This window comes from Blautia sp. HCP3S3_C12, from assembly GCF_052064155.1.
Classification (GTDB): domain Bacteria; phylum Bacillota; class Clostridia; order Lachnospirales; family Lachnospiraceae; genus Blautia_A.
This window is the reverse complement of sequence record NZ_JBQHWC010000002.1, coordinates 1-115343: the sequence shown is the minus strand read 5'-3', so window position 1 is coordinate 115343 and position 115343 is coordinate 1. Positions and strand designations below refer to the sequence as shown.

Below are 115343 nucleotides of genomic sequence, written 5' to 3'. Positions count from 1 at the left end.
CACCGTAGAAGTCTGCACCAAGGATATCCATCTTGTTGATGAATGCCATACGTGGTACATTGTAAGTGTCGGCCTGACGCCATACGTTTTCAGACTGCGGTTCAACACCACCCTTAGCACAGAAAACGCCGACAGCACCGTCAAGTACACGAAGAGAACGCTCAACTTCTACTGTGAAGTCAACGTGACCTGGGGTATCAATGATGTTGATACGATGTTCCAGAGCACCTGGCTTCGGTTTGCAGTTCTCTTCCAGAGTCCAGTGACATGTTGTAGCCGCTGAAGTGATTGTGATACCTCTCTCCTGCTCCTGTTCCATCCAGTCCATGGTAGCAGTACCTTCATGAGTATCACCAATCTTATAGTTGACACCTGTATAATACAGGATACGTTCTGTGAGAGTTGTTTTACCCGCATCGATATGAGCCATAATACCAATATTTCTGGTACGCTCTAATGGATATTCTCTTCCCTCTTTAGCCAATGGATTTTCCTCCTATATTAGAAGCGATAGTGAGCAAATGCTTTATTTGCCTCAGCCATCTTGTGCATGTCTTCTTTTCTCTTAACGGATGCACCTGTGTTGTTCATTGCATCTAAAAGCTCATTTGCAAGTCTTTCTTCCATTGTTTTCTCGCCTCTTTTACGAGAGAACATTGTTAACCAGCGAAGAGCCAGTGCCTGACGTCTGTCTGCTCTTACCTCGATCGGAACCTGATAAGTAGCACCACCGATACGTCTAGCTTTTACTTCAAGAAGTGGCATGATGTTGTTCATAGCCTCTTCGAAAACTTCAAGTGCTGGTTTTCCAGCTTTTTCTTCGATTCTGGCGAATGCACCGTAAACAATTTTCTGTGCTACACCTTTCTTACCGTCTAACATGATGTTATTGATAAGTTTGGTAACCACTTTATTGTTGTACATTGGATCTGCCAGAACGTCTCTTTTCTGAGTATGTCCTTTACGTGGCACGTTACTTCCCTCCTTAATCATTGTGATTAAATCATCGGTACTCACGCAGATAACTATTGCATGTTCGCACTGGTAAGGTCCTATATTTAACCCGCAACCGGCAGGGTATATGGAATACCGTACAAATTCGATTCATAGTTTATTCGTGAATTTTCGATTTCATTAATTCATATTTGCTGTCTCAAACAATGAGATCAGTTGCTTTTTGAGAGCCTTCTCAATTATTTCTTTTTAGGTCTCTTAGCGCCGTATTTAGAACGGGCCTGTTTTCTGTTAGCAACACCTGCAGTATCAAGAGTACCTCTGATGATGTGGTATCTTGTACCAGGTAAGTCCTTAACCCTTCCACCACGGATCAGAACAACGCTATGCTCCTGAAGGTTGTGACCTTCTCCTGGGATGTAGCTTGTTACTTCGATTCCGTTGGAAAGACGAACTCTGGCGATTTTTCTAAGAGCTGAGTTAGGCTTCTTAGGAGTTGCAGTCTTAACTGCTGTACAAACGCCACGTTTCTGTGGTGCAGACTGTTCAACTGCTTTCTTTCTTAAAGAGTTGAATGTTTTCTGGAGAGCCGGAGCTGTAGATTTCTTTACAGATGTCTGGCGTCCTTTTCTTACTAACTGGTTGAATGTTGGCATTCCATTTCACCTCCCGATTTATTTCTCCATAGATTTTTCTATGGGGCCTTGCGGTTGCTATTCTCGCATTTACGCGCAAAAAAATTAAACGTTTCTTATGCACGCTTGCTCATTATATCCTTTACAGAAAGCGCTGTCAAGGTATTTTGCAAGATTTTTTCTTTCTTTTTGCATGAATTTAGTATAGATACACGATTGCATTTTACAAATCACTTCATTATAATAACAGACAAAGAAAAGTTACTGCCTGCTAAACGCAGTAACATTTAAAAGGTTTATTATTTATAGAAAGGATTTTTTATGAAAAAGCCCAGTATAATGGCTGTATTACTGTTTCTCACCGGACTTTTGTGCATTGTCTCCCTCTTTTTCTTTACCAAAAGTACCACGGAGCAGATCATTGCCACTGAAAAAGATGTAGATACCGTGACAGAACAGATCACAGCTAAGCAAAAGGAATTTCAGACTGCCCAGGAAAAATATACCGCTGCAGTAGATGAAGTTCAGAATAATATCAACTATTTGAAACAGAAAGCCCAGACAGCATCACAGAAGCAGGAAAAAGAAAAGGCAGATATTTCTGAAGAGGAGACCACCTCCAAGCCTTCTGTTTTCAGTCAGGCAGATGCTTCCGAACCAGATAACTTTTCTGCCGATAACGGACATGTGGTAGGAATTGATCCGGGACATCAGGGTGAAAATGTGAATATGAGTGCTCCTGAGCCCATTGGACCTGGTTCTTCAGAGATGAAGGCAAAATGTACTTCCGGTACCCGTGGCTCCTTTACCGGAATTCCCGAATACCAGTTGAACCTGAATGTTTCCCTTCAATTAAAAGATGTGCTGGAACAGAGAGGCTACCGGGTAGTTATGACCAGAACTGACAATGATACTGCCATCAGTAACAAGGAACGGGCTGAATATGCAGCCTCTCAGGGTTCAGAGATCTATGTCCGTATTCACGCAAACGGTACGGATTCTTCTTCTGCATCCGGAGCCCTGGCTATGGCTCCTTCTCAGAGCAATCCTTATGTTTCCTCTCTTTTTGATCAGTCAAACAGACTTTCCCAGTGTATTCTGGATTCCTATTGTCAGGCTACAGGCTTTCAGAATCTGGGGATACAGTACACAGATACTATGACCGGAATTAATTGGAGCACTGTTCCTGTAACAATCCTGGAAATGGGTTTTATGACCAATCAGAATGATGACACCAAAATGAACGATTCCCAGTTCCAGCAGACTATGGTTGAAGGAATCGCCAATGGAATCGATGCTTATTTTGCTTCAGTATAGAAAGAAAATAGAAAGAAGTATACACAACAGAAAGGAATACACTAATGGACGATAATAATCAACCAAAAAAACCCATATTTTTGTATGTAGTCATCATTGTTCTGGTGATTGCGCTGGCAGGTCTGGGAGCTTTGTCTTTCTTCTCTCTCAGTCACCTGGCTTCCCTTCAGAAAAAAGTTCAGACGCTCTCTGATACTGTGACAGAAATATCCGATTCTGCCAATACCCTTATCAGCCAGGCAGACCAGCTGGATCAGCTGAAGGAACAGGAAAAGCAACAGCAGACTACAGAAAATGAAGGCTCCGGCAGCAATGAAAGCTCTGCCGTCAATGAATCCTTTACAGATAACTCTGACAGCAGCATGGACTCCCTTCTCAGTCAGGTTAAGACTCTCCTTCCACAGGATAACGGAACCTGGTCCGTCTATGTATGTAATCTGCTCAAGGATTCCAACGGTGTGATCAATAACACTCCCATGCAGGCTGCCAGCCTGATCAAACTCTACATCATGGGTGCTGTTTATGATAATTACGATGCCATTTCTCAGTCTCACGGAGGTGATACTGTAGACAGCAACATTTCCTCCATGATCACTGTCAGTGATAATGACGCAGCCAATACCCTGGTTAACTGGCTGGGAAATGGTGATAACAGTGCCGGTATGCAGAAGGTAAACGAGTTTTGTCAGAAATATGGCTTCAACGATACGCAGATGAACCGCCTTCTTCTGGCAGACAACTCAAATGGTGACAACTATACCTCTGTCAAAGACTGTGGTATCTTTTTGAAGAAAATCTATCAGATTTCCAAGGGAATTATTGATTCCTCCAGTCTGCCTAATGCAGAAGCTATGTATTATCATCTGAAAATGCAGCAAAGAAAAAACAAGATTCCTGCTGATCTCCCGGAGGGTGTGCAGACTGCCAACAAAACAGGAGAACTGGACACTGTTGAAAATGATGCAGCGATTATTTATGACACAGCCAAGGGTATTGACCTTGTAATATGCTTCATGTCTCAGGATCTTACTGATACCGGTGCAGCCCAGAGCACCATTGCCGCAGATGCACGCGCTATCTACGGATATTATAATGAATAAATGTAAAGAACTTACTTGATTGGACTAAAAGAAGGAGGCACATCCCTTAACGGGTTGTGCCTCCTTCTGCAAATTTAACAGGAAGAATCGTCAATGTCTCAATCTCTTCTCCCTTTATTTTCTTTAGTAAAAGCTCCACGCTCTTTCGCGCCATATCCGGCACCGGCTGTACAATTGTTGATACCAGATATTTTCCACTGTTCATCCACTGTATTCCATCATGTCCCACAAGCTGAACTTCCTCCGGAACTTCAACGCCAAGAAATTGCAGCTGTTCCAGTAAAGCTTTCGCAAGCAGATCTGTGCTGGTATAGATACCATCGTACCTCATTTTTCCGGTCTTTCTTGCAGATATGATAAAATTCATCAATACCTCTTCCACAGAAGTTTTTCCTCTGATCAGATCAAAATCATCTCCCAGATTTAATGTTTCACAGGAGACTCCATGAGCATCACAATAGCTCTTAAATCCTTTTCCCCGCTTCAACGTCTCTCCGGAAATCTCTAACCCATTTCTCATATAAAGCAGATGTCTGCTTCCTGTAGAAATCATTTTCTGTGCAGCAAGTTCTCCTCCATGATAATTATCTGAACTGATACAGCTTACTTTTTTGTGAAAATGTCTGTCCAGAGAGATAAGAGGGATATTTTCCGATACATATGGCTCAACATCCTGATATGTAACACAGATAATGCCATCCACTTTATTCTGCTCTGCCATACGATAATAATATTCTTCCTTCTCAGGCATTCCCTGTGTATTGCATAAGAGCATTTTATAGCCGTTCTTATAAAGTTCCTGCTCAATATAGTAAACCCATTCTGCAAAGAAAGGATTCAGTATCTCAGGTACAATTACCGCTATTGTATAAGTATTCTTTGTCTTCAGACCTCTGGCATAGAAGTTCATCTGATACCCAAGCTTTTTTACAGAATCTTCTACTTTTATTCTGTTTTTCTCACTTACATGCTGTCCGTTCAGCACTTTGGAAACAGTTCCAACAGCCACCCCTGCATCCTGTGCTACATCTTTTATTGTTACCATATACAACTCCTGATATTTTTTACTGTATATCGCTTATAAAACGGACAAGATCATCTACTTCCACTATATGCTCATGAGCGCAGACGCTTCGCGATCTGCGCTCATGTTTCTCATCCGGACAGACTATAGTTGAAACAGGATTCTTACCTGATCCGGTAAAAATCTTTATTTATACAGACACATTTTTTCTGAAACTTTTAAATCTTCTGTTCTGAAAACTTCCCAGTCCATACCCAAAATATTCTCTTCTGCTTCCGCTGCGCCATATACCTTTCCGTTTTCTGCAAATACCTCAATAACTTCCTGATCAAAAATGAAGCTGATTTCCTGTTCTGTTGAGATTCTTTCCCTCATATAATATACATGTGTTTCTGTATCCTCAATACTCAGGATATTGCTATAGAAATCCACTGTCAGTCTCAGCCTTCCTATTGTCAGTCTCCACTCTCCCTTAGTACCTGCTTCCGGAGTCAGAACGATCTTGCATGCCTGGCCCTCAGGAGAGATTGTATTTTTGAGATTATCATACCATCCTGTTTCCAAATTCTCAAGCTCTTTGGCAGGTGCAAAACAGATTTTATAGTCATTGCCTTCTTTTTCAAGGGATAATTCTGTAGGAAGGGACATCAGTCCTCTGTAATTTCCTCTGTCATTCTTCATACGGAGCCATGCCATGCTGATCACCCTGTCATCTACACCACTGAATGTCTGAGCTGCATAGGGCAGAACAGAGCTATACCCGGATTTACGGCATCCGTCAGGTTTAAATTTATACCCGTCAAATTCTCCGGTCATATAGTAACCATCTGCGGACCAGAATACCCATCTCTTTTCCCCTGGCACATTTTTAACTTCCAGTTCAAGAAGATCCGGACACTCCCACATTCCAGGCTCTGAAATTCTCTGGGTTTCCTCCCAGTTCAGCAGATCTGTTGAGCGATAGACAGCAAAATCATATCCGTCCAGGTATAATACCATAATAAATGCTTTGCTTTCTTTATGATAAAAAACCTTAGGATCTCTGTTCTCATTTACAATATGCGGCATACAGAATTTTTCTGATCTCTGAAGAGTTTTTCCTCCATCTGTAGAATACGCCAGTCTCTGGGTGAACAGATTTCCGGCATCCACAGACCACTGATTTCTGCCGCCTGCAGCTGTATAGAAGTACAACAAAGCTCCTTCGCCATAGCCTGTCAGATTATCTTTATCCTGAATTCCGCAGCCGGAGTAAACAGTTCCTGTTTCATCCGGTGCAATAGCCAGTCCTTCCTGTTCCCAGTGATAGAGATCCTTACTCTTTACATGACCCCACTGCATATTTCCCCACATACTTCCATATGGATTCCACTGATAATAGAGATGATAAAATCCATCTGCATAAACCATACCATTAGGGTCATTATGCCATCCTGTTGCAGGTGCAGCATGCAGTTTCGGGCGATAAGGATATACATTATCATAAGGTTTCCCGTAACAGAAAATTCCTTCCAGAAGTTCCTTGTCTGCACCCTCTATCTGCAGATCTTTTCCTAAGAATGCAGAAGCATCCCAGCATCCGTAAAATTCACAATCTGTTTTTCCAAGATGAATATCAATCTCCTGGATTTTTTTCCTTCTATATAAAAATGCAATTTTCTCTCCGGTGCATTCTTGCTTACCGGGAGCCAAATATACGGTTTTCCAACGTTTAATATCATTTTGTATCCTCCATTTAGCTGTTCCGTTCAAAATCTGAAACGATTCATTGTCAAGTAAAAAAGGCACATTTTTACTTTTCTGATATGTTTCACAATTTGTCTATATGATTTTTAGTTATTATGCATAATTCAAGAATGCCATCGGCATTTTTCTGCGAAATGTACATCATACATCCCATGACATATTTCTATGCTGAACAGCTTTTCTCAGTATCTATTGCTCGAAGCATCTTAAAAAAAGGGAGCGGCTCAACTCTCGGCCTCTCCCTCCTCATAAGACTTTTCCCAGATCTCCGCAAATACTGCCAGTGGGCAGTCTGTGAGGAGACACATAAGAAGAAAACATTCATATGGATTTACAATATAGATCTCACCCATTCCGCATCTGAGCAGAATGCTCTGAATCTCATCAAGGAAATGCTTATATCTGTTAAAAGGATCATCATCCTCCATTTCCTGAGATACGATAAAAAACTCTAAGGTAATCAAATCAAATCGTTCCACCGGCAATTTATGGCTGAGGATATTCGTAATCCTCTGCCTGCTAAATCGCTTCTGGCTGAAATGTCTGGCCAGAATAGAAGCAGACATCTTTTTCAGATTCCCCATTTTATTGATGGGAATCCCACTACAGATCACCTTTTCCACATCAGAAGGAGTAATTTTCTCCGCTGTCCACACTTTATCCCCTTTTTTCTCCTCCTCATCATGCTGATATAATCCTGCAATGATCTGTTTTGCATGATAAAGCAGCCTGCTGAATTCCTGAAAGGCCTGGCTCCTCTCGGACATGGGATCATCTCTCTTGGCTTTCAGATGGGCCAGATAATCTAGCAGCTTCTCCTCCGTATCCAGGCACAGATTACCACTGCAGAGCACCTGGGAATTCTCCATAGCCACAGGCTGTAGCCCCGCATATTTCTTTTTCAACTCTTCTGCACTGCGGTATCCCTGCTGAGTACTGTAACAGTACCAGTAGATTACCTCATCCGGATTATGAAAGTCAAAATCCTGCTCTCGTAGTACCCTGGTCAGGAAATCTGACACATCCTCAGCAGTCATCCGAAGTCCAAATCCAAGAAGAAATACCGTTTCTCGCTTTACAGAAGCCTGATTCAGCCAATTATTTACCAGCGCAGACAACTTGGTAGTAGTAGGATTCATGGACTTGGGAGTAAAAGTTTCTTTAAAAGAGTCCAGTATAATATCTCTGTATACCTCCTGAGGTACCTCGGAAAAAGGTTCTTCCAGTTCTGCCCTCTCATAGATGTACCGTTTCAAATGGTCACCAAAGGAAACCAGCTCCATCTCCTTGTACAGATAATGGAAAATCACATCCGCATCCTCATCTTCAAAGCTGTCCAGACTCACTACCTGTCGAAAACGCTGGGCCGCTCTTCTGGTAAATTCATAATCCTGCACCTTGTCAAATGCTACTGTCTGTTCAAAATCCAGATCCTGCATACGATTCTTCATGCTGTCTCACCCCTCATTTTTCTCTTTTATGCTTTTTAGCCACGCCTTGAATTTACCCTTCAACTCCTGCTTCTGGACTTCACAGAGTATAATTGTTGCATTATCTCTTCCTCCCTTTTGGAGAGCCCGGTCCAAAAGAAGCTCCACCGTCTCCCTAAGGCTGTTTTTCCGTGAAAGGATATCCGCAATCTCTCCATCAGAAAGCATGTCCGTCACTCCGTCAGAACACAAGAGATATCGGTTTCCCTCTTTGTGCTCTATTTCCAGAACTGCCGGCTCCAGCTTCTGCTGCTCCTCTGGTACACCCAGATATTGAGTCAGAGGTGCTTTTCCAAGCCCCGATTTTCCCAAAATATGATCTGTTGATACCTGGCGAAAGCTTTTCTCATCAGAAAAATAAATCCTGCTGTCTCCCAGATTACACACAAACATAGATTCCGGTGTAAATAAAGTCATTGCCAGGGTAGTACCCATACTCTGTATGTGATTTTCTGCTGCATATCTGCATACTGCCTGATTCATACTCTCACATACGCCATCAATAAATAACTCTGGTATATCGCGCAAAGTCCGCCTGTTGGCACGATAATATCTTCCGAATTCGTCAGAAGCCAGGAATGCCGCCATCTCTCCGCAGCTTTCTCCGCCCATACCGTCAAATACAGCCATTGCCGGTGTCTTCAGGCCGGAGACGATCTGGGAATGTACTCCCTCCATACCCTGGTTATCTGCCGGGAGCGATTCTCCGCAGCACCAAAGATTATCCTCATTGTTTGCACGAACCCTGCCCATATGGCAGGTATATGCATACTCAATCTGATACATCATCGTCTGTTTTCGTTCCCTCTCCCTTCAACGCTTTCAGTGAATTCTTCCAATACTTCTCTCCTCTTGCTGTATATTCCTCGTTATCTGTCTCGTTGTCATGAGCCTTTCCATCAGAATCAATCCAACGAATGAGCTTTCCATCATCATAATAATAGTACTCAGAAGTCTCGTCATACCATATATATGCAAAAAACAGCTTTTCGCCCCAGTAAAAATACTCTTCGTATTTTCCCTCAGCTGACTGAGCCGGGTACACCAGTGCTTTCATACATTCACTTTCTATCTCTACATCTCCATCATCATTCTGAGTAGTAGATATCCGTCGCAGATATCGAAGTACTGTTCCCTCCGATCCTACCCAGTCATAGGAATTCAGGTTATCCGTGATCGTTGTTGCCTGATCCTTGATCGTAGCTAAGGCAGTATTAAAACTCTTTGAATTGTTATCAGAAGAACTGTTTTTATCAGTATCCAGCACAGACACTCCACTGTTTCCGGAATTGTCTCCCGTACTGTCTCTGTTAAATTTTATATATACTCCTGCCAGGATAAGAACTGCCAGAAGTACAGCAGTGACCACCAGTCCCCTGCGAAATCTCTGTTCTCTTTTACGGCGGCGGCGTCTTGCTGCTGTTGCCCTGGCTGACTGTATAGAGCTCTGAAGCTCTGCATCTCTGTCAGTTTCTTTTACTGCCATTTTCTGTACTACAGCTTTCTGTGCTGCCTGCCTGTCTTCAGCGGTTGCCACATTTACTGTGCCAACAGACTGGAGGTTACAAATCCGTCCATTCTTCAGGTCATCCAGAGCCCGGTAAAATTCCTCCGGTGTCTGGTAACGTTCATCAGGGTCAAATGCACAGGCCTTCAGAATAATCTGTCCAAAAAGCTTTCCGGCTTCTGCAGGGGGATCCATCTGCTCTCCTGACATTCTTTTATTCAGAGCATTTTCCTTATCCCGGTAAGTAATAAACTGCTTCTCCAGATTCATAAACGGAAGCCGGTTGTGATTCATAAGCTTATAGAGCACGATCCCCAAAGAATAAATATCTACTCTGCTGTCATATTTTTCTCCCTTATACATTTCCGGAGCCATGTAAGAATAGGTTCCCTTTTTAGAAAATCCACTCATAGTCCGCTCCAGTTCACGGGCAATTCCAAAATCTCCCAGCTTAAAATCTCCAAATCTGGATACAAAAATATTCTCAGGCTTTACATCTCTGTGAATGATATGAAGCTTTCTGCAATATCCCAGAGCCTTGCTTAAATCCAGCCCCATCTGGATTACCTCTTTTTCCTGCAGTTGCTTCTCTGCACAGTAGTCCAGAAAACTTGTAAGATACTCCATGCGGATGGAAATTTCCCAACCAATGGCATCCAGGTATTCCATCACTTTAAAATCCTCTACAGAAACAATGTAAGAATTTCCCCTGAAATACTCCATAGTACCAATTTCCTGGATGCACTCCTCAACCAGATTCTGGAAATACTCTCTGGCTGCCTGGTCATTTCCAGTCTCGGAACGCACACTGTTCAGCTCACTCTGACTGCCTGGAATATTGATGATTTTAATAGCAGAATAAAAAGACTTGCCTCTCTCTGTACGTTGAGCCTTATATACCTGTCCAAAAGACCCTTCTCCAATCTTCTCAACTATCTTCCACTCCGGCCATGCGGAAACCGGAAGTTCCTTATCCATACTGCACCTCCTTTACTCTGATCATTTGCATTTATTGGTTTTTGTTTTTTATTATAACAGATAAATCAGACTTTTTTGTATTTTTATCTTTAACCAAATCAAAAAAAGAGTTACCTCACAGGACATTATACCCTATGAGATAACTCCTCCATTCATGAATCATCCCTGTTTATATCATGCGCAACTGTTCAATTGCTTCACAGTTTGCGTATTACCCAATGATTATTCATTATCCTCAGATTCATCTGCATCTTCAGATTCATCTGTATCTTCAAATTCCTCTTCAGAAGCTTCCTCATCCAGGTCTCCATCCTCAGAAAAATCTTCATCCATTGTGATCAGCTCATCATCTGTCTGATTCTCATCTGAAGCCTCTTCCTCTGTCTGTTCCTCTTCGATTTCCACTTCTGGTTCCGGCTCCGGCATTGTAGAATTCAGTCGTACTTCACTGTAACGCTTCATACCTGTACCTGCAGGAATCAGTTTACCAATGATTACGTTCTCTTTCAGACCGATCAATGGGTCAACCTTACCCTTGATTGCGGCTTCAGTCAGTACCTTCGTTGTTTCCTGGAAGGAAGCAGCTGACAGGAAGGAATTGGTAGCAAGAGACGCTTTGGTAATACCAAGCATAACCTGTTTTCCATCTGCAGGACGTTTGCCTTCTTTTTTCATCTGCTCATTAACATCCTCATATTCAAGGAAGTCAACCAGTGTTCCAGGAAGGAATTCTGTATCTCCGTTGTCCTCAATGCGGATCTTCTTCAGCATCTGGCGAACAATAACCTCGATATGCTTATCGCTGATCTCAACACCCTGGAGACGGTATACACGCTGTACTTCACGGATCATGTAATCCTGAACTGCACGGACACCCTTGATTCTCAGGATATCATGTGGATTTACGCTACCTTCTGTAAGCTCGTCACCAGCTTCAAGCATCTGTCCGTCTGTGATCTTGATACGGGATCCGTATGGGATAAGGTAAGTCTTGGATTCACCTGACTCCGGATCTGTAACAATAACTTCACGCTTCTTCTTGGTGTCATTAAGAACAGCAACACCAGGAATTTCTGTGATAATGGCAAGACCTTTTGGCTTTCTTGCCTCAAAAAGCTCCTCAACACGGGGAAGACCCTGTGTGATATCTCCACCGGCAACACCACCACTGTGGAAGGTACGCATGGTAAGCTGTGTACCAGGCTCACCGATAGACTGAGCAGCGATAATACCGACAGATTCACCAACCTGAACAGCTTCACCTGTTGCAAGGTTCGCACCGTAACATTTTGCACAAATACCAACTTTACATTTACATGTAAGGATTGTACGGATCTTAACTTTCTCGATAGATCCGCCTGTCTGGTTGTCCACGCCCTCTTTCATAATGCGGGCAGCACGTTTTGGTGTGATCATATGGTTGGCTTTTACAATAACTTCGCCGTCTTTATTCTTAATTGTCTCACAGGAGAAACGACCTGTGATACGTTCCTGAAGTCCTTCAATCTCTTCTTTACCATCTGCGAAACCTTCTACATACATACCTGAGATTTCATCTCTGTTTTCGCAGCAGTCTGTCTCACGTACAATCAGATCCTGAGAAACGTCAACCATACGTCTTGTCAGGTATCCTGAATCGGCTGTACGAAGAGCTGTATCGGACATACCTTTACGTGCTCCATGGGCAGACATAAAGTATTCCAGTACATCAAGACCTTCACGGAAGTTTGACTTGATAGGCAGCTCGATGGTGTGACCGGTTGTATCGGCCATCAGTCCTCGCATACCTGCAAGCTGTTTGATCTGTTTATCGGAACCACGGGCACCGGAGTCAGCCATCATAAAGATGTTGTTGTACTTATCCAGACCGGACAGCAGAGCATGTGTAAGCTCATCATCAGTCTTTTTCCATGTATCAACAACTTCTTTGTAACGCTCTTCCTCTGTGATAAGACCACGTTTGTAGTTCTTTGTAATAAGGTCAACAGTATCCTGTGCCTTCTGGATCATTTCCGGTTTCTGAGGCGGAACGGTCATATCGGCAATGGCAACGGTCATGGCTGCACGTGTAGAATACTTGTAACCTGTAGCTTTGATCGCATCAAGAACCTCAGCAGTCTTTGTAGCACCGTGAGTATTGATAACTTTTTCAAGAATCTGTTTCAGCTGTTTCTTAGCTACCAGGAAGTCAACCTCAAGGAGAAGTTCATTTCCCGGAACACTTCTGTCTACGAAACCAAGATCCTGAGGAAGGATTTCGTTGAACAGGAAACGTCCAAGTGTAGATTCTACTGTACCGGTCAGAACAGTTCCGTCCGGCATTGTCTTGCTGCAGCGCACATGGATTCTGGACTGCAGTGTGATTACTTTATTCTCATAGGCAAGGATTGCTTCGTTTATACTCTTGAAGTATTTACCTTCACCCTTGTTTCCAGGTCTTTCCTGAGTCAGATAGTAGATACCAAGTACCATATCCTGTGAAGGAACGGCTACAGGACCACCATCAGAAGGTTTCAGCAGGTTGTTCGGTGATAACAGAAGGAAACGGCACTCTGCCTGAGCTTCCTGTGAAAGCGGAAGATGTACGGCCATCTGGTCACCATCGAAGTCAGCGTTGAACGCAGTACAAACCAGCGGATGCAGTTTGATTGCTTTACCTTCTACAAGGATTGGTTCGAATGCCTGGATACCAAGACGATGCAGTGTAGGTGCACGGTTCAGCATAACCGGATGTTCTTTGATAACATCTTCCAGAACATCCCATACAGCAGGCTCCAGCTTCTCAACCATTTTTTTGGCGTTCTTAATATTGTGTGAAGTTCCGTTGGCAACAAGCTCTTTCATAACGAAAGGTTTGAACAGCTCAATGGCCATTTCTTTCGGAAGACCACACTGGTAGATCTTAAGTTCCGGTCCTACAACGATAACGGAACGTCCGGAATAGTCAACTCGTTTACCCAGAAGGTTCTGACGGAAACGTCCGGATTTACCTTTCAGCATATCGGAAAGAGACTTCAGAGCTCTGTTTCCAGGACCTGTTACAGGACGGCCGCGACGGCCGTTGTCGATCAGGGCATCTACTGCTTCCTGAAGCATACGTTTCTCGTTACGGACGATAATGTCCGGTGCGCCTAATTCCAGAAGTCTCTTCAGACGGTTATTACGGTTGATGATTCTTCTGTAAAGATCATTTAAGTCAGATGTAGCAAAACGTCCACCATCCAGCTGAACCATAGGACGCAGATCCGGCGGGATTACAGGGATCACTGTCATGATCATCCACTCAGGACGGTTTCCTGATTCACGGAAGGATTCTACAACCTCAAGACGTTTGATGATTCTGGCACGTTTCTGGCCTGTAGCATCCTTTAATTCAGTTTTCAGTTCTGCAGAATCTTTTTCAAGATCAATTGCTTCCAGAAGCTCTTTGATAGATTCAGCGCCCATACCTACACGGAAATTGTTTCCGAAGGATTCACGGGCATCCTGGTATTCGCGCTCTGTAAGCACCTGTTTGTACTGGAGTCCGGAGTCAGCCGGATCCAGTACGATATAATTTGCAAAGTAAAGGACTTTCTCCAGAGTTCTCGGAGAAATGTCAAGGATCAGACCCATACGGGACGGAATTCCTTTGAAATACCAGATATGGGATACCGGAGCAGCCAGCTCGATATGACCCATACGCTCTCTACGAACAGAAGATTTTGTAACCTCTACACCACATCTGTCGCAGACAACGCCTTTATAACGAATCTTTTTATACTTTCCACAGTGGCACTCCCAGTCCTTACTCGGTCCAAAGATCCTTTCGCAGAAAAGTCCGTCTTTCTCCGGCTTTAAGGTACGGTAGTTAATGGTCTCAGGTTTTAAAACCTCGCCTCTTGACCACTCTCTGATTTTCTCAGGGGACGCCAGTCCGATCTTGATGGCATCGAAAGTCATTGGCTGATATGTTTCATTGGCGTTAGTTGTTTCTGCCATGTATACTTTCCCCTTTCTTACTCTTCGTCATCATCTTCAAAAGCTTCGTCCAGCTCTATGAAGTCATCATCCACATCTTCTTCATCTTCGTCGATGTCAACCAGCTCTTCACCGTCAAACTCCTGCTTTGTATAGCCATGTTTGCCGTAGTCTTCTTCTCTGTCGTGATGTCTTCTTGACTCTCCCTCAATAACAGAGCGAAGATCTGTATCGCCATAATCTACAGATTCCAGAAGATGTACTTCTGTATTGTCATCCTTGAGCACCTTCACATCCAGACCAAGAGACTGAAGCTCTTTTAAGAGAACCTTGAAGGATTCCGGAATACCCGGCTCAGGAATATTGTCACCTTTGATAATTGCTTCGTATGTCTTAACACGACCAACAACATCATCAGATTTCACTGTCAGGATCTCCTGCAGTGTATAGGATGCACCATAAGCCTCCAGTGCCCAAACCTCCATCTCACCGAAACGCTGTCCACCGAACTGAGCTTTACCACCCAGTGGCTGCTGTGTTACCAGAGAGTATGGACCAGTAGAACGTGCATGGATCTTATCATCAACCAGGTGATGCAGTTTCAGATAGTGCATGTGACCGATAGTTACAGGGCTGTCAAAATACTCGCCTGTACGTCCGTCACGAAGACGCACTTTACCGTCTCTGGAGATCGGAACACCCTTCCACAGTGCTCTGTGGGCTTTGTTCTCATCCAGATACTGCATTACATCCGGTGCTAAAATATCTTTATATTTCTCACGGAACTCTTCAAAGTCTTCTGTGTTTACATAGTCATTTGCAAGTTCCAGTGTATCCTGGATATCATTCTCGTTTGCACCCTGGAAAATAGGAGTTGCAACATTAAATCCAAGTGCTTTCGCAGCAAGGCTTAAGTGGATCTCCAGCACCTGTCCGATATTCATTCGGGAAGGCACACCCAGAGGATTCAGCACGATATCAAGAGGACGTCCATTGGGAAGGAATGGCATATCTTCTACAGGAAGTACCCGGGAAACAACACCCTTGTTACCGTGACGTCCGGCCATTTTATCACCAACGGAGATCTTTCTCTTCTGTGCGATGTAGATACGTACGGACTGGTTTACACCAGGTGACATCTCATCGCCATTCTCTCTTGTAAATACCTTGGCATCTACGATAATACCGTATTCACCGTGAGGTACTTTCAGAGAAGTATCACGTACTTCACGTGCTTTCTCACCAAAGATTGCACGGAGAAGTCTCTCTTCTGCTGTAAGCTCTGTCTCTCCCTTAGGAGTAACTTTACCAACAAGGATATCACCGGCACGTACTTCCGCACCGATACGGATAATACCACGCTCATCCAGATCCTTCAGTGCTTCATCTCCTACACCAGGAACATCACGTGTGATCTCTTCCGGTCCCAGCTTGGTATCACGGGCTTCACATTCATATTCTTCCATATGGATAGATGTATAAACATCATCCATAACCAGTCTTTCGCTCAGAAGTACAGCATCCTCGTAGTTGTAACCTTCCCAGGTCATGAATCCAATCAGGGGGTTCTTACCAAGGGCAAGCTCGCCATTGCAGGTAGAAGGACCATCTGCAATAACCTGTCCTGCCTCTACATGCTCTCCCTGGAACACGATTGGCTTCTGGTTGTAACAGTTACTCTGGTTACTTCTCAGGAATTTTGTCAGATGATAATCATCCTTTGTACCATCATCATTCTTGATGCTGATATCTGTAGAGGTAGAACGAAGTACAGTACCTGATTTCTTCGCAACTACACAGACACCGGAGTCAACCGCTGTCTTTACTTCCATACCTGTACCAACCACAGGAGCTTCTGTTGTCAGAAGCGGCACAGCCTGACGCTGCATGTTTGATCCCATCAGCGCACGGTTAGCATCGTCGTTCTGCAGGAACGGAATCAGGGCAGTAGCAACGGAGAATACCATACGAGGAGATACGTCCATGTAATCAAACATATGACGCTCATACTCCTGAGTCTCTTCACGGAAACGACCGGATACATTCTTGTGAACGAAATGTCCTTCTTCATCCAGAGGCTCGTTGGCCTGTGCTACATGATAATTATCCTCTTCATCTGCAGTCATATATACAACCTCGTCTGTTACACGAGGATTCTTAGGATCTGTCTTGTCGATCTTACGGTAAGGTGCTTCGATAAATCCGTACTGATTGATTCTCGCATAAGATGCAAGGGAGTTGATCAGACCGATGTTAGGACCTTCAGGAGTCTCGATCGGGCACATTCTTCCGTAATGAGAATAATGGACATCTCGAACCTCGAATCCGGCTCTGTCTCGTGACAGACCACCAGGTCCCAGGGCTGACAGACGTCTCTTGTGGGTCAGCTCACCCAGAGGGTTATTCTGATCCATGAACTGTGACAGCTGGGAAGAACCGAAGAACTCCTTCACTGCTGCAGTTACAGGTTTAATATTGATCAGGGACTGAGCAGAAATGCTCTCAGTGTCCTGAGTTGTCATTCTCTCACGAACCACACGTTCCAGTCTGGAAAGACCGATTCTGTACTGGTTCTGAAGCAGCTCACCTACCGCACGGATACGACGGTTACCCAGATGATCGATATCATCTGCATTTCCAAGGCCATATTCCAGATGCATATTATAGTTAATAGAAGCAAAAATATCTTCCTTTGTAATATGCTTCGGAATCAGATCATGGATATCTCTGTAAACTGCTGCGATTCTGTCTTCTAATGTATCATTTTCTTCCAGAATAGTCTTCAATACAGGATAGTATACTAATTCTGTAACCCCAAGCTTCTTAGGATCTTCGATCTCCGGAAGGAAATGACGGATATCAACCATTAAGTTGGAAAGGACTTTGATTCTGCGGTCTTCTTCGCCCAGAATCCATACAAAAGGAACAGCACTGTTCTGGATCACATTTGCCAGTTCCTTGGTAACTACTGCGCCCTCTTCTGCCAGGATTTCTCCTGTGGATGGGTCTACAACTTCCTCTGCCAGCTTATGGCCCACAATTCTTCTGTTAAGATGAAGCTTCTTATTAAATTTATAACGTCCAACATGAGCAAGATCATATCTTCTCGGATCAAAGAACATAGCATTGATCAGGCTCTCTGCACTCTCTACAGCAAGCGGTTCACCCGGGCGGATTTTCTTGTATAATTCAAGAAGACCTTCCTGATAATTAGTAGATGTATCCTTGGTAAAGCTTGCCAGGATCTTTGGCTCTTCACCAAAAAGCTCTGTGATCTCAGCATTGCTTCCCACACCCAGTGCACGGATCAGAACTGTAATCGGAACTTTACGGGTTCTGTCTACACGAACATAAAATACATCATTGGAATCTGTTTCATATTCCAGCCATGCTCCTCTGTTAGGAATAACAGTACTGGAGAACAGTCTCTTACCCAGCTTATCATGTGCGATGGCATAATAGATTCCAGGGGAACGTACTAACTGGCTGACAATTACACGCTCTGCACCATTGATGACAAAGGTACCGGTAACTGTCATAATAGGTAAATCTCCCATGAAAATCTCGTGTTCGTTGATCTCCCCTGTTTCTTTGTTAATCAGTCTCACTCGAACCTTCAAAGGTGCGGCATAAGTTGCGTCACGTTCTTTACACTGCTCGATGGTATATTTCGCATCCTTCTCGTCAAATGTAAAGCCGATGAATTCCAGACTGAGCTTTCCGCCGTAATCTGCGATCGGAGAAATGTCATCAAAGACTTCTTTCAGTCCTTCATCAAGAAACCATTTATAAGAATCTCTCTGGACTTCGATCAGGTTCGGCATTTCCAGGACTTCTTCTTGCCTCTGGAAGCTCATACGCATGCTTTTTCCAGTTTTTACAGAACGAATTCTGTTTTTTTCCATTGACGTTTCACCCCTGTTTTTTCTTTATATTTATTATAACATGACCCTTACTGTCAAAAGACAATAGGCATATCTTGCCATAATATAGCATTCTTCACTATAGCACAACAAGATACGCCTGTCAATCATTTTTTTCAAATATTTTATTATATTTTCCGGCTGTCTGTGTGCCTGCATCGCACAGACAGCCGCAGAGCAAAAATGCAGGAATGTCGAAACATTCCTGCATAAAATTCTTTTTATAAAGAAGATAATTATTTAAGGTTAACCTTAGCACCTTCTGCTTCAAGTTTTGTTTTGATATCTTCAGCTTCTGCTTTGGATGCGCCTTCTTTAACAACCTTAGGAGCTCCGTCAACCATTTCTTTAGCTTCTTTCAGACCTAAGCCAGTTACTTCACGAACAACTTTGATAACTTTAACTTTGTTTGGTCCAACTTCTGCAAGTTCTACGTCGAATTCATCTTTTTCTTCAGCTGCTTCTCCAGCTGCTCCAGCTGCTGCTACTACAACACCTGCTGCTGCGGATACACCGAACTCTTCTTCACAAGCTTTTACTAAATCATTTAATTCTAATACAGATAATTCTTTGATTGCTGCAATAAATTCTTCTGTTGTTAATTTTGCCATTTTAAATTCCCTCCATATAATATATTTTATTATTCGTTATTTTTTGTCCTGTTATTTCAGGATTATTCAGCTGCTGCTGCGTCAGCACCACCGTTTTTCTCAGCGATCTGATTAAGCACACGAGCAAAGTTGGTAATAGGAGACTGGATGCTTCCAAGCAGTTTTCCGAGAAGTTCTTCTCTGGAAGGAATGCCTGCCAGCGCCTGAATACCTGCCTGATCGTTATAGTTACCTTCAACGATACCTGCTACCAGCTCTAAAGCCGGGTTTTTCTTAGCGAATTTATCAAGGATTCTTGCAGGAGCAGTAGCGTCATTAGCAGAGATTGCCAGAGCGTTTGTTCCATGTAAGTGCTGGATCAGTTCTTCACACTGAGTACCTTCGAATGCACGATGCATCATTGTGTTTTTGTAAACCTTGTACTGTACACCAGCTTCTCTTAATTCCTTACGTAAAGCAGTATCCTGTTCAACTGTAAGACCGCTGTAGTTAACAAGTACTACAGATTCTGCCTCTTTCACGTTGCTGATAATTTCGTCTACGATTGGTTGTTTAAGTTCTACTTTTGCCATGAAATGGTACACCTCCTTATAGATTTTGTATACCGCTGCAATGAGTAAAGAAAAAGCCTTACTGCATGACAGTAAGGCTTGTGTAATCTCCATAAAAGAATACTTAGTCCTCGGTAGGCGGTTACATCCTTATGCCTTTCGGCACCTACTGTCTTCGGCAGCGTTCTGATATAAGATAGCATACGAAATTTGAGTTGTCAATAATTTTTTACACTTTTTTCAATAGTTTTTTATAGCTTCCTTATTAGAAAGATGCATCTCCCTTACATTGTTCCGAAAATGCGGTCACCGGCATCGCCAAGACCCGGGCAGATATAGGCATGGTCATTTAACTCACGGTCAAGGTGGCCACAGTAGATCTGGACATCCGGATGTGCTTCGTGAAGGCGTTTCAGTCCCTCAGGAGCTGCTATGATACACATGAATTTGATGTTTTTTCCGCCCTGTTTTTTCACAAAGTCAACGGCTGCTTCTGCAGAGCCTCCGGTTGCAAGCATTGGGTCTACAATAACTGCAATTCGTTCATCAATGGATTCCGGAAGCTTGCAGTAGTATTCGTGAGGTTCATGTGTTACAGGATCGCGGTAAAGTCCTACGTGTCCAACCTTTGCAGACGGTACAAGTGTAAGGATGCTGTTTACCATTCCCAGACCAGCGCGGAGTACAGGGATCACTGCCAGCTTCTTTCCTGAGATCATGGGTGTCATACAGGTTTCAATCGGTGTTTCAATCTGCACATCTTCCACAGGAAGATCACGAAGAGCTTCATATCCCATAAGAATGCCGATCTCTTCTACTAATTTACGGAATTCATTTGTTCCTGTTCCTTTATTTCTCAGCATGGAGATTTTATGCTGGATCAGCGGATGATCCATAATATAAACGTTTTCCATTATCCTATTTCCTCTCTTGGTGGTATCCTATTTATTTTCTGTTCTCCTATTATAATGCATGGCATCGTTTTACAAAAGGGGGATTTTCATTATTTTACATTTGTTTACGTACGATACGATATTCATCACCCATCTTAAAATATGGACATTGATGGAAATTCCCTGTAATGAATTTCACCATCTCATCCTCGTCCAGATTGACTTCACAGGTGTAGCATTCATAATCATCATCATAACTGTAATTTACACAGTATTCGCAGTTTACTGCATTGGACATAGCCAGAATCTCCTTTCTCAAAAGATACTTTTGCAACTTTTGTCATTTCTGATATACTTATAGTAGCAATTTCTATTCAACCAAATCAAAGAAATCCCTTGCTTCAATTGTGAAAAACAATAAGTAACAGGTGAGGCTTGCTTTTATCTGCTATAAAACGAGGTTACATTTATGTCATTATATCATATATCTGCAAAAAAATTTATAAAATGCTGTGTTTTTTCAATGTTCACAGCGTCTCTTATATTATGTCAGGCTGTTTTGTCCGGATGTTCGACACAGACAAAAAGCGGGGAAAATACAGCTGCGGATTCCCAGGAGCCCATCTCTTCCACTGCAATCAAACTGAATACCGCAGTTACAGTTACTATTTATGATTCCAAGGACAGAGACCTGCTCACCGAATGTATGAATCTGTGTGACAAATATGAAAAAGTATTCAGCCGTACTTCTGCTGACAGTGAATTATATAAATTAAATCACCGAAAGCTTACACCTGTGGAGGGAACGGAGGATACTTATCAGGTGTCAGATGATCTGGCGGAGCTGATTTCTGAGGGGCTTGATTATTCTGAATTGTCCAAAGGAGCTTTTGATATTGCCATTGAACCGCTGACCTCTCTGTGGGATTTCACTGCCGAAGATCCCCAGGTACCGAAGGACAGTCTGATTCAGGCAGCATTACCCAAATGTGATTATCACAATATTTCTGTTGATAAAGATAAAAATGAGATTACATTGAAAACAGACGATACTGCAATTGAGCTTGGTGCCATTGCCAAGGGTTATATTGCAGACCGTCTGAAGGATTATCTGGTTTCTCAGAATGTAAAAAGTGCAATCATCAATCTTGGCGGAAATGTTCTCTGCATTGGCGAAAAGCCGGACAATTCTGCTTTTAAGATTGGAATTCAGAAGCCGTTTGCAGACCGCAGTGAGACCATTGCTGTTATGGATATCAGAGATAAGTCCGTGGTTTCTTCCGGAATTTATGAGAGATGCTTTGAACAGGATAGCACATTATATCATCACCTGCTCAATCCCAAAACCGGCTATCCCTATGACAATGGATTGATCGCAGTTACTATTATTTCTGACCAGTCTGTAGACGGGGATGCACTGAGTACCACCTGCTTTGCCCTGGGTCTGGAGGACGGAGTGAAGCTGGCTGAATCCCTGGATGATGTACAGGCATTTTTTGTAACTTCTGATTATGAGATTCACTATACCAAAGACTTCCGGAAAAAAATTAAGGTTACGGAAACGGAATAGAAAATCATCATCACGAAGCGAATAAAGCCAGGGGAACAAATGTTCAAATAGTTCTTGCATTATCGAACATTAGTTTGTATAATAGGAATATGAATTCCATCACAGACAGCACTTATACCACCCAGGAGAAATTACAGATTCTGGCTGATGCAGCGAAATATGATGTCGCATGTACTTCCAGCGGTTCCAGCCGCCGGGGTAAGAAAGGAGAGCTCGGCAATGCGGAGGCATGCGGCATCTGTCACAGTTTTGCTGCAGACGGAAGGTGTATTTCTCTGCTGAAGATCCTGATGACCAATCACTGTGCCTACGACTGCAAATACTGCATCAACCGTTCCAGCAATGATGTACCCAGAGCAACCTTCGCTCCTGAGGAGATCTGCCAGTTAACCATTGAATTTTATAAAAGAAACTATATTGAAGGACTGTTTCTCAGCTCCGGAGTCCTGAAGAATCCTACCTATACTATGGAAAAGATGTGCGAAACACTGCTGCTTCTCCGCACCAAATACCATTTCAACGGATACATTCATGTGAAAACCATTCCCGGAGCCTCCGACGAGCTTCTGGCTGCAGCCGGATATCTGGCTGACCGTATCAGTGTGAATATGGAGCTTCCCACCCAGGAAAGCCTGCACCTTCTGGCACCGAATAAGACCATGCAGAACATCCTGAATCCTATGGGAAAAGTGCAGAACACAATTGCCTCCCACAGAATAGCTGTGGGCAAATCTGCATATATGGACCGAAGCCGTGGAAATCAGTTTTTAAATCAGGGAATTTTTTCAGATAACTCCAAGAAAATATTCAGAGAAAAGCTTGAAAACCAGAACATGAATGCAAAGCTTAAAGCTGACAATGCTCCGACAAAGAATAGCCGAAATATATTTTCAGGCAGGGAAAACGAAATGTACAATCGAATTCTCACCTGGGAAAATGCCTGCCAGCTGGCACCCCGTGATATGTCTGATCTGAAACGTAGCTTTGCCCCTGCAGGCCAGAGCACCCAGATGATCATTGGCGCAACCGGGGAAAGTGATTATACTTTGCTGCAGACTACTCAGGCATTATATCAGGACTTTGATCTGAAGCGTGTATTTTACTCTGCCTACATTCCACTGAATGAGGATAAGGTTCTTCCACAGATTGGCACACCGCCTCCTCTTCTGCGGGAGCATCGCCTGTATCAGGCAGACTGGCTGCTGCGCTTCTATGGCTTTCAGGCAGGAGAACTGTTATCGGAAGAGCAGCCAAACTTCAATGAATTGTTAGACCCGAAATGTGACTGGGCCCTGCGTCACCTGGATCAGTTTCCTGTGGATGTGGAGAGAGCCAGCTACCCAGTTTTACTCCGCGTTCCCGGTATCGGTCCAAAATCAGCCAGCCGTATTACCCACGCCAGACAATATGGAAGGCTGGATTTTGACAGCTTAAAGAAAATGGGCGTGGTGTTAAAACGGGCGCATTATTTTATTACCTGTGGTGGAAGACAGATGTATCATACTCCCATTGAACAGGAATACATCACAAGACAGTTAGTCACTGTAGATAAAAACGATCTGTGGAAGATCCGGCATTCCGGTGAATCCTATTCCCAGATAACCCTTGCAGATTTTGGAATAAAATAGAAATAATAAGAAGATAAAATTCATGAAAATTTTTACATGTCAGGACCGCCTTGAAGACATCATGACCTGCATCTATGATGCCTGGTCTGCTGCCCTAAAGGTGGGTCACAGTCAGATACAATTAAGAAAAGAACCTGTATTTCAACAGACAATGTTTGATGAGTATATCCACGTAGACGGAAATCCCTCCAAAGCAGAAAAAGTGATCCGTTCTATCCGCAGAGATATTTCCGAGGAAGCTTATCTGGATATCTACTATGCTTCCCTGTCTGCAGATGAAGATGCTCTACAGGCAATTTATAATTTTCTGAGGATAGGCTTCGCAGTGGGAAATACTGTAACCCGGTTATATACCAATCCTCATGTGGTAAAGCTTCTGGAAATCCGACGCAGAGTATCCAATGAAGCCCATCATTTCCGAGAATTTGCCCGTTTCCAGAGTCTGGATTTCAAGGTATATATCAGCCATCTGGAACCAAAAAATGATGTGATCATGCTGGTTGGCAGACATTTCGCAGACCGAATGCCCTCAGAACACTGGATGATCATTGACGATAACCGTAAAATTGCCTGTGTGCACCCAAAGGATGGCGAAAACTATCTGCGTTATCTTACGGAGGAAGAGTTTAAGACTCTGCAACAGACGGAAGCATATGAGGATGAATTCACTGATATGTGGAAAACTTTTTTCCATGCTGTCAGCATTAGACAGAGAGAAAATTACGTCTGCCAGAGAAACCTGTTCCCTATCTGGAAGCGGAAACATGCTGTGGAATTTAAAAATTAACAGCATGATTTATCCCCAAATCCCGCTCCTCTGCTCTTCCAGATGATCCAGTATGTAATTATAAATATCTATAGATACACTGTCCGGATAGTGTATTCCATCTACAGTTGAAAAGCCTTCAGATACCAGATGGGAATATACATCTATATAAGTAACTCCACTAAGGTTTGCCTGCATTGCTGCATTAAAGCTCTCTATCTCCCCATTGGTACAGTACGGATCATTCTGTACAGGTCCCACAGATACAAAATATGTCTGGGCTCCACGGTTTCCCCATTCTGCTGCCTTAGAATTAATATAGCTGATGTAATCATTAACATGATAGAGATCATTGACTCCCATCAGGATGATGACTGCTGTATTGTCCTCTATCTGATCTTCTACCTGCGGCACACCTGTAGATACCATCCAGTCATATCCCATGGAAGAAAGACAGGACCAGACACTGTCATCCCTTACCGCATCCCTCAGACCCTCTGTCCTGGAATCTCCGATGAAAACAAGCTTATCTGCTGAAATCGTATCCGGGTGATCCGGTCTGCTTAATGTTCCCTGATCTGCCGGATCCGATACATCTTTTTCAGCAGTGTCCGGTACAGGTGTTGATGTTGGCTTCTGTGTTGGTACAGGCTCTGGTGTTGATATTGGTGTCTGTGTCGGTTTTACTGTCGGTGTGGGCGTAACTGTCAGGATTTTCGGCCGTGGCGGACCTGCAATCTCTGTTGCATACACATTTGAAAACATACAGGTAACCGCCAGACACACTGTCAATACTATCCATCTGGTTTGATCTTTTTTCGTAAATCTCACTCCTTTTCAGGTTTATGATCGCACTTTCTGCTACAGACATCCCGCCTGTTGCTTACTTCTGATCTTCACAGGACAAATACTTACATTCCAGGCAGCATATCCGGCCATGAAAGGATCTCGTCTGAAATAACATCCTCATAAGCACCCTCAATATCCTGGCTTCTGCCTGCTTCAAATACGTTTGTCTCAGCTCCCCAGACACGGTCCTCATATTCCCATATATGAAACCTCAGACCGCGGAACATAAAATCAATACTTCCGCACCCGTTCTCTTCCGTATATTCATAGTTAATATTTTTCGTTTCCAACGCTTTCTGTACTTTTTTCAGCCGCATAAAAATACCTCCATTCAACTGCTCAGCCCTGTTTTATAACAGTTTATACTGCAAAACCAATCCCAATATGCAATATTATATAAAATCAATTATAACACATTCTTTGACATAATGTGTAATATGCAATGTCTTTGTAGTATTCTTACTGATTCATTGTTTTCTTTGTAGGAATTGCCAGGATTATGATCGTGGCAATTACAAACAGAGTTCCGATCAAATCCGGTGTAGTGAAGCTAACTTTCATCCAGACTGCAGTTAATACCATAGAGGCCACCGGTTCCACACAGGAAAAAAGGCTGGCTTTTACAGAGCCTATCATCTTTACCCCTGTCAGATACATAGAAAATCCTGCCATAGTTCCAAAAAGAATAATAAAGGCAAGTGCCATAAATGTTTCTCTGTCAAAAATCACCTGATAATCCCATGGACGAAATACAGCCATAAGTACTACACCTCCGATCAGCATTCCCCATGCCAATACCAGCGGTGTATCAAACTGTGCCTGCAGTCTTGCAGGTTTTACTGTATATATTACAACGGAAACTGCTGAAATCAACCCCATGATCAACGCTTTCTGAGACAATGCCAGGGATGTAGGATTCCCGTGGGTTGCGATCAGAAAGATGCCTGTCACTGCCAGGATCACTCCCAGAACCTCTTTTTTTTCGGGAAGCCGTTTCATCCGCAAACATACCCAGACAACGATCAGGGCAGGTCCCAGATACTGGATGACTGTGGCTGTTCCTGCATTGGACCATTCAATGGTCTGAAAATAACTGTACTGACACAGCATCATTCCTGCCAGTCCATAGACAATAATATCTGTACAGTTTCTCTTACTTCTCCAGATGTCGAACGCTTTCCCCTTGTCCCTGATAACATAATAAAGCAACAGCAAAAGTCCGGCTGTCACCAAACGTATGGGAACCAGCCAGGAAGCCGTAACCTCTTTATTCTGAAATAAGAACTGACCGCATACGCCGGAAATCCCCCACAGGATTCCGCCTGTAATCGTCAGGATAGTTCCGAAAATCACCTCTTTCTTTTTATTAATAAGTTTACTTTCATCCTTCGTTTGCATATTTCTATTATCTTTCCTGTCCGTATTATAGAATTGCTATAAGCACAATAGAGATCCCGTCACAGGATTTCATACTCCGATAATTCAGAGCAAAATACATTATTTATGAAAATTACTGTAAACAGCATTACCGGCACACAGCATTTTCATATAACCGAAGTATAATCCGCTGCTGTAACACTTGTCAAGAAAACAAAATACCACAGAGTTCGTTCTCTGTGGCATTTTATAACATTACCGTAAGTCTTTATCCACTGCTGACTGTTTTTTGCAGCTTCTGCAGAAAGACTTATTTAACCGAATCAGGCAACAAAGCAGATTGCGAATATCTACCTGACTATGTTTAGATATAATTTCCGTCCTGGGCATTCTGTACTGCAAATGCAGATTTCTTCTTCACGAAATCAATAGCATCCTTTACGGTGATTCCGTCAATCTGCCAGTTTGAATAGAAACCATCCATATTTTTCAGTGTTCCATCCTTTGCAGTATTTTCATCAAGTACCAGAAGCACGATCAGTCCTGCTGCCTTAAGATGGCGGACAGTTTCTGCGTAATCCTCGCCTGCTGCCGGATGATACAAATAGGTATGTCTTCCAAGTACAGCCAGTCCTTTTTCTGCCTGTTCTGCAAAATCCAGGGTAATTCCCTCCTTACCGATCGGGAATTCCACAACTACCGGTGTCTGACCTTTCAGTCCTGCACGAACCTGCTCGTCTACCTTGCCGATCTGGGATTTATCCTGGGAAACCAGTGTTTTTCTTACAACACCGCAGGCAGATGTCATATTTGTAACACGATCAATCAAGATCAGCTCGCCCAGAGTTCTGTGTTTGTCAAATTCATCTACTACGATCTTCTCTGAGAATTCCAGAGTGCAGGAAGCGATTTCGTTTTTCTTTAAAGTGTAGGCGTTTTTCTTTTCCCCTGTATTCACATCTACAGAATAGTTAATCTTTGTAACAAGACCAGGGATCATCTTGGTACCGATTTTTACAAAGAAGTTCTTGCCATCTGTAAGGGCGTTGTCATCCATCCAGAGGATATCTGCTTCCACAGAATCTGTAAGGACTGCACCGGAATCAATGGTAAGCACGCATCCACGGGAAACATCCACCTCTCTGTCAAGCTGAATGGTTACAGGCTGACCCTGCACTGCTTCTTCTGCTTCTTTATCACCGACCAGAATGCTCTTTACATGAGCCTCTTCTTTACTTGGAAGAGTTGTCACAAGATCACCCACCTTGACGGTGCCGTTCTCTATCTGTCCCTGAAATCCACGGAATTCATGGTTCGGTCTGCAGACTCTCTGTACAGGCATATAGAAACCTTTTTCTGTATCTTCTTTGATGTCTACAGTTTCCAGATGTGTAAGGAGTGCTTCGCCTGTATACCATGGCATGTTGTCAGATTTTGTTGTAACATTGTCCCCCTCTGTAGCGGATACCGGAATGATCGTTACATTGGCAAGCTTCAGCTCTTCGATCAGACCTGCGATCTGGTTCTCGATCTCGCGGAAACGTTTTTCATCGTAACCGATCAGGTCCATTTTATTTACTGCAAATACGAAGTAACGGATTCCCATCAGTGCACAGATTCTTGCATGACGTCTTGTCTGTACCAGCACTCCCTGGGATGCATCCACAAGAATAACTGCCAGATCTGCGAAAGATGCACCAACAGCCATGTTTCTGGTATATTCTTCATGACCTGGGGTGTCAGCTACAATAAAGCTGCGGTTGTCTGTTGTAAAATAGCGGTATGCAACGTCGATGGTAATACCCTGCTCACGTTCTGCCATCAGGCCATCCAGAAGAAGAGAATAGTCAATGGCACCGCCTCTGCTTCCTACTTTGGAATCCAGCTCCAGAGCTTTCTCCTGGTCTGCATAGAGAAGCTTTGCATCATAAAGAATATGTCCGATCAGAGTGGATTTTCCATCATCCACACTTCCGCATGTAATAAATTTCAATAATCCTTTCATTCTAGAAATACCCCTCTCTCTTTCTTCTCTCCATGCTGCCTGCTGCCTCGTGGTCGATCACACGGCTGGTACGTTCAGAGGAAACAGCACTTAATGTTTCATCAATAATCTCGTCCAGTGTATCTGCATCAGATTCGATGCCGCCTGTAAGCGGATAGCATCCAAGGGTACGGAATCTGACTTTTTTGTATTCGATTTTTTCATCCGGACGAAGCTTCAGTCTGTCATCGTCTACCATGATAATATTGCCGTCTCTGTAAATAACCGGTCTTTCCTTTGCAAAGTATAATGGCACGATTTCGATGTTTTCACGCTGAATGTACTGCCAGATATCTTTCTCTGTCCAGTTGGAGATTGGGAAAACTCTCATGCTTTCACCCTTCTGGATCTTTGTGTTGTAAAGCTTCCACATCTCCGGTCTCTGGTTCTTCGGATCCCATGCCTGGGCTGAGTTACGGAAAGAGAAGATTCTTTCTTTTGCTCTGGATTTCTCCTCATCACGACGGCCGCCGCCAAATGCTGCTGTAAATCCATATTTAGTCAGAGCCTGTTTTAAAGCCTGGGTTTTCATAATGTCTGTGTATGCAGAACCATTGTCAAATGGGTTGATTCCTGCCTTTACACCTTCTTCATTGGTATAAACCAGCATATCAATTCCGTTTTCCTTTGCGATTCTGTCACGGAATTCGATCATCTCACGGAATTTCCATGTGGTATCAATGTGAAGAAATGGGAAAGGTGGTTTCTCCGGGTAAAATGCTTTCAGCGCCAGATGGAGCATAACGGAGCTGTCCTTTCCTATAGAATAAAGCATAACCGGCTTTTCACACTCGGCTGCCACTTCCCGCATAATATAAATTGCTTCTGCTTCAAGCTCATCAAGATGAGATAAGTTACTCATTGCATTATCCTCCTCTGTTTGTTTATATCTGACTGTCCGTCTCCTTACTGTCAGCAGTCTAAGGGACAGCTATATTTAATATTTATTGGCATCTTTCTTATTAACCTGAATGGTAATCTGGGTGCCATCCGGCTTCTCCACTGTCCAGGTGGAAATGTCAGGTTTCTCTGACACGATCATACTTGCACCTCTGCCTCCCACATCGGCTCCAAGGAAGAAGCGGATAGCATCACGGCTGCATTCTTTGATACAGGAGGTGCATCCCCAGCAGTCTCTGACCTGACGGATAAAGGCTTTGCCCTCTTTGTCCTTTTTGATCAGGTTTCCGGGACAGGCTTCGATACATCTGCCGCATCCTACACATTTACTTTTCTGAATCCGAATGCTCATCTTTCACCTGCTCCTTTCGCTGCTGTATTGGAATCTGCACTTTCTTTTGTGATCAGATCACGGTACAGAATCCTGATCTCCCCGTTTTCCATACAGGAATTTACATATTTCATCCACTCTTCACTCTGCTCCGGGTAATCAATATTCTCTCCAAAGCTGTGCCACCTGGTTTCTTTTCTGGCTGCCAGATGTGCGATCACAGCCCGGCACAGAATCAGTCGTTCGCGAAGCTCATAAATCTGCATCAATTCGTAGGTATCTGACGCTGCCAGAGTGTCCACTACAGGAAGAAGTGCGGCGATCTTTTCATCTGCTTTTGCAAGACTTGTCTCGCTATATCTGTAGTCTGTACCGATTCCGCCTGCATACTGATCCATGATTTTCTGCATGGCCTCCTCAAGCTGCTCTGCATTCATCAGGGAACGGGGCGCATTTAAGTGAGCTTCATATTCTGATTTCTTTGCTGCTGCAATTTCAGATAGATTCTGTACTTCATCACCCTTCGCAATCTCTGCAATTTCCGCCGATACAGATGACTCTTTTTTATTCTCTGCCAGGGTCCTGTCATCTTTACAGTCCAGATATTCCAGGATCGCTTCTGCTGCGATCTCACCCTCTGCCAGTGCGCCGGTTACATATTTCTGCGGACATCCTCCGGCTACATCCCCGGCTGCATATAAGCCTTCTATGGTGGTCGCCCTGTTATTGTCTACCCAGTATCCGCTGGCTGTATGTCCGCCTACAATGTACGGTTCTGTACCTTCAATTTCTACATTCTCTTCAGATGGTCCTTTGCCTGCTTCCATCCATTTCAGAGTCTGGGACGGTGCCATATTCAGGTAGGCTTTGTAGAGGTCCTGCTCCTGTTCTTTGGAAATGCCTTCCGTTCTGAGGTAACACGGACCCTTTCCTTCTCTGTTCTCCATCACTGTACCGTAAACCCTCTGAGAGGTTGTCAGGCCATATTTGGTCTCATAAATATCACCATGTGCATTGACCTGTCTGGCTCCAACACCCTGGGCAATGGTTCCTGTAGGAGCAATGGTGTCCTTACATCTCAGTGCAATGAAACGCATCTCAAAGGTTGTCATCTCTGCACCGGAAAGAAGTCCCATTGCATATCCTGCCCCTGTGTTAAATGGCGGATACCACATTTTATGTCTGGAAAATCCCGGGTTGTTTGGTCTGTAAAGTCCGGCAGCCCCGCCTGTTGCACAGAGAACTGCTTCTGCATCAATATCATAGAAAATATCTTCATTAACACTGAATCCTACAGCTCCTGTAATCTTTCCCTTTTCTGTTTTATAATCTGTGATGTTTACATGGTTCAGAACTGTAACATTCTCCTGTTCGGCTGCTGCCTTTGCAAGGATTGGTTTCATGTTCTCACCGTTGATCTTAATGTTTCGGTTTCCTCTGGCAACGTATTTGCCCTTTTCATCCTTCAGGATAACCAGCCCCAGGTCTTCCATTACCTTTGTCACATGATTCAGTCTCTCTGACATGGTGAGAAGAAGATCCTCCCTTACGATTCCGTGGGCATCCTTTTTTGCATAGTCCACATAATCCTGCGGTACTCTGCCTTCTGTAATATATGCGTTTAACGCGTTCACGCCTGCTGCCAGGCATCCGCTTCGTTTAATGTTCGCTTTCTCTGCGATCAGAACTTTTTTATTGCTTTTCTGACCAATCACGTAGGCTGCAAAGCATCCTGCTGTACCGCCGCCGATGATCAGCACATCTGTTTTGATTCTCTCTGTCCTCATACTCTATTACTCTTTCCTCTAATTTCCTTAGATAATTACAAAGTCATCCCTTACAGCCTCATTCTCGATCAGCTGTACACTGTCACCCTTTAGTGCGAAAATCCTGTACAGGAATACATTGACAATTTCTCCCTCGCGGACATCTGCTTTCTCCAGACTTCTTCTGGCAGTTACTACAGAATTGTTCACTCTCACCTGAAGCTCCAGGTTATCCCCTCTGAAGGAAACCCGTTCCACCACTCCCTGAGATACAGAGGTTCTGAACTTCTCTACCTCATCCAGTTTGGAAATCTTTACAAATTCCGGACGGACAATAATCTTGTCTGCTCCCTCCGCCTGAGTAAAGGTATAGAAATCATCTGCATTTTCCAGTACAGATGGCTGTCCGAAGAAGGATGCGGTAAAAACGGTTTCCGGGTTTCTGTAAACTTCCACTGGTGTGCCCTTCTGCTCAATCTGTCCTGCATTGGTAATGATGATCTCATCTGCCACTTCAATGGCTTCATCCTGATCATGAGTAACAAAAATACTGGTGATACCCAGTTTCTCGATCATCTCTTTTAACCAGCTTCGTAATTCCTGACGGATTTTTGCATCAATAGCTGCAAATGGCTCATCCAGAAGTAATACCTGGGGGTTCGGGGCAAGGGCTCTGGCAAATGCTACCCTCTGTCTCTGGCCGCCGGACAGCTGGCTTGGATATCTTTTCTCCAATCCTTCTAATCCCACCAGCTTGACCAGCTCCATGACTCTGGCATGAATTTTCTTTTTGTCTACTTTCTGAACCTTCAGACCGAACGCTACATTGTCATAGACTGTCATATAACGAAACAATGCATAATTTTGAAACACAAATCCGATTCCACGCTCACTGGCCGGAACATCGTTGACTACCTTTCCGTCAATAATGATCTCTCCACTGTCCGGATTTTCCAGACCTGCGATCATTCGAAGAATAGTTGTTTTTCCGCTTCCACTTGGTCCCAGCAGGCCGATCAGCTTACCTTTTTCGATTCCGAAATTCACATTTCTTGATGCCTGGTAGGAACCATAGGTCTTATTTATATTTTTTAACTCTACATACATATCAGGCTTCCTTCTTTCCTTTGTATTCGATCACGCTTCGGATCACCAGAATAATAACTGCCATGATCACCAGCAGTGAAGATACGGCAAATGCCGGAACATACTGAAACTCATTAAATAGAATCTCTACATGAAGAGGAAGTGTGTTGGTTTTTCCTCTCAAATGTCCGGAAAGGACAGACACTGCTCCGAACTCTCCCATTGCTCTCGCTGTACAGAGTACAATGCCGTAAAGCAATGCCCATTTAATATGAGGAAAGGTAATCTTCCGGAAAATGGTCCATCCGCCGGCTCCCATAAGAGCTGCAGCTTCTTCCTCGTCCGTTCCTTCTGCTTCCAGAACCGGAATCAGCTCTCTGGAAATAAAAGGAAAGGTTACAAATACAGTTGCAATAATGATTCCCGGTACAGAGAATACAACCTTAATTCCGAATTTCAAAAGGAAAAAGTAGACCGGACTCTGCCGTCCGAAAACCAGAAGGAAAATCAGACCTGCAATGACCGGGGAGATGGTAACCGGAAGATCGATCAGAGTAGTCAGCAGTTTTTTGCCCCTGAACTGGAACTTGGTCAGTGCCCAGGCTGCAAAAATACCGAAGATAGTATTAAAAATAACTGCGAAAAGTGTAGCTTTAACAGTAAGGAGAAGTGCTTTGATGGTGTATTCGTCTGTTACCGCAGCAGCGTAGACCTTCCATCCGCTTCGAAGGGCTTCTGTGATTACTGTAAGTAACGGAAGGAGGAGCATTACTGCCAGAAACAACACGCTGATCCCGATCAGGATCCATTTTGTGATTTTCTCTGAAGTGGTTACATTGTTGTCCATCAGGCATTTCCTCCTTTTAAGATTCTCGCGTTTCTCTGCTGGATCACATTATTGAGAAACAGAATGAAAAATGAAACCGCCAGCATCACCAGTGCTATTGCTGTCGCACTGGAATAATCAAATTCCTGAAGCTCTGACATAATGATCAGCGGTGTGATTTCTGTATAATATGGTTTATTTCCTGCAATAAATACAATGCTTCCGTATTCACCCAGGCATCTGCCAAACGCAAGTCCGGTTCCTGCAAAAATCGCAGGTTTCAGTTCCGGAAAAATCACTTTCCAGAAAATGGTGGATTTCTTTGCTCCCAATACTCCGGCCGCTTCACTGCAGGAGTTGTCCATTTTCTCCAGTACCGGCTGTACGCTTCTTACAACGAAAGGAATTCCTACGAAGATCATAGCTACTGTGATTCCGATTCTTGTGTATGCGATTTTGATACCGAATCCGGCAAAAAAGCTGCCCACCAGTCCGGTGTCAGAAGTCAGGGATGTAAGCGCAATACCTGCTACCGCTGTGGGAAGTGCAAAAGGAAGCTCGATCATTCCATCCATAAGCCGTTTGCCCGGAAATTCATATTTCACAAGCACCCATGCAAGGATGGTTCCCATGATCCCGTTTATCACTGCTGCTGCAAAAGCAGCCACAAAACTGGTGTAAAAGGATGCCAGTACTCTGGCTCTTGTAATGGTTTCGATGAAATCTTTAAAGCTTAATTTCGCGGTGTAGATCACCAGACTGGCAAGTGGGATCAAAACCACCAGACTTAATATGGAAATGGTAATCCCCATGGAGAGTCCGAATCCTGGAATCACCGGTTTGTTTCTTTTTTTCATAATCAATTACCACCTCTCTCGTCTCGTATGTTCCGGTCCTGTTGTTGTGCCAGTGGGCATTTTCCCTGTCTGCCTCTTTATCTCTCATAGATTTCATCAAAAATTCCGCCATCTGCGAAGTGCTTCTTCTGTACCTCATCCCATCCACCGTATTCACTGATAGTTACCAGATCTACGCTCAGATCAAACACATCCCTGTGTTTTTTCAGGATTTTCTCATTGGTTGGACGAAAATAGTTCTCTGCCTCAATTTCCTGTGCTTCGTGGGAATACAGATAGTTTAAGTACTCAGTTGCCACTTCTCTTGTGTCTCTGTAATCTACTACCTCATCCACCACTGCTACCGTGGGCTGTGCCAGAATGCTGACGCTGGGAGTAACGATCTCGTACTCATCCGGGTAATCACGCATAGAAAGATAGGCTTCATTTTCCCACGCTACCAGCACATCGCCCTGTCCGTTTTCTACGAAAGAAGTGGTTGCACCTCTTGCACCGGAGTCCAGGACTACTACATTCTGGTAGAGCTTCCTGATGAAATCTTTCATCTGTGTCTCGTCTCCGTTGTATTTCTTATCTGCATAAGCCCATGCTGCCATGTAGTTCCATCTGGCACCTCCTGAGGTCTTGGGATTGGGAGTTACCACTCCTACCCCATCCCTTGTCAGGTCATCCCAGTCCTGAATCTTCTTTGGATTTCCTTTCTTAACCAAGAATACGATGGTGGATGTATAGGGAGAACTGTCATTGTCGAAGTTGTCTATCCATCCTGCCTTGATCAGCCCTGCGTTCTCTATGGATTCAATATCATATTCCAACGCCAATGTCACTACATCTGCATCCAGTCCGTTGGCTACCTCCAGTGCCTGCTTCCCTGAACCACCGTGAGACTGTGTGATCTCCACATCCTCTCCGGTTTTCTCCTTCCAGTGCTCCTGGAATATTTTATTATACTGTTCAAACATCTCTCTGGTAGGGTCGTAGGAAACATTGGTGATAGATACTGTTTTTCCAAAAGCCTGTACCGGTGTCAGTGCCAGCACAGCTGCCAGACTCAATGCAAATATTTTTCTGATCATGTTTCATCTCCTGAGCATTTCCGTGATTTTTTCAGTCTCTTCTTTGGGATTTTACACCAATACAAGTTCTTCCTTCTCAGATTCTGTTCCTTTTATATGGAAGGAATTCAGAACCGGATTCTCATTGTCCATAAGGGAAAGGATCATATAGCTTGCTGTGCTGTCATAAGCCAGTCTCTTATCTTCTTCGGATGGTCTGGATGGACTTTCCGGATGGGAATGCCAGTTACCCAGAGGTACCAGACCGTTGGCACGCATATCCTTAACTGCTGCCAGCTGCTCTTTGGGATCCAGTGAAAAATGTTCATTGGAATGATCAATATTTGTCAGGCAGTAAACCTTTTCAATAAATTTGTCCTTACCTTCCTTTTTTCCTGCGACCAGTCCGCAGGCTTCTTCCGGAAGATTTTCTCTGGTATGCTTTAAGATTATTTCGTAATCACTTTTTGACATTGTAATCATTATTTACTCACTCTCCAAACATTCCTTACAGAGCCCCGTCACATTCTGCCTGCCCATAATCGATCAGTTCGGTAATTGTAGGATGTTCCCCACATACCGGGCAGTTCTTTACATGCTGCGGAAGTTTGATCTTACGGAACTCCATAGTAAGCGCATCATAGGTGAGAAGATATCCTGTAAGAAGATCACCAACTCCAAGAATATACTTGATGGCTTCCATTGCCTGAAGACTTCCGATCACGCCTCCCATTGCTCCGATGACACCAGCCTGTTTACAGGTAGGTACGGCATCCTTTGGCGGCGGATCCTTGAATACACATCTGTAACATGGACCTTCTCCCGGAACATAGGTCATAAGCTGTCCCTGGAAACGAAGGATTCCTGCGTGAGAGAATGGTTTCTTTGCCATAACGCAGGCATCGTTGATCAGAAATTTCGCCGGAAAATTATCGGTTCCGTCAATGATGAAATCATAATCCTTGATCAGATCCATAATCGTTTCAGAATCTACGAAAGTCTGGTAAGTTTTTACTGTCACATCCGGGTTGATGGCTTCCATAGATTCTTTTGCAGAAAGAACCTTTGGTTTTCCCATATCCTTTGTTGCATGGATAATCTGTCTCTGCAGATTGGAAAGATCTACTTCATCTGCGTCTGCAATTCCGATAGTTCCCACACCTGCTGCTGCAAGATAAAGAGCTGCCGGTGAACCCAGTCCCCCTGCCCCGATGATCAGGACACTGGAATTGAGCAGTTTTTTCTGTCCTTTTGCTCCAACCTCTTTCAGAATAATGTGTCTGGAATAACGCTCCAGCTGCTCATTTGTAAATGCCACTATCTTCCACCTCCCATGAAGTACAGGAATTCAACACTGTCCCCTTCTTTTAATGCATAGGTATCAAATTCTGCTTTGTCGATGAAGTCATCGTTTACTGATACAGTTACATACTGAGGAGTTTCTACATTCTCCTGTACGATCAGTTCTGAAACTGTGATCGCGTCTTTTACTTCTTTTTTATCTCCTGCTACTGTGATAACCATAACATCTGTTCTCCTTTATTCTTATAAATTCTGATCAATAATCTCTTCCAGTTCTGCAGCTTTCTTTGCTCCTGTCAGTCGTTGGATCTGTTCTCCCTCTTTCAGGAAAATCAGGGTCGGCGCTGACATAACCTTATATTCCTCTACAAGTCCCTGTTCGTAAGCTACATTTACCTTTCCAACAAAAATCTGATCACCGTATTTCTCTTCCAGCTTTGCAAGCACCGGAACCATTCTCTTACATGGTACACAGCTGTCAGAATAAAAATCGATCAGTGTCAGTTTTCCAGGCTGGAAAGCCTTTTCCTTAAAAGTCTCACCACTTAATCTCTCTGCCATGATCCGCTCCTGTCAGTCTTCAACTTTCTTCACATAAAGTGTGTAAGTTCCGTCTTCGTTATCATCAAGCTTCAGGATCTGATGTCCTTCTTCCTTAATACTTCGGGGTACATTCTGTACCGGTTCCCCGTCATTCATTCGGATGGATAAGATCTGTCCCTCATCCAGTTCTTCCAGCGCTACCTTTGCCTTTACAAAGGTTACCGGACACACAACATCTGTAATATCTACCGTATCATCAATTTTAATCTCACTCATTTTCATATGCCTCCAGGATTTCTTTATTGAATTTGTCCTCACCTACCCGGTCGATGGTAAATTTCAGTCGTTCACCGGCATTTGCATTCTTCTCGAAGAAATTTATGGCTGCATCACAGACCTTCAGTAATTTCTCATGGTCTTCGATAAACGGGATCACTGTTTTTCCTTTATTGATGTGATTTCCGAAAATTCCTCCGAAAGAAACAATATATCCGTGAGTATTGTCATAGGCATCTGTAGGACAGGCTTTGGTGCATCGTCCACAGAAATTACATTTGGAAGAATCAACGGAGATTTTTCCATCTTCTAATGTGATGGCCCCTTCGCGGCAGGCTTTTACACAGACACCACACTGGATACATTTCTCTTCCTGCCATGCTACTTTGATGCCACCCTTGATTCCTACATCGTTCTCTTCTGCTTTTAAGCAGTTATTCTGACATCCGGTAACACCGAATTTGAATTTATGGGGAAGCTCACGTCCGAAGTATCTCTCGTCCAGCTCCTCTGCCAATGCGTAGGTATCAATACATCCGCTGGGACAGATGGCTGAGCCCTGACAGGCTGTGATGGTACGAACTCTTGGTCCGCATACACCCGGAACCACATCTCCCTCTGCCAGTGCAGCTTTCACTTCATCAATCTGATCTAACTTGATAAAAGGAATCTCCACACCCTGACGGGAAGTAAGATGTACATAGCCCTCGCCGTATTTTTCTGAAACCTCAGCTACCTTTGCAAGCTGTTTCGCATCCAGATGTCCGCCAACTACGCGGATTCTTAATGAAAAATTATTTTTCTGTTTCTGGCGCATGAATCCGCCTTTTTTTAATGCTGCATAATCTGCCATTGTCCTCTTCCTCCTGTAGAACACCTTTTATTCTAAAGATAAATCTGTAAGGTTATTTTTTTATTTTCATAGTTTATTACTAGGTTTTGTATGATATTACACCACCTGACATATTTTGTCAATAACTATCTGAAAATAAATACATTTTTTCACAGACCTTTTATAGCCTCTGTGAAATCCCGGATCAGATCCTCTGCGTCCTCAATTCCTACGCTGACACGAATACTGTCATCAAATACTCCTGCTGCTTCCCTGGCTTCCCGGTTACTGTGAAGATAGATCGTAGATGCAGGATGGATCACCAGAGTCCGCACATCACCGATATTGGTGGCAATCTTTACATATTTTAGCCTGTTGATCACTGCATAGGCTCTCTCCCTGGAACCGGCACGGATCGTCAGGATCCCGCCGCCTTTGTTTCCAAACTGGTCTCCGGCAACCTTATGGTAAGGATTTGATTTCAGCAGCGGATAATTCACTGTCACCCCTTCCAGCTGCTCCAGTGCCTGGGCCAGAGCCAGCGCATTGCTGCAGATCCGCTCCATACGCAATCCCAGGGTCTCCATTCCGATAATATTCAGATAAGCATTCACAGGAGCCAGACAGCCTCCCATATTCCGCCAGATTCCATTACGCAGTTTTACCAGATAAGCAAATTTACCAAATTTTGCATATTCTTTCATACCCGGATATCTTTCAGGATCCCAATGAAAGGTTCCTCCGTCCACAATAATTCCGCTGATGGCATCACCACTTCCATTGATATATTTAGAGGTAGAATGTACTACCACATCTGCGCCATATTCCAGTGGCCGGATCAGATATGGGGTTGCCGTAGTACTGTCCACGATCAGCGGAATTCCTTTCTCATGCAAAAAATCCCCGGTTTCCCTTATATCCATTGCATTCAGTCCCGGATTACCGATAATCTCTCCGAATACCACTTTGGTTTTTTCTGAGATCAACGGTTCTATCAATGCTTTTTCTACCCTAGGGATAAACTTCACTATAATACCGAAGGCCTCCAGATCATGAAGCAGATCCAAAGTGCCTCCAAACAGGCCGCTTCCAGCGATCACCTCATCTCCTGACTGAAGAATATTCAGCAGAGACAGGGTAACTGCAGACATTCCGGAGGAACAGGCAATCGCTCCCATTCCGCCCTCCAATTCATTTACCCTTCGCTCAAAAGCATCCACTGTAGGGTTTCCTATCCTTGTGTAAGCAAAACCCGGTGCGCGGTTCTGAAAAACCTTCTCCAGCTGCTCCGATGATTCATAAGAATAAGCATTACACTGACTGATCGCCGGCACTGTCGCTCCGGCTTCATAACTTTGCACGGATTTTCCATGCAGTAATCTGGTCTGAAATTTCATGGCACTCTCCTTTATACACTCATACAGCATATCAGACAACCTCTTTTATGGGCATCTTTTTCGTTCCCTTTTCATAGTTATTTGATATGAATAATAGTATATTTGTAGTTTCCGGAAATGTCAACGTAATATCTTATACATGCTTCTTATGATTTTATATAGTTTAAAACTATATAACTACAAATTTACCAGTGTCAGCACACTAACAAGAATGATTTTTCAACAAAGGCGCCACTGCATTGCCTGGTTAGCAAATGCAGTGGCGCCTTTGTTTCTTATTTTTACAGTTTCTTATTTTTACAGTTTCTTATTTTTTATACAGAAGCCTTCTCCATTTCTTTCTCAGGAAAAAGCTTTCTGAAAATGAAGCGAACCAGCGGACCGGCATAAAAAATCTGCCAGAAGAACGCCATCGGGAAATTCATTGCTGTTGTCTGAAGCCATGTAGAGATAATCTGGCTTACTGGTGCATGTTTGATCAGCACAGTGGCTGCAAAGCTCATGCACGGGCACATAAATGCTACAGATACTGCAGAAATCGCAAGTACCAGGTGGAACGGATTATCTCTTCTCATATCCACAATACCAAATGCAATCTTCTTTGCAAGACCACCGATGATAAAGAAATCAAGAATAAATGCAATCGGTCCCATAAATGTCAGTTCATGAAAAGCTAACAGAAATGTCTCATTTGTCATTGTCCCTGTATTCAATACAATGTTGTAGCAGATCATGGCATAAACCATTACCAATACCATGATGATCGTAAAAATTACTTCCTGAAACTTGTTTTTTGGCATAAAAAATCCTCCTTAGATAGTGTGTGAATAACATAAACAGAAATTTGTGTTGTTCATAACCATCCAGGAGGATGTACCGTTTCCAATATAAAACCAAATATCTTTTTTCTTAAATTTACCGTTGATTATTATATGGATTCCGGATACAAAAGTCAAGATTTTTTTATAAATAGGGTGTCCCGGGGATCTCCGGGTAGCTGCCCATTGCGATCAGAAGCTCCAGACCAATCTGTCTGGCATTCAGTACTGCTGTTTTTGCAGCACTGGCATCTCCTGAAACAGCCAGTATCACCTCATTGGAATGACTGGTTCCTCTGTCAGGTGTCATATATCTTGCAATAGAAAGGGACGCCGACTTCATTGCAGTATCTGCCATTACCAGCCCGATTGCAGCCGGAGAACCAGCCATAAAACCAAAGGCTTCTCCCATAGGTACTCCGAAAGCCTTATTCAGAGCCTGTCCTGCACTGGCTGAATAGGCAAACTCCAGATGACCGCTCTCACTGATATAGACCTCTCCTGCATATTTATTGGTAAACTCCAGCGCCATAGATATAGCATGACGCACATCGGAAACATCAGAGCCTCCAAGAACAATGTAGTTACCATGGCCGCCCCAGCCCTTTGTATCCCTTGGTAATTCTATGGAAAGAACCTCCGTGTTGGTTGCTTTTACCGCATCATCTATAGCAGTCAGCTGCCCTGCTGCTCCTGTACGGGAACTGAACAATCCCAGGCAATGATACTTCGTTCCTACATTCATCTCTTTAAGCAAAGTATCATCAATTCCGGAGATCACCAGTCCGATGGTATCCAGAACTGCTGTGCCTACAAATTCACTGCGCGTACAATGTGTACTGATCTCATGTACATCTATCATATAAAATTACCTCTCTGACTATCATATTTTCCAGATAATAAAAGCCTTTTTCATTTATATTTAGCTTACCATGTTCATATCTGATGTGCAATGAATTTTCTTAGCAGATTATTTTTATTACTATGTTATTGGTAATATCCCGCAAGGTATTTTTTGTGAGCGAAGTGAACAGTAATTATTTTTCAATATGCACTGCACCAACTGCGCGGATATTCATCGGATATACATTTTCTTTTCCTGCAAATTCAGAAATATAGGAAACATAGTTCTCTGTCTCTTCCTCTGGCACTACGCACATAATAACACCGGCAAATCCACCGCCATGGATACGGCAGATACCTTTGCCCAGCTTCTCAAGGAAAAGGTCTGTCAATGCAAGTGCAACAGAAATCTTCTGCTCTGTGTATGCCTTAATCGGATAGCAGTTCTGAAGCAGTTCCCAGGAAGATTTTCCGGATTCGCTGAGAAGCTTTAATACTGTCTCCCCGTCTTTCTCTTCCACTGCTTTTGCAGCCTTTTCTACTCTTTCATTCTCTTTGAAGAAATGGATTGCTCTTAAGATTGCTCTGTCATTTTCAATCTTATCCATATTTGCAAGCACTTTATCAAGAGTTGTCTCACAGAGAAGCTCTGCTCCTGCTGCCTTTGCTGCTTCTTTCATCTCCATAGGGATCTCAGAGTACTCTGCACTCAGATCAGCATGTCCTTTTCCTGTATTTACGATCACAAGGTGATGGTTATAGTCATGGAAAGAGAAGTTTACTTTCTCATATTCCGGGTTTTCTCTGTCAGAGAAATCAAGAAGAATCGGGCCTCCAACTGCACATGCAAGCTGATCCATCAGTCCGGAAGCTTTCAGCCAATATACGTTCTCAGCGTACTGTCCTGCTTTTGCATAGTTGATATATGTCATTGCTCCATCATTGAAAAAATAATTAATAATAGAACATACAAGCATTTCGAAAGATGCAGAAGAGCTTACACCAGCTGCACGGATTACGTTTGTTGTTACATAAGCATCAAATCCTGCTACTTTAAATCCAAATTTCTGAATAGCTTCCACCATACCTGCTACCAGAGATAGGGTTCCCTGAGCCTTCGGTACGCTGGCAAGATCATTGATGTCTACGACAACTTCCTTGTCATATCCTTCACTTGTGATACGGATAACACTGCTGTTATTCGGGTAAGCTGCACCGATGGTATCCATGTCAATGCAGCCTGCGATCACACGGCCACCATTATGATCTGTATGGTTTCCGATGATCTCTGTTCTTCCCGGTGCTGTAAAAAATTCTGCTGTATCATGATGGTAAATTTCTGCGAAGTGATCAGCTACAGTCTGAAAACGTGCTGCTGATTTCTCTGCTTCGCCGTAAATACGTGTCAATTCATTTTTATTTGGAATATTCATTGTAAAAATCCTCCGTTCATTTTTCCGGTCTGACCGCTGATACATAGTTTTATGAGTACTATGTACTGACAATTTTCACGATTTACAGTGGCAGTGCAGGTGTGAAAACCAGCGGCAGACGGGAATATGTGTATGAAAGTTTGGGAGCAGCCTTATCAGCTACACTCTTGGATTAAAGTATACCCTGCTGTATCATAAAATTCCTTGATAATCTAAGGGGAAAATAGTAAAATCTTGCGTTTATATCTATATAAGTGTACAATATGTTATATAAATCATCAACAGCAATTTCACATAACGGTCTTTCTCTGATGCAGCGGGTTGTCTGCAATATTTTTCGGAATTGCTATAAGATAGGATAATTAAAAATCATCATATATTCTCAATGGAGGGAATTAACAGTTAAATATAAATTATAAAATCATATAAGTATATGTTGAGTTTTATAAGATATTAGAGTAGAATATTATTGAAAGGAGTTGATACTTTGAGTAAATATTATTCTATACATGAATTTTCAAAAATTATAGGCGTATCTGCCCAGACATTACGAAATTGGGATGCCAATGGAAAACTTCATCCGCATCATACTACAGTAAGTGGCTATAGATATTATTCTGATGAGCAACTCAACCAGGTAATAAATGTAAAGCCTAAAAACCGCATTACAATTGGGTATTGTCGTGTTTCCAGTCATAAACAAAAAGATGATCTGGAACGACAGATTGATAATGTTAAAACATATCTTCTGGCAAAAGGACAGCCGTTTGAGATAATAAGTGATATCGGTTCCGGAATTAATTATAAGAAAAAAGGGCTCCAGGAATTGATCAGGCGAATATCTCAAAATCAGGTTGAAAAGATTGTTGTTTTGTATAAAGATCGGTTACTGCGATTTGGTTTTGAGTTGATAGAATATATCGCTTCACTTTATAATTGTGAGATTGAGATTATTGATAATACTGAAAAGTCCGAACAGCAGGAACTTGTTGAAGATCTGGTTCAGATAATCACTGTATTCAGTTGCAAATTACAAGGAAAACGAGCAAACAAAGCTAAGAAATTTATCCGGGAATTGATACAGGAGGAAGCAGATGGTAAAAGCCATAAAAGTAATGTTGATACCAAATAACGTGCAGAAAACTAAGTTGTTTCAGTACGCCAGTGCTTCAAGATTTGCCTATAACTGGGCTTTGGCAAGGGAAATAGAAAACTATGAAAAAGGCGGAAAATTCCTTTCAGATGCAGAACTCAGAAAAGAATTTACAAAGCTTAGACATTCTGATGAATATGCATGGTTATTGGGTATTTCAAATAATGTAACCAAACAGGCGATCAAAGATGCCTGTACTGCGTATAAGAACTTTTTCAGGGGTTTGCAGAAATTCCCAAGATTCAAGTCAAAAAAGAGATCAATGCCGAAGTTCTATCAGGACAACGTTAAGATACGATTCAGTAATACCCATGTTAAATTTGAAGGCTTTTCTTCCAGCAGGAAAGCAAATAAACAAAAAATGAATTGGGTAAGACTTGCAGAACATGGACGTATTCCGACAGATGCTAAATATATGAACCCGAGAATATCCTTTGACGGATTGAACTGGTGGATCAGCGTATGTGTAGAATTTCCTGACTGCAGGGAAACACTTAATGATGACGGGGTCGGCATAGACCTGGGAATCAAAGACCTGGCTGTCTGCTCTGATGGGACTAAGTATAAGAACATCAATAAGAGTCAGAAAGTAAAGAAATCAGAAAAACAGAAACGCAGATTACAGCGTAGTATCTCTCGTTCTTACGAGAAAAATAAGAAAGGGGAAAGTTACTGTAAAACAAATAATGTAATCAAAAAGGAAAAACTTTTATTAAAACGAAATCACAGATTAACAAACATCCGTAAAAATTATTTAAATCAGACCATATCGGAGATCGTAGATCGAAAACCAAGATTTATATGTATTGAAGATCTGAATGTCAGCGGAATGATGAAAAACAGACATTTATCCAAAGCAGTTCAGGCACAGGGATTTTTCCGGTTTAGAAAACAGCTTGAATATAAGTGCAGCGATAAAGGGATCCAGCTTATTGTGGCTGATCGGTTTTATCCATCATCAAAGCTTTGCAGCTGTTGTGGAAACATCAAAAAAGATCTGAAGTTATCTGACAGAGTTTATAGATGTGCGTGTGGGAATATGATTGACAGAGATTTCCAGGCATCTATAAATCTCAAGACTTATGGAGAAAAATTTGCAGGTTGACACTGAAACGTTAATGCAAATATGTACGGATACGTTAGTCCGGAATTTACGCCTATGGAGAGTACAAGAACTTGTGAGTAGATAGATATTTATATCATCAAAAGCATACTCGTTGAAGTAGGAATGGAACATAGAAGTTTATAACTTTTTATAAGTTTTCAGTAACGGACGCATATATAATGGCAGAGATCATAACCGACGGCTCACAGAAAGAACTGAAGAAACATGGCAGTGATGAATTTCCACTGCTGGTAAGCTATGAGAAACTTTCCGGCTACAAATCCGGCTCCTTTCTCTGGCACTGGCATCCTGAGATAGAAATTACCCTTGTCCTGGATGGACAGATTCTCTATAAAGTAAACCAGTGTACCTACCACATGAAAGCAGGAGATATCCTTCTGGGAAATGCCAATGTACTCCACGCAGGCTTCATGGAAGATATGAAAGACGGCAAATATGTCTCCATCACTTTTCTGCCAAAGATTATCTATGGTTCCTACGGAAGTATCCTGCGCAGGAAATATGTGGAGCCATTTTTACACAATTTCGCCCTTCCTGCAGTCTACATTGACTATTCGCAGCCCTGGCATGAAATTTTTTCCGAATATGTGAGAGAAATCATAACTCTGTATGAAGAGAAAAAGGAATTTTACGAACTGGATATCACCGGAACTCTGCAAAAGCTGTGGCGCTGTATGCTGCAGAATCTTCCGGAGAACCTCCCCTATACGGAACACAGCAAACTGGAACGCAACCGTATGCGTGAGATCATGGATTATCTGGAACACAATTACATGAATAAAATCCAGATGAAAGATATCGCAGAGGAAATCCACCTCTGCGAGAGCGAATGCAGCCGGTTATTCAAGAGATACATGAACGTATCCCTGTTTACATTTCTGCAGGAATACCGGGTGGAACGGAGCCTTGAATTTCTCCTCAGCTCCGATGACAGCATCATGGAAGTCGCCCAGAAATCCGGCTTCACAGACTCCAACTACTATGCCAAGGTATTCTCCAGAGTAAAAGGCTGCAGCCCGCAGAAATATAGAAAACAGAATATACGGAAAGATATGTGAGATTATATACAGGTTATATTACTCCGCAGAAACAGTATTCTGCTCCAGATATTTCTTCAGTGAAGAGACATACAGATTCCCCACCTTGCTGAGGATGGAATTCTTTCTGGTAATATAACCGATTTCCATATCACTGTTCTGATTCTGCTCATCCCCTTCGAAAGGAATTGCCAGATAGTCACTGCCATTCAGCTCCTCACAGATAATCCCTGAACACAGGGTATAGCCATTAAGTCCTACCATCAGATTCAGCATAGTTGCACGGTCTGAAGCCTTAACTGTTCTGGAATATTCATTGGTAGACAGAATCTCCTCTGACAGATAAAAACTGCTCTTATCTCCCTGTTCGAAGGACAAGCAGGGGTATTTAGCCAGCTGGCTGTAGCTGATAGATTTCTCATTTGCCAGTGGATGATTTTTCCACAAATATACATATGCCTGACAGTCAATCAAATGATGAAACTCCAGATTCGCAGAGTGGAGAAGCTTTAACAGTGCCTTTCTGTTGAAATCACTGAGATAAAGTACTCCCACCTCGCTTTTCATGGTGCTGACGTCACTGATCACATCTGCAGTCTTTGTCTCCCTGATGGCAAATTCATATTCCGACACATCAAACTTCTGCACCATATCCACAAATGCTTTCACTGCAAAAGAATAATGCTGGGTGGAAACGCCGAATTTCTTCTTATAGGAACCACCCTCACTGTATTTCTCAACCACACTCTCATACTGTCCATATATCTGACGGGCATACATCAGAAATTCTGTCCCGTCATTGGTCAGTGTCACACCACGACCGCTGCGGTTGAATATAATGATTCCAAGCTCCTTCTCCAGTTCCTTCACTGCATTGGTCAGAGAAGGCTGGGAAATATACAACGCCTCCGCAGCTTTATTCAATGAACCGGTTTCGGAAATTGTGATGATATAATTCATCTGTGTTAATGTCATATGGTTTCTCCCTTATATACCATTAATTTTTTCTATAGCAATCCTCATAAATAATTCATCTGAGACAATTCTGGTAAATTGATTCCATTTTACCCATATAATTATTTTCCTATTTGTGACACTACCAGTGGCATAAATAGTTACTGCAATAATTTTACTATATCTTCTCAGGTTTCTCAACATTGCAATTTCTACAAAAGGGAAGCATAAAATTACAATTTACTATGTGCCTCAAGTTTTTTGTTTTTATCAGTCTGTAAGAAACCGGCAATGATAAAAACTAACAATTGTATCCTAAACACATATAGGATACAATATCAATAGATAGCACAATTCCCTGAAGAATTCATATAATGGAGAAATTATCATGCAGATAAAAATAGATCACTCCCTTGCTACACAGATTGTCAATACTGTAAAAGACGTATGCGGCCAGGATGTTAATTTTATTGATCAGTCCGGGATTATTTTTGCCAGCACTAATCCGGAAAGAGTTGGAACTTTCCACGAAATCGGGCAGAAAGCTGCAGCCACAGGAAATACTATCGAAGTATCTTCTGACAATAGCTTCTACGGCAGTCAGAAAGGGATTAATATGCCGGTTTACCATAACCAGTCTTTACTGGCTGTGATCGGTATTACCGGTGAACCAGATACCGTGAGAAAGTATGCCCATCTGGCAGAACGCATCACCAATCTTCTAATCCGCGAACAGGAGCTGAATATGATCAGCCGTAATCAAAATGATAAACGTCAGTATATCATCGATTCTCTGATTCGTAATCAGAATCTCAATATGGAATATATCCAGAGTCTCCTGGCAGAGTTTTCTGTAGATGTTCAAACTTCCAAACGACTCATATTGCTACAGATAAATGAAAGATATAATATGGCTAATTTTTCACTTCTGGAACAGAAAGTAACTCAGATGTTTTCCATTTTTCCTCTGAATTTATATGCCTTTCATTATCCAGATGAGTATCTGGCAGTTGCAGATTCTGAACTTTTTGACAGAAAATCCTTTATCCTAAAGCAGTTTGCCGCAGAACAGCAGAAGCTTCTGAAAATCGCAGTTGGAAAGAGCACTTCCATCTATCAGCTGGCAGAATCTTATTCTTCCGCTGTGACGGCTTTGAAAAGCATAACTAATCCTGACAAAAATTTTGTAATGTATGATAATCTCACGCTGGAACTCCTTCTCTCCGGATCAGGGAAACAAGAAAAAGAAGAGTTCCTCTCCCGGACTATTACAAATCTTACCGGAGAAGAACTCAAAATTATAACCACCTATTTTGATCAGGATATGTCTCTGCATAATACCTGTGAAAAGCTTTTTTTACACAAAAACACACTTCAATACAAACTCAATCATATCTACAGAAAAACCGGGCTGAATCCACGTAGATTTAAAGATGCCGTTCTTCTGTACCTGGCTGGGAAACTGTAGTATCAGGATTTGATATCTTTATATCAGGTACACAATTACCGCCACAATTGTACTCGTAAGACCAATACATGCCTCAAACGGAATCAATTTCATTCTTTCCTTAATATTCATTCCTACAGAACCACCTGTCGCGTGGAAAAAAGAACCATGCGGCAGAGAATCGATTACTGTTGCACCGGCATGAATCATAGCTCCTGCGGAAATAGCCGGAATTCCTGCATTTAACAGTGTTTGTGCAAAAGTCTGAGACGCAATGGTCGCACCGGCTGTAGTAGATGCAGTAGCTCCTGCCATCAGAATACCTGCAATCGGCGCAAGAATAAATGCCGGCATCTTCATCATTTCCAATAGAGAAATCACATCATACTGTAAAGCAGATGCTTTAATGATTCCTGCAATAGTTCCTGTTCCAATAAGAAGAATAGATACTCCTGCCACCTTACTAAGACCAAATTCTGCAAACTCACGGAATTGTACCAGGCTTCCACATGCAATTGCACATACCAGACCACCAAGTGGAAGGGCAATCAATGGATCAATTACAATAGAAAATATCGGACGCAGTGCCAAAAGTATAATAACTGTCAGCGGACCTGCAAATGCCTGAATAAAAGTTGGAAGTTTTTTATTGTCTGCATGTTTTTCCAAATCCTGATCACTAACCATCGTTCCTGCTTTTTTTGACAGTATTGTTGCAATAATTACAGTTACAATTAATGCACAAACTGCCGGAATAATATTTTTTATCATCAGAGATGTAAGATCAACCCGGAACGCTTCAGAAACAGCTATTGTATTTGGGTTTGGAGAAATAATATTTCCTGCTTTTCCTCCACCAATCATTGCCAAAAGAAGAGAAGCTTTATTATATCCTGCTTTTTTTCCAATCGCCAGTGCAATAGGTGCTACTGTAATAACTGAAATATCCACAAAAACACCTACTGCACATATTACCATTGTTGCAGCCGCAACAGCAATAAGGGCTCGTTTCTCTCCCAATTTCTGTACAATTACTTCTGCAATTTTTTCCGCAGCTCCGGTTTTAATAAGAGTTCCCGCCAGAATACCGGAAGTCATAATTCTCAGTACAGAAGAAATCATACTCTGTGCTCCACTTACCATAGTATCGACAGTCAATATCAGATTTCCACTTCCGATTACTCCGCCAATAAGAGCACCCAAAATCAGACTATAAGCGGGCTGAACTTTTTTTATGATCAGAATAATCGCAACTGCCATTCCAATCAGAGCACCTATGGTTGTAAAACTATAATCCATTCTTTATTTCCTCCTTATGTTCAGCAGACGAAATACCTGTTCTACCGTATCCGCCATGTTAGCCTTTGCATTTTCCGGTTTCATAGCATCTTCCAGAGTAGTTACTCCTCTTAAAATCGGGAAAAATGCATCAATTCCGTTCTGATTGCAGGCAATGGCCTCTTTTGTAACACTTCCTGCAAAAGCAGTCACAGGAATGTTATGCTTCTTTGCCAGACGTGCCACACCTACAGGTACTTTTCCCATGGCAGTCTGACCATCCAGTCTGCCTTCTCCTGTAATCACAATGTCAGCATTTTCCATATATTTTTCCAGAGAAGTTTCTTCCAGCACAATCTTAATCCCAGACTCCAGAACTGCATTGGTAAAACTCAAAAATGCAAATCCCAGGCCTCCTGCTGCACCCGTACCTGCCTGATTGGCATTGATCTTTGTGCATTTTTTCTCTGCAAGTGCGGCATATTTTTCCAGCCATTTATCCATCTGCATAATCATAGAGGGAGTTGCCCCTTTCTGTGGTCCGAATACTGCACTGCATCCTTCCTCTCCACAGAGAATATTTGTTACATCACAGGCAACACGAAATTCACATTCTGCCAGTTCAGGCAGTACATATGTATCGGTAATCTCCTCCAGTACCTCCAGTCCTCTGGCACCAAAAGGAACCTGTTTTCCTTTTTTATCAAGAAAACCATATCCCAATGCCTGAAGCATTCCAATTCCACCATCATTGGTAGCACTTCCTCCAATTCCTACAATAAACCGGCGGCAGCCTTTGGAAATAGCATCTTTAATCACTTCTCCCACACCATAAGTTGTAGTATAAAGTGGATTTCGTTTTTCATCAGGAACAAGTGTGATACCTGCCGCACCTGACATTTCAATCACAGCGGTATGACTGCTTTCAATGATTCCATATTCACAATTCACCGGCGTTCCAAGCGGACCTGTAACCATCACGTTCTGTATGATACCATTCATACCACTCACCAGTGCTTCCACTGTGCCTTCCCCGCCATCAGCCAGTGGTCTTACTATAATTTCTGCATCCTGACCATGAACTCTGCGGATTCCGTCAGCAGCAGCATATCCTGCTTCCATGGAACTCAGACTTCCTTTTAGAGAATCAATTGCGATTACTGCTTTCATTTTTTTCTCCTTTGATTTTTTCTCTTTGTATTCATTTTTATACAATTTCAGCATACATTTAGTATAGCGGTTTAGTGATTAGATTGATATATTACATGTAACATATTTATATATATTCTATGTGTTTTATTGTTATACATACCATTTACAATTATGTGGTAATCTGACGTATTACAGGAACATTATGGAGTAATTTTTATGAATGATATACAGCCGTTGGGCTTTCTGTTTCATTCATTTAAGACGGATGATACATATTATGTTCTTTCTCCAGTTCTTTATAAAGCTGCATACAGTTCCAATTCTGATTATGCTCCGTCAGAACCGCCTTGTAATCCACAGGTGTACCTGCTTTCCGCAAGGTATAGAGCACCTGGTCAAACAGATTCCCCGTGATTCCTGCAAGAATCAGCATTTCCTTCTCCATCTGCTCCTGAGGGATCAGCGCTGATGGAATCTGTACCTGAGAAACCTCTTTCACTCCTGCCAGATATCCGATTGGCTGACTATAGTCCTGAGTTTCTACAGTTTTTAAACGAATCTTAAAAGGCAGTAATGCCATCTTTAACTTGCGAAGCTTCTGCTGATTCTGAAAATTTATTAATAAAATAGTTGGTTTCATATAAACACTCCTTCTGATACAAGTAAATCCCCACCCACTACTTACTGCTCTTTACAATTGAAGCAGGGACTTCCTTGATTTGGTTAAATAATTACAACTATTATACCCTCTTCACCTGCACCTGACAATCATAATAGCCTGCATAGGACTTTTTATATCACAGGAATATTACAAAATAATTTCCGGCAACGCAGAAAAACAGGCTTCGATATCTGTATCATCGATGCCTGTTTTTCTGTGTTACAATTTGGAGCGGCATGGCTTTATCAATTACAAACTATTTCGCAGGATGTTCCTTGAGCATTTCGGAAACACTCCCACTCAAATAATAAAACAGCGGGAAATATTGTAATTCACACATTATTGTGGTAAAGTATTGTGGTGTTATTTTTCCATATCAGGAAGCGAAAATAAAGAGGAGGGAACAAATGAAAAAATTCTATTCGTGGTATAAAAAACATATTACCGCAGCAATCTTTACCGGACTGATTCTGGGTATCATTACCGGTCTGTTTCTGGCAAACCGTTTCGAACCGGTTCTTACTGTCACAAGTCTTATCGGAAGCATTTACATGAATGCCCTGAACATGATGATCTTTCCACTGGTCTTCTGTTCCATTATCATGGGTATCTCTAGCATCGGTAATGCCCGCACAACCGGCAAGATCACAGCCGGTGCCATGATCTTTTTCCTGTGCACCACAGCACTTGCCAGCCTGGCAGGACTGATCATCCCGCGACTGATCCATCTCGGTGAGGGTGTTAAATTCGAGATGGCAACTTCCGACATTCAGGCAACTGAGATGACCAGCATTCTGGACACCATCAAAAACTTAATCCCATCCAATCCGGTTGCAGCTTTCGCAAACGGAAATATGCTTCAGGTACTTGTATTCGCAGTCATCGTAGGCTTCACACTTATCGCTATCGGTGAAAAAGGTAAAGCACTTCTGAATGTGATCGATTCCTGCAATGAAGTCTGCCTGAAAGTGATCAGCACAGTTATGTACTTCACACCTATCGGTGTATTCTGTACTATCGTTCCTGTTGTAGAAGCCAACGGTACAGAAACCATCATTTCACTGGCAACTCAGCTGATCATCCTGTATGTGGCATTCTTCGGATTTGCCCTGGTCATTTACGGTGGCTCCGTGAAATTCATCGGCAAAGAAAGCCCTGTGAAATTCTTCAAAGCAATGCTTCCTGCAGCTCTGAACGCATTCGGAACCTGTTCCAGTTCAGCGACCATTCCAATCAGTAAACAGCGTATGGAAGACGAAATGGGCGTATCCAACAAGATCACAAGTATTGCCATTCCTCTTGGCGCTACTGTAAACATGGATGCCGTATCCATCCTGATGTCATTCATGATCATGTTCTTCGCCAATGCATGCGGAATTAACGTAAGCATTTCCATGATGATCATAATCCTTCTGGCAAACGTACTCCTGTCAGTAGGAACCCCGGGAATCCCGGGCGGTGCCATCGCATCCTTCGCAGCCCTGGCAACCATGGCAGGTCTGCCGGCCGGTGTCATGGGCGTTTATATCAGCATCAACACACTCTGCGATATGGGTGCAACCTGCGTCAATGTTATCGGAGACATGGCAGGATGTGTGGTTCTGAAAGAAAAGATTAAATTGGAAGACTAATTTTAACGATTTCACAGTTCAATATTTAACCGAATCAAGTAAGTCCCCTGCGGAGGTTGCGAAAAGCAATAAGCAGGGGACTTACTTAATTCGGTTAAATTCTGTTTCTGAGAATCTCCGTTTTACATCTGTGTATTTTATCGGTTTTACTATAACTAATTCCAACACCTAAAATCTCACCAGTATATTTCGGTAATTCACCTAATTTTCCCATAAACCGTAGCATATAATCCTTATCTCTAATCTGTTCAATGGCTTCTTCCGGTGTATGGTCCACTTTTAATTCTAAAATAATACATGTATCCGATCTGTCTTCTGGATAAAAAATAAAATCAACAAACCCCTTCCCTGACTTATCCTCTCTCTCCACACGGTATCTATCTCTCGCTGCCAAATAAACAAGATTCACAACCGCTGATAATTCTGTTTCATTATTGTAAGAAAGGATTGGAGTCTCTGTATTGTGAACATAAGCCAATATATTCTCCATAGTTTCTGTATCCCCATGAAGTGTGGCCTCCAGCATACGCTCAGATTCTTTCGCCAATCTGTATACATATCCCAATGAAGCTTCTTTCTGAACCATCTCATCAAATTTGTCCATCAATTCTTTATTAGGAATATACACCTTTCCATTATAGTAGCTTAAAAAGCCATATACCACCATGGCAGATAAAATTTCTTCTCTGGTCAACAAATTCATAGAAGTGGCCGCATACTCCTGAATCTTCGCCTTGACACCCTCACCAGAAATCATAAGCGCAATATCTTTACGCACATCTGCAATATTATTCTCAACGTAATAGAATATTTCATCATATGGTCCTGAACTTGTCCAGTAACTGCCCAGATTATTATTCTCTAAGGCTGCCACAACCGATCTTGGATTATACATTCTCTCCCCATTTTTAGTAAAATATCCATCATACCATTCACGTAATCCTTCCCTGGTCACATTCAGCATTTCTTCTTTTCTGGCATTGTTCTCGCAATATCTTTCATAAAGCATATCAACTTCTTTATCTGAAAATCCAAATACATTACCAAACTTAGACTCCGAAGCCATCGTATACTCCATAAACATGTTTAATTCAGATCCACTGGAATACTTGGCGATTGGCAATATTCCCGTCATATATGCCAATGCAACATACGGCTTATCCTTTAACAATCCCTTCAAAAATAGCAAATAAGACTTTTTATCATCCTCTGTCACAAACGGCATATGAAATACCGAATCCCATTCATCAAAGACAAAGACAAAACGTTCTTTTTTTTCCGCAAAAATCCTCTGTAGGTCTTCTCTTACAGAACCATTCTCACGAAAATCAATATCCGGATATCCCCTCTTTAAATCCTCTTTTAAATTCCCCTTTATCTCATCTATATATTCCTTATAACTTATACATTCATCATCAACCACGCTAAAATCAATATAAATTGTATTATACTGGTTCAAATGCCTTCTGTAATCAGCAAATTCTGAAATTTTCAATGTCTCAAATACATCCTCCGACGCAACATCTTTCCCAAAAAAAGCGCCAATCATATTTGCCATCACTGTTTTTCCAAATCTGCGGGGACGTGTCACACACACATGACGATTTCCAACCTCAGCCAATGGAATCAGTTCTCTTAGCATCTGTGATTTATCCACAAAATACGGACTACATACTTCGCTTTTATATAACGTATACGGAGATACGCTGTTTAAATAAATTCCCATGTGGACAGTCTCCTTTCTGGACAATTTCCCTTTTCTCTTACTCCAAAATATCATAAAACATACAAAACTGCAATTATTACCAATCTTATATCCATCTTTATTTTTGCAAAACATCACATCAAAGATTTTTTGACCCGATTAGCATTTCATTATATATAATAAGTTAACTGTTATTTTTATTTCTATAAACCGTCTCACTTCCTCTAAACGTCAATGTATCCAATGCAGAAATCGTATGAAAGCTAATCTGATATATCGGATGATTATATTTGACAAGTTCCCAGAATGCCACTCTTTTTATTTTTCCGTCCACAAAATCCTGTACATAATTAAATATCGCATCATCAACCATAGGTCCTTCAACAATATCATAAGTATGCGCTTTTCCAGCCCTGCAAGCTACAATAAAATCAAGCCATTCGTCTGTTATTCTCTCAAACTTCAAATATTTCAATGCAGGATTTGGAATATAGTTATACTTGTTCACATATCCTTTTTTCTCATACCTGATTGCACACCTTTCTGCCTGCTCTTTATTCGCAGTACAATAAAATCCAAAATAAAAATCTCTATTATAAATAGACTTTCTTATACTCGGATACACAACAATTTCTTTACTTCCATAAAATAAAACCATTCCTTCTCCTTTCCCTGTTACTTATATGCACTTATAATTGTAAGTCTTTTCTCTAACAGAATCAACATCTTTGCATCCAGCATTACAGTCATTACTGTTCCCTCTTACACTTCCAATCCCCAGCGTGAAGCAGCATCTCTCTATTGCAAGTGTACGCCCCACACCAACAAACTTCCCCCAAATACTTACAAAAACCTCTTGACTTTCAAAACAAACAGCGTTAAAATTGCTTTAGCTTTTTAAACAGCTAAACCTATAACGCATAAATTCAACGAAGGGAACCAGTAAAAACAGTCCCCCTGTCCCCAGAGAGCTGCAGTCCGGTGAAATGCAGCGACAGACCTGTTTCGAATATCATCCCCGAGAAGGAAAGCCGAACCCTTGAATACCATCATTACAGATATAACCGTATTCACAGTAAGCTTCCCCGGCCGCCCCCCGTTACAGGAGCCGCGTATATCGGTACGTTGCAGAATCGTACTTGTTTCAAAGATGAAACAGGGTGGTTACGGAATATTATATGTCCGTCCCTGCGTGGGGCGGACTTTTTTTATGCCCTGACATACGAGACATACCTTTCCTTCCAGACTGCCTATCTGAAACCGAAAACGTCACTGTTCCCCCGACATCAAGAACGCACAGACATCGAACAGTACAAAAAACTTTTGAGAGGAGTAGAGAGCATGAAAATCTACAAAAAAATCATGAACGCACTGACCGCAGTAGAAAAGATCGTCCTTGTGATCTCCACACTGCTGATCCTGGTGCTGACTGTGGGAAACGTATTTTCCCGTAAAGTCATCCACCGTTCCTGGTCCTTCACAGAAGAACTTGTAGTAGCGGTATTCGTACTCATCACCCTGCTGGCAGCCGCACTTGCCTGCCGCGAAGGAGAACTGGTCAGCCTGACACTGGTCACAGACCGCCTTCCAAAGAAGCTGAAGAAACCATCCGTAATCCTGATCACAGTCCTGAGCATCATCTTCAGCGTCATCCTTTTCAAATACGGAATGGACAAGGTTATCACCCAGCTTCAGAACGGAAAAAGAACCTTCGTATTAAACTGGCCTGAATGGATCTTCTGGTCCTTCGTACCCATCGGTGCAGGATGCATGATCCTTCACTTCATTGAATTCTGTCTGGACTTCTGCTGCAAAACCGACAGCGCCAAAAATGCCGACAACAACACAAAAGGTAACATGAACACAATCACAACAGACAAAAAGGAGGGCAAATAAATGATCAGTGCAATCTTATTTATCTCCTTCTTCATATTCCTGATCCTGGGTGTACCCATCGGAATCTGCCTGGGACTTTCCTCCGTATGCGCGATCCTCTACTCCGGTACATCCCTGACGATCGTAGCAACCAACATGTACTCAGGAATCAGCAAATTCCTGCTCCTGGCAATCCCATTCTTCGTACTGTCAGGAAACATCATGGCAAAAGCCGGTATCTCCAAACGACTGATCAAATTCGTTGATACCTGCGTAGGCCACAAAAAAGGCGGTATCGCCATCGTATGTGTTATCGTAGCCTGCTTCTTCGGCGCCATCTCCGGTTCCGGTCCTGCAACTGTTGCAGCCCTTGGCGCCGTACTGATCCCTGCAATGGTAGAACAAGGCGGTTTCTCCGCACCATTCTCCACAGCACTGATGGCAACCTCAAGCTCCATCGCCATTGTCATCCCGCCAAGTATCGCCTTCGTTGTATATGCCTCCATCACAGGCACATCCATTGCAGATATGTTCATGGCAGGTATCGTACCAGGTCTTCTTATGGGCGTGGCACTGGTAATCGTAGTAATGCTGGAAGCAAAGAAACACAACATCAAACCATCCAGAGAAAAAGCCTCAGGCAAAGAACGCTGGGACGCTTTCAAAGATGCTTTCTGGGGATTCCTGATGCCGATCATCATCCTGGGCGGTATCTACGGCGGTATCTTCACACCAACCGAAGCAGCAGCCGTATCCGTTGTATACGGACTCTTCGTAGGTATGGTCATCTACCGCGAAGTTTCTATCCGCGATATGTTTGACATCCTGGTAGACTCAGCCAAGACAACCGGCGGTATCATGCTCATCGTAGCAAGTGCCTCTCTGTTCTCCTTTGTATGTACCAAATTCGGTATTGCAGATGCAGCCTCCAATTTACTTGGAAGCATCGCACACAATCAGTTTACCTTCCTGCTGATCGTAAATATCATCTTCCTGATCGCAGGATGCTTCATCGATGCAAACTCCGCTATGTACATCTTCATCCCGATCATGCTTCCTGTATGTAAGGCTCTTGGATACGATATAGTAGCATTCGGTGTTATGGCAACTGTAAACCTTGCAATCGGACAGGTAACTCCTCCTGTAGGTGTAAACCTTTTCGTAGCAATCAGCATCAAGATCAAAAAAGGTCTGGAAGTTACTCTGCAGGAGATCTCAAGGGCAGTTGTGCCAATGATCGCAGCCTGCGTTGCAGTTCTTCTGATCGTTACATACATCCCGATCACCTCCACTTTCCTTCCGAAAGCTCTTGCAAAAGAAGGCTCCTACACAGGTGATCAGTCCTCCGCTTCCTCTGACACAGCTTCCAAGGACGCAGGAGACGGCAATAACTCCTTTGACACAATCGCAGATTACAGCGACCTTGACTGGCCGGAAATGACCTGGAACTTCGCTTGCTCCACTACTGAGACAAGTACATGGGCTGATGGCGGACGTAAGTTCGGTGAACTGATGGAAAAAGCCACAGGCGGCAAAGTCAAAGTCAACATTTACGCTGCTGACCAGCTTACAAACGGCAACCAGTCCGAAGGTATTCAGGCTTTGATGAATGGTGATCCGGTTCAGATCTCCATGCACTCCAACCTGATCTACTCCGCATTTGACCCACGTTTCAACGTTGTTTCTCTTCCGTTTGTCTATGATTCCTATGAGGATGCAGATGCGAAATTCGATGGCGAAGCTGGCGCAAAGCTGAAAGAACTCCTCAGTGAGTACGGACTCCACTGCATGGGTATTGCAGAGAACGGTTTCCGTGAAATCACAAACAGCAAACATGAGATTAAATCTGTAGACGATATGAAGAACCTGAAGGTTCGTGTAGCAGGCTCCAACCTTCTGATGGAATGCTACAAGAGATGGGGCGCTGATGCCACAAACATGAACTGGTCAGAAACTTACACAGCACTTCAGCAGAACACAGTAGAAGGTCAGGAGAATCCGCTTCCTGCTATCGACGCTGCAAGTGTTCAGGAGGTTCAGCCTTACTGCTCTATGTGGGATGCAATTTATGACTGCCTGTTCTTCTGTATCAACGAAGACATCTACAACAGTCTCACACCACAACAGCAGGAAGTAGTTGACGAAGCAGGACAGAAAGCAGTTGAATATGAGCGTTACATCAACCGTTCCGGAGATGACGAGATCAAAGAACGCTGGGCAAGCCAGAACGGTGTAACAATCACAGAGAAAGAAGACGTGGACATCGACTCCTTCAAAAAAGCAGTTGACGGTATCGATGACTGGTTTGTAAACGAACTGAAGAGCCAGGGCTATGACGATGCCCAGGATCTGGTTGACCTTTTCACAAAGGATTCCTTCAACACAGTGGAAGATTACAGTGATCTGGACTGGCCGGAAACAACCTGGAACTTCGCTTGCTCCACTACTGAGACAAGTACCTGGGCTGACGGCGGACGTAAGTTCGGTGAACTGATGGAAAAAGCTACAGGCGGAAAGGTTAAAGTCAATATTTATGCAGCTGACCAGCTTACAAACGGCAACCAGTCCGAAGGTATCCAGGCTCTAATGAATGGTGACCCGGTTCAGATCTCCATGCACTCCAACCTGATCTACTCTGCATTTGATCCACGTTTCAACGTTGTTTCTCTTCCATTTGTCTATGATTCTTACGACGATGCAGATGCGAAATTCGATGGCGAAGCTGGTGAAAAACTGAAAGAAATCCTTGGCGAATACGGACTCCACTGCATGGGTATTGCAGAGAACGGTTTCCGTGAGATCACAAATAGCAAACATGAAATCAAATCTGTAGATGATATGAAGAACCTGAAGGTCCGTGTAGCAGGTTCCAACCTTCTGATGGAATGCTACAAGAGATGGGGTGCTGATGCCACCAACATGAACTGGTCAGAGACTTACACAGCACTTCAGCAGAACACAGTTGAAGGTGAGGAAAATCCACTTCCTGCTATCGACGCAGCAAGCGTTCAGGAGGTTCAGCCTTACTGCTCCATGTGGGATGCAATTTATGACTGTCTGTTCTTCTGCATCAATCAGGATATCTATGACGGCCTCACACCAGAACAGCAGGCAGTTGTTGACGAATGTGGCCAGAAGGCAGTTGAGTATGAACGTTACATCAACCGTTCCAGCGACAATGAGATCAAAGAACGCTGGGAATCCAAAAACGGCGTAACCTTCACAGAGAAAGCAGATATGGATATCGATTCCTTTAAAGAAGCTGTAGACGGCGTAGACGAATGGTTCGTAAATGAGCTGAAGAGCCAGGGCTACGAAGACGGCCAGGATCTGGTTGATCTGTTTACCAAATAATCCTTACAGTTACAAAACTCCATAAAAATAAACGAACAAGGTATGAAGCTTTATCAGATTACGATGAACTTCATACCCTGTTTTGTTTTTAACCGAATCAAGTAAGTCCCCTGCTTCAATTGCGAGAAGCAATAAGCAGTGGGTGGGACTTGCTTGTATCAGGAGGGGTACAAGCCCCTCCTGATAAACTGCGGAGCAGTTATTCGGTTATGAGCAAGTAGCGAAAGCGGATTGCGAATATCCGATTGACTAATATAGAACGTAAAGTACTTGATATCTTCTATTTTTCACGTTATACTGAACAAGTATAATTGAACAGACCCGGATGCGAAGTTTCGACCCCTGCCCTCCAGTTTCACGAAAGGAGGGTGATGCCAGATGAATACAATGGAAGTTCTTACTTTATTGTTAGTAATTTTTACGGCATTGACTTACATAGATCAACATAAAAAGAAATAAGCATCCCCCCGCTCAAAGTGAGATGCTTACTTTCTTTTTAACATTATAATTAATCACAGAGGGCAACCGGAACACGCTTCCGGTCATCTTCTAAGTAGATTATACAATGGGGCACCTGATTTTTCAAGTGCCCTTTTTTATAAAGTAAAATGGACATTCGCAATCCGCTTCGCTACTTGCTCATGAACGCAGTCACTTCGCGACCTGCGTTCAAATCTCAGATCTTCAGGTAAGACTTGATTTTCTCCTCCTGCAGTTCTTCCCCGATCACGATCAGAACCTCCTGTCCCACATGAAGCGGGCGGATTGTAATTTCATTCTTTGTAGCATTTAATTCAATCCACTGCTGTTCTCCGCTATCTGTCTGAGCAGACTTTCCAGATCTGTCTTCGCTATCACTGTCCACTCTCATAAATCCCTTCATCCGAAACACTCGCCCGCATTCAGGATCAGACAAAATATGCTCAGCCGCTTCCCGCAGCTCCCTCTCAGTCATCTTCACATTCATAAAGTACAGAGAAGTAAAAGCATCCTCTGCCTCAAACTCCGGTTTCCTGTAGCTTTCCATCACATATCCACAGGATGCGATCCGATCAAAGTCCTCTTTCGACATTTCCTCCCAATTCTTGTGGATAACATTAGCAGTATCCACACCATTTATTTCACAATGAAATCTCCTGCTGCAGTGAACCTTCTCCAGTGCATGATTCACATGCTCAACCGTCCCCCTGATTTCCTCAGGTGATGCATCCTGGCTCTTGCTCATCACAATGCATCCCGCATCTGCCACCTCCGAAGCCAGAATAAAATCCGCCTCCTCTGACAGATCACGCTCCAGCTTCGAATCCACGATCCCGATCACATTCCCAATCTGATACCAACGGTTTAAGGGCTCCTCATGAAGAATATCAAAAAACTCATCCACATCAAAAATCCCCGACGGCTCCACGATCACCCGATCATAACCGCACATCCCCATAGCGATCAGCTTCGTCTTAAATCTCCTCCTGTGGCAGTCCTTATCACACCCGCCTGAAATCATCTCCAACTCACAATTGTCTCCCATCAGATCCTGAAGCAGCATCATATCCACATTCACAGCCCCGTAATCATTCTCCAGAATCCCAATATTATTACCGGCATCCATCAGATACTGCGCATACTTCCTGATAAACGTGGTCTTCCCTGAACCAAGGAAACCAGTGATCAAATCTACCTTTACCATTTACTGTCTCTCCTTTGCTGTATTATTTTCCTGTTCTTATCTGTCAAATAAAACTTCATCATCTATCATCCATGAACCACTGCGGTTATTTCCTTTTCTTATAAGGATACCTTCCTGTTGTAATCTGCTCATGATACGTTTTACGCTCCGCAACGATATCCCCATTTCTTTTTGAATCTGGCTCTGCGTCAGATGTGGATTCTTCTTAACCCTGTCAAGAATTTCCGCTTCTTCCTGAGAAAGTATACCCGCTGATTTTTCAAAAAAAGAACCCCTTCTTGCTGCATACGGAATTGATGACTCACGGACACAACTTCCTCCCTGCTCCACATCATTTTGTATAAAATCAGTTTTATAATTAATACCATTAGCACAAATGGTGTCAATGGTGCCACAGCCACTGTCACCATTGGCACCATTCCCATGATCCAGAGAATAGTTGTCATCCAATGGCACAATAATCTTAAAAATATCCCCTTCCACAAATTCAGGATCCTGTCCGGAATAAAATCTACCTGACATCTTTGTTATCAAATCATAGCATTATAAAACAGGAAATACAAGAGCCAGACTGCCCAGGGAATACATTTGGGAGACAGAAAAAAGCACCCCGGAAATTTGCAAATCTGAAGTTTCCGGGGTGCTCCCTATTTCACTTATTTTTTATATCCTTCGCTTATCTTTTCCGTCCTCTCTATTTTTTTCTCACCAGACACCGCTTCTTAAAGAATGCGATCCCATAGCACAGAACCTCGTCGTAATCCTCTTCAAATTCCCTGGCATACATCCGGTCATTGATCTGCTGCAGAGCTTTGTCACAATCCCCTGCCATATTTTCCAGGGCTGTGGAATATTTTGCCTCAAAAACAGCGACTCTGCTGTTATCAGAATCATATACAATGACATCACTGCGCCCCTCGCCATGTTCCCTGTTGGATTCCGTCATATATCCTGCCCCTGCAAAAATTCCTGCAAGAAAAGCATGATAAAAATCTTCTTTATAATCATGATAGCTGATTGTTTTGCGGAGCAGCTTGCTCATCTCACGGGTAATGGTTTCACTGTCTGCATTCCAGACTGCCTGAAACAGATCCATACGATTCCATGTCAGGGCACTGTCACGAAACCACCTGATCACCGTTGTTTCAAAAATTTCTCTGATCTCAGCATTAGGAATTGCCAGAGCAAACATCCCGTCAGGCAGGGATTCCGTCAGATCCTCTCTGCGTACTCTGGTCAGATATCCCGTCAGATATAAAAGGCTCCACAGATTATCTTCCGATGAATGCAGATAATCATAGGTCAGATTCTCATCTATATGCTGTATAATATAACCGCCGGAAAGAAGATGCTCCAGCTTCCTGGTAATCGTACTTCCTGCATAATCGATGAAAGAACGGATAATGGAATTATCGCTGGTATTTCTCCAGTAACTGGCAGGACGGGCATCCGGATTTCCCTGAAGATCCCTCAGATAATTTAACACATCCCAGGGACAGTAAATGTCAAAATCCCCAAAATGGTAACCATCATACCAGGTACGGATCTCTTCAGCATACTCCACTGCGCCGGCATCCTCCAGCAATCTGTCCACATCCTCCTGTGTAAATCCGAAATATTCATTTAATCCAGAATCTGTAATGGTATCCGAAACAAAATTATTTGTACCTGTGAAAATACTCTCCTTTGCAATCTTCAAACATCCGGTGATCACAGAAAAACGAAGGGACGAATTATCCTTTAAGGCCTGCATCAACCCCTTCATAACATCCATCATTTCCTGATAATATCCATGATTTGTAGACTTTGCCACCGGAACATCATATTCATCGATCAACAGGATAACCTGCTTATCATAATGAGCACTCATGGCACGTGTCAATACCAGAAGGCTGTTCCTGATCTCTACAGGAGTAGCCTGATTATGCAGGATATGGCGAATCAGCTCTTTATCATAATCTGTAGGTGCAGGACTGTCCAGGAGATACCTGTGTTCCGCACAGACATCTGCAATCGTTGCACAAAGCATCCCATAAGCAGTAGGGAAATCAAGACCATCCACACGTTTGAAGGAAATAAAAAGTGTAGGATACCGGTTCATCCACTGATCACAGAGGGACGTGTGCCGCGAAATTTCCAGTCCGTCAAAAAGAGCCACATTGTTTTTCCTGATATCAAAAAAAGCCGCCAGCATGCTCATACCAAGGGTTTTCCCAAATCTGCGGGGACGGGTGATCAGGGTGACCTTTGTAGCGGAAGTATTTAACAGCCTAATGATCAGACCGGTTTTATCAATATAGTAATAATTATTTTCGCGTATTTCCGAAAAATCAGAAACGCCAACAGGAATATTCAGGCTCTCCACTTGTTATCTCCCTTCGCTTATATTATGTAATTTTATGATAGCACGGTGATACCAACTTTACAAGCAGTCGTTTTTTTGTAAATAGGTTCACAAAAAGCCCGGGGAAAATCCCCCGGGCGTCTATTATTTCTTACGTCTCTTCAGATATACTACAACTCCGGCGATCACAGCCGCTGCTGCGAACAGGCCGATGAACAAGCCAACCGGTGTACTGTCTCCGGTTTTTACCGGTGAACTTCCGGATATGCCGCCGGAACTTGAACCCGGTGTATCACTGCCAGGCGTAATACTTGGGGCCGGTGTAGGAGTTGTGGAAACCACCGTATTGGTGATGGTGATGGTCTTCTCATCATCCTCCGGCTGGAACACAACATTGCCCTCGCCGCCTACCTCAAATCCAAAGGTACTCTTATCTACAGGATTACCCTCCTCATCTGACTCATAAACACGGTAGGTATGAACCTTCTCCAGCTCCTCCTTATCCAGGAGCTGGAAATTCACTGCCACACGGTCATTCTGTGTCAGCTCAGTAGTGATAACCGTAGTCTCCTCACCGGTATCCGGATCCACCTCCTTCACTGTAGCATAGAAGGTATCATCTGTGGTGATCTGCTGGCCATCCTTTATTACATTCTTCTGGATCCACAGATTCCGCTCCAGATAGAAACCATCCGGCAGATCCGTATATACATTATCTACCACCACTGCCTGATCCTTGTAGGCATTGGTAAAATTCAGAGCTGTGCCATCTGTACCATTGACAGCAATAAAGCAGCTTACCTCCTTGCCATTCTCATCCTGAAAAGCATCACCCACCGGTCTGGGATTTCCCTCTGCATCCGTCTCGCGGATATAATAGGTGCCCTCAGGCAGGTCTGTGAAATCCACGGTACCACTGCTCTGTCCCTGGATGCGGATTGCCTTTACCTCACCATAGGGAACTGTAGCCGCCTCATCCCGGAAAAGTCTTACATAGTAAGTAGCATCCGGTGCACTGATCGGCTTTTCGTTCAGATCCTTATCCAGGATACACAGCTTCTTGGTCACTGTCAGCCTGCTTTTTTCCAGCTTGCGGTCTGCCTTTGGAAAAGCCTTCACATCATATTCCAGAGTCTTGCCGTCTGCGCTATAAGGCACCGAAAGAAGCATGGCGGAAACTGTACAGATCTCTGTCCCGCCGGTCTGCACCAGAAGGTATACTCCCTTTGGCATATCCTGGAAGCTCACCTGGCCATTGGCATCTGTGGATGCTGTATAGGAAACCACCCCCGCCGAAGCCACAGCCTGGGATAAAGCTGCTACGGCCTTCTGGGAATCTGCTGCTGTCCTTAGCTTATTCAGATCTACACCTGTGGCTGACAGACTGGGATCCAGATGGAACTGCACAACCGGCTGAGTATCCATGGTTCCTACCTGGTACAAAGCCAGCGGCACCTGTGCCATAGGAACCTGTTTGCCATTCTCTGTCACAGTGAGAGTCATTGTCAGATTTCCGTTTGTAGGCTCAGAATCCGCTGCCCCAGCCTGGACAGCCAGCCCCATAAGGAGCATACACATTACCCCAAGAGCAATGAAAACTCTCAGCCCTCTTCCCTTTTTCACTTTTTTCTCCATATACCATCAGCCTCCGTTATCTCTGTTGATTTCTATGCTTTCTGCGGCGTCTCACCGCGAAAATTATGATAAACAGTACCACTGCACCAACCGCAGCCCCAGCAATCACCGGCCTGGTATCTGTTTTCGGTTTCGACACTTCCTTCTGCTCCTGCACCTTGGTCTCCACATATTTTACCCGGTGCCCCCTTACCAGCAGACGGTGGGTATTGATCCCATAGGGAGTACAGGTTACCAGGGTACACAGATCCTTGCCCTCCTGGATCTCCAGGTCGGACATTTCCTCAGGCAGGACCACCTTGATCTGATCCACCTCATAGGCCAGCTTATGACCCAGAACATTCAGGATAAAAATATCTCCCTCCTCCATCTGGTCCAGATCCGTAAACAGTCTGGCGCTGGGCAGCCCCCTGTGCCCGGAAAGCACACAGTGGGTACTCTTACCTCCCACAGGAAGAGAACTCCCCTCCAGATGCCCGATGGCAATCTGCAGAGCCCCCTCATCCGTCCCATGATAAATGGGTAGGGAACAGTCAATCTTCGGAACTTCTATATAACCCATGATCCCGGTTCCGGAAACATCCAGAAGACTCTCATATTTCTTCTTATCCTTCTTCGAAAGTTTCCAGTGGTCTGATTTCTTCAGTAAACTCTTATTGTACTTCCTGGCTGCCTTAAGCATCTTCTTATTCTCGGTATCATCCAGCTTCTCCACCTGCTTGCTGTATGTGGCAATAGCCCTGGACTGATGCGCCTGATTCCACAGGTTACTCACTGTGGGATAAGAAATAAATCCCAGCCCTGCCAGAAAGATCACTATAATGAATATTGTTGATATGTGTTTTCTCTTCATAATAAAATTCTATCTCTTTTTACGCGTGCTGACAAGAAGCCAAATCAACAGAACCAGCAAAATCGGAACTGCCACAAATGCAGCCACAATCCTGGTATCCACCTGCATAGCTTCCGCAGTGACACGGATATTCTCGGCATTCTCCTGATTGGCAACACGATGTCCCCTCACCAGAAGCCTGTGGGTATTGATCCCGTAAGGAGTACAGGTAACCAGTGTACACAGATCCTCGCCCTCCACGATCTTCAGATCATCAATCTCCTCCGGAAGAACAATACGGATCTGATCCACCTCATAGGTCAGTGTCTGATCCAGAGTACGGATCATAAACAGATCCCCCTCCTCCAGCTTATCCAGATCAGAGAAAAGCTTCGCACTTGGCAGTCCTCTGTGTCCGGAAAGCACACAGTGGGTATTCACCCCGCCTACAGGAAGAGAACTTCCCTCAATATGACCAACTGCAATCTGCAGAACCGCCTCATCCGTACCATGATAGATGGGAAGGGAACACTTGATACTCGGAATCTCGATATAACTCATGATCCCTGTTCCGGAAACATCCAGAAGACTGTCATATTCCTTCTTCTCATCCTCCGCCAGCCCCAGACCATGCCCGGATTCATAAAGCTTCTCATTGTAGGCATCTGCCTCCGCCCACATCCTCTCATAGTCACTGGTGTCCATCTCCTCCACAGCATCCGAATAGGTGGCAATCGCCCTGGACTGATGAAGAGAGTTCCAGTAATCACTGACTGTCGGATATAACAGCACGGAGAGACCCACGAAAAACACCACTATCAGAATAATATTGGACCAATTCTTTTTTTTCATGTGCATCTCCCTGTTGTCAAATCTTATTTGTTATCAGGGGAACAGGTAACCCTGCTCCCCCTGATAGGTCACTCACTGCAATGTACAGCAGTAAGAATCTTATTTGTTATTGTAAAACCACAATTAGTGTTTTGCACTCATACGTCTCTTAGTAATAAGAAGAACGCCTGCACCAAGCATAAGGACAACACCAACTACGTAGAAGATTGTTGTACCGATGCCACCGGTGGATGGAAGCAGAGAACCTGAACGGTTTTCAACCTTAGTAGATAAGGATCCATTTGTAACACTTTCATCAAATCTAATAGTTCCAGTTGTAACATTTCCTGTTAAATTTGTTAACTTTGGATCATCACTTTCTGAATCATGAGTTCCTGTTACAGTGAAAATCTGATCATCCAATTTGTTATAACCATCAGGAACTTCAGTCTCAACAAGTTTGTAAATACCATCATCTAATCCAGACCATGCAAATTTATTTTCATCTGTACCAGTTCCGGCCTGTTCTCCTAATGATTTCCAAGTACTATCTTCATTCTGTTTAAACAGTTCAAATTTAGCACCTTTCAATGCATTTCCATTTTCATCCACTTTATCAGCAAGAACTTTATAGGTAAAAACAATATTTTTATCTGTTGGAGTTTTTCCTGTATCATTTGTTCCATCACCATTTTGATAAGGATTATTAGCATATTTTAAATATACTGTATTCGGATTTCCTTCGCTTCCAACAACTGCATCATCATCTAATTTTGCTTTATATGTAACTACAACTTCACTACCTTCGTTAACACCAGAAATTGTCTTAAGATCAGCAATTTTAACAGTTAATACTTTTTTAGCAGCTTCCCAGTTTATTTCAAAGTCATTTGTACAAACCTTACCATTGACTGTAACTTCAGCTGAATTATTAACATAAGTAAGATGTGTCATTGTATCGACAAATTCATAATAATATCCTTTATAATCCCTGATTTTTTCTGACACGGTACCTGTTAACTGATATTCAATCTCATCCCCAATATCAGCATCAGCAGAATCCTGCCATCCTGATTTTTCTCCCGTACTGTCATTAACATCTTTAACTTTTTTAACAACCTCAGGAACATCTTCCTTAGTTTTAACACTAATGTCCTTATTTCCTGCAGTATCTAACATAACAAGTGAAACAGAACCTGTCTGTGCTGGCTTGCCTGTAGTGCCGACCTTAGTTTCGGTAATTAAATAATATCCCTGGTCTACACTAAATTCATCATTTTCAGTTGTATAATCTGCAGACATATTTTTAACATTCTGATAAACGGTATCTGCAAAAGTTCTTATTCCCGCAGCATCTAAACTAGAAATATAGGAAAGAATATCTTTTTCTGTTGTTTTTCCAGTTACACTTTTCAACACGCTTTCGTATTTAGAATTTAATGTGTAAGAATAATTGGTTTTTTCATTTTCTCCTGTTCCAGTCGTACTTGTAGTCAGATTTAATAAACGATATGCACTGTACTCAGAACCATTATCACCACCAGTAATTGTAATCTTAGTTTGAGCTGCAAAAACAGTTGCACTCATTGCCAGTATCATGATAACACTCAACAATAATGCCATGACTTTTTTCATCTTTTTCATGTTCATGTTCCTCACTTTCTTTTTATAAATATTTTCTTTTTTAATTAATTTATTGAATACGTTTCAGCGTAGATAGATTCACCTGAACTAGGAGAGTTTAGTTTCCCCTCCTTTCTCTGCGTTTCCGCCTCATCACGTATCCACACATCAGTGATCCTGCCATTAAGGCCAGACCCACTGCTGTAAACCTGTTGGTTCCGATTCCTCCGGTTTCGGGGAGGACATAAGATGGGGAATCATCAGCTCTGTTTGTTAATGTGATTACCCCTTCTGTGATACCTTCATTATTTTCCTGCGAAATTGGTGTTCTGCCAATTTCCTTTACATAGTAACTATAGTAAACTGTCTTTCCATTTTCAGTTCCTGTTTTAGGAAGATCTTTGATAGTTGTTGTCCAATTATTTTTTTGCGAAAGTGTATAAATTTTCCCTGGAACCTGTTCATCTTTTACATCATCTCCACCCGTGCTCGGTTCTGTATATGCGACACTATATTTTATATTATTATCATATATCTCTGCCTTTACATTTGTATCTGTAAGAGCATCAAAAGAGTACATCCATTCACGTACGGAAACATACTCCTCTACATAATCTCTCTGTGATACCGGAGTTACTTCAACACCTCTAATCCATACCCGAAGCGCGGTCTTATTATAGTATTCTTTTATCGTCAATACTACTTTTGATCCCTTCATTACTGCTGTAGGGATACTTCCCTCCGGTTTTGCGGTTCCATTATTAATATCAAATCTCAAACCTACATCTTCAATCTTCCCAGCACCATACGGATTCGTACTCACCTTTCTCCAAAGCTCCAACCCAACTTCACCCGTCTGACTTGCAGTGACATCATCTCCCGCTTCATTTAACCATTTTTTGTTAATCTGAATGTCGGTATTATTTTTCTTATTCGTATAATACACAACTTCGCCAGCAGAGCATTTCTTACCTGCAAATCCTCCCGGCTGACATAATGGATGATTTGTAGTATCACTATTATCAACCATAAAATAAAACGGTTCTGTGCTCTTAATATATCCTTCAGGCGCCTTTTCCTCAATTAGTTTATATGCAGTATTATACGCCAGATTTGTCAGCGATACACGCCCATCCGAATCTGTCTGGAAAATCTCCGATGTATCATTTGATACAGGTACATAGTCATTTTGATTTGCATCCCATCGGAATAATTTAAATTCTGCGTCTTTTAACCCTATTGAAGCATTATTTTCATCGGTTTTATAAATAGTTATACCATCAATCTGCGCTGTAGCTGTACTTGATTGAATCGTCAAACTGACATTGCTTCCTGATGATGTATCGTTTCTGTTCACTCCCTCCAGCTTTGCAGTATTACTAAACGTTGTCTGCAAACCAATTTTTCCGCTTACTTTATATTTATATTTTACCAGGACAGCTTTTTTATTTGGAATCGTTATTTTTAATACATTAGCTCCCTTCACATTACCATCGGATGATGGATCCCTTTCCTCAGCATATGTATATGGATAATCCTGAGTCGATAATTCAGCTCCCATCACTCCATTTGTATATTCATAAATTTTCAGTGAATCAGGAACTAAGGATACATTTACAAAGCCATTAGGTATGTAATAAGCAAAGGTCATTTCATCCGTTAAAGTTAATTTATCTTCTCCCTCTTTTGCAGTTCCTTTTAAAAGATCTTCTCCCTTTTCATTAATAAGAATAGAATACGGAATAATATTGTCTTCAGGTGTATCATATCCCTTATTTACAACTTTGTATCCATCATCCTTAGTAATAATCTGGGTTTGGCTATCTGAAGAAATGATATCATTGTCCTTCTGAACCAAGTTTACTTCATTAGTAAATCTACCCTCTGGCTTTCCATCTTTATTGAGCGTCCATTGGTAATCACCTTTTATCGTAACTCGAACTACAAATCGAATTTCTTTTAATCTTGGATTCTGTGCTAATTCTTCTGGAATGAAAATTGTTATATTTTGTCCATCCATAGAAGTATGAATATTATAATATCCAATTTTATGGTCACCCACAGATGTAATATCCATAGCTCCAAAAATAGGATTTCCAGATGTAACATCTGCCAGAATTTCCAGATATTTTAAATCAACACCATCTGGCAACTGCTCAAAAACTTTTAAAGCACCACCATTATATCCGGATGGTATTACTACCTTCAGTTCCCATTGCATTGTAGTTTCATTATCCGTCTGCATATTCTGATCGTAGTAATTATGTTTTGTTTCATCACCACTTGTTCTGCTGTCCGTCTTGATAATTACAGGTTTCGTGGGTCGATAGTTTTCTTCTCCAAAATCATTTACTTTACCATTAATATCCGCCTTGTTACGAAAAACTTTATTATCAATGACTTCTTCAATTGGTGCTGTGGAACAATAGTTATAAGTAAAGGAAGCCCCTTTTTCCATGGCTGTCGAAAAATTTAATATATATACTTTATATTTTCCATCATCTGTTATCTGATCTTCACTTATTTCTTCTCCAGTATCATCCTTGCCCTTTAACTTTTTGGCTTTAAGCGTATAAGTCTGTTGCAATCCGACCTTAGACAGAGCAGCATCCAAAGCAACTTTCATTTCTTTTAATTGTTTTCCGGTAAACCACTGTCCATCCCACAGCTCATCTGTATATACCCAACCTGCCGGAATTGGTCCTTGACTTGCATTAATAGTTACTGTCCAGTTGATAGTCGCTGTTTTTCCGTCAGCATTTTCAGTGATTCCTGTTCCTTCCTTTTGAATAGGATTATAATTTTTTCCATCTCCGACATCCCAACCAGCAGAAACAGAACCCGAACCATTAGACAAAGTAGCATTATTTATTGTCTTGTTTGCTCCTAAATCTTTATCCTTACTCGTTTCATAAGTAATTGTATAAGTTCCTTTTGTTCCTTCCGGAAAAGTATATGGGAGTCTGATTTTATCTGAATTCCCAATGGCAGGACTGATACTTACTTCTTCTTCATAAGATTTTCCATTAAGTTTATCACTTAAAGTCCATCCACTAATATCATCCTGATTCTGGTTAATAATAATCTTCCATCGAATTTTATCACCAACGATCTCTCCGGATTTTTCAAGATGTTTCTGTTCAATATCAGCTTCTACTCTGGCATTATCATGCAAATTCGCCCCATTATTTTTTTTAGAATCTACCTCTACATTATTTGCAGCTTTAACTGTTCCATTCAAAAGTGTATTCTTCAGCTTAGCCTTATAGGTAATCGTATATTTTCCATTTGCACTCATCTGGGGCAGTTCAATGTTAAATCCATTATTTGCATTTGTAATCGTATAATTTGAATCCGCTCCCGTTATCGTTATATTACCATCCAGTTCAACGTTTTCCATCACATCTTTCAGAAAAACTTTATCTGCCGTACCATTTTCGCTTATAACTTCAATTGTGTAAGTTATAGTTCCATTTTTTTGATCTACAACCTGAGTTTTCCGGACTTTTAAATCTTCTGTTGTAATTGTTTTATCCGGAATTCTCACATCCACCTTTACGGTATCAGAGAAGGGTAACTCTACTCTGCCAGTTTCATCTGTATCAATTTCACTGGCTGAACATTCGAATAAGAAACTTCCCTTTATAGCGTTTCCATCTTTATTGGATTTTACATACTTATCCAGAAACTCAAATTCTACCTTACCTGTTGTATCAATATGATAAGTTCCGATAACAGCTCCAGAAGGATCATAAATTTTTCCATCTTCATTATGATATATTTTTATGTTTGATGGTATCTGATATGTAATAGTCTTATTTTCATCACTCAAAATCCCACCAGGTAAAACATAATTTAACACAAATCCAACTTTATCATTCTTCTTAATCGGATCTTGTTCTGTCACCGCTTTCCAGTCTTCATTATCTGAATTCCTGTGTTTTATTTCTACATTTTTTATATAAGTGTCTAATTTAATTGTACTATTTTTAGTCATATCAAATGCAGCTGCATAAATGGAGAAATGTTCTGCATTGAAACTGATTCCATCATCTGTCACTTCTGACTGGATTTCTTCTGGTTTTTCGTTTCCGCTTTCATCCGGAACATAATAAATACTATAGTCAGCATTTTCTTCCGGGAGTTCGCTAAGCTGGAACCGAACTGCAATCGTATTTCCTTCTGCCGGCTCCCATTTATTACCCTCAGCATCAAATATAGTAATATCCCATGCACACAGGACTTTCATCCCTTCCATGTTGATATTATTAACAGGGAATGCTTTTACGCTTCCATTTTCCGGAAGAGCACCACTTACGATAACTGCATTTTCACTCTGCTCTGCTGTAACATATGTACTATCTGTGTAGAGTTCTGCAGTTACTGTCTGCTGCTCCAATTGAACTTCCTGTGTTGCTTCAGAGGTTGGTGTCGGTGTAGGAGTTACTTCTATATTATTAGCAGTATCATCCTTCTTGGAATCGTCTTCCTTAACATCCTCATCCTGAGTTTTATTCTCATCCGCCTTATCATCTGCTGCATCATCCGCTTTGTTCTCCGGCTCCTGAGTCGGTTCTTCGGTAACTTCCGGGGTTGCCTCCGGCTCCTGGGTCGGCTGGGCTTCCGGTGTTACTTCCGCTTCTTTGGTCGGTTCCGGTGTCGGGGTTGCCAGTGCGGGATTCTCCGGGATGGAGACGTAGCCTTTGATATTTTCGCTTCCTATATTATAGGTGTTGTTTCTGACTGCTTTATCGGCGTCGCCTACGATGGCGGTCAGGGTGCTGTCGCTTACGGAGGTTACGATTCCGGCGTGGTCGGCGCTGCCGTTGCTGTCTGTGTCCAGAAGGAGCAGGTCGCCGGTTTTCGGTGTGTAGCCATCAGGAATTGTATAGTTCCATGCGCTGCAGTCGCTGTTCTGAGGTACTGCGCTCGTTGGTACTCCCGCGTAGCTTAAGCAGAAGTCTGCGAACTGGGCGGACCAGTTATCGCGGTATGGATCGTTTGCCCATGCGCCGTAGCGGGTGTAGCCGTGGATGGTCTGTCCGTCCTCTGCTACTGCGTAGTTGGCTGTGCTCTCTGTGTATCCGTTCTGGGTCTGGGCAATGGCTGCAAGGTCTGCACCCCAGTTTCCTGTGAGTGTAACGCTGCTTACAGTTCTCTGCCATACATTGCCGTCTTCTACATCTGCGTTCGGGTCGGAGTAGCAGGCAAGGATGTGTTTGTGTTCTTCTTTGCCGCAGACAAGTTCTTTCTTATAGCAGTCGTCTGTGTGCTTATGTCCATCGCTCTCTTCCTGTCCGCAGATGAGTTCTCTCTTTGTCTCGTAGCACTCTTCTGTGTGGTGATGGGCACCCTCTCCTTCTTCTTTGCCACAGGTGAGTTTTCTCTCGGTTGTGTAGCATCCGTCGATTTCATTATGTACGTGGTCGGGATCTGTATTTGTGCAGGTCAGGACCTGTTCTTCTGTGTAGCAGTCATCTGTGTGCTGATGTCCGTCGGATTCAGGCGTTGTACAGACAAGAACCTGTTCTTCCCGGTAACATTCATCCGTATGATGATGTGCACCTTCTCCTTCTTCTTTGCCGCAGATCAGCTTCTTCTCATAGCAATCCTCTGTATGTGTATGTTCTTCTTTTCCACAGTGAGGTGTTCCTTCTGCCGTAAGTGCCGGAAGAATCAGTGCATATACAGTACAGAAAACTACCATGCAGGCAAAGATGCTGACTATGCCTTTCCAGCGTTTATGTCTGTTATTCTTATGTTTCAGGTTTGCTGTCTGCTGAGACAGAGACTCTTTCATATTCCTCTTCCTCCCTCTTTATTATTCTGTACAGTTTTGTACTTATCAGAAAATACGGTGTCATTTCTATGAAACCGTGCCAAATGTTTCCAACGGCCATATGCTGAATACGATCTTGCCGACGATCTGTTCCTCTGCCACAGGACCTACGGCTGTATTTCGGCTGTCCACAGATGTGGAACGGTGGTCACCCATTACGAAATAACGTCCGTCCGGTACCTGATAGGGGAGCTTGATGTTGCAGTCTCCCAAAGCTTTCTCTCCTTCTCTCAGGTATGGCTCATCCAGAAGCTTATCGTCTACGTAGACGTTTCCGTCTTCGTCAATATTGACCCAGCTTCCCGGTCCTGCGATAAGACGCTTCACCAGGATCTTGTTGTTATAATAGAAGGCAATTACATCGCCCTGTCTGAATTCCGAACCTTTCAGTGAAACTACGATCTGACCTTCCCGCAGTGTGGGGGTCATGGAGCTTCCGTAGATCTGAAGCACCGGCAGGAGCAGTACAGCGATCAGAACTGCCGCAGCCGCCACTGTGATCAGTGTGTAAATGGTGTTTCTGAGTACCTGGAAATACCGTTTCTGATATTTCTTACGGTTTACTTCCTTTTCCAGCAGTTCCACCGAAGGCATAGAAGTGATCTCTCTTCTCTTCTTATTCTGCTTCATTCTCTGTCTCTCCGTTCTGTGAAATCTCCGACCGGATTCGGATATTCTCCAGATACTGGTCTGCTGCCTGCTGTGCAGCTTCGAATACTTTATTCAATTTCAGTGACGCCTCTGCGATGGAACCTGCTTCCTGTTCCATGATCCTGCGGTCGCTGAGCTGGTTCTTAACTGTCTCCAGTTCTTTCTGAAGTCTCTCTACTTCTCTGCTCTGTTCCAGAAGCATTTCCAGTAAATCCATACGGCTTAAACGCCGTAATTCCTTTTCCGTCATTGCTGTATAGTCCTTCCTGTCATTTCCCATGTAACAAAAGCATTACAAAATTTTAATTTTTTTGAAATAAAAAAAAGTTGCAATTATCCCCCTTAAGAAATAATTGCAACCGAACTACCTTTTTCACTGAGTATGCCATCCTTCAGGCTTACTCTTTACGTTCCTTAAGGCTCCTAGCTTTGCGCCCCTGACTCTCATCAGGTTTGCCCTCATATTTCCTATATTTTACCATATACTGTTTTACTCGTCCAGATTTTTTGTCTTGTCTATTTGAACAATTTTTTTCTTCACTTTGACGAAATTTTTCGTTAAATATATTACATTTCGTCTTTATTGTGAAAGATGAACAGCAGAAGTATGCATAGCCTGTCCGTGGATATCTGTCCCTCTGTATATCCTATGCAGCACGCACAAAAAAAAGACCGCAATTATTCATATTCTGAAATAATTGCGGTCAAAACTTTCCTTAAAAAGTCCCTGATCCTCAAAATATTTTGCCGGTGTTTTATGAGAGCTCCAGCTTACCGGTATATAACTGATAATAAGTTCCCTTTAACTTAATCAGGTCTTCGTGGTCGCCTCGCTCTATGATCTTGCCGTGATCCAGTACGATGATTGCATCGCTGTTGCGGATGGTGGAGAGTCGATGGGCGATTACGAATACGGTACGGCCTTTCATCAGGTTATCCATACCTTTCTGTACGATGCTTTCTGTACGGGTATCGATACTGGAGGTTGCTTCATCCAGGATCAGTACCGGTGGGTTGGCTACTGCTGCTCTTGCAATGGACAGAAGCTGTCTCTGTCCCTGGGACAGTTCTTCGCCGTCTCCGCTTAACATGGTGTCGTAGCCCTTTGGAAGCATTTTGATGAACTGGTCTGCGTGAGCCAGTCTTGCTGCCTCATATACTTCCTCATCTGTGGCATCCAGTTTTCCGTAGCGGATATTTTCCCGGATGGTTCCTGTGAACAGGTGGGTATCCTGAAGTACGATTCCCAGTGAATGTCTCAGGTCATCCTTCTTGATCTTGGTGATATTGATTCCGTCATAGCGGATCTTACCTTCCTGGATATCGTAAAAACGGTTGATCAGGTTGGTGATGGTAGTTTTTCCTGCACCTGTGGAGCCTACGAAGGCAAGCTTCTGGCCAGGCTTTGCAAAGAGGCTGATATCCTGAAGGATTACTTTATCCGGGTTATAGCCGAAGGTTACATCCTCGAAGCGGACATCTCCTGTAAGTTCTGTATAGGTTACGGAGCCATCAGCAGAATGAGGATGCTTCCATGCCCACATGCCGGTTCTTTCTTTGCATTCTGTAATATTTCCCTGGGCATCTTTTTTCGCATTAACAAGCTCTACATAACCTTCATCTTCTTCCGGCTTCTCATCGATCAGGTTGAAGATTCGTTCAGCACCTGCAAGGGCCATAACAATGGCATTGAACTGCTGTGCCACCTGCATGAAGGGCTGGGTAAAGCTCTTTGTGAACTGCAGATAGGAAGCCATGACACCCAGAGTGATGCCGCCTACTCCTGCTACAGAGAGAAATCCTCCCAGAACTGCTGTGAGTACGAACTGCAGGTTACCGATATTTCCGATGACAGGACCCATCATGTTGGCGTATTTGTTGGCGTTGGCGGAGCTTTCAAAGAGAGCTTCGTTCAGACGGTCAAATTCCTGTTCGGATTTTGCTTCATGGTTGAAAACCTTAACAACCCTCTGACCGTTCATGCGCTCTTCCACAAATCCGGTCACATCTGCCAGAGATACCTGCTGACGGATGAAATATTTACCACTGTTTGCCCCGATCTTACCGGTCACTGCCATCATAATGAAGATAACAGCCACAGCCAGGATGGTCAGCAGTGGACTAAGCACCAGCATGGAGATAAAGGTTACGATAATGGTGAACAGTGCCATCAGTCCCTGAGGGATTGCCTGGCTGATCATCTGTCTCAGTGTGTCTGTATCATTGGTGTAGAGACTCATGATGGAGCCGTTGGTATTCTGGTCGAAGTAACGGATAGGCAGAGTCTGCATATGCTCAAACATATCGTCACGGATGCGCTTCAGCACGCCCTGTCCGATAAATACCATCATTCTGCTGTAAATAAAGGTTGCGATCACCCCTACTGCGAAAATGCAGCCCAGAACTGCCATTGCCTTGTACAGCTCTGCATAATTGGGGGCTGTCTGTCCGATCAGCGGGATAATATAATCATCCAGCAGATATTTCAGGGACAGGGATACGGAAATGCTGGCTACTGCGCTGAGAAAGATACAGATAAATACCAGTATCAGCCGCAGCTTATAGGTTTCGGTTATATATTTCAGAAGTCTTTTGGCAGTTTTGATGGTGTTCTGGTCTACTTTTTTCTTCTTATTCATCTTCTCCGCCTCCTTTGACCTGTGATTCATATACTTCTCTGTAAATCTCATTGGTTTTCAGTAATTCTTCGGAGGTTCCTACTCCTGCGATCTTACCGTCATCCAGTACAATGATCTGATCTGCGTCTTCAATAGAAGAAACTCTCTGCGCAATGATCAGCTTGGTGGTATCCGGGATTTCCTCGCGGAAAGCCTTACGGATCAGGGCATCTGTCCTGGTATCTACCGCACTGGTGGAATCATCCAGAATCAGGATCTTTGGCTTCTTCAGCAGGGCTCTGGCAATACACAGACGCTGCTTCTGTCCACCGGATACGTTGTTTCCGCCCTGGACGATCATAGTGTTGTAGCCATCCGGAAATTCATTGATGAATCCGTCTGCCTGTGCCAGGCGGCAGACTCTCTGAACCTCCTCGTCACTGGCGTGCTCATCACCCCAGCGGATGTTTTCATAAATGCTGCCTGAGAAAAGCACGTTCTTCTGGAGAACCATGGATACCTGGTCACGAAGCGCTTCCAGATTATACTCGCGCACATCAACGCCTCCTACCTTTACACTTCCCCCTGTAACATCATAGAGTCTGGGGATCATCTGCACCAGTGTAGACTTGGCGCTTCCGGTACCGCCGATGATTCCTACGGTCTGGCCGGATTTAATATGAAGATTAATATCCTTCAGAGAAAGGTTGCCACCTTCTCCTCCGTAGCTGAAGTCCACATGGTCGAAGTCTATGGAGCCGTCTGCCACATTTTTCACTGCATCAGCCTGATCCTGCATTTCCGGAACCTCATCCAGTACTCCTACGATTCGGTCTGTGGATGCCTCAGCGATCATGATCATAACAAATACGAATGTTACCATCATCAGGGAACCGATGATCTGCAGTGCATAGACGATCACACTGGTAAGCTCTCCTACCTCCATGGTACCACCTACGATGGATCTGCCGCCGATAGCTACCAGAATCAGCACTACTGTATACATGGTAAACTGCATAACCGGGGCATTCCATGCCACGATCTTCTCTGCTTTGGTGAAAAGATCATAGACATATCTGGAAATCCCATGGAATTTTTCAATCTCATAGTCCTCACGTACGAAAGCCTTTACCACACGGGAGGCGTTTACGTTCTCCTGTACGGAATTGTTCAGCACATCATACTCATCAAATACCTTAATGAAATGTGGGTGGGCTGCTTTTGCAATAAAAATCAAAGTTCCACCCAGAAATGGTATGGCAATGAGGAACAGGATTGATGCCGGTTTGCTGATGGTCAGTGTCATGATCCAGGACAGAATGATCATAAACGGTGCCCTGGCCAGCAGACGGATACTCATCATATATGCCTGCTGCACATTGGTAATGTCTGTAGTCATTCGTGTAACCAGTCCTGAGGTGGAAAAATGGTCGATATTTTTGAAGGAAAAATCCTGTACCTTGTAGAAAATATCATGTCTCAGGTTTTTGGCATAGCCTGCTGCTGCGTAAGCTGCCATATTTCCGGCCTGTACGCCGAAAAACAGTGCAAGCATTGCCATCACAACCAGAATGATTCCTCTCTGTATGATGTAGCTCAGATTGCCCTGGACGATACCGATGTCAATGATCTTGGCCATCTCCAGGGGGATCAGAACTTCCATCAGAACCTCCAGGATTACCAGAAGCGGTGCCAGAATGGACTGCTTTTTGTACTCCCGGACGGAACGTAAAAGTTTTTTGTTCATCTTTGTTGATGTCCTCCTTGTATTTTATTTTTTGTAATTGCTGTCTTTTTTATTGCACATTTTCTTTCTGTTTGCACACATCTGCCACAGAACCTGTTTGCACAGCTCCACATCCTCTTTCGGGATGCCCCGAATCATTGCTGCTTCGTCCTCTTCAATGCTGTGAAGGATAGGCTGGCGCAGGGATTCTGCCTTTTCTGTGGGAAGGATCCGTTTCAGGCGGGCATCCTGCTTCGCACATTCTCTGTAAATGTATCCGTTTTTCTCCATTAGCTGCAGGATTCCTGTTACTGTAGGTTTCCTGATCTGAAATTCCTCTTCAATATCTTTCTGGTAAAGATCTCTGTGTATGGTTTCCAGAAGGATAAATTTCAGCACATGCTTCTGCATGGATGTCAGATCTTTATTCTCTATCATTTCCGCCGGATTGTGACGTCTCATGGAATGGGATAAAATACGGATCAGACGGCCTACGTGCATATTGTTCAGTTTCTGCCTGGTTTCCTGGTCTATGATGTTCACCTCCCGGATTTTGCCACATGGTTAGGATGCAATCTGTTAGTTTCCTAACTATTATAGGGAGTTGTTTTTTTATTGTCAATACATATTTTTTAACCGAATCAGGTAAGTCCCCTGCGGAGGTTGCGAATATCCGCCTGACTCCATTCTCAGTAATATTCGCCGGATATACAGAACCTTCGGCTTACGCCGGATATATCTGTACATAAATAACAGTAACTTGCAAGGCTCTTCAGAATATGTTAAGATATTTTCGTCAAATAAAGCGGTAAAGAATATTTACAAATAAAGATGTTTTCACAAAGGAGGATTCTATCATGTATATCACTTGTCTTGATGTAGAGGGCGTTATGGTGCCTGAGATCTGGATCGCATTTGCAGAGGCCAGCGGCATCCCGGAGCTGAAGAAAACTACCCGCGATGAGCCGGATTATGATAAGCTGATGAACTGGAGACTTGGGATTCTGAAGGAGCATGGTCTTGGACTGAAAGAAATTCAGGAGGTTATCGCAAAGATCGATCCCCTTCCGGGTGCAAAGAAATTTCTGGATGAGCTTCGTTCTTTCTCTCAGGTAATCCTGATCAGCGATACTTTCACACAGTTCGCAGCGCCCCTCATGGAGAAGCTTGGAAGACCCACTCTGTTCTGCAATACACTTGAAGTTGCAGACAACGGTGAGATCACAGGCTTTAAGATGAGAGTGGAACAGTCCAAGTTAACTACTGTAAAGGCTCTGCAGTCTATTGGATTCGATACCATTGCAAGCGGCGATTCCTACAATGACCTGGGTATGATCCAGGCAAGCAAGGCCGGCTTCCTGTTCCGCAGCACAGACAAGATCAAAGCAGATTATCCGGAGATTCCGGCATACGAGGAATATGATGAGCTGCTGGCAGCAATCAGAAATGCTATGAAATAGTCTTATAAAAAAACCACCATACAGGTCAAACTGTTCCTGTATGATGGTTTTTTATTTTGCGATTCCATTACTGTTATTATTCTGTTATGCCATATTATGACAGGTAAAAAGCCTTCTTTATACTATCATAATGAAGGAATTTTCCCTCTGCTGCAAAGGCTTTGATCTCATCAACAGTGGCAAACATATATCCGTCCGTCTCTTCTGTCTGCAGATGCAGGTCATTCTCGTCAATGTCCATAATGAAACGATACACATCCACAAAGTAGTTATCTCCTTCACCCGGATTCTCTCGCTTATAGGTAAACAGATATCCGCCTTCTGCATTCCGGGCATCCAGTCCTGTTTCCTCTTTTACTTCACGAAGAACTGCTTCATAAGATTCTTCACCAGCCTGGGCTGCACCTCCGGATACTTCCCACCAGCCAGGTGCCCATGCCTTGGTCATCACACGCTTGGTGATCAGAAATGTGCCATCCGGTCTGCCGATAACTCCAAGTACAGTTAAATGATACTCTCCATCCTTCAGGCACCAGTCATTTCTTTTCATTGTGCGTCCTGTTGGTTTCTTATTTTCATCATAAATATCCCAGAATTCCATTTTTGATTATCTCCCTGTAAAATTGCTGTCTGACTGTAGCTTTAGTTACTGTTCACACACCACTATTCCTCGAGGTGTTTTGGCATGAATATGCCAAAATCCCGAGACATACAAGCCAAAATTCCATTGCCGCAGGCAATCTGGAATGAATTTTGGCTGTGTTACTGTGAACGGAGTGAACAGTAACTAGCTTTATACATAATATCATCTTGCCGTTCTTATTGCAAATAGTTACTGTCCTGTTTATGATATTCTTATCAGAAAAACAGGTTTTTCTCCACAAAATAAGTCTCTATACGTTGAAATCTTCCCCATTTTTAAGTATAATTGCACTAAAGCGGTTATTCTGTTACATCTTTCTGACCCGGACTTCAACAGCATTAAGTCCGCTTCCGGATAAATGTACCTGAAATCGCATCTATTCTAAAGGAGGAATATTATTATGGCAACATGGAAAAATCTCGACACCCTTGCTTCTTACAGCAAACTTGCCGAACTGAAAGGTCATGTAGATATCGCAGATGCCATGGCAGGCGAGAAAGGTGCTGAACGTGTAAAGAAATACAGCACACCAATGGCAGCCGGTTTAGCTTACAACTATGCTGCAAAGCAGATTGATGAGACTGTTCTTGATGCACTTGCAAAGCTGGCAGACGAAGCTGAACTTATTGAGAAATTCCAGGAGTTATACAACGGTGCAGTGATCAACACCGGTGAGAAACGTATGGTTCTTCATCACCTTGCACGTAAACAGCAGGGCGATGCTGTAGTGGTGGACGGCGTTGACAAACGTGAATTCTACGTTGCACAGCAGAAAAAAGCTGCAGACTTCGCAAACAAGGTTCATACAGGTGAAATCACCAATGAGAATGGCGAGAAATTCACATCTGTAGTTCAGATTGGTATCGGCGGAAGTGACTTAGGTCCACGCGCATTATATATTGCTCTTGAGAACTGGGCAAAAGCAAACAACACATTTAAAATGGAAGCGAAATTCATCAGCAACGTAGATCCTGATGACGCAGCTGCAGTTCTTGCTTCTGTAGATCTTGCTCATTCTCTCTTCATCGTTGTATCCAAATCCGGTACAACCCTGGAAACACTGACAAACGAAGCTTTCGTAAAGAACGCTCTGGTGAAAGCAGGATTAAACCCATCCAAGCATATGCTTGCTGTAACAAGTGAGACTTCTCCTCTGGCAAAGAGCGAAGATTACCTGACAGCCATCTTTATGGATGACTATATCGGCGGACGTTACTCTTCTGTTTCCGGTGTAGGCGGAGCAATCCTTTCCCTGGCATTTGGTCCTGAAGTATTTGCACAGATCCTTGAGGGAGCTGCTGCTGAGGACACTCTTGCTACAAATAAGAACATTCTTGAGAACCCGGATATGCTGGATGCACTGATCGGTGTTTATGAGAGAAATGTACAGGGCTATCCTGCTACAGCAGTTCTCCCATATTCTCAGGCACTGAGCCGTTTCCCTGCACACTTACAGCAGTGTGACATGGAATCCAACGGTAAATCCGTTAACCGTTTCGGTGAGCCTGTAGACTATGTAACAGGACCTGTGATCTTCGGTGAACCAGGTACCAACGGACAGCATTCCTTCTATCAGTTATTACATCAGGGAACTGACATCGTTCCTCTGCAGTTCATCGGATTTAAGAAGAGCCAGTTAGGCGTTGATGTTGATATTGAGAACAGCACAAGCCAGCAGAAGCTCTGCGCAAACGTTGCAGCTCAGATCGTAGCTTTCGCCTGCGGCAAAAAAGATGAGAACCTGAATAAAGACTTCAAGGGCGGACGTCCTTCCAGTATTATCATCGGTGAGGAGCTTACACCTGCAGCCCTTGGTGCACTTCTGGCACACTTTGAGAACAAGATCATGTTCCAGGGCTTCCTCTGGAATCTGAACAGCTTCGACCAGGAGGGTGTACAGCTTGGTAAAGTCCTTGCAAAACGTGTACTTGCACACGACACTGACGGAGCACTGAAAGTTTACAGTGATCTGCTTGATATCTGAGAAATCCTGATCAGACCATAACCAAAACAAGCCACATTCAACTTCTTTTTCTGTTGAATGTGGCTTATTTATTTTCTCAGTCAGATTTTTATTTCTGACTCCTCTTAGTAACCTTTAGCTTAAATATTTCCTGAGGGTCTCTTCAAGCTTCTCCATACTCAGGGGCTTGGTCAGATGTTCATTCATTCCACTGGCTATGGATTTCTTCTGTTCCTCCTCAAAAGCATTGGCTGTCATGGCTACGATAGGTATGGTCCGTGCATCCGGTCTGTTCAGCTTACGGATTTCCCTGGTGGCCTCCAGTCCGTCCATCACAGGCATCATAATATCCATCAGGATCATGTCATAATAATCCACCGGCGAAGTTGCCATCTTATCCAGCGCGATCTTTCCGTTTTCTGCAGGATCTACAACAATTCCATAATCCTCCAATACTGCAGAAATAATCTCCATATTCAGCTCATTGTCCTCCACAGTCAGGATCCGCCTGCCCTTCAGCTCTACAGCAGTATTTTCTGATTCCTCCTGCTTCTGCTCTTTCGGCGACTCTGTCAGGGGTAGCCTTAGTGTGAAGCTGAAGATACTTCCCCGTCCCGGTTCACTCTCCAGCATGATATTGCTGCCCATCATATGAATAAGACGGTTGCTGATCGCCAGTCCCAGCCCGGTTCCCTGACGGTAAGCACTGTCCTTTTGTCTTACCTGCTCGAAGTTCTGGAAAATCCTCTGCTGATCCTCTTTCCTTACACCGATTCCGTCATCCTTCACTGCAAAATAAATCTCTGAAGCATTGCCGTCTATGCAAGTCTCCACTGCCTCAAAGCGGATATTTCCGCCCTCAGGCGTATACTTGGAAGCATTTCCCAGCAGATTGACCAGCACCTGACAAAGACGAAGCTCATCTGCCAGGAACCAGGAATTCTTCAGGGCAATGTACTCTGTATATTCCTGCTGTTTTTCCCTGAACCTGGATTCAACCAGATCATGAATACCCATAAGCTTCTTTTTCATATTCACTTTGGACGGCTGAAGCTGCATTTTACCGCTTTCAATCTTGGACATATCCAGAATATCATTTACCAGAGACAGCAGATACTGGGAAGAGTTTCTGATCTTTTCCAGACATTCCACTCTTCGCTCCTCTGTCTGATCCTCCTTCAGGGCAATGGCTGTCATACCCATAATCCCATTCATCGGTGTACGAATCTCATGAGACATCCGGGCCAGGAAATCCGATTTTGCCTGTGCAGACAGGTCGTGCTTCTCCTGATTGATTCTGTTCTGGATAATCGTCACGATCTCACGGATTTCCTTATAATCATTATCCGATTTCAGGACTTCCTCATTTTCTCCCATGAAAAATATGGTTCCGGAATACTGTCCGTTGTCCGTCATATCTGCCCCTATTCCCTTACCCGGGTCAAGGAAGGAAGCAAACATTGGATTCTCTGTGATCTCACTGCTTACAGGCCAGATATCCCTGCCTGCATGGGCCTTTGTAAATCTTCTGAAATCTGCCTCTGTACACTGAGACATTTTTTCAGATTTCCGATTTCCCTCTGAATACTCACCGGACTCAATGTGGTCGACCTCCGGTTTCTTCCGCCATTGATACTCCAGTGTATTTACCATATTTTCCCTGTCATAAGCAGTGATCACCAGATTATCCAGCGAATATCTGGAGTTCAACTCTTCTGCAAACAGATCCAGTGGAACACTATAATCTGCTCCTCTGTCAAAAAGGTTCAGGGTAATGGACATCAGACTCATCTGCTCCGTGTAAGCTACAGAAATAATTTTACCAAAGTCCCAGTCATCTGAGAGGACTTTGTTCTGCTTCAGCCTGTTTTCCAGCTGCTCTGCCAGTTTTTCAGTCTCAGTCACCCTGTCGGCCTGTACCATTTCACTGATTAACGCAGGTTTCAAAACATCCCTATGGATCAGCTGACTGAATTCCTGCTCCACCTGACGGATCATAATCTGAACAGTTTTCTCATCCAGCTGTGACAGCCAGCCCCCTACTGTCCCTGCGCTTACACGCACCAGAACCGGCTGGTCTTTCATGGCTTCACAGGTTTTTCTCAGAATCTTTGCCAGCTGTTTCAGAAGCAGATCTCCAACAATCAGTCCATACTGCTTATTGATCTGTCGGAAAGGATATATATGAAGAGCAAAAAGGGTTCCCTCCTGCTGGGTGCTGCGCATATCCTGGATCACCTGCAGCCCTTCTTTCATATTATAAAAGGAAGTGACCGGATCCATTTTTTTCCTGCGTATCTCCTCCAGCTCCTGTTCCTTCTGCTGATTGATATTGTGCAGATATCCTGTGATCATGGCTCTGGCATCTGTTTCATCAGAAACCACCTTTGCCGACAGGTTAAACCACTGATAATCTCCTTCTTCATTCTGTTTCAGTCTGAAATCTTCATCTATGGTATCCACAGCATACGCAAAGCAGTCTGTGATCCTTCTCAGGTCCAGAGGATGAACATAAATGCCTGTAAGGATTTCCAGCTGCTGGCTGCGGCTCCAGATGCCATCCCTTCTTTCGCTGTTCATAATTTCAATCTTACCCTCCCGGATCCGGTAGGTAAAAAAGATATCCTCAGAGCTCTCCACAGCGATCCGGTAACGTTCCTTTTCCTCTCTCAGCTGATCCTCTGTCTTTTTCTGAGCCTCTGTGGCACTCTCCAAAACATCATGAAGTTCATCTATCTCCAGAATCTTAGAGGGTGGAAAGCTCCGGATTCCCTCTGGTCCCTTTCTCACACTGTTCATAAGGGAATGAACCGGTTTCATTACACGCCCTACCACAAAGATAACCACACAAATCCCAATGACAGCACAGACAAGCAGAACATTTAAAATACCTCTGTACAGCCCTTCTCCCATTCCGAATATCGACTTCTCTGTTACCAGAGCACACAGCTCCCATTCTGTATTGTCATAGGGGACATTATTGCTGTACAGACTCATGGGACTGATCAGCGCATAGATTTTCTGCTTTCCTCTGAGCACATCCTTTACCACATACAGATCTGTTTCCTTTTGCGGTAAAAGTGTAAAGGTTCCTCCCTGTCTGTGCACTGCTTCATGCAGGCTTCCCTGTCCGGTCACGCAGATATACTCTTTCTCTCCTTGTTTATAGGACAGTATATATCCTGCATTCAGATTCTCATCCAGCTCCCTCACATCCATATATTCTTCCAGCAAATTGAGAGATACCTCAACTCCCAGGATTCCATATACCTCATTTCCATAAACCAGGGGCAGAGAATAGGTTATCATCTCATGGTTGTCCATGGGATTCTCTTCCAGGATAAAAGGCTCTGACCAGTATCCCAGATTCACCATATCTGTATAAGGATGGGCGAGAGCCCCTTTATAGGGCTGGTAAAAGAACTCATCTGCTGCCCGCTTTCCCTCTCCTGCCAGGCTAAATCGAGTAGACCAGGCATAATCCAGGGAAATGGATGCCTTGCGGGCCAGATTCTTGTTTCCTCTCTCCAACAGCAAGTCAGTATTGGTAGCAGTTTTTCTCTGAGGATCAGAATCCCTTATAAAGAATCCGTTATAATCTGAGGCTTCTTCCACCGGATCCCCATTGGTCAGAACCAGAAATAATCCGGAGGCTATATTTCTCTGCACCGCTCTGATCATATTGGGAAAAATTCGCTGCAGATAGGCCTCCTGAAGACTTTTACTCTCCCTGAATTCTGCAATATCCTGCTCCTGCTCTTCCAGGAAATTACCCAGGCTGTTGGTCAGATCCTGGCGTTCCTCCCGCACAGAGGACCACTGGTCTGCCATTGCAGTCTGAAGCATCAGCTGTCTGTTCCGGAGAATATTGGAATCTGCCTCCAGTATATTTTTCTCCATCTTTGATTTTGCCCCGCTGCACACAAGCATGGTGAACAATAAGCTTCCCTGAAGCAATACAATTCCACAAAGAGGAATCAAAAAGATTCTCAGCAAAGGCTTTTTCTGCTTTTGGATCTTTTTCATCTTAATCTCCTTTTTTATTCAACACTTGCACTTAATGCTTTGCAAAATTCCTCATACCACTGGTCAAAGGCCTGATCTGTGAGATACTCAGCAGCTGCCTCCTTCCTGGAAATACCGGAAGCCACTTTTTCATCGATGGCTGTTTTATCTGCTGTGGCTTTATCAGACAGATTATACTCCAGGATCTGACGGGCATCATAGCTTTTTTCAAAACATGCCGAAGTATAAAATTGTGTCTTGCCAAAGGTGTCCATCGTATCCTTCAGACAATCATAAGCCTTCTGGCTGATGTCAATGGAATTCTCTTTGACCACCCGATCCAGGGCCTTGATGGTATTTGCATCCTTCCGCACAGGCAGATAAGCCGATTCACACACAAATCTCAGATTCTGCTCCTTCTGAGTAAACCATTTCAGGAATACACTGGATGCATATTCATGTTTCTCATCAGATTTGGACACAGCCATACCTGCGCCCTGCTGTACCTTGTAGTTTTTGCCATCCTTAAGGAGCGGTACATTCCGGACAATATAATCAATCGTATAGCTTTCCTCATCATCCTCTACCTTATCCGGGAAGTACATGGCAGATGCCGTAGAACCTGTGTAAGCCAGGATATCTCCTGTCTTCACATCATCGGAGCGGAATTTACCAAAGGCTGCGAAATATCCCATAACATAGGGTACATAATAATCGTCCCACAGCCGGCGGATGCTCTCCTTGTCTGTATCCACAGTAACCTTGCCGTCCTTCACCTGGAACAAATCTTTTCCCAACTGCTTCATCCCAATGATAAAATAATTTGCCATGGCATCTCTGCCATAGAAAGCCTTGCCGTCATCAGCCACATCCGGCGTCATAGCATCTGTCCAGTCATAATATTTCTCAGCCACCTCTCTTACTCCCTCCAGGGTAGAAAGCTGATCCAACGTAACCCCTGTAGCACTGGAAAAAGGCTCCCAGTCTGTCTTGTTGATCATCATGATCTCTGTTGATTTGGCTACAGGAAAGAGATACAGGGCTTTGTTCCCCTCAAAATATCCCTCCTGGATATAGGAATCCACATATTCTGACAGCTCCTCCTCCGTAAAATACTGAGACAGATCTGCCAGACCGGATTTTTTCTCAATGGTATAAGCCACATCTGCATAGGAGGAAAAGATGTCGGGCATCTCATCCGCACCTACCAGTCCATCTGCTGCATCTGTGATGGCTTTCTCCAGATCAGCCACAGATCCCTGGCTGTAGCTTTTTACAGAAATTCCTTCATCCTTGCCTATCGTATTATTAAACTCATCTACCAGGTTATCAAAGGCTGTCTGCTGCAGGCCATTGTAATAATGCCATACAGTCAGGGAAACAGGATTCTCAGGATCCAGCTTTACTGTTTTTGCAGAATTCTTTTCTGTATGATTGCTGTCAGTAATTCCACATCCCGTCAGCGCAGAAGCTGCTATGGCTGCGACCAGCATACTGACCAGAAGTTTCTTTTTCATCTTGTATGTTCTCCTATTATATTTTCCTGTTGTTATTTTATCCTTTTCTGTCATTGGTGTAAATACCAAGACATAAAAATGCCCCGTGGCCGAAGCAACGGAGCATTTCTCATTTTACATGCTTATAATTCCCAGTACATTGGCAATAGAGCTAAGCAGGATAATGATCAGACAGGCAGGAGCAAAGTATTTCAGGAATACTTTGTACAGCTTCTTTCTGCGGAAGGGAGAGGACTGCTCAATCTCCTTTGTGATTCTGTCAATTCCAACTACCTTCAATACCAGAATACAGGTTGCAAGTGCTGCCAGAGGCATCATAACAGAGTTTGTGGTAAAATCAAAGAAGTCCAGGAAATTCATTCCAAAGATACGGATGAAATCCAGAAGTCCATATCCCATAGAAGAAGCAGTTCCAAGAACGATCATAACCACTGCCATCAATGCGCAGCTTCCTTTACGTCCCCAGTGAAGCTCATCCATGATTGTGGAAACACTGGTCTCCATCAGAGAAACTGCACTGGTCAGTGCCGCAAGCAGTACCAGTACAAAGAATACAATTCCTGTCACAGTACCCAGACCCATACTTGCAAATACCTTGGGCAGGGTAATAAACATCAGGGACGGTCCTGCCTGAAGAGTCTCAGGGTTCCCGCCTGAAAAAGCGAACACTGCCGGAATAATCATCAGGCCGGCAAGCATGGCAATACCTGTATCAAAAATCTCAACCTGTGTAGTAGATCTCTCAATATCCATATCCTTTGGAACATAGGAACCATAGGTATATAAGATTCCCATTGCAATGGACAGGGAATAGAACATCTGTCCCATAGCTGCCACTGCCGTCATCCAGGAGAAGTTTTTCACATTGGGGATAAGGAAATATTTCACACCCTCCAGTGCACCCGGACGTGTGACAGAATAAATGGTAACTACAACTGCCAGGATTACCAGAACCGGCATCATGATCCTTGACATTCTCTCTATTCCATTTTGTACACCGCCCAGAATAATGGCAAAGACAAACACAGCAAAAACAATAAACCACAGCTCTGCCTGCCAGGAATCTGCAATAAAGCTTCCAAAGTATCCGTCCTCAGATACTTTCTGTACATTTCCTTTGAAATATTCCACCAGATATTTAACTACCCAGCCTCCGATGGTACTGTAATAGGGAACGATCAGCATGGGGATCACTGCATTCAGCCATCCGCTCACCTTAAAGACTTTCTTTTTCCCAAAATGTGCAAAAGCACCTACCGGACTCTTTCTGGTCATTCGTCCCAGAGCTGTCTCTGACATGATTAGCACATAACCAAAGGATGCTGTCAGAAGAATATAGATCAGCAGGAATATCCCACCGCCATATTTCGCTGCAAGGTAGGGAAATCTCCAGATATTCCCCAGTCCTACTGCTGAACCGGCAACTGCCAGTACATAACCGATCCTGCCGGAAAAGCTCCCCCTTTGATGGCTATGCGTAGAATTTTTTTCGTTTTTCATCTTACACCTCGTTAGAAAGGCCTCCCTCCGGATTTCTCCCGGGGAGGTCTGAATTTTTTCTACTCATATAGTATCAAAAGGGAGCAGGAATGTCAAAGACTATTACCTATATATCCCTCTGTTGACAATACCCATACAAAAGGATTACACTTTCATCAATGAAAACGTAAAGGAGTATCGCGAAATGGAATTACAAAATGGAAGACCTGAAAATACAGATGGCCGTCTGGACAAAGAAATCCGCGTCTATGATTTTTTAGATAAGCTTGGCATTCAATATCAGCGTATTGACCATGAAGCTGCTATGACTATGGAAGCCTGTGAAGAGATTGATCATGCCCTTGGTGACAACACCACGATCTGCAAAAATCTGTTTCTGTGCAATCGCCAGGAGACGGATTTCTATCTTCTTCTGATGCCCGGTGATAAACCATTTAAGACCAAGGATCTCTCTGCACAGATCCACTCTGCCAGATTATCTTTTGCCAAACCGGAATATATGGAGAAATATCTTGATATCACCCCCGGATCCGTCAGTGTCCTGGGACTGATGAATGATTCCGAGAAAAAGGTACAGCTTCTTATTGATGAAGATGTCATGAAGGAACCTTACTTCGGCTGTCACCCCTGCATTAACACTTCAAGTCTCAAATTTACAACCGAAGATCTGATGCAGAAAATCATCCCTGCACTGGAGCATGAACCTGTCACAGTAACTCTGCCGACTCCGGAATAAGGGAAGCAGATAACCAAAGACACAAGAAAGCCCTCAGCCATGGATTTTATCATAGGCGGTATGAAAGATGACTTGATTCGGTTAAAATATATATATTTTTTCCATCAAAATGTTATTGACGTAAGAACAACCACATGGTATTTCATTTTTGGAAAAAATGAAAATTATTTTAAAGGCAAACCTGTTGAAAGGCAGGGACGCAAAGCCAGAAGGGACTAGAGTCAGAAAGTTTGACCATGTCAGCCGGTTGCCACTGTTTCCATATCATCATAATATATGAAAAAGATGTTTGAACAGAAGAGATTCCGATACCTTTTATACTATATAGATGTGTGATTTTAAAGAAATATAGTAGGGACACTGGCAGATTTTGACAGGTGTCCTTTTTGTATGCAAAAATGGGTAACAAAACTATCAGGGACAAGTTTTCTGTATACAGATAAAAGAAGGCATAAGACGGAGAGAGGATTTTTATAAAATGAAAAATTATGAAGACAAAATATATTCTTTAGGTGAGACTGTAACGGGGCAGACACAGGCCATGTCACAGGCCGTACAGAAAACACTGGAAAATAATGGCGGGGTAGGTATAATGACAGGATCTTATGACCAAAACCTGTCTATTTTGTCTGTGACGAAAACAGTGAGATTGTGAATGCAAACTGGAGTCATGAATTCCGAAAAATGCTTGGCTATCATGACACTCTGGACTTTCCGAATAAACTGGAATCCTGGTCAGATCTTCTGCATCCACAGGATAAAGAAAGAGTAATGGTGCAGCTTCAGGCGGCAATTAAGGATAAGACGAACCAGATAAAATACCAGGTAGAGTATCGTATGAGAATGAAGGATAATCAATACCAGTGGTTTCGGGCATCGGCAGAAGTAATACGCCGTCTGGATGGTTCTGCCAGCAGGATTGCCGGGATTTTTATTAACATTGATGCGGAGAAAAAAGAAATCATGCAGGCACAAAAATCTGCTGCTTTCCACCGGGCTTTTACAAAAGCAGATCTGTGCGAGTATTATGTGAATCTGGAAGCGAATACTTTTGATACTTTTAAGGTTGAACCTTCCCTGATGACCGTCTTTGAACAGAGTCATACGTGGGATGAACTGATACGGCATTTTGTGGATTCCTATGTTGTGGAAACAGATAAGAAGTCGGTATCCGCTTTTTATAACCGTGATTATATTGCAGAAAGGCTGAAGGGTCTGGAAACAGAATTGGCTTTGGAGTGCCGTATCACTCTGAATGGAGAAGAGCAATGGGTTCGCAATGTGGTCATACGTGGAAAGATAGAGGATTCAGAATATGCCATGATTTTCTTGCGTGATATCACAGAGGCAAAGGTAGAGAGCGCACGGCATCTGCAGATGGCAGCGGATAATGCTTCCATGGAGCAGCTGATTCAGAGTATTGTGCGTCTGGTTGACCGCTTTGTTGTCTGTGATCTGGAAAATGACAACATCAAAATTGATGGGAAGTTGCAGAATTTACAGATATCTTTCCAATATCTTTAATCCTTCCTCTGCATCTGTTCCTAGTATTTCCTGCATTTTTTTGAAATCATGAACTTCATGCAGCTTATCATGAACATAGAAGAATTTTTCTTTTCCATATTTGTGAATAAACATTGCCTGAGCCTTGCAGGCACTTGCCCCGTCATTGTCTGGTTGATAGAATCCCTTCGTACACTCTTTTAAATCCTCACACTCATAGCAACCATCAAGCCCCTTCTTTTCACAACAATCTATATTTGGACATTTACCCTTATCATAAAGCATTCTATCGCAGACGGTCAAAATATTCAAGGTTATCTCGCTTTCGCTTGTCTATCATCACCGGTCACGCTCAAGAAGCCGTGACTTTGCCTCCGAATTGCTGTTCCAGACCGCACCCACCGTGGGGCAGCCGCCCCTGTCCGGGCAGTCTCCGCAGGTGGCAAGGCCCTTTTTCAAAACGCACTGCTGGATGGGGCGCAGTTTGTCGCAAAACGGTGTCTTGACTCCCTCCGTGCGGCAGCCCAGGCAGTTGATCATATCAAGGGTGATGGGAACCCCGTTCAGCCCGCTCCAGAGCTTTGCGGTCTTTTCCCGGAGTTCGTTGTCATTGTTCAGCGTAGCGACGCGGGCATCGCAGGTTTCGCAGTCCAGTCCGCAGCAGGCAATCAAATTTTTCATGGTATTTTTCTCACTTTGCTTGCTTAATTCTTGTCGGTGTTCCTTCTGAAACATAAAGCATACTGTCATAAGCCATTTCCGGATTTTCAAATACCCTGTATGACATTGGGATCGTCCTTATGATGAGGTTGTACCCCTCTCCAAGGGATCCATTATAAATATAATCCGCGGTATATTGCTTCAGGGAAGAATCCTCCGGTATTTTCGAGAAATCCAACCAGCAATATTAAACCCTGCTCTCTTAGCCGCTTTTGCAAGAGGGTCATAGGAATAGAAGGTCTGATTGGTCCGGATTCCGTTTCTGCCCCGGGGCAAATTACAGGTCGTCTTGTAGAAATCCGTCCCGATCACATAGTAATCGTCCTCCAGTTCCTCATACAAAAGGCCGCCCATGTTCCCGTAGCCTGCAACCTTTTCAATATGCCCATTATGACCGGAAACAAAAATACATTCTCTCCCGAGCTTTTCCTCCTGCTCCAGGATCCACAGCGTATTCTCTTTCATAAATGAATCCCTCAGCGAGATATACTCCGCGCTGGCGCCTTCGCCAGAATTCAACTGACAATTTTGAATCAGTATTTCAGCCAGATGTACGCCAAGGTCGCTTTCCTCTTTTGCCGCTAAAAGCGCTTTGATCTGCTCGAAATGCGCTTGTCTCTGTGGGTAATCGTACTCCGGATTCCAGTCTTCACCGGTCACCAGAGGTTCGATCTTGGCAGCGGATACCCCCAGTTTTTCGCATTCTTCCAGAAGAAGCTGATAGGTGTACAGGCCTCTTTGCATATCAAACCCGTAGAAGCGAAGATCCTCCCCTTTCGGAGCTTTCTCATTGTATTCCCGCATATAGGAAATGAGCGCAGCCATTTCATCTGTACGGTAAATCGCAAATCCGATGTTTGCCGCCGCTTCCTCGGCAGTGCCGGTGCCGCCGTGAATATATCGGTTTACCATCTCACATCCGCCGAAATCGCCTTCCAGTGCGAATGCTTTTACGCCTTCGTCTTCTACCAGCAGTTGAAACACATCCAGCTTTAACTGCTGGAATTCGCTGTTGCCATGAGATGCCTCTCCCAGTGCGACTACCCTTACCCCTTCCGGAATTGTCAGGCTTTGGACAGGTTCTGCGTATTTTGCAAATTCTTCCGGGTCCACACTTTCACCGGTTCCAAATCCGCCGAAATATGTAAATACCTCAGCCAAAAGAAGCACCGTGATAAAAATGCACAGGAAAACGGTACGGAACACCCGGCCCTTCTTTTTCTTTCTATTTTTGACTACGACAGCAGCGGTCACCAGGCCCATCCCCATGGCCTCATAGCCGTTTTCCTTTTCCTGCTTCTTTTTCTTTTCTGCCCGTCCGGCGAAGAACACCGCCAAAGCGATCCCGGCACCACCAGCGGCACCGCCGCCATCATAAAGTCACGCATAAATTTTCACTCCTTTTTCTTTTAAGACACCACTGCGCAAAGACCGCCTGACGGCTTTGTGAGGTGTTGCCTTTACTCTACAACAAAATCTGTCCAATCAATATGGTTATACACCATCACATCATTTGACTTTTTCATTCCGATTTTTTCATAAAACGGAATTGCATTCTCGTTTACACAGGTGTACATGATGATGTTCTCTTTCCCACCTGCTAATTCGAGTAATCTGCCGACCAATGCTTTTCCAATTCCTTTTCCCGTGTATTCGCGAGCCACTCCCAAATCTGTTATAAAAAGCCAATACGCAAAATCTGTTATTCCAAAGCATACCCCGATTATCTCATGAGTCTCATTTCTTGCAACAAGGCTAATAGAAGCCTTATTCACTAATGTACCTATACGTTCTTCAAATCTTTCTTCTGGATATTGGGAACCTAAGTCCGTATGTTTCAAGAAATCAATATATTCATCGGCTGCCAGCCTTTCTTCTCTAATTACATATTCATTACGCTGCCTCATATTTCCCCTCCGTCAGATTTCATTGCCTTCTATAAGCTCATTATCAAGGCATTTCGAGTTAAGAAGTATCTTTCCTCCATATTCTTGGCCAAACCGTGCCGTTACTGTAAAGGATAAAAAACAATAGGAACTCGTTTTTTCTGAATTCGCCGTTTGCGATCAGAACATCCTGCACAACGCCGCTCAGTTTGATCTGAAAGTCTGTTTCGCTATATCCGTTCCGCCCGTAAAACGCTTTGCGTCTTTTCCTTATTTCAGTGTCCGGGGAGGTATCCTCACACGGTTCAATGGAAACGATGAGCTTTTTCTCCGGGTATCTGTTCCTGATTTCCTTCAAGATTGCGCTGCCGTACCCCTCCCCACGAAGGCTCTCGTCCACCGCCAGAAACATGAGAAACAAAAGTTTGCGGTTGACAGCGAAATACGCAAAACCGCATCGATCAACACCTACTTTCTCTAAACTCCATCTTGTAACTCCTGTCTTTCTCCTTTATCGCCGCCCAAGATAGCGCAGTGTATGCCGCTTGTATTCCCGGTACGCCACGCCGAATGTTTCCTCCAGATACCGTTCCTCCTGCAAAATCTGTAAATGCAGCATCACAATGGCAAACACCGTAAGCGGCACGGTCAGCAAGTTACAGTACATCAGCATCACACCGATATACATGAGGTCAAAGCCGAGAAAGGCCGGATTGCGGCTGAACCGATAGATGCCGGATGTGACCAGCTCTGTGCGATCTCGATCCGGGATGCCCGCCCTCCAGCTATCCTTCATACTGAGAACGGAAAGGAGAAAAATCAAATCACCGAGCATCCCGGTAACAAAGCCGGTAAAGCGCGCCTTTGCCGCAAGGCAGCTCCAGCCGAACGCTATGGACACAAGCTGCGCGATCACAACGGCCAGCGTAGCAATGCTCATCAGCATCTCCACCCTGTGAATGGACGTTTCTTTTCGCTTTCCAATTTGCCGCGTCCGGATGCCGCGGCGCTTCTGCGCCAGCATCTTGGCAAAATATATGCCGTAAAACACTGCCAGCACAAAAAGGGCAGGCAGGGCATAAGAGAGAATTTCTTCCACCGGATATTCCATAATGCAACTCCTCTAATGAATTTTGTTTTATCCATTACTTTTTTCTATTCTTCCTTGTGGAGGCCACCCGTATAAACGGCACAAGCAGCAGAACACATACGAGAACAGAACCGCCGAACTGCCCATACGACATCCACACATTTGATTCCGGCGGACAGGGATAAATCACCGCCACAACCACCCGGAAAAGCCAAAGGGCCAGCAAGAAGCCGTAGAGACAGAACGCCTCCGGGTTCCCCGCAAACACCTTTTTACCCCACAGAATGGCGGTAAGGCTCAGCCCCGACAGTAAAAATGAAAAGCATAGGTTGACATAATTGATGGGAACCACCAGCGTTTCATACGGTATATACGAAGCCCAGCCAAACATCCATGGTACGGTAAAATGCCACAGTCCCACAAGCAGGCTGATCGCTGCGCCCACATAGTACATGATTTGATATTTTTTCATCGGATTTCACCTGCCTTTCAAAGCCGGTTCCCTTTTGCGAGCAGTTATTCGGAACAGATAGAGGAAATAGACCAGCAAGACGATAAACTGTACTGCGCCCAGAAATATCTCAAACTGCGCGGAAGCCTCCCCGCTGATGAAGGAACAGAAGTCATGCAAAGCGTGGAGCAGTACGCAGGGGAGAAGACTGCCGCTTTCAGCGAAAATCAGGGCAAATACCATCCCGTAGACCAGGGCGAAGCAGATTTGGAGAACTGTTTCCCCCAATTCCGCGCCTCCAGCTATGTTCAGGAGATGGCTGAACCCGAATAGAACGGATGAGATTATCATTGCCTTTCCCACGCCGCGCTCCAACCACAGGCCGCAGATAATGCCTCGGAAAAAGATTTCCTCCGCCATCCCGATTCCAAGCGTCAAAAACAAGTTTGCTAAAATCAATGCCGCACCACCGTTAAAGTTTATTCCCGCCGTAAAAGGGGAAAGGGCAATAAGCAAAAGCGTTGCCATAGCGGTTTTCAGTATGATTCTGTCTTTCCGTTTCATTTCGAGCCTCCTGTCCCGGTCACAGACATATGTCTTACCAAGCGATCGGGTCTCTTTCGTCCTATCTTTCCTGATATACAATTCTTCTTGGTTCTTTTCCATAAGGATGAGCCATGCAGGTTCCGCCAAAATAGCTGTAGGGCTCATCCTTATCCTTGATTCCCACGCAGACTTCCCAGACTGCCTTTCTATGTACTTCGCAAAAAGAAGCATTCACAAGCTCCAGGTTATGTCCTGTCAGAAGATAGTCAAATTCTCCCCGCATTTTCTGTATTTTGTCCAGAGATGCCAGAAACTGTTCCATGGGAAGACACTCCGGCAGCTGCATCCATGTCTGTTCCAGAATGCTGTCCCCCGAAAATAAAATTCTGTCTTTCCTGTCCAAAAGCACAATCCCGCCCGGTGTGTGTCCCGGCAGTTCATACACTTCCAGAAAAAGACCTCCCAGATCAAATACATCGCCTTCCGTTACCGTCAGAAACTCAGCCGGCTGCCGGTTCATTTGCCTGATTGCTGCCACAAAAGCAGGATCTTGATAAAACCTTTCGGCCACCGGAATATCAGCAGGATGTATATATACCTTCTCAAAGTATACATTTCCATAGATATGATCAGGATGACCGTGGGTATTGACAACTGTAAGAGGAAAATCCGTGATCTCTTCGGCCACCTTCCGCACATTCCCATATCCTGTCATAGTGTCGATAATCAGTCCTCTCTCACTTCCCGTCACCAGATATCCTGTGGACTCATCATTGTCATTTAACAGCCAGATATGATTGTTGATCTGTTTTACTTTAATTCTTTTCATCATACTGCTCTCCTTTTTCAATTCCGGTTTGTTACTTTCGTTTCGCTTCTTTCAAAAGGGGCTTTGAAAAATTCTCCTGTCCAAGTCCCGGCCATGTGCCAAAAGAAGTTTCTGTCAATGCGATCTGTTTTCCACAAAATCGGAAACTGCCTTTTTGATTTCTTCTCCGTGCCCTGTCAGCAAATGCCCGCCGCTTTCAAAGGAAATGAACGTGCAGTTCGGGAATCTTGATACCGCTCTCTCCGTATCGGCGTAGCTTGCCAGCTTATCGTCCTTTGCGTGGAAAATCAGCGTGGGAACCTGAAAATCCTCAATCGGATAATCCCCAAAGTTCCTTGCCATATCGGGGTTGGTAACGGAAGCATCCAGTATCACGCCGTCCTTTCTGTCGTTTACGGGCAGCATACTGTAAATGGTAGACGGCTCCATCCCCATGATTGGCTCAAACATAGGGCTTAACAGGAACATGGCGTAATCATTGCACAGGAACGGAGGCGGCCCGGCATATTCGGCATATTCTTTCGGCTTCTCCACAGGCGGCATGGCGGAGCAGTATAAAATCAGGCCTTTCGTGCGTTGGGGATAATCAAGGGCAAATCGGATCGCGACGCTGCCGCCTGCCGATGTGGCCAGCAGGTGCACCTTGTCAATGCCCAGCTTGTCCAACAGCTCCACATAGGCCACCGCCTGCCTGGCGGGCGTTCCGTCGCCGAAAATGTCGCTTCCCAGGTATCCGAACCGTGAGGGAGCGATGATCCGATAGTCGGAGCAAAAGTCCTTACAGGTGTCATAAGCCTGGTCATAGCCGCCGAAAATGCCGTGGACGGATAAAATCACCTCGCCCTCACCCGAATCGACATAAGTTATATCGCCGTAGCTTAATGCCGCCGTCTGAGCATTGTAAGCGGCAAGACGGTTTTTGCTTTCCCTCACCGCCGCGCCGCATCGTATCCCCTGGACAATGAAATACATTGCCAGGGCAAGGAATACTCCCCCCACTATGTAACTCCACATTCGCTTACACCTTCTCTTTTCAGTCACTGATTTCGTAAAATCAAGCCTCCAGACACTTCGCCCGCTGAGCCAGCTGTTCGATCAGCCGGTTTACGATTTTCGGCTGGTCGGTGTTGGAGTTGTGCCCGGCGTCTTTGAGCCATTCCAGGGGAATTCCGGTGTCCTCATGCCACGCCTTGTTGTATCTAACGCAAGACCCCGCCTTGTCCATCAAATCGAAGACAAAGGCAAAGGGCCAGGAGGCGGCGTGGCCGGGGGCGTCCCACACAAGGGCATTGTATATCCCCTCAAAATACACGATTTGTTTGTCAAACAACCGGTGATCCGCTGTCAGACCGGGCAGGAACACCAACGTTATTACGTCCGGTGAAATCAGATGCACCCAATAATGGATTTTGCCCAATGGTGTCGAATATGTTCTCTCGTTCATACTTCCTCACTCTCCCTTTTTGCACCAATCCTTTTCTCCCAAACGATCATTTTCATATACTCCTTCCTTGCCCATCGGGGCGCGTTTATCAGTTTAGTACCTACTTATATCGTAAGTCATTGTCGTGTAAACGAGAATTTATCTTACCCTTGCCATATAGTAATCCAATTGGTTCATCAAACTCCAGAATTGTTCTGCTTCATCCACGGATAGTGTTCTATACTCCATTTTCATATCCTCGCAAATTTTGATTCTCCGGTGAGCCACTCGTCTCTTGAAATTGCAAACACACCGGCTTTTCATTGCCCTCATCCGAAAACGCATCGACATCCCAATTTTTCTATCCATAAGCCGCTTTCCGCCCTCATGCACTTTCACTCCCCAGAGCCGTATTTTTCAAACCGACACTGCTCTATTACCTCGTCCCCGAGCAGCGTGATGGCCTTTTGGGGGCAGCGGCTGATACAGCGGTAACACATGGTACACCGGTCTTCCGCGGTGGCTTTCCCGTCTCGCAGGGAGAGATTTTTCGTGGGGCATAAAGAGACGCACAGCCCGCAGCCCACGCATTTTTCGCTGATTTTCAGCTTGTCTGTGTATCCCGCCGTCTTGCCGTAAAACCACAGCCGCTGTCCAAAAAGTCCCTTCAGGTGGGAAAAGAAGGACAGCCCATCCTGGGGGTAGTTTCCTTGCTTGATCTGCCGTGCGGCAGCTTCTATCTTTTGGTCGGCCTGACGGACGATCTCCCGGTTTTCCTCTGGCGTTTTCTTCAGCAGTTTGCTGTCGCAGACGGAATCCGGCATTTTGATCTGCAAACCGCCGAGTATTGTCGCCCCGCGTTTTCTTAAAATTCGAGCCGTACATCCTGTTCCATCACCGCTGAAAAGCCCCATCGTATTGACGCAAAAGACCTTTTTCCCATTCCATAGAGAAGAATGATTTTTAATAAAATCACGCACTATGATAGGGGCATTGGAAAACTGCGTCGGGTAGCCCAGCACAATGATGTCATGCTTTGTCAATATTTGAATCATCTCTGTATGTTCTAACGGAAAACTCTGAGCAGACGCGTCCAACAGTTTGACTAACTTTTCGACACAATGTTTTGTATTTCCAGTTCCGCTAAAATAGATTCCAATCATGAACGCATCTCCTTCCTTAAATGGGAATTTGCTTTTTTACAGTGCGGTTACCCAAAAACATACTGCTGAAATTGCATAAAGCGGTGTCATAATAAACATTTCCTTTCTACTCCACAGCTTATTCGCAATCATTTTTCCTTTGATTTTGACAATCTATTTCTTCTGTTTTCCATCATTTTCTGACTGTTTTCGATTTTCGTTTTTCTTTTTTCTTTTAGCTTTTCCTTTGCCTTAAAAATGGCTTCAATTAACATCCGATTTGCTATCTGTCCCATATTGTCACCTCCCGTACAAAACATCAAAGCTATTTCTCCAATCTCATCCGACAAACAGAAAGCCCTGTTCGTTCTCTATCCCAGCACCGCCACAATCAGGGCGCACAGCAAGCAGGGAACGAGACCAAGCGCCATGCCGATCACCGAGCGCACTACATGATACTTCTTCTGGTGATACGCCTTGTCCATGTGCTCCGTTCCCGGCAAACGGATGCGCTTGACGTTGGCAAACAGCACCCAGTCCAGGAAAAAGCAGTCGTACCAGTCCACCAGCAGCCATAGACCGTATGCGTACAGGAAGCCGGTCTTGAAATCCGTCGCTCCTGCCGCAAGCGCCAATGCCGTCAGAATGGATAAAGCCAGCAACACTGCAAAGCCCTTTTTCAAGAACACCGGGGCACTGAGCACCTCGGTGGGAATGCGCTCATGGGTTTCAAAATATTTCTCCTGAATGTCCTTGGGGTAATCGTGGATCCACCAAATCGGATTTTTGCACAGCGGGATCATGATCAGGCAGGTAAACAGGATCAGCGCCCCAACACATTCCATTCCATAAATCGTCCAATTCATTGTTTTGTATCTCCTATAGCGCGTTCCAATAAAACACGAAGATCAGAATACATGCCCAAGCGTTTCCGGTGGCTTTTCGGACGATCAACATTCCGTAGATCAAAAAGAGAGTGCACAGCATCTCTGCCACCTCATCCGGCATCACGCCCACAGCTCCATGTATCAGAATACACATGACCGCGCAGACGAAAGCGCCCCAATCCCACAGCCTGTTTTTGGACGGATAGCACTCGCCGATTTTATCGGAAATCACCACATAATTGAAGCCCTCGAAAAACCCCCAGAAAAGCGCGGTGAGCAGCATGGCAAGAGCGTTCTCCGGAAAACCGCTCTCAAGCGCCTCCGCCGTCGTTTGCACAGCAGAAAAGGGAAGCCATGTGTGCACATTTCCCGCAAAGAGGTTATACAGGAGATCCGGTACGCAGCACAATGCGCTCAGGGCAATGGCGGGCAACAAATGCTTACGGGTAAGGCCGTGATCCGAAAATCGTTCCTTTCTGACAATGGCCACGATGGTGATTCCCAGTCCGGCAATACCGAACTGAAAGATGCCTCCCACTGCTGCCAGCAAGCTCCCAAACACCAGCCGCGCTGTCAAATCGGAATAATACCGGCTGATATTCATACGGAACAGTACCGCTAAAAGTTCTGCCGCAAACAAGGCACTCCAAATAATAGCTCTTTTTCGCATTGTACTGCGCCTTGTGCTTCATGGATTCGGAATTCTATCCTCCGGAATCCCTGCCTGCTTGAGGAAACTATTACCTGCCTGATGTATCATGCTCATGATTTCTTCTTCCGATAAGCGCATCATACCGGTTGCTAAAAAGGAAGCGATCCCATGTGTATATATTACAGTGTTTTGAACATACTGCTCTGCGCTTTTCTCTGATATCTGAAATTCCGCCGCTATCATTTTGATCAGCTCACGGTTATCTTTATCGTCAAGAATCACACCAGAATCTCCCACAGGATAGCAGTCACTTCCATTCAGAAATACAAATTGAAAAAGATTAGGTTCATACAACGCCATTTTTATATAGGCTTGTCCTACCTGCTCAAAAGCATTGACTGACTCACTGGCTGAGGGGCGCATTTTGCTGTTCGCGTATTTCAGCGCGTGATCGGCTAACGCCTTGCGGAGCCCCTCCATGTTATCAAAGTGCCATACCAGGGGCTGCGTAGAGCAGCCGATTTCCTTTGATAAAGTCTTGATATTGATTGCGGAATACCCATCACGGATCAGCATTTTCAATGCCGCTTCCAAAATAACTTCTTTGGAAATCTGCGTTTTTCTTGCCATTTTAGTTTCCTTCCCCCCTAATTACATAAATTATTTTATATAATTTAATTTATATTATAGACTCGATTTAGAACCCTGTCAAGCAATCAAAATGATTTATTTTTTCATTCAAATCCTATCTGGACCCGACTTCTTGAGGAGTCTACTTCTTGTGCAAGCAATGCCTTCCTGATCAGGAAGGCCCAAACAAAAAGATTCCGCCCGTAGGCGGAACTTTCTGTTTTTGCTTGTTGGGGCAGCCTCGTCTCCTGACTCGATCCGCGCTAAACGGTCTCCACCGGAGACCGGCGCCCCCAATCCCCTTATGAACGAAGATTGCACCTTCGGCGACGCTCGTCCTCGCAAGTTTCAAGTCCTCCACACTGGTAAAGCCGTGCTGCTGATAATAGAGCAAAGCCCTGGCCTGTTGTTTTGTGATCTGATTCTGAATCGCCCGGTCGTAATACTGACCACGCCCCTGATTCCGCTTCGCCTCCAGAGAGCTGACCAGCTGTGATTTTTGCTCTGTCAGCGGACTGCAGCGTTTTCTCAGATTGTGGATTCTCTTGCCCAGCAGCACCTCGCAAATCGCGTCCTTCTGGTATTCCTCCGACAAGGAGCGCATCCGGATATTCCGCTTCTGTCGGGAATGGCTGAAAGTGATGTTCTTTCTTCTGGTGATGGTATATCCCGTCTGCTCCATGAGGAAGAGGAACGCCTCAAAGCTGTGGGGCTTTTTCGCCAGCCTCTCATCTATGTCCAGACATAGCCGGTCACGGTTGGAGAGTCTCTCTTTGCCCCCTGCCAGCAGTTGTAGCTCATGCCGTGGGGCTTGGGATTTTCCACAATGGACATCTGATGCTCCACGCAGATCAGGTCGCTGAGCCTGCGGACTGCCACGGAACTGCCCCAGAAGTTTCGGAACTTCCATGTGCAGTCCAGGCTGGTGGAGTTCCAGTAAATGTGGTTGTGGATATGCCGATTTCCCGTATGGGTGCAGACGATGAAGGCATGGTTGACCTTGCGGAACTACTGGGCAAATTCATTGTCCGCCGTGTCCGGGGAACAGGCGATGGAAGTGACAAGCTGACCCACCCCTTTGTCCAGGCGGTTTAGGTTTTCCCCGATAGACGCAAAGAGATCGAGTGGAAGTTCAAAGACATAGCGTATTCCATTGGGATACAATGAGTGAGGCACAAGGAAAATCCCACAGTGAAGGCTGCGGAATTTTCTCTTGGAAAAGCTTATATTTTTTTGAACCTTATGTATCACAGGCAGACCTCTGCCGCCTTGGTCGGGACTACATCGGGGCGGGCAAGTACACTGATATGGTGTTCCCGTCCCTGGGCTGCCGCTTCATCGCCCTCAACGACGGCGTTGACACCATTCACAAGAACAACGAGATGCTGGTCATTCTGAAGAACATGATGAACGACCTTTACGCACGGGATACCAGCAATAAGATCAGGGCGGTGAAGATATCCCCCTTCAAGACCGGGAAGTCTGTGGAATGTTACGCACCAATCGGCTGCCGAAAGTCCGCCGAAGACAAGCGCGTTCTGGAGATCGACCCGGTAACCGCTCCTGTTGTCCGCCGTATTTTGGATATGCGCTTGCAGGATGACAGTTTCCGAAAAATCGCCCGGACACTGAATAAGGAGCGTGTTCCTTTGCCACGGAACTTTTACTACATGGCGGAGGGCAAATCGAATCTCCGAGGAGAAACGCCGTACTGGAACGATGTGACAGTCAAGACGATTTTCTGAAACGATGAACCGGGGTCTGAGAAGCTTAAAGAGATTGATGATATCGGAGACGTCTATACACGGCCTGAACTAAGTATGCAGGAACGTGAAATGATAACAATTACAAGTTTACTGACCACCGAAGGTTGTGAACCACAGTTAGAAGTACATATCAATGGCTCCCTTAACGTTGGACTTTCTCCCGAAAAAATCATCGAGACATTTATCCGGTGTATTCCTTACACCGGTTTTCCCAAAGTTTTAAATGCCATTTACACCGCAAAGAAAATATTTGCAGAAAGGCATATCTATTAGATAAATTTTATTCTCAATGATACTTGAGGTAATGGCACATTACAGAAGTGCAAAAGTCCTGAAGCTAACCATATTTTTTACGGCTAGCTACAGGACATTTGTGTTATTCATTGTGCCACATTCGTCACATACACAGCAGCTACTTCATACTGGTATTTCTGGTTTTCCAGATATAGCGTGATCTCTTTATGCTCATGATAAAACGCTTCTTTTTTATATCCATTTAATTGCTTGAACATGCTGCCATCTTTCATTTGGTGACCATAAATAATCAAATGTTCCTGCCTGGCATCAATATCATTCCGGCAGTCTAACATCAGTGTTCCACAGATAGCATAGTTCTTTTGAAAATCATGGTGGAGATAAAACTCATTGTCTTCTCCCAGCACGACCGGATAACTGATATCGGTATCAGAAATCTTCAGCCATCCAATGCAGTCTGCATTTTCATCCAGCAATGACTGATAATCAAAGTCATCTATCTCTGTCGTTGGATTATCCTCATTAGGTTCTGTCTCCTCTTCCTGTGTATCCTTCTCCGGAAACGCTATCTCTTCCACCTGCCGGTAATTCTGTCTGTTATCATAGGAATCCTGCCAGTAATCCAAGAGGAATTTCCCGCATATCAACGAAACAACCAGAAACACAGTCAGCATCATATTTTCTATTTTTCTCACATAGCACCTCCTTCCGGCATGAAAAAACCGGCAGGTATTTCACTGCCGGCGAATATAGGTTATAAACCATGATCGAATTTAATTACTTTTGAGTTCCATTGTCATATTGATAAAATTGCTTGATTGCATTTGCAAAAAAATTAGATGCCCCTTCACCATAATCTGCATCAATTTTTTCTCGCACCCTCATATCACGATATGATTCTGCGACAGAAAGCATAACTGGTTTTTCATCTTTAATCTGATAAAGCATTTTCATAATAAATCCATACTCTGCTACTGCTTCTTTGATTTCAAAAGAATCCAGTGGATACTCTCTTCTTGCCAATAATTTTCTCAAAACTGTATCGATTCGTTTATTAAAGCATTCTGCTGTTTCCTTACTGATTGGATTGTTAGCAAAAGACAAAAATGCTTCTTTACTTCCATACCACTCGATAACTTTTGCATATCGCTCCTGCATATCTTTGGAAGACATAACCTCAATATAATGCTGTTTCCATTCCTCTTCACTTCCAAACTCGTTAATTGAAATCTTTCTTATATTCTCAGGCATATGATCAAACATAGTCTGAAACATTTCTTCGATTTCCTTCTCATTGAATACTGAAAAATCCATTTTGTTCTCTCCTTTTAGAATATCATCAATACTTGCAATTAAACGCTCCATGCGTTCTTTTTTTGCAACAAGCATTTTTCTCTGCAGCTGCAGAATTTGGTTTCTATCAAAATCAGGAGATGTTATAATAGATTTTATTTCTTTTAAAGGAATATCAAACTCACGAAAAAACAGTATTTGCTGTAATGTTTCTAAAGCTTTATCATCATAGAGTCTGTATCCCGCCTCACTCTTTGCTGTCGGCTTCAATAATCCAATCTCATCATAATAATGAAGTGTACGTGCACTGATCTCTGTAATTTCTGCAATTTCCTTTACGGTCATCATTATCATTATCCTCCTGTCTTTGATAATCTGAATATACTCTATGACGTTCCGTGAAGGTCAATACTTTTCTTTAAAATTTCTGCGCTGAAAAACAGAATCGTTCCACTCAAAGAATAAAAATTATTCAGCTCTACAAACTGGAATTTGGTGTGTGCTTTATAAATTTTTTCCAATCCACTCAAGTTCGTTCATGGAATCCTTATTTTTTTCAAGTTCATCTCTGGCTGTTGCATAATATGATTTTTTGAAAAGCATATCCCATGAAAGATATTTTGCCATACAGTCAAACTGCTTATCAATCAGCTCATACTGGATGCTGCCTACGGGAGAACCACCTACAACAATTGTGCCAACTTTTTTGTTTTTTAACTGCAATCCACGGCAGTAGCACTTATCAATGATAAGTTTCAATTGTGCTGACATTCCCCACCAATAAACTGGTGTAGCAAAAAGAATCATATCTGCGGCAGCAATTTTATCAATGGTAGAATTTGTATCATCCTTATCGACGCATCCCTTAGAGCATTGACAGACACCACATCCCTTGCATGGTGCAATGTTGAGTTTGTCGGGTTCAATGATTTCAATTTTATTCTTTTCTGACGCTCCTTTTATAAATGCATTGATTGCTGCCAGCGTATTTCCTTTTCTGGCACTTCCATTAATGATTACAATTTTCATGCGTGTATCCTCCAACTTCCGATTTTAATGTCTCTATTATACCATAATGATACTATTATAAAAAAGGAAAAAGAGCTCCTTCGAGCTCTTTTGATTCAGTTCTGTAAGCTTGAATTTATTTATCTTCTAAATCAAATCCGAGTTCTTTCAGTTCTTTTTCGTTTTTGACATCTTCATCAGTTTTCTTTCCGGTGATATCTCTGTATGCTTCTTTTATACCATTTTTTACCGCCCATTTGATAACGAAATACAATGTTATCAAAACAATAATTGCAGTTCCACCGCTTACACCTAATTCTTCCCACATAATAATCAATTCCTCAAATTTCACAAGTTCCGATTTATCTAACTCTTTAACCTGAAAATAAAGTGGTCAATCAACTTTATCCTCTGTTGCTGCAAATCATTCTTGCATATTTATTCTTTGAATCCAAACAATATTTCAATCATTAACCCCATTTCCTCCCTGGCTAAACTCACTTTTGGATACATTATCCAAATACCCCTGTCTCCTCGACTTCCAATTTGTTCATTTCAAGGGGCATAACCCTATGCCCCTCATTTTACACCTTATAACCTGTCTTGTATATCAAAAGATTACCCGATACACGCTTCTGTGGTTCTCACTGCAGCCTCTTTCACATCCTGTTTCTGGCTGTTCTGCTTGATGGCAGTAATTCTGTCATGAAGAGACTGATGTTCTTCTTTCTCCTCGTCCTTCTCTTCTTCCCCTTCCATCACAGTTTCCTTTTCATCCATGTTCAGCAACGCATTCAGTTCCGACAGACGTTCCAGTTTCTCGTTCAGTTCTTCCTCTTTCGGGAACGTTTTTTTCACCTCTCCCATCGCATTTTTCAGCTGCCCCTGTACTGTCTCCAGCTTACGCTCTGCTTCCGCCAGCTTTTGCGGGATTGCCTCCAATGCGTTATTGATTCTGATGATATTACCGTTTTCATCGGAACCAAGGCTGACACGATATACGTTTTCATTTTTCAGAGAAAGGATAAATTCCTTATTCCAGGAATCAAACTTTAGTCGGATAGAAAATCCCTGATACTGTCCGACATTGATCATGGCATCCGCCTGTTTCATGGACTGGCAGACAGCAAGAAGGGCTGCTCCTGCTTCTTTTTTCTCATAGAATACTGTCCCACCAACTTCCATCACAAATTTCTCCGGATCCGTGATCTTATTTGCCTGACGGATGATACGCCCTTCCCTTTGTTCCAGGTCAGAAGGCTTCCAGCCCACATCCAGATGATGCAGGGCGATCAACCGATCCTGCACGTTGGTCCCGGCACCCATTTTTGCTGTGGAACCCAATAAAAAACGAACCTGTCCGGATTTTACTTTACTGAACAGTTCCGTTTTCTTCACTTCCGTATTGGCATCATGGATAAAAGCAATCTCTGCTTCCGGCACTCCTTTTGCCATAAGTTTCTTTTTTAAATCGTCATAAACATTGAATGCCCCATCCCCTTTCGGTGTGCTGAGGTCGCAAAAAATGAGCTGGGCTGACCGTTTTGATGCCTTCTCTTTCCAGATAGCAAAGCTCTTTTCCACACAGGCACAGATTTTACTATCCTCATCATCCGGGAACAATGGATTCACAAGACGCTGATCAAGTGCCAGCTTCCTTCCATCATTGGTCACTTTCAGCATATTGTCAACTGAGGAATCCACACCGCCGTCCCGGATTACTTCCGCACGTTCTCCAAGGCTTTCCACGATCTCTTTCTGGTGCTCGGATGGTTTTAGTACCACCGTTTCATATTCTGCTTCCGGCACTGGAAGTTCCAGCTGGTCTGCCGTCTTAATATCGGCAATCTCCTTAAACATACTCATAAGTTCCGGGATATTGTAAAATCTGGCAAATCTGGATTTTGCCCGATATCCGGTACCTTCCGGAGCCAGTTCGATACTGGTCACAACTTCACCAAAGGTAGATGCCCAGGAATCAAAATGTCCCAGTCCCATCCGGTTCAGTTTGCCATACTGCAGGTAACGCTGCATGGTATAAAGTTCCGTCATGCTGTTGCTGACCGGCGTGCCCGTTGCAAATGTAATGCCTTTCCCGTCGGTGATTTCATCCAGATACTGGCATTTGTTAAACATATCTGCCGATTTCTGTGCTTCATTCTGGGCAATGCCAAGACGTTTGCTCTCCATAGCTGCGGCTACCATCTCATAAGTCTTTCCGCTTCCCACTACATGGGCAAGCAGGACATTGTCCCCATAAAGCTGATGGGCAACCGCATTTTTCTGGTGCGGGCGAAGCTCTATTTCCAGATTCATTCCCGGAAAGGTCAGATGGCTTCCATCGTATTCCCTGGGACGGATGGAATTGAAACGTTCATTATAAATCCGGCACAGCTTTTCCCTCCGTTCCTGATCCCTGAAGATCCAGTCCTTAAATGCTTCCTTGATCGCATCCTGTTTCTGGGTTGCCAGCATCGTTTCTTTTTTATTCAACACACGGATTTCATTTCCCTCTGCATCAATCTTTGTGTCATAAATCCGTACGTCTTTTAAATTCAGGGTTTCTGCCAGAATCTTATAGGCATTGATCCGGCTGGTACCATACGTTGCTGTGGTCAGCACATTCCGGTCACTGTCCGCATTTTTACCGCTGATATTCCATGCACCGCTGGCTTCCGAATACCGGATATCAATTACCCTTCCAACCAGATACCCCGGGGTATCAAATAGTTCTTCCATAAAATCCCGGTATATTTCCGGAGCGATCCATGTGGCTCCGATCCGGACTTCAATCTCTGATGCATCCAGGTCTACCGGCTGCACCTGCTTAAGGGCATTTACATTGCTGGTAAATTCCGGGTGGTTTTCTGCAAAGATTCTTGCCGTTTTCAGCTTCTCCCGGACATTCCCGAATAGATATTCATCCGCAGTTTCCACACTGGTCACAGCCACTGCTTTCTTAATCGTCCGCTTGGTAAACATATCCGCTTTCCGTTTCAATGTACCATCTTCATTGAGATCCTCCAACGAACAGAGCAGACAATAAGAAGAGTCATCAGAAAATGCCCGTTTGTTTGCATTGCTTCCGATGACCCCGTATTTTTCCGTATAGGCATCATAGACCTGATTCAGTTTGACCTGAAGCTCCCGTATCGCCTCATCCGCTGTATTTTCCTCCATCTGCAGGGCGATCAACTCCCGGACCACCTCACGGATCTCTACCATACCCTTTACACGTTCCGCCGTGGTTGCCGGCAGCTTCACCGGATTCATCAGGGAATTTACCCGGTAATAGATCTGGTCATCCACCACGGTAAAACTGTAGTTCCGGACAGACGGATCTGCCGGAATGCTCTCCCTCTTCTGGAAAAACAGAATGTCGGCACTGACTTCGGTTCCTGCATTCGCCTTAAAAGCATTGTTCGGAAGACGGATCGCACCGAGAAGTTCTGCCCTCTCTGCAAGATACTTCCTTACTTCCGACGATGCTTTATCCATAGTTCCCTTTGTTGTGATCAGGGCAGCCACGCCACCCGGCCGTAACTGGTCAATGGTCTTTGCAAGGAAATAGTCGTGGACCATAAAATTATACTTGTCATACTGGCGGTCATTCACTTTATAGGAACCAAAAGGGACATTTCCGATTGCCACATCAAAAAAGTCATTGGGATAATCGGTCTTTTCAAATCCTTTGATCTGGATATCAGCGTTCGGATAAAGCAGTTTTGCGATCCTGCCGCTGATGCTGTCCAGTTCCACTCCATAAAGCCGGGACTGCTGTAACTTGTCCGGAAGCATTCCAAAAAAGTTTCCTACACCCATGGACGGTTCCAGGATGTTTCCCTTTTCAAATCCCAGATTCTGAAGCACCTGATACATGCTCCCGATGATAACAGGCTGTGTATAATGGGCATTCAACGTGGATTCCCTTGCCGCCGCATACTCCTCTTTGGTAAGCAGATCTTTCAGTTCCTGATACTCCTCACTCCAGGAAGCTTTGCTTTCATCAAAGGCATCCGGCAATCCTCCCCAGCCAACATAGTTTGACAGAATTTCCTGCTCCTCTGGTGATTCCTCCAGCAGCTCAATAATCACGGTACGCATCTTTTGCTCATCATAGTCAGGAGTAAAATACTTGTTGATCTCATTTTGCTTTAAAGTAACGGTTCTTGCCTCGTTTATCTTCTTTAAAGAAGAAAGCATTCTCAGGCTGATTCTATCCAGTCCTGCATTCTCGATCTTCGGCATGTTCTTTCCAAGCGGGCACATCTCCCGGCAATAATTTCCTTTCAATTCCGGTGCCTTATAGCAGTCAGCCATCAGAAGAACTTCCTCCTGATATGGTATCGTGCTCCCAAGTTCGATTCTGGCTAACCTTGTACGGTCGATTCCTATTTCTTCCGCAGCACCTTCTCTGCTGCTCAGACGCTCATTTGACTTTGCCGCCTCATATCGTGCCTGGCAAAACATATTAGCCGCTGCTTTCGTAGCAAATTTCGACATTTTTCTCTCCTTCTATAAGCTGTATAATCAAGTTATGATAATTAAATTGTGTACTCTGTATCGATATCCAGAGCCTTGCTGATTTTTTCAGCAAGTGCAGGTGCATACATTCTTCCATTTATGGTGGTTGTCACATAGTTCCTGCACATCCCAACTTCACCGCATAATTCCGTGACAGACATATCTCTGTCAATTAGGGTTTTCTTTACTTCTTTGCACCATGGAGACAGTTTTCGCTTCAAAATATCACCTCCGTTTTCAACAAATGTTTATTACATTTGTTGTTTACATTTGTTTGCGATTGCATTAAAATAATCAGAAAGGAGTTATCATGGATAATTGGATTGATAATCTCAGAAGAATTGGGCTTAAACGTTATGGTGACGAAAACCGCCGGATTCTTTCTGAATTATTAAGAAACGGTATTCCTGCCGGAAACACTGTTATGTCGGAAGCATCTGCTGAGGCTCTTATCATTGCTGTGGCGGCCATGATTGAAGAAAACAATAAAGCATTGCTCTCCGATTTATCGATGTAACTCTCTCTTTTTTTGTTTTGCATTAAACATTTGTTTATTACATTTTTAATAATAATAGCATATTTGCTAAATACATCCTGTGAATTTTTACTTACAGGAATAGAACAAGAATATCGCTGCTCTGAATTTGAATCGGAAGTTCTTTCTTTATTTAGATCACTTCCGCATGATGCGCAGTTGGAATTTCGAGGTGAATTGAAGGGGTACATAAAATGTTTAAAGCGACAGGAAGAAGATACTGTCGAACCTCTTAAGAAAGCAAAATAATAAGCTTCGAGTGGTACCGGAGCAGGAAGGGGAAATAAACATATGAGAAGAAAAACAGTTGCTATCATTTTGGCAAGTAGTCTTATTTCAAATATTTTTATTTCAAACAATCTTTTTGTATACGCTGCTTCTGAAACTGCATCTACTATTGCAGACAATGAAGCCATAAGAATAGATGCCGAATCTCCTGTTTCTCTAATTTGTGATACTGAAGAATACACAGTAAATGTACAACGTATTTTTTACGAAAGAGGGAATTACGCAATAGAGTTTATGATTCAAAATCATTCAGAGCATGATTTTAACTTTGGCTTAGACGGTTCAGACATAGATGGTTTTCAAATTACCATATATTCTGGGGGCACTTGTATAGCTGCGGGGAAAAAAGGAGTTGCTAAATTTCATTTCAGAGAACAAGATTTAACAGATTATGGAATAAACGATTTTCAAGTATTAAATACAACTTTTTCAGAATTTCCATTTGGCACGGGTGCTTCGTATCCATTGCAAATTCAAAAAGACGCTTTTTCTCAAGCGCCAGATCAGATCCAGGGAGCTGAAAACACAGAACTATTGAAAACAATAGAAGAATTAAAGAAACAAATTGAGGAGTTGAAAGCAGAAAATGCTTCGTTAAAAGAGCAGCTTTCCAGTAGTGCAGCTACTTCTGATTCAGACACTCCGTCTTCAGATTCTGTTTCGACTACAGACAACGAAAACGATCAGCGATTGTTAAATGCTATTATAATGTGTGCTGATGTAACAAACGGAAATGGTACTGATGTAATTGGGCAGCATGCATATATTGTTATACCTAAAGAAGTCTTGTCGCAGATTTCAGAAAACGGATACGCAAATTTTCTCGAGAACAAAATAAAAAATAGTGGATATAACTGGTTTTCTATAATATGTGATGACGGAACTGGAATAGTATTTTCCAATTCTTTCACCGGTCTTGGAACATATGGCGAATTAGATGATGAAGGGTGTGTGACAACTCCATTAGGTTATATATCGGCTTCCGAAAGCGGATACGAGTATGAACCGGCAAACTAATCAAGGAGATTTTATGACAATTGGTGAACGAATAAAAGAATTGCGGGCTGAGGCTAATCTGCGTCAGTCCGAACTTGGAAAAGCAATAGGTTTTTCTGGCCAAGTAGTATCGAATGTCGAAAGAGGTTACTCTTTCCCGTCAACAGAATTTGTTAATCGCAGTGCTGCATGCTTCGGTGTGCCAGCAGATTACATTCTTGGCCGGACTACTTCAAGATATGCTGTTGCGGATCCGAAAGAAGTTTCCGCAGTGCAAGCAAGAACAAAAGCCCGTTTGGCTCAGTTGCAGATGAGCCTTCCGGACCTGATCAAAAAATCAATGCTGACAGAGGAAACCTGCTGTGACATTCTGGCCGGAAAGACTGTTCCTGGAATAGATGCCACTGCAAGCCTGTCAAAAGCCCTCGACACCTCTATGGATTACCTTGTGGGTAATTCTGAATACAGCTGTGCCATTGCTTCAGAAGACGAACAGGATATCATTGCTAACTTCCCAGGAATTGTCATACTCAATCTGATTTCTTATATTATCAAACTGGTTTTTTCTTTATAAAATCAACGTTTTCCACACATTTCTCTTGCAAATGTGCGGATTTTTTGGCTATACTTATTAAGTAGGATTTCTAACTTATGAGGTGTAAAAAATGTACTACGATTTTTTAGTGAAAATCCCGGAAAACACCGGCAAAATCTCCAAAAACAAGCGTAAGGATGTCACTTACATCGAATA

Annotated in this window: 102 protein-coding genes, 2 pseudogenes, 2 riboswitches and 1 other annotated feature (1 of these 107 running past the window's edge); of the genes and pseudogenes, 22 read left to right on the top strand and 82 right to left on the bottom strand. The window is 43.5% G+C overall.

The features are described from left to right. From fusA to rpsL, 3 genes are all read right to left on the bottom strand, one after another. Positions 1 to 484 carry the 5' portion of an elongation factor G gene (fusA, locus tag ACTNDS_RS02665; RefSeq protein ID WP_441033380.1) on the bottom strand. 1637 nt of this gene lie to the left of the window's left edge, so 484 of the gene's 2121 nt are visible here — the first part of the coding sequence; the start codon lies at positions 482 to 484; its stop codon lies off the left edge, out of view. Between the two features lie 17 nt (positions 485 to 501). Then, a complete protein-coding gene (gene rpsG / locus ACTNDS_RS02660) occupies positions 502 to 972 on the bottom strand; it encodes a 30S ribosomal protein S7 (RefSeq protein ID WP_020993199.1) in 471 nt (156 codons plus the stop codon). A 221-nt stretch (positions 973 to 1193) separates the two neighbouring features. Further along, on the bottom strand, positions 1194 to 1610 hold the full coding sequence (gene rpsL, locus ACTNDS_RS02655) for a 30S ribosomal protein S12 (RefSeq protein WP_008705161.1): 417 nt from the start codon (positions 1608 to 1610) through the stop codon (positions 1194 to 1196). A 300-nt stretch (positions 1611 to 1910) separates the two neighbouring features. Here rpsL and ACTNDS_RS02650 point away from each other — a divergent pair, with 300 nt between their 5' ends. After that, positions 1911 to 2906: an N-acetylmuramoyl-L-alanine amidase gene (locus ACTNDS_RS02650; RefSeq protein ID WP_441033376.1), complete on the top strand. Its 996-nt coding sequence runs from the start codon at positions 1911 to 1913 to the stop codon at positions 2904 to 2906. 44 nt (positions 2907 to 2950) lie between these two features. Beyond that, positions 2951 to 4006 carry a serine hydrolase gene (locus ACTNDS_RS02645; protein ID WP_303242199.1) on the top strand — a complete coding sequence of 352 codons (1056 nt, stop codon included), beginning with the start codon at positions 2951 to 2953 and terminating at the stop codon, positions 4004 to 4006. A gap of 46 nt (positions 4007 to 4052) precedes the next feature. Here ACTNDS_RS02645 and ACTNDS_RS02640 read toward each other — a convergent pair whose 3' ends face one another. The 11 genes from ACTNDS_RS02640 to ACTNDS_RS02590 all read right to left on the bottom strand — a co-directional run bounded on the left by ACTNDS_RS02640 (position 4053) and on the right by ACTNDS_RS02590 (position 20987). Beyond that, positions 4053 to 5051 carry a LacI family DNA-binding transcriptional regulator gene (locus ACTNDS_RS02640; protein WP_441033373.1) on the bottom strand — a complete coding sequence of 333 codons (999 nt, stop codon included), beginning with the start codon at positions 5049 to 5051 and terminating at the stop codon, positions 4053 to 4055. Between the two features lie 165 nt (positions 5052 to 5216). Next, positions 5217 to 6722, bottom strand: coding sequence for a glycoside hydrolase family 32 protein (locus tag ACTNDS_RS02635; RefSeq protein ID WP_441033370.1), 1506 nt, complete (start codon positions 6720 to 6722; stop codon positions 5217 to 5219). Between the two features lie 278 nt (positions 6723 to 7000). Next, positions 7001 to 8227: a hypothetical protein gene (locus tag ACTNDS_RS02630; RefSeq protein ID WP_441033368.1), complete on the bottom strand. Its 1227-nt coding sequence runs from the start codon at positions 8225 to 8227 to the stop codon at positions 7001 to 7003. A 6-nt stretch (positions 8228 to 8233) separates the two neighbouring features. Beyond that, positions 8234 to 9055, bottom strand: a complete 822-nt coding sequence (locus ACTNDS_RS02625; protein WP_441033366.1) for a PP2C family protein-serine/threonine phosphatase — start codon at positions 9053 to 9055, stop codon at positions 8234 to 8236. Beyond that, a complete protein-coding gene (locus ACTNDS_RS02620) occupies positions 9039 to 10751 on the bottom strand; it encodes a serine/threonine-protein kinase (protein WP_441033364.1) in 1713 nt (570 codons plus the stop codon). The genes ACTNDS_RS02625 and ACTNDS_RS02620 overlap by 17 nt, the downstream gene beginning before the upstream one ends. Positions 10752 to 10973: 222 nt before the next feature. Further along, the gene (rpoC, locus tag ACTNDS_RS02615; RefSeq protein ID WP_441033361.1) at positions 10974 to 14732 is read right to left on the bottom strand and encodes a DNA-directed RNA polymerase subunit beta'; all 3759 of its coding nucleotides are present in this window, start codon (positions 14730 to 14732) and stop codon (positions 10974 to 10976) included. A gap of 17 nt (positions 14733 to 14749) precedes the next feature. Beyond that, positions 14750 to 18616: a DNA-directed RNA polymerase subunit beta gene (gene rpoB / locus ACTNDS_RS02610; RefSeq protein ID WP_441033358.1), complete on the bottom strand. Its 3867-nt coding sequence runs from the start codon at positions 18614 to 18616 to the stop codon at positions 14750 to 14752. Between the two features lie 254 nt (positions 18617 to 18870). Beyond that, a complete protein-coding gene (gene rplL / locus ACTNDS_RS02605) occupies positions 18871 to 19245 on the bottom strand; it encodes a 50S ribosomal protein L7/L12 (protein WP_019163102.1) in 375 nt (124 codons plus the stop codon). 62 nt (positions 19246 to 19307) lie between these two features. After that, positions 19308 to 19817 (bottom strand): 50S ribosomal protein L10, encoded by a 510-nt coding sequence (gene rplJ / locus ACTNDS_RS02600; RefSeq protein WP_441033355.1) that lies wholly within the window; start codon positions 19815 to 19817, stop codon positions 19308 to 19310. A gap of 40 nt (positions 19818 to 19857) precedes the next feature. Then, positions 19858 to 19993 (bottom strand) — a sequence feature (ribosomal protein L10 leader region). Between the two features lie 87 nt (positions 19994 to 20080). After that, a complete protein-coding gene (gene upp, locus ACTNDS_RS02595; RefSeq protein WP_173744065.1) occupies positions 20081 to 20710 on the bottom strand; it encodes a uracil phosphoribosyltransferase in 630 nt (209 codons plus the stop codon). 94 nt (positions 20711 to 20804) lie between these two features. After that, complete coding sequence (locus tag ACTNDS_RS02590; RefSeq protein WP_019163105.1) at positions 20805 to 20987, bottom strand: DUF6472 family protein; 183 nt, start codon at positions 20985 to 20987, stop codon at positions 20805 to 20807. A gap of 171 nt (positions 20988 to 21158) precedes the next feature. Between ACTNDS_RS02590 and ACTNDS_RS02585 the strand changes: the two genes are divergently transcribed. The 3 genes from ACTNDS_RS02585 to ACTNDS_RS02575 all read left to right on the top strand — a co-directional run bounded on the left by ACTNDS_RS02585 (position 21159) and on the right by ACTNDS_RS02575 (position 24674). Further along, positions 21159 to 22259, top strand: coding sequence for an FAD:protein FMN transferase (locus ACTNDS_RS02585; RefSeq protein ID WP_441033352.1), 1101 nt, complete (start codon positions 21159 to 21161; stop codon positions 22257 to 22259). A gap of 89 nt (positions 22260 to 22348) precedes the next feature. Then, on the top strand, positions 22349 to 23887 hold the full coding sequence (locus tag ACTNDS_RS02580; RefSeq protein ID WP_441033349.1) for a putative DNA modification/repair radical SAM protein: 1539 nt from the start codon (positions 22349 to 22351) through the stop codon (positions 23885 to 23887). 22 nt (positions 23888 to 23909) lie between these two features. Beyond that, the gene (locus ACTNDS_RS02575; protein ID WP_441033346.1) at positions 23910 to 24674 is read left to right on the top strand and encodes a TIGR03915 family putative DNA repair protein; all 765 of its coding nucleotides are present in this window, start codon (positions 23910 to 23912) and stop codon (positions 24672 to 24674) included. 9 nt (positions 24675 to 24683) lie between these two features. Here the strand turns inward: ACTNDS_RS02575 and ACTNDS_RS02570 are convergent, their stop codons facing one another. The 21 genes from ACTNDS_RS02570 to ACTNDS_RS02470 form a co-directional block, all read right to left on the bottom strand. Next, on the bottom strand, positions 24684 to 25418 hold the full coding sequence (locus tag ACTNDS_RS02570; protein WP_441033343.1) for a hypothetical protein: 735 nt from the start codon (positions 25416 to 25418) through the stop codon (positions 24684 to 24686). A 146-nt stretch (positions 25419 to 25564) separates the two neighbouring features. Further along, positions 25565 to 25819, bottom strand: coding sequence for a kinase (locus tag ACTNDS_RS02565; protein WP_303242186.1), 255 nt, complete (start codon positions 25817 to 25819; stop codon positions 25565 to 25567). A gap of 142 nt (positions 25820 to 25961) precedes the next feature. Then, positions 25962 to 26900: a DMT family transporter gene (locus ACTNDS_RS02560; RefSeq protein WP_441033340.1), complete on the bottom strand. Its 939-nt coding sequence runs from the start codon at positions 26898 to 26900 to the stop codon at positions 25962 to 25964. A 343-nt stretch (positions 26901 to 27243) separates the two neighbouring features. Further along, positions 27244 to 28884 carry a sulfate adenylyltransferase subunit 1 gene (locus tag ACTNDS_RS02555; RefSeq protein WP_441033338.1) on the bottom strand — a complete coding sequence of 547 codons (1641 nt, stop codon included), beginning with the start codon at positions 28882 to 28884 and terminating at the stop codon, positions 27244 to 27246. Between the two features lies 1 nt (position 28885). Next, the gene (cysD, locus tag ACTNDS_RS02550) at positions 28886 to 29785 is read right to left on the bottom strand and encodes a sulfate adenylyltransferase subunit CysD (protein WP_019163124.1); all 900 of its coding nucleotides are present in this window, start codon (positions 29783 to 29785) and stop codon (positions 28886 to 28888) included. A gap of 75 nt (positions 29786 to 29860) precedes the next feature. After that, a complete protein-coding gene (locus ACTNDS_RS02545; RefSeq protein ID WP_173683673.1) occupies positions 29861 to 30175 on the bottom strand; it encodes a 4Fe-4S dicluster domain-containing protein in 315 nt (104 codons plus the stop codon). Then, a complete protein-coding gene (locus tag ACTNDS_RS02540) occupies positions 30172 to 31941 on the bottom strand; it encodes an adenylyl-sulfate reductase subunit alpha (protein ID WP_441033332.1) in 1770 nt (589 codons plus the stop codon). Before ACTNDS_RS02540 ends, ACTNDS_RS02545 begins: the two co-directional genes overlap by 4 nt. Positions 31942 to 31968: 27 nt before the next feature. Then, positions 31969 to 33027, bottom strand: coding sequence for a sulfate/molybdate ABC transporter ATP-binding protein (locus tag ACTNDS_RS02535; protein WP_441033329.1), 1059 nt, complete (start codon positions 33025 to 33027; stop codon positions 31969 to 31971). 1 nt (position 33028) lies between these two features. Continuing rightward, entirely contained in the window at positions 33029 to 33853 is an 825-nt protein-coding gene (gene cysW / locus ACTNDS_RS02530) for a sulfate ABC transporter permease subunit CysW (protein ID WP_441033326.1), read from the bottom strand. Further along, positions 33853 to 34689: a sulfate ABC transporter permease subunit CysT gene (gene cysT, locus ACTNDS_RS02525; protein WP_019163129.1), complete on the bottom strand. Its 837-nt coding sequence runs from the start codon at positions 34687 to 34689 to the stop codon at positions 33853 to 33855. Before cysT ends, cysW begins: the two co-directional genes overlap by 1 nt. A gap of 77 nt (positions 34690 to 34766) precedes the next feature. Continuing rightward, positions 34767 to 35765: a sulfate ABC transporter substrate-binding protein gene (locus ACTNDS_RS02520; RefSeq protein ID WP_441033322.1), complete on the bottom strand. Its 999-nt coding sequence runs from the start codon at positions 35763 to 35765 to the stop codon at positions 34767 to 34769. Between the two features lie 51 nt (positions 35766 to 35816). Beyond that, positions 35817 to 36227, bottom strand: coding sequence for a M67 family metallopeptidase (locus ACTNDS_RS02515; RefSeq protein WP_441033318.1), 411 nt, complete (start codon positions 36225 to 36227; stop codon positions 35817 to 35819). Between the two features lie 25 nt (positions 36228 to 36252). Continuing rightward, positions 36253 to 37062, bottom strand: a complete 810-nt coding sequence (locus ACTNDS_RS02510) for a HesA/MoeB/ThiF family protein (RefSeq protein ID WP_441033315.1) — start codon at positions 37060 to 37062, stop codon at positions 36253 to 36255. Beyond that, complete coding sequence (gene thiS / locus ACTNDS_RS02505) at positions 37062 to 37268, bottom strand: sulfur carrier protein ThiS (RefSeq protein ID WP_173744296.1); 207 nt, start codon at positions 37266 to 37268, stop codon at positions 37062 to 37064. Before thiS ends, ACTNDS_RS02510 begins: the two co-directional genes overlap by 1 nt. Positions 37269 to 37289: 21 nt before the next feature. Next, complete coding sequence (locus ACTNDS_RS02500; RefSeq protein ID WP_019163134.1) at positions 37290 to 37607, bottom strand: thioredoxin family protein; 318 nt, start codon at positions 37605 to 37607, stop codon at positions 37290 to 37292. A 12-nt stretch (positions 37608 to 37619) separates the two neighbouring features. Continuing rightward, positions 37620 to 37865 carry a sulfurtransferase TusA family protein gene (locus tag ACTNDS_RS02495; RefSeq protein ID WP_019163135.1) on the bottom strand — a complete coding sequence of 82 codons (246 nt, stop codon included), beginning with the start codon at positions 37863 to 37865 and terminating at the stop codon, positions 37620 to 37622. Continuing rightward, positions 37858 to 38718, bottom strand: a complete 861-nt coding sequence (locus ACTNDS_RS02490; RefSeq protein ID WP_019163136.1) for a 4Fe-4S binding protein — start codon at positions 38716 to 38718, stop codon at positions 37858 to 37860. Before ACTNDS_RS02490 ends, ACTNDS_RS02495 begins: the two co-directional genes overlap by 8 nt. 149 nt (positions 38719 to 38867) lie before the next feature. Then, positions 38868 to 40124 carry an O-acetylhomoserine aminocarboxypropyltransferase/cysteine synthase family protein gene (locus ACTNDS_RS02485; RefSeq protein WP_441033309.1) on the bottom strand — a complete coding sequence of 419 codons (1257 nt, stop codon included), beginning with the start codon at positions 40122 to 40124 and terminating at the stop codon, positions 38868 to 38870. Between the two features lie 284 nt (positions 40125 to 40408). Beyond that, the gene (locus tag ACTNDS_RS02480) at positions 40409 to 40894 is read right to left on the bottom strand and encodes a DUF2798 domain-containing protein (RefSeq protein WP_441033306.1); all 486 of its coding nucleotides are present in this window, start codon (positions 40892 to 40894) and stop codon (positions 40409 to 40411) included. Between the two features lie 163 nt (positions 40895 to 41057). Further along, a complete protein-coding gene (gene pduB, locus ACTNDS_RS02475) occupies positions 41058 to 41774 on the bottom strand; it encodes a microcompartment protein PduB (RefSeq protein WP_441033303.1) in 717 nt (238 codons plus the stop codon). 175 nt (positions 41775 to 41949) lie between these two features. Further along, positions 41950 to 43188 (bottom strand): galactokinase, encoded by a 1239-nt coding sequence (locus ACTNDS_RS02470; protein WP_441033300.1) that lies wholly within the window; start codon positions 43186 to 43188, stop codon positions 41950 to 41952. 487 nt (positions 43189 to 43675) lie between these two features. Between ACTNDS_RS02470 and ACTNDS_RS02465 the strand changes: the two genes are divergently transcribed. From ACTNDS_RS02465 to ACTNDS_RS02455, 3 genes are all read left to right on the top strand, one after another. Further along, positions 43676 to 44320: an IS607 family transposase gene (locus tag ACTNDS_RS02465; protein ID WP_433845503.1), complete on the top strand. Its 645-nt coding sequence runs from the start codon at positions 43676 to 43678 to the stop codon at positions 44318 to 44320. Then, positions 44283 to 45446 carry an RNA-guided endonuclease InsQ/TnpB family protein gene (locus tag ACTNDS_RS02460; RefSeq protein ID WP_441033297.1) on the top strand — a complete coding sequence of 388 codons (1164 nt, stop codon included), beginning with the start codon at positions 44283 to 44285 and terminating at the stop codon, positions 45444 to 45446. The genes ACTNDS_RS02465 and ACTNDS_RS02460 overlap by 38 nt, the downstream gene beginning before the upstream one ends. Before the next feature lie 179 nt (positions 45447 to 45625). Continuing rightward, a complete protein-coding gene (locus ACTNDS_RS02455; RefSeq protein ID WP_441033294.1) occupies positions 45626 to 46525 on the top strand; it encodes an AraC family transcriptional regulator in 900 nt (299 codons plus the stop codon). A gap of 18 nt (positions 46526 to 46543) precedes the next feature. On the opposite strand, the gene ACTNDS_RS02450 is transcribed toward ACTNDS_RS02455, so the two are convergent. Then, the gene (locus ACTNDS_RS02450; protein WP_026650339.1) at positions 46544 to 47479 is read right to left on the bottom strand and encodes a LysR family transcriptional regulator; all 936 of its coding nucleotides are present in this window, start codon (positions 47477 to 47479) and stop codon (positions 46544 to 46546) included. Between the two features lie 367 nt (positions 47480 to 47846). Here ACTNDS_RS02450 and ACTNDS_RS02445 point away from each other — a divergent pair, with 367 nt between their 5' ends. After that, positions 47847 to 48926, top strand: a complete 1080-nt coding sequence (locus ACTNDS_RS02445; RefSeq protein ID WP_441033290.1) for a CdaR family transcriptional regulator — start codon at positions 47847 to 47849, stop codon at positions 48924 to 48926. 18 nt (positions 48927 to 48944) lie between these two features. Here the strand turns inward: ACTNDS_RS02445 and ACTNDS_RS02440 are convergent, their stop codons facing one another. The 3 genes from ACTNDS_RS02440 to ACTNDS_RS02430 form a co-directional block, all read right to left on the bottom strand. Further along, positions 48945 to 50204: a GntP family permease gene (locus ACTNDS_RS02440; RefSeq protein ID WP_441033287.1), complete on the bottom strand. Its 1260-nt coding sequence runs from the start codon at positions 50202 to 50204 to the stop codon at positions 48945 to 48947. Between the two features lie 3 nt (positions 50205 to 50207). After that, positions 50208 to 51353 carry a glycerate kinase family protein gene (locus ACTNDS_RS02435; protein ID WP_441033284.1) on the bottom strand — a complete coding sequence of 382 codons (1146 nt, stop codon included), beginning with the start codon at positions 51351 to 51353 and terminating at the stop codon, positions 50208 to 50210. Positions 51354 to 51591: 238 nt separating this feature from the next. Further along, on the bottom strand, positions 51592 to 51975 hold the full coding sequence (locus ACTNDS_RS02430) for a DUF3783 domain-containing protein (RefSeq protein WP_055058639.1): 384 nt from the start codon (positions 51973 to 51975) through the stop codon (positions 51592 to 51594). A gap of 428 nt (positions 51976 to 52403) precedes the next feature. Between ACTNDS_RS02430 and ACTNDS_RS02425 the strand changes: the two genes are divergently transcribed. Then, positions 52404 to 53627 (top strand): dicarboxylate/amino acid:cation symporter, encoded by a 1224-nt coding sequence (locus tag ACTNDS_RS02425; protein ID WP_329283740.1) that lies wholly within the window; start codon positions 52404 to 52406, stop codon positions 53625 to 53627. A 94-nt stretch (positions 53628 to 53721) separates the two neighbouring features. On the opposite strand, the gene ACTNDS_RS02420 is transcribed toward ACTNDS_RS02425, so the two are convergent. Continuing rightward, a complete protein-coding gene (locus ACTNDS_RS02420) occupies positions 53722 to 55353 on the bottom strand; it encodes an AAA family ATPase (protein WP_441033279.1) in 1632 nt (543 codons plus the stop codon). A gap of 163 nt (positions 55354 to 55516) precedes the next feature. Further along, the gene (locus tag ACTNDS_RS02415) at positions 55517 to 55990 is read right to left on the bottom strand and encodes a DUF3990 domain-containing protein (RefSeq protein WP_441033276.1); all 474 of its coding nucleotides are present in this window, start codon (positions 55988 to 55990) and stop codon (positions 55517 to 55519) included. Positions 55991 to 56673: 683 nt separating this feature from the next. Between ACTNDS_RS02415 and ACTNDS_RS02410 the strand changes: the two genes are divergently transcribed. Both ACTNDS_RS02410 and ACTNDS_RS02405 read left to right on the top strand, forming a co-directional pair. Further along, positions 56674 to 57228 (top strand): TRAP transporter small permease, encoded by a 555-nt coding sequence (locus ACTNDS_RS02410; protein WP_441033273.1) that lies wholly within the window; start codon positions 56674 to 56676, stop codon positions 57226 to 57228. Beyond that, positions 57229 to 60561: a TRAP transporter large permease subunit gene (locus ACTNDS_RS02405; RefSeq protein WP_441033270.1), complete on the top strand. Its 3333-nt coding sequence runs from the start codon at positions 57229 to 57231 to the stop codon at positions 60559 to 60561. Between the two features lie 676 nt (positions 60562 to 61237). On the opposite strand, the gene ACTNDS_RS02400 is transcribed toward ACTNDS_RS02405, so the two are convergent. The 13 genes from ACTNDS_RS02400 to ACTNDS_RS02340 all read right to left on the bottom strand — a co-directional run bounded on the left by ACTNDS_RS02400 (position 61238) and on the right by ACTNDS_RS02340 (position 80887). Next, complete coding sequence (locus ACTNDS_RS02400) at positions 61238 to 62245, bottom strand: GTP-binding protein (RefSeq protein WP_441033267.1); 1008 nt, start codon at positions 62243 to 62245, stop codon at positions 61238 to 61240. Between the two features lie 36 nt (positions 62246 to 62281). Next, a complete protein-coding gene (locus tag ACTNDS_RS02395) occupies positions 62282 to 62767 on the bottom strand; it encodes a winged helix-turn-helix transcriptional regulator (RefSeq protein ID WP_441033264.1) in 486 nt (161 codons plus the stop codon). Between the two features lie 172 nt (positions 62768 to 62939). After that, positions 62940 to 64610: an AAA family ATPase gene (locus tag ACTNDS_RS02390; protein WP_441033261.1), complete on the bottom strand. Its 1671-nt coding sequence runs from the start codon at positions 64608 to 64610 to the stop codon at positions 62940 to 62942. A 123-nt stretch (positions 64611 to 64733) separates the two neighbouring features. After that, the gene (locus ACTNDS_RS02385) at positions 64734 to 66224 is read right to left on the bottom strand and encodes an LPXTG cell wall anchor domain-containing protein (RefSeq protein ID WP_441033258.1); all 1491 of its coding nucleotides are present in this window, start codon (positions 66222 to 66224) and stop codon (positions 64734 to 64736) included. Between the two features lie 16 nt (positions 66225 to 66240). Further along, a complete protein-coding gene (locus ACTNDS_RS02380; RefSeq protein ID WP_441033255.1) occupies positions 66241 to 67077 on the bottom strand; it encodes a class C sortase in 837 nt (278 codons plus the stop codon). A gap of 9 nt (positions 67078 to 67086) precedes the next feature. After that, positions 67087 to 67908: a class C sortase gene (locus ACTNDS_RS02375; protein ID WP_441033252.1), complete on the bottom strand. Its 822-nt coding sequence runs from the start codon at positions 67906 to 67908 to the stop codon at positions 67087 to 67089. 123 nt (positions 67909 to 68031) lie between these two features. Beyond that, the gene (locus tag ACTNDS_RS02370; protein ID WP_441033249.1) at positions 68032 to 69531 is read right to left on the bottom strand and encodes an isopeptide-forming domain-containing fimbrial protein; all 1500 of its coding nucleotides are present in this window, start codon (positions 69529 to 69531) and stop codon (positions 68032 to 68034) included. 97 nt (positions 69532 to 69628) lie between these two features. After that, positions 69629 to 75310 carry a SpaA isopeptide-forming pilin-related protein gene (locus ACTNDS_RS02365; RefSeq protein ID WP_441033246.1) on the bottom strand — a complete coding sequence of 1894 codons (5682 nt, stop codon included), beginning with the start codon at positions 75308 to 75310 and terminating at the stop codon, positions 69629 to 69631. Between the two features lie 66 nt (positions 75311 to 75376). Beyond that, the gene (gene lepB, locus ACTNDS_RS02360; RefSeq protein ID WP_173683938.1) at positions 75377 to 75979 is read right to left on the bottom strand and encodes a signal peptidase I; all 603 of its coding nucleotides are present in this window, start codon (positions 75977 to 75979) and stop codon (positions 75377 to 75379) included. Beyond that, positions 75966 to 76250, bottom strand: a complete 285-nt coding sequence (locus ACTNDS_RS02355) for a DNA repair protein (RefSeq protein ID WP_173683937.1) — start codon at positions 76248 to 76250, stop codon at positions 75966 to 75968. Before ACTNDS_RS02355 ends, lepB begins: the two co-directional genes overlap by 14 nt. A gap of 101 nt (positions 76251 to 76351) precedes the next feature. Beyond that, a riboswitch (cyclic di-GMP riboswitch) is annotated at positions 76352 to 76468 on the bottom strand. A gap of 287 nt (positions 76469 to 76755) precedes the next feature. Then, positions 76756 to 78639, bottom strand: a complete 1884-nt coding sequence (locus tag ACTNDS_RS02350) for an ABC transporter ATP-binding protein (RefSeq protein ID WP_441033241.1) — start codon at positions 78637 to 78639, stop codon at positions 76756 to 76758. Then, the gene (locus ACTNDS_RS02345; RefSeq protein ID WP_441033237.1) at positions 78632 to 80365 is read right to left on the bottom strand and encodes an ABC transporter ATP-binding protein; all 1734 of its coding nucleotides are present in this window, start codon (positions 80363 to 80365) and stop codon (positions 78632 to 78634) included. Before ACTNDS_RS02345 ends, ACTNDS_RS02350 begins: the two co-directional genes overlap by 8 nt. A gap of 24 nt (positions 80366 to 80389) precedes the next feature. Beyond that, positions 80390 to 80887, bottom strand: coding sequence for a MarR family winged helix-turn-helix transcriptional regulator (locus ACTNDS_RS02340; protein WP_433845521.1), 498 nt, complete (start codon positions 80885 to 80887; stop codon positions 80390 to 80392). 314 nt (positions 80888 to 81201) lie between these two features. Between ACTNDS_RS02340 and thrH the strand changes: the two genes are divergently transcribed. Continuing rightward, a complete protein-coding gene (gene thrH / locus ACTNDS_RS02335; protein ID WP_441033233.1) occupies positions 81202 to 81804 on the top strand; it encodes a bifunctional phosphoserine phosphatase/homoserine phosphotransferase ThrH in 603 nt (200 codons plus the stop codon). Between the two features lie 94 nt (positions 81805 to 81898). Here thrH and ACTNDS_RS02330 read toward each other — a convergent pair whose 3' ends face one another. Continuing rightward, positions 81899 to 82405, bottom strand: a complete 507-nt coding sequence (locus tag ACTNDS_RS02330) for an NUDIX hydrolase (protein WP_441033230.1) — start codon at positions 82403 to 82405, stop codon at positions 81899 to 81901. Positions 82406 to 82847: 442 nt separating this feature from the next. Here ACTNDS_RS02330 and ACTNDS_RS02325 point away from each other — a divergent pair, with 442 nt between their 5' ends. Then, on the top strand, positions 82848 to 84431 hold the full coding sequence (locus ACTNDS_RS02325) for a glucose-6-phosphate isomerase (protein WP_441033226.1): 1584 nt from the start codon (positions 82848 to 82850) through the stop codon (positions 84429 to 84431). A gap of 114 nt (positions 84432 to 84545) precedes the next feature. On the opposite strand, the gene ACTNDS_RS02320 is transcribed toward ACTNDS_RS02325, so the two are convergent. From ACTNDS_RS02320 to ACTNDS_RS02310, 3 genes are all read right to left on the bottom strand, one after another. Next, entirely contained in the window at positions 84546 to 88436 is a 3891-nt protein-coding gene (locus tag ACTNDS_RS02320; RefSeq protein ID WP_441033223.1) for an ATP-binding protein, read from the bottom strand. Positions 88437 to 88450: 14 nt separating this feature from the next. Further along, on the bottom strand, positions 88451 to 89932 hold the full coding sequence (locus ACTNDS_RS02315; protein ID WP_441033220.1) for an extracellular solute-binding protein: 1482 nt from the start codon (positions 89930 to 89932) through the stop codon (positions 88451 to 88453). 114 nt (positions 89933 to 90046) lie between these two features. Further along, complete coding sequence (locus ACTNDS_RS02310; protein ID WP_441033217.1) at positions 90047 to 91432, bottom strand: sodium-dependent transporter; 1386 nt, start codon at positions 91430 to 91432, stop codon at positions 90047 to 90049. 184 nt (positions 91433 to 91616) lie between these two features. Here ACTNDS_RS02310 and ACTNDS_RS02305 point away from each other — a divergent pair, with 184 nt between their 5' ends. From ACTNDS_RS02305 to ACTNDS_RS02295, 3 genes are all read left to right on the top strand, one after another. Beyond that, positions 91617 to 92168 (top strand): prolyl-tRNA synthetase associated domain-containing protein, encoded by a 552-nt coding sequence (locus ACTNDS_RS02305; RefSeq protein WP_441033215.1) that lies wholly within the window; start codon positions 91617 to 91619, stop codon positions 92166 to 92168. Positions 92169 to 92332: 164 nt separating this feature from the next. Next, a riboswitch (cyclic di-GMP riboswitch) is annotated at positions 92333 to 92423 on the top strand. 223 nt (positions 92424 to 92646) lie between these two features. Then, positions 92647 to 92823, top strand: coding sequence for a hypothetical protein (locus ACTNDS_RS02300; protein WP_441033212.1), 177 nt, complete (start codon positions 92647 to 92649; stop codon positions 92821 to 92823). Then, on the top strand, positions 92820 to 93692 hold the full coding sequence (locus ACTNDS_RS02295; RefSeq protein ID WP_441033210.1) for a PAS domain-containing protein: 873 nt from the start codon (positions 92820 to 92822) through the stop codon (positions 93690 to 93692). Before ACTNDS_RS02300 ends, ACTNDS_RS02295 begins: the two co-directional genes overlap by 4 nt. Here the strand turns inward: ACTNDS_RS02295 and ACTNDS_RS02290 are convergent. The 18 genes and pseudogenes from ACTNDS_RS02290 to ACTNDS_RS02205 form a co-directional block, all read right to left on the bottom strand. Then, a complete protein-coding gene (locus ACTNDS_RS02290) occupies positions 93666 to 93983 on the bottom strand; it encodes a hypothetical protein (protein WP_441033207.1) in 318 nt (105 codons plus the stop codon). The two genes, ACTNDS_RS02295 and ACTNDS_RS02290, sit on opposite strands and share 27 nt — an antisense overlap. A gap of 27 nt (positions 93984 to 94010) precedes the next feature. After that, positions 94011 to 94442: a DUF3795 domain-containing protein gene (locus tag ACTNDS_RS02285; protein WP_441033205.1), complete on the bottom strand. Its 432-nt coding sequence runs from the start codon at positions 94440 to 94442 to the stop codon at positions 94011 to 94013. Between the two features lie 90 nt (positions 94443 to 94532). Next, the gene (locus ACTNDS_RS02280) at positions 94533 to 95723 is read right to left on the bottom strand and encodes an erythromycin esterase family protein (RefSeq protein WP_441033853.1); all 1191 of its coding nucleotides are present in this window, start codon (positions 95721 to 95723) and stop codon (positions 94533 to 94535) included. 128 nt (positions 95724 to 95851) lie between these two features. After that, entirely contained in the window at positions 95852 to 96298 is a 447-nt protein-coding gene (locus ACTNDS_RS02275; RefSeq protein WP_441033202.1) for a GNAT family N-acetyltransferase, read from the bottom strand. Between the two features lie 58 nt (positions 96299 to 96356). Then, a pseudogene (locus ACTNDS_RS02270) lies at positions 96357 to 96722 on the bottom strand (GNAT family N-acetyltransferase); the annotation flags it as partial. Between the two features lie 66 nt (positions 96723 to 96788). Then, entirely contained in the window at positions 96789 to 97388 is a 600-nt protein-coding gene (locus ACTNDS_RS02265; RefSeq protein WP_441033199.1) for a methyltransferase family protein, read from the bottom strand. A gap of 34 nt (positions 97389 to 97422) precedes the next feature. Then, positions 97423 to 97839 (bottom strand): hypothetical protein, encoded by a 417-nt coding sequence (locus tag ACTNDS_RS02260; protein ID WP_441033197.1) that lies wholly within the window; start codon positions 97837 to 97839, stop codon positions 97423 to 97425. Positions 97840 to 97845: 6 nt separating this feature from the next. Continuing rightward, positions 97846 to 98382, bottom strand: coding sequence for a lysostaphin resistance A-like protein (locus tag ACTNDS_RS02255; protein WP_441033194.1), 537 nt, complete (start codon positions 98380 to 98382; stop codon positions 97846 to 97848). Positions 98383 to 98443: 61 nt separating this feature from the next. Next, positions 98444 to 99196, bottom strand: coding sequence for an MBL fold metallo-hydrolase (locus ACTNDS_RS02250; protein ID WP_441033192.1), 753 nt, complete (start codon positions 99194 to 99196; stop codon positions 98444 to 98446). Between the two features lie 111 nt (positions 99197 to 99307). Then, positions 99308 to 100207: an alpha/beta fold hydrolase gene (locus tag ACTNDS_RS02245; RefSeq protein ID WP_441033189.1), complete on the bottom strand. Its 900-nt coding sequence runs from the start codon at positions 100205 to 100207 to the stop codon at positions 99308 to 99310. 40 nt (positions 100208 to 100247) lie between these two features. Next, on the bottom strand, positions 100248 to 100637 hold the full coding sequence (locus tag ACTNDS_RS02240; RefSeq protein WP_441033187.1) for an alpha/beta fold hydrolase: 390 nt from the start codon (positions 100635 to 100637) through the stop codon (positions 100248 to 100250). 374 nt (positions 100638 to 101011) lie between these two features. Continuing rightward, positions 101012 to 101779: an EFR1 family ferrodoxin gene (locus ACTNDS_RS02235; RefSeq protein WP_441033184.1), complete on the bottom strand. Its 768-nt coding sequence runs from the start codon at positions 101777 to 101779 to the stop codon at positions 101012 to 101014. A 128-nt stretch (positions 101780 to 101907) separates the two neighbouring features. Beyond that, a complete protein-coding gene (locus ACTNDS_RS02230; protein WP_441033182.1) occupies positions 101908 to 102054 on the bottom strand; it encodes a hypothetical protein in 147 nt (48 codons plus the stop codon). 75 nt (positions 102055 to 102129) lie between these two features. After that, the gene (locus tag ACTNDS_RS02225) at positions 102130 to 102624 is read right to left on the bottom strand and encodes a hypothetical protein (protein WP_441033180.1); all 495 of its coding nucleotides are present in this window, start codon (positions 102622 to 102624) and stop codon (positions 102130 to 102132) included. A gap of 13 nt (positions 102625 to 102637) precedes the next feature. After that, positions 102638 to 103315 (bottom strand): hypothetical protein, encoded by a 678-nt coding sequence (locus ACTNDS_RS02220; RefSeq protein WP_441033177.1) that lies wholly within the window; start codon positions 103313 to 103315, stop codon positions 102638 to 102640. 18 nt (positions 103316 to 103333) lie between these two features. Continuing rightward, on the bottom strand, positions 103334 to 103927 hold the full coding sequence (locus ACTNDS_RS02215; protein WP_441033174.1) for a TetR/AcrR family transcriptional regulator: 594 nt from the start codon (positions 103925 to 103927) through the stop codon (positions 103334 to 103336). Positions 103928 to 104099: 172 nt separating this feature from the next. Continuing rightward, the gene (locus tag ACTNDS_RS02210) at positions 104100 to 104609 is read right to left on the bottom strand and encodes a hypothetical protein (protein WP_441033171.1); all 510 of its coding nucleotides are present in this window, start codon (positions 104607 to 104609) and stop codon (positions 104100 to 104102) included. 50 nt (positions 104610 to 104659) lie between these two features. Continuing rightward, positions 104660 to 104869: a hypothetical protein gene (locus ACTNDS_RS02205; RefSeq protein ID WP_441033851.1), complete on the bottom strand. Its 210-nt coding sequence runs from the start codon at positions 104867 to 104869 to the stop codon at positions 104660 to 104662. Positions 104870 to 105051: 182 nt separating this feature from the next. Here ACTNDS_RS02205 and ACTNDS_RS02200 point away from each other — a divergent pair, with 182 nt between their 5' ends. Both ACTNDS_RS02200 and ACTNDS_RS02195 read left to right on the top strand, forming a co-directional pair. Next, positions 105052 to 105672 carry a recombinase family protein gene (locus tag ACTNDS_RS02200; protein ID WP_441033168.1) on the top strand — a complete coding sequence of 207 codons (621 nt, stop codon included), beginning with the start codon at positions 105052 to 105054 and terminating at the stop codon, positions 105670 to 105672. 33 nt (positions 105673 to 105705) lie between these two features. Beyond that, entirely contained in the window at positions 105706 to 105966 is a 261-nt protein-coding gene (locus ACTNDS_RS02195) for a carboxymuconolactone decarboxylase family protein (RefSeq protein WP_441033849.1), read from the top strand. Positions 105967 to 106073: 107 nt separating this feature from the next. Here the strand turns inward: ACTNDS_RS02195 and ACTNDS_RS02190 are convergent, their stop codons facing one another. From ACTNDS_RS02190 to ACTNDS_RS02165, 6 genes and pseudogenes are all read right to left on the bottom strand, one after another. Next, positions 106074 to 106643, bottom strand: coding sequence for a class B sortase (locus tag ACTNDS_RS02190; protein ID WP_441033165.1), 570 nt, complete (start codon positions 106641 to 106643; stop codon positions 106074 to 106076). An 82-nt stretch (positions 106644 to 106725) separates the two neighbouring features. Beyond that, the gene (locus ACTNDS_RS02185; RefSeq protein ID WP_441033847.1) at positions 106726 to 107586 is read right to left on the bottom strand and encodes a MerR family transcriptional regulator; all 861 of its coding nucleotides are present in this window, start codon (positions 107584 to 107586) and stop codon (positions 106726 to 106728) included. 159 nt (positions 107587 to 107745) lie between these two features. Further along, the gene (locus tag ACTNDS_RS02180) at positions 107746 to 108270 is read right to left on the bottom strand and encodes a flavodoxin family protein (RefSeq protein ID WP_055176454.1); all 525 of its coding nucleotides are present in this window, start codon (positions 108268 to 108270) and stop codon (positions 107746 to 107748) included. A 115-nt stretch (positions 108271 to 108385) separates the two neighbouring features. Beyond that, the gene (locus ACTNDS_RS02175) at positions 108386 to 108577 is read right to left on the bottom strand and encodes a DUF6019 family protein (RefSeq protein WP_441033162.1); all 192 of its coding nucleotides are present in this window, start codon (positions 108575 to 108577) and stop codon (positions 108386 to 108388) included. A 290-nt stretch (positions 108578 to 108867) separates the two neighbouring features. Continuing rightward, positions 108868 to 112320: pseudogene (locus tag ACTNDS_RS02170) on the bottom strand (helicase-related protein); the annotation flags it as partial. A gap of 473 nt (positions 112321 to 112793) precedes the next feature. Beyond that, complete coding sequence (locus ACTNDS_RS02165) at positions 112794 to 112994, bottom strand: helix-turn-helix domain-containing protein (RefSeq protein ID WP_021652391.1); 201 nt, start codon at positions 112992 to 112994, stop codon at positions 112794 to 112796. Between the two features lie 89 nt (positions 112995 to 113083). On the opposite strand from ACTNDS_RS02165, the gene ACTNDS_RS02160 reads away from it, so the two are divergent. The 3 genes from ACTNDS_RS02160 (at position 113084) to ACTNDS_RS02150 (ending at position 115166) form a co-directional block, all read left to right on the top strand. Further along, on the top strand, positions 113084 to 113290 hold the full coding sequence (locus tag ACTNDS_RS02160; protein ID WP_021652390.1) for a hypothetical protein: 207 nt from the start codon (positions 113084 to 113086) through the stop codon (positions 113288 to 113290). A gap of 309 nt (positions 113291 to 113599) precedes the next feature. After that, positions 113600 to 114613 (top strand): cell division protein ZapB, encoded by a 1014-nt coding sequence (locus ACTNDS_RS02155; protein WP_441033157.1) that lies wholly within the window; start codon positions 113600 to 113602, stop codon positions 114611 to 114613. 13 nt (positions 114614 to 114626) lie between these two features. Beyond that, entirely contained in the window at positions 114627 to 115166 is a 540-nt protein-coding gene (locus ACTNDS_RS02150; RefSeq protein ID WP_441033154.1) for a helix-turn-helix domain-containing protein, read from the top strand. The last annotated feature ends 177 nt before the right edge of the window (positions 115167 to 115343 follow it).

Bases quoted from the DNA above. Each gene is read 5' to 3' on its own strand.
- rpsL (WP_008705161.1), bottom strand. From the start codon at position 1,610: ATGCCAACATTCAACCAGTTAGTAAGAAAAGGACGCCAGACATCTGTA.
- ACTNDS_RS02650 (WP_441033376.1), top strand. From the start codon at position 1,911: ATGAAAAAGCCCAGTATAATGGCTGTATTACTGTTTCTCACCGGACTT.
- ACTNDS_RS02645 (WP_303242199.1), top strand. From the start codon at position 2,951: ATGGACGATAATAATCAACCAAAAAAACCCATATTTTTGTATGTAGTC.
- ACTNDS_RS02640 (WP_441033373.1), bottom strand. From the start codon at position 5,051: ATGGTAACAATAAAAGATGTAGCACAGGATGCAGGGGTGGCTGTTGGA.
- ACTNDS_RS02630 (WP_441033368.1), bottom strand. From the start codon at position 8,227: ATGAAGAATCGTATGCAGGATCTGGATTTTGAACAGACAGTAGCATTT.
- ACTNDS_RS02625 (WP_441033366.1), bottom strand. From the start codon at position 9,055: ATGATGTATCAGATTGAGTATGCATATACCTGCCATATGGGCAGGGTT.
- ACTNDS_RS02620 (WP_441033364.1), bottom strand. From the start codon at position 10,751: ATGGATAAGGAACTTCCGGTTTCCGCATGGCCGGAGTGGAAGATAGTT.
- rpoC (WP_441033361.1), bottom strand. From the start codon at position 14,732: ATGGCAGAAACAACTAACGCCAATGAAACATATCAGCCAATGACTTTC.
- rpoB (WP_441033358.1), bottom strand. From the start codon at position 18,616: ATGGAAAAAAACAGAATTCGTTCTGTAAAAACTGGAAAAAGCATGCGT.
- rplL (WP_019163102.1), bottom strand. From the start codon at position 19,245: ATGGCAAAATTAACAACAGAAGAATTTATTGCAGCAATCAAAGAATTA.
- rplJ (WP_441033355.1), bottom strand. From the start codon at position 19,817: ATGGCAAAAGTAGAACTTAAACAACCAATCGTAGACGAAATTATCAGC.
- upp (WP_173744065.1), bottom strand. From the start codon at position 20,710: ATGGAAAACGTTTATATTATGGATCATCCGCTGATCCAGCATAAAATC.
- ACTNDS_RS02590 (WP_019163105.1), bottom strand. From the start codon at position 20,987: ATGTCCAATGCAGTAAACTGCGAATACTGTGTAAATTACAGTTATGAT.
- ACTNDS_RS02585 (WP_441033352.1), top strand. From the start codon at position 21,159: ATGTCATTATATCATATATCTGCAAAAAAATTTATAAAATGCTGTGTT.
- ACTNDS_RS02580 (WP_441033349.1), top strand. From the start codon at position 22,349: ATGAATTCCATCACAGACAGCACTTATACCACCCAGGAGAAATTACAG.
- ACTNDS_RS02575 (WP_441033346.1), top strand. From the start codon at position 23,910: ATGAAAATTTTTACATGTCAGGACCGCCTTGAAGACATCATGACCTGC.
- ACTNDS_RS02570 (WP_441033343.1), bottom strand. From the start codon at position 25,418: ATGTTTTCAAATGTGTATGCAACAGAGATTGCAGGTCCGCCACGGCCG.
- ACTNDS_RS02565 (WP_303242186.1), bottom strand. From the start codon at position 25,819: ATGCGGCTGAAAAAAGTACAGAAAGCGTTGGAAACGAAAAATATTAAC.
- ACTNDS_RS02560 (WP_441033340.1), bottom strand. From the start codon at position 26,900: ATGCAAACGAAGGATGAAAGTAAACTTATTAATAAAAAGAAAGAGGTG.
- ACTNDS_RS02555 (WP_441033338.1), bottom strand. From the start codon at position 28,884: ATGAAAGGATTATTGAAATTTATTACATGCGGAAGTGTGGATGATGGA.
- cysD (WP_019163124.1), bottom strand. From the start codon at position 29,785: ATGAGTAACTTATCTCATCTTGATGAGCTTGAAGCAGAAGCAATTTAT.
- ACTNDS_RS02545 (WP_173683673.1), bottom strand. From the start codon at position 30,175: ATGAGCATTCGGATTCAGAAAAGTAAATGTGTAGGATGCGGCAGATGT.
- ACTNDS_RS02540 (WP_441033332.1), bottom strand. From the start codon at position 31,941: ATGAGGACAGAGAGAATCAAAACAGATGTGCTGATCATCGGCGGCGGT.
- ACTNDS_RS02535 (WP_441033329.1), bottom strand. From the start codon at position 33,027: ATGTATGTAGAGTTAAAAAATATAAATAAGACCTATGGTTCCTACCAG.
- cysW (WP_441033326.1), bottom strand. From the start codon at position 33,853: ATGGACAACAATGTAACCACTTCAGAGAAAATCACAAAATGGATCCTG.
- cysT (WP_019163129.1), bottom strand. From the start codon at position 34,689: ATGAAAAAAAGAAACAAACCGGTGATTCCAGGATTCGGACTCTCCATG.
- ACTNDS_RS02520 (WP_441033322.1), bottom strand. From the start codon at position 35,765: ATGATCAGAAAAATATTTGCATTGAGTCTGGCAGCTGTGCTGGCACTG.
- ACTNDS_RS02515 (WP_441033318.1), bottom strand. From the start codon at position 36,227: ATGATTACAATGTCAAAAAGTGATTACGAAATAATCTTAAAGCATACC.
- thiS (WP_173744296.1), bottom strand. From the start codon at position 37,268: ATGGTTATCACAGTAGCAGGAGATAAAAAAGAAGTAAAAGACGCGATC.
- ACTNDS_RS02500 (WP_019163134.1), bottom strand. From the start codon at position 37,607: ATGGCAGAGAGATTAAGTGGTGAGACTTTTAAGGAAAAGGCTTTCCAG.
- ACTNDS_RS02495 (WP_019163135.1), bottom strand. From the start codon at position 37,865: ATGAGTGAGATTAAAATTGATGATACGGTAGATATTACAGATGTTGTG.
- ACTNDS_RS02490 (WP_019163136.1), bottom strand. From the start codon at position 38,718: ATGGCAGATTATGCAGCATTAAAAAAAGGCGGATTCATGCGCCAGAAA.
- ACTNDS_RS02485 (WP_441033309.1), bottom strand. From the start codon at position 40,124: ATGCTGTATGAGTGTATAAAGGAGAGTGCCATGAAATTTCAGACCAGA.
- ACTNDS_RS02480 (WP_441033306.1), bottom strand. From the start codon at position 40,894: ATGCCAAAAAACAAGTTTCAGGAAGTAATTTTTACGATCATCATGGTA.
- pduB (WP_441033303.1), bottom strand. From the start codon at position 41,774: ATGATAGATGTACATGAGATCAGTACACATTGTACGCGCAGTGAATTT.
- ACTNDS_RS02470 (WP_441033300.1), bottom strand. From the start codon at position 43,188: ATGAATATTCCAAATAAAAATGAATTGACACGTATTTACGGCGAAGCA.
- ACTNDS_RS02460 (WP_441033297.1), top strand. From the start codon at position 44,283: ATGGTAAAAGCCATAAAAGTAATGTTGATACCAAATAACGTGCAGAAA.
- ACTNDS_RS02455 (WP_441033294.1), top strand. From the start codon at position 45,626: ATGGCAGAGATCATAACCGACGGCTCACAGAAAGAACTGAAGAAACAT.
- ACTNDS_RS02450 (WP_026650339.1), bottom strand. From the start codon at position 47,479: ATGACATTAACACAGATGAATTATATCATCACAATTTCCGAAACCGGT.
- ACTNDS_RS02445 (WP_441033290.1), top strand. From the start codon at position 47,847: ATGCAGATAAAAATAGATCACTCCCTTGCTACACAGATTGTCAATACT.
- ACTNDS_RS02440 (WP_441033287.1), bottom strand. From the start codon at position 50,204: ATGGATTATAGTTTTACAACCATAGGTGCTCTGATTGGAATGGCAGTT.
- ACTNDS_RS02435 (WP_441033284.1), bottom strand. From the start codon at position 51,353: ATGAAAGCAGTAATCGCAATTGATTCTCTAAAAGGAAGTCTGAGTTCC.
- ACTNDS_RS02430 (WP_055058639.1), bottom strand. From the start codon at position 51,975: ATGAAACCAACTATTTTATTAATAAATTTTCAGAATCAGCAGAAGCTT.
- ACTNDS_RS02425 (WP_329283740.1), top strand. From the start codon at position 52,404: ATGAAAAAATTCTATTCGTGGTATAAAAAACATATTACCGCAGCAATC.
- ACTNDS_RS02420 (WP_441033279.1), bottom strand. From the start codon at position 55,353: ATGGGAATTTATTTAAACAGCGTATCTCCGTATACGTTATATAAAAGC.
- ACTNDS_RS02415 (WP_441033276.1), bottom strand. From the start codon at position 55,990: ATGGTTTTATTTTATGGAAGTAAAGAAATTGTTGTGTATCCGAGTATA.
- ACTNDS_RS02410 (WP_441033273.1), top strand. From the start codon at position 56,674: ATGAAAATCTACAAAAAAATCATGAACGCACTGACCGCAGTAGAAAAG.
- ACTNDS_RS02405 (WP_441033270.1), top strand. From the start codon at position 57,229: ATGATCAGTGCAATCTTATTTATCTCCTTCTTCATATTCCTGATCCTG.
- ACTNDS_RS02400 (WP_441033267.1), bottom strand. From the start codon at position 62,245: ATGGTAAAGGTAGATTTGATCACTGGTTTCCTTGGTTCAGGGAAGACC.
- ACTNDS_RS02395 (WP_441033264.1), bottom strand. From the start codon at position 62,767: ATGTCAGGTAGATTTTATTCCGGACAGGATCCTGAATTTGTGGAAGGG.
- ACTNDS_RS02385 (WP_441033258.1), bottom strand. From the start codon at position 66,224: ATGGAGAAAAAAGTGAAAAAGGGAAGAGGGCTGAGAGTTTTCATTGCT.
- ACTNDS_RS02380 (WP_441033255.1), bottom strand. From the start codon at position 67,077: ATGAAGAGAAAACACATATCAACAATATTCATTATAGTGATCTTTCTG.
- ACTNDS_RS02375 (WP_441033252.1), bottom strand. From the start codon at position 67,908: ATGAAAAAAAAGAATTGGTCCAATATTATTCTGATAGTGGTGTTTTTC.
- ACTNDS_RS02370 (WP_441033249.1), bottom strand. From the start codon at position 69,531: ATGAAAAAGATGAAAAAAGTCATGGCATTATTGTTGAGTGTTATCATG.
- ACTNDS_RS02365 (WP_441033246.1), bottom strand. From the start codon at position 75,310: ATGAAAGAGTCTCTGTCTCAGCAGACAGCAAACCTGAAACATAAGAAT.
- lepB (WP_173683938.1), bottom strand. From the start codon at position 75,979: ATGAAGCAGAATAAGAAGAGAAGAGAGATCACTTCTATGCCTTCGGTG.
- ACTNDS_RS02355 (WP_173683937.1), bottom strand. From the start codon at position 76,250: ATGACGGAAAAGGAATTACGGCGTTTAAGCCGTATGGATTTACTGGAA.
- ACTNDS_RS02350 (WP_441033241.1), bottom strand. From the start codon at position 78,639: ATGAATAAGAAGAAAAAAGTAGACCAGAACACCATCAAAACTGCCAAA.
- ACTNDS_RS02345 (WP_441033237.1), bottom strand. From the start codon at position 80,365: ATGAACAAAAAACTTTTACGTTCCGTCCGGGAGTACAAAAAGCAGTCC.
- thrH (WP_441033233.1), top strand. From the start codon at position 81,202: ATGTATATCACTTGTCTTGATGTAGAGGGCGTTATGGTGCCTGAGATC.
- ACTNDS_RS02330 (WP_441033230.1), bottom strand. From the start codon at position 82,405: ATGGAATTCTGGGATATTTATGATGAAAATAAGAAACCAACAGGACGC.
- ACTNDS_RS02325 (WP_441033226.1), top strand. From the start codon at position 82,848: ATGGCAACATGGAAAAATCTCGACACCCTTGCTTCTTACAGCAAACTT.
- ACTNDS_RS02320 (WP_441033223.1), bottom strand. From the start codon at position 88,436: ATGAAAAAGATCCAAAAGCAGAAAAAGCCTTTGCTGAGAATCTTTTTG.
- ACTNDS_RS02315 (WP_441033220.1), bottom strand. From the start codon at position 89,932: ATGAAAAAGAAACTTCTGGTCAGTATGCTGGTCGCAGCCATAGCAGCT.
- ACTNDS_RS02310 (WP_441033217.1), bottom strand. From the start codon at position 91,432: ATGAAAAACGAAAAAAATTCTACGCATAGCCATCAAAGGGGGAGCTTT.
- ACTNDS_RS02305 (WP_441033215.1), top strand. From the start codon at position 91,617: ATGGAATTACAAAATGGAAGACCTGAAAATACAGATGGCCGTCTGGAC.
- ACTNDS_RS02300 (WP_441033212.1), top strand. From the start codon at position 92,647: ATGAAAAATTATGAAGACAAAATATATTCTTTAGGTGAGACTGTAACG.
- ACTNDS_RS02275 (WP_441033202.1), bottom strand. From the start codon at position 96,298: ATGAGGCAGCGTAATGAATATGTAATTAGAGAAGAAAGGCTGGCAGCC.
- ACTNDS_RS02265 (WP_441033199.1), bottom strand. From the start codon at position 97,388: ATGGAATATCCGGTGGAAGAAATTCTCTCTTATGCCCTGCCTGCCCTT.
- ACTNDS_RS02260 (WP_441033197.1), bottom strand. From the start codon at position 97,839: ATGAAAAAATATCAAATCATGTACTATGTGGGCGCAGCGATCAGCCTG.
- ACTNDS_RS02255 (WP_441033194.1), bottom strand. From the start codon at position 98,382: ATGAAACGGAAAGACAGAATCATACTGAAAACCGCTATGGCAACGCTT.
- ACTNDS_RS02250 (WP_441033192.1), bottom strand. From the start codon at position 99,196: ATGATGAAAAGAATTAAAGTAAAACAGATCAACAATCATATCTGGCTG.
- ACTNDS_RS02245 (WP_441033189.1), bottom strand. From the start codon at position 100,207: ATGTGGAGTTACATAGTGGGGGGAGTATTCCTTGCCCTGGCAATGTAT.
- ACTNDS_RS02240 (WP_441033187.1), bottom strand. From the start codon at position 100,637: ATGAACGAGAGAACATATTCGACACCATTGGGCAAAATCCATTATTGG.
- ACTNDS_RS02235 (WP_441033184.1), bottom strand. From the start codon at position 101,779: ATGATTGGAATCTATTTTAGCGGAACTGGAAATACAAAACATTGTGTC.
- ACTNDS_RS02230 (WP_441033182.1), bottom strand. From the start codon at position 102,054: ATGGGACAGATAGCAAATCGGATGTTAATTGAAGCCATTTTTAAGGCA.
- ACTNDS_RS02225 (WP_441033180.1), bottom strand. From the start codon at position 102,624: ATGAATTGGACGATTTATGGAATGGAATGTGTTGGGGCGCTGATCCTG.
- ACTNDS_RS02220 (WP_441033177.1), bottom strand. From the start codon at position 103,315: ATGCGAAAAAGAGCTATTATTTGGAGTGCCTTGTTTGCGGCAGAACTT.
- ACTNDS_RS02215 (WP_441033174.1), bottom strand. From the start codon at position 103,927: ATGGCAAGAAAAACGCAGATTTCCAAAGAAGTTATTTTGGAAGCGGCA.
- ACTNDS_RS02210 (WP_441033171.1), bottom strand. From the start codon at position 104,609: ATGGAGCAGACGGGATATACCATCACCAGAAGAAAGAACATCACTTTC.
- ACTNDS_RS02185 (WP_441033847.1), bottom strand. From the start codon at position 107,586: ATGACCGTAAAGGAAATTGCAGAAATTACAGAGATCAGTGCACGTACA.
- ACTNDS_RS02180 (WP_055176454.1), bottom strand. From the start codon at position 108,270: ATGAAAATTGTAATCATTAATGGAAGTGCCAGAAAAGGAAATACGCTG.
- ACTNDS_RS02175 (WP_441033162.1), bottom strand. From the start codon at position 108,577: ATGTGGGAAGAATTAGGTGTAAGCGGTGGAACTGCAATTATTGTTTTG.
- ACTNDS_RS02160 (WP_021652390.1), top strand. From the start codon at position 113,084: ATGGATAATTGGATTGATAATCTCAGAAGAATTGGGCTTAAACGTTAT.
- ACTNDS_RS02155 (WP_441033157.1), top strand. From the start codon at position 113,600: ATGAGAAGAAAAACAGTTGCTATCATTTTGGCAAGTAGTCTTATTTCA.
- ACTNDS_RS02150 (WP_441033154.1), top strand. From the start codon at position 114,627: ATGACAATTGGTGAACGAATAAAAGAATTGCGGGCTGAGGCTAATCTG.